The sequence below is a fragment of the Mesorhizobium sp. M0909 genome (assembly GCF_040319515.1).
Taxonomy (GTDB): domain Bacteria; phylum Pseudomonadota; class Alphaproteobacteria; order Rhizobiales; family Rhizobiaceae; genus Mesorhizobium.
This window is the reverse complement of record NZ_JAMYOA010000007.1, coordinates 1-112,065: the sequence shown is the minus strand read 5'-3', so window position 1 is coordinate 112,065 and position 112,065 is coordinate 1. Positions and strand designations below refer to the sequence as shown.

General features: G+C 61.8%; 109 protein-coding genes, 4 tRNA genes, 2 pseudogenes and 1 riboswitch (1 of these 116 only partly in view). Of the genes and pseudogenes, 56 read left to right on the top strand and 59 right to left on the bottom strand.

Translation table 11 applies throughout. The features are described from left to right. The 8 genes from NKH83_RS13165 to NKH83_RS13130 all read right to left on the bottom strand — a co-directional run. On the bottom strand, positions 1-441 hold the start of the coding sequence (locus NKH83_RS13165) for a ComEC/Rec2 family competence protein (RefSeq protein ID WP_352804961.1). Its footprint begins 843 nt before the window's first position; the window shows 441 of its 1,284 coding nt (coding positions 1-441); it begins with the start codon at positions 439-441; its stop codon lies beyond the left edge, outside the window. A gap of 235 nt (positions 442-676) precedes the next feature. Continuing rightward, positions 677-1,111, bottom strand: a complete 435-nt coding sequence (locus NKH83_RS13160) for a hypothetical protein (RefSeq protein ID WP_352804958.1) — start codon at positions 1,109-1,111, stop codon at positions 677-679. A 41-nt stretch (positions 1,112-1,152) separates the two neighbouring features. Beyond that, on the bottom strand, positions 1,153-1,587 hold the full coding sequence (locus NKH83_RS13155; RefSeq protein WP_352804955.1) for a hypothetical protein: 435 nt from the start codon (positions 1,585-1,587) through the stop codon (positions 1,153-1,155). 123 nt (positions 1,588-1,710) lie between these two features. Continuing rightward, complete coding sequence (locus NKH83_RS13150; protein ID WP_352804953.1) at positions 1,711-2,124, bottom strand: hypothetical protein; 414 nt, start codon at positions 2,122-2,124, stop codon at positions 1,711-1,713. Then, positions 2,114-2,542 carry a hypothetical protein gene (locus NKH83_RS13145; protein WP_352804951.1) on the bottom strand — a complete coding sequence of 143 codons (429 nt, stop codon included), beginning with the start codon at positions 2,540-2,542 and terminating at the stop codon, positions 2,114-2,116. The genes NKH83_RS13150 and NKH83_RS13145 overlap by 11 nt, the downstream gene beginning before the upstream one ends. Positions 2,543-3,092: 550 nt before the next feature. Further along, positions 3,093-3,839, bottom strand: a complete 747-nt coding sequence (locus NKH83_RS13140; protein ID WP_352804948.1) for a helix-turn-helix domain-containing protein — start codon at positions 3,837-3,839, stop codon at positions 3,093-3,095. 491 nt (positions 3,840-4,330) lie between these two features. Then, positions 4,331-4,894, bottom strand: coding sequence for a recombinase family protein (locus NKH83_RS13135; RefSeq protein WP_352804945.1), 564 nt, complete (start codon positions 4,892-4,894; stop codon positions 4,331-4,333). Between the two features lie 145 nt (positions 4,895-5,039). Continuing rightward, entirely contained in the window at positions 5,040-5,210 is a 171-nt protein-coding gene (locus NKH83_RS13130) for a hypothetical protein (protein ID WP_352804942.1), read from the bottom strand. Positions 5,211-5,461: 251 nt separating this feature from the next. On the opposite strand from NKH83_RS13130, the gene NKH83_RS13125 reads away from it, so the two are divergent. The 4 genes from NKH83_RS13125 (at position 5,462) to NKH83_RS13110 (ending at position 8,633) form a co-directional block, all read left to right on the top strand. Next, positions 5,462-6,286, top strand: coding sequence for a hypothetical protein (locus tag NKH83_RS13125; RefSeq protein ID WP_352804940.1), 825 nt, complete (start codon positions 5,462-5,464; stop codon positions 6,284-6,286). A 780-nt stretch (positions 6,287-7,066) separates the two neighbouring features. Next, complete coding sequence (locus tag NKH83_RS13120; protein WP_352804937.1) at positions 7,067-7,309, top strand: DUF982 domain-containing protein; 243 nt, start codon at positions 7,067-7,069, stop codon at positions 7,307-7,309. A 634-nt stretch (positions 7,310-7,943) separates the two neighbouring features. Beyond that, positions 7,944-8,141 carry a DUF982 domain-containing protein gene (locus tag NKH83_RS13115; protein WP_352804934.1) on the top strand — a complete coding sequence of 66 codons (198 nt, stop codon included), beginning with the start codon at positions 7,944-7,946 and terminating at the stop codon, positions 8,139-8,141. Between the two features lie 243 nt (positions 8,142-8,384). Further along, positions 8,385-8,633: a hypothetical protein gene (locus NKH83_RS13110; protein ID WP_352804932.1), complete on the top strand. Its 249-nt coding sequence runs from the start codon at positions 8,385-8,387 to the stop codon at positions 8,631-8,633. A gap of 365 nt (positions 8,634-8,998) precedes the next feature. Here the strand turns inward: NKH83_RS13110 and NKH83_RS13105 are convergent, their stop codons facing one another. From NKH83_RS13105 to NKH83_RS13085, 5 genes are all read right to left on the bottom strand, one after another. Next, complete coding sequence (locus tag NKH83_RS13105) at positions 8,999-9,262, bottom strand: hypothetical protein (protein ID WP_352804929.1); 264 nt, start codon at positions 9,260-9,262, stop codon at positions 8,999-9,001. Between the two features lie 325 nt (positions 9,263-9,587). Further along, entirely contained in the window at positions 9,588-9,797 is a 210-nt protein-coding gene (locus NKH83_RS13100) for a hypothetical protein (protein ID WP_352804927.1), read from the bottom strand. 12 nt (positions 9,798-9,809) lie between these two features. Next, the gene (locus NKH83_RS13095) at positions 9,810-9,989 is read right to left on the bottom strand and encodes a hypothetical protein (RefSeq protein ID WP_352804924.1); all 180 of its coding nucleotides are present in this window, start codon (positions 9,987-9,989) and stop codon (positions 9,810-9,812) included. Positions 9,990-10,135: 146 nt separating this feature from the next. Further along, the gene (locus tag NKH83_RS13090) at positions 10,136-10,306 is read right to left on the bottom strand and encodes a hypothetical protein (protein WP_352804922.1); all 171 of its coding nucleotides are present in this window, start codon (positions 10,304-10,306) and stop codon (positions 10,136-10,138) included. Between the two features lie 174 nt (positions 10,307-10,480). Further along, on the bottom strand, positions 10,481-11,131 hold the full coding sequence (locus tag NKH83_RS13085; RefSeq protein WP_352804920.1) for a hypothetical protein: 651 nt from the start codon (positions 11,129-11,131) through the stop codon (positions 10,481-10,483). A gap of 67 nt (positions 11,132-11,198) precedes the next feature. Between NKH83_RS13085 and NKH83_RS13080 the strand changes: the two genes are divergently transcribed. After that, on the top strand, positions 11,199-12,065 hold the full coding sequence (locus NKH83_RS13080; RefSeq protein WP_352804917.1) for a DUF7946 domain-containing protein: 867 nt from the start codon (positions 11,199-11,201) through the stop codon (positions 12,063-12,065). 370 nt (positions 12,066-12,435) lie between these two features. Here NKH83_RS13080 and NKH83_RS13075 read toward each other — a convergent pair whose 3' ends face one another. Both NKH83_RS13075 and NKH83_RS13070 read right to left on the bottom strand, forming a co-directional pair. Continuing rightward, complete coding sequence (locus NKH83_RS13075) at positions 12,436-13,818, bottom strand: tyrosine-type recombinase/integrase (protein WP_352804915.1); 1,383 nt, start codon at positions 13,816-13,818, stop codon at positions 12,436-12,438. Positions 13,819-13,910: 92 nt separating this feature from the next. Next, positions 13,911-13,985 (bottom strand) — tRNA-Asn (locus tag NKH83_RS13070). A gap of 220 nt (positions 13,986-14,205) precedes the next feature. Between NKH83_RS13070 and NKH83_RS13065 the strand changes: the two genes are divergently transcribed. Beyond that, positions 14,206-14,466: a hypothetical protein gene (locus NKH83_RS13065; protein ID WP_254818304.1), complete on the top strand. Its 261-nt coding sequence runs from the start codon at positions 14,206-14,208 to the stop codon at positions 14,464-14,466. A gap of 55 nt (positions 14,467-14,521) precedes the next feature. On the opposite strand, the gene NKH83_RS13060 is transcribed toward NKH83_RS13065, so the two are convergent. Continuing rightward, the gene (locus NKH83_RS13060) at positions 14,522-14,722 is read right to left on the bottom strand and encodes a hypothetical protein (protein WP_352505831.1); all 201 of its coding nucleotides are present in this window, start codon (positions 14,720-14,722) and stop codon (positions 14,522-14,524) included. A gap of 216 nt (positions 14,723-14,938) precedes the next feature. Between NKH83_RS13060 and NKH83_RS13055 the strand changes: the two genes are divergently transcribed. The 8 genes from NKH83_RS13055 to NKH83_RS13020 all read left to right on the top strand — a co-directional run bounded on the left by NKH83_RS13055 (position 14,939) and on the right by NKH83_RS13020 (position 26,033). Further along, positions 14,939-15,012, top strand: a tRNA-Cys gene (locus tag NKH83_RS13055). Between the two features lie 89 nt (positions 15,013-15,101). Next, positions 15,102-15,770 carry a protein-L-isoaspartate O-methyltransferase family protein gene (locus NKH83_RS13050; RefSeq protein ID WP_352804912.1) on the top strand — a complete coding sequence of 223 codons (669 nt, stop codon included), beginning with the start codon at positions 15,102-15,104 and terminating at the stop codon, positions 15,768-15,770. Positions 15,771-15,957: 187 nt separating this feature from the next. Beyond that, complete coding sequence (locus NKH83_RS13045) at positions 15,958-17,367, top strand: TolC family outer membrane protein (RefSeq protein WP_352899282.1); 1,410 nt, start codon at positions 15,958-15,960, stop codon at positions 17,365-17,367. Positions 17,368-17,566: 199 nt separating this feature from the next. After that, positions 17,567-18,433, top strand: coding sequence for a PopZ family protein (locus tag NKH83_RS13040; RefSeq protein WP_352804906.1), 867 nt, complete (start codon positions 17,567-17,569; stop codon positions 18,431-18,433). A 390-nt stretch (positions 18,434-18,823) separates the two neighbouring features. Beyond that, a complete protein-coding gene (locus tag NKH83_RS13035; RefSeq protein ID WP_352804904.1) occupies positions 18,824-21,607 on the top strand; it encodes a valine--tRNA ligase in 2,784 nt (927 codons plus the stop codon). Between the two features lie 381 nt (positions 21,608-21,988). Continuing rightward, complete coding sequence (locus NKH83_RS13030; protein ID WP_352804901.1) at positions 21,989-23,209, top strand: OmpP1/FadL family transporter; 1,221 nt, start codon at positions 21,989-21,991, stop codon at positions 23,207-23,209. A 276-nt stretch (positions 23,210-23,485) separates the two neighbouring features. Then, positions 23,486-25,210, top strand: coding sequence for a dihydroxy-acid dehydratase (gene ilvD / locus NKH83_RS13025; protein WP_352804898.1), 1,725 nt, complete (start codon positions 23,486-23,488; stop codon positions 25,208-25,210). Beyond that, positions 25,197-26,033, top strand: coding sequence for a tetratricopeptide repeat protein (locus NKH83_RS13020; RefSeq protein ID WP_352804896.1), 837 nt, complete (start codon positions 25,197-25,199; stop codon positions 26,031-26,033). Before ilvD ends, NKH83_RS13020 begins: the two co-directional genes overlap by 14 nt. Positions 26,034-26,057: 24 nt before the next feature. Here NKH83_RS13020 and NKH83_RS13015 read toward each other — a convergent pair whose 3' ends face one another. The 4 genes from NKH83_RS13015 to erpA all read right to left on the bottom strand — a co-directional run bounded on the left by NKH83_RS13015 (position 26,058) and on the right by erpA (position 28,018). Next, positions 26,058-26,375 (bottom strand): hypothetical protein, encoded by a 318-nt coding sequence (locus NKH83_RS13015; protein WP_352804893.1) that lies wholly within the window; start codon positions 26,373-26,375, stop codon positions 26,058-26,060. 77 nt (positions 26,376-26,452) lie between these two features. Further along, complete coding sequence (gene xth, locus NKH83_RS13010; protein WP_352505839.1) at positions 26,453-27,247, bottom strand: exodeoxyribonuclease III; 795 nt, start codon at positions 27,245-27,247, stop codon at positions 26,453-26,455. 30 nt (positions 27,248-27,277) lie between these two features. After that, on the bottom strand, positions 27,278-27,667 hold the full coding sequence (locus NKH83_RS13005) for a VOC family protein (protein ID WP_352804891.1): 390 nt from the start codon (positions 27,665-27,667) through the stop codon (positions 27,278-27,280). Positions 27,668-27,670: 3 nt separating this feature from the next. Beyond that, the gene (gene erpA / locus NKH83_RS13000; RefSeq protein ID WP_352804888.1) at positions 27,671-28,018 is read right to left on the bottom strand and encodes an iron-sulfur cluster insertion protein ErpA; all 348 of its coding nucleotides are present in this window, start codon (positions 28,016-28,018) and stop codon (positions 27,671-27,673) included. A 73-nt stretch (positions 28,019-28,091) separates the two neighbouring features. On the opposite strand from erpA, the gene NKH83_RS12995 reads away from it, so the two are divergent. The 13 genes from NKH83_RS12995 (at position 28,092) to NKH83_RS12935 (ending at position 44,821) form a co-directional block, all read left to right on the top strand. Further along, positions 28,092-29,306: a deoxyguanosinetriphosphate triphosphohydrolase gene (locus NKH83_RS12995; RefSeq protein ID WP_352804885.1), complete on the top strand. Its 1,215-nt coding sequence runs from the start codon at positions 28,092-28,094 to the stop codon at positions 29,304-29,306. A gap of 61 nt (positions 29,307-29,367) precedes the next feature. Then, positions 29,368-31,125 carry an arginine--tRNA ligase gene (argS, locus tag NKH83_RS12990; RefSeq protein WP_352804882.1) on the top strand — a complete coding sequence of 586 codons (1,758 nt, stop codon included), beginning with the start codon at positions 29,368-29,370 and terminating at the stop codon, positions 31,123-31,125. Between the two features lie 103 nt (positions 31,126-31,228). Then, positions 31,229-34,882 carry an SPOR domain-containing protein gene (locus tag NKH83_RS12985; protein WP_352804879.1) on the top strand — a complete coding sequence of 1,218 codons (3,654 nt, stop codon included), beginning with the start codon at positions 31,229-31,231 and terminating at the stop codon, positions 34,880-34,882. A 117-nt stretch (positions 34,883-34,999) separates the two neighbouring features. Further along, on the top strand, positions 35,000-36,019 hold the full coding sequence (gene nagZ / locus NKH83_RS12980) for a beta-N-acetylhexosaminidase (RefSeq protein WP_352479791.1): 1,020 nt from the start codon (positions 35,000-35,002) through the stop codon (positions 36,017-36,019). Between the two features lie 58 nt (positions 36,020-36,077). After that, positions 36,078-36,878 (top strand): segregation and condensation protein A, encoded by an 801-nt coding sequence (locus NKH83_RS12975; protein ID WP_292664905.1) that lies wholly within the window; start codon positions 36,078-36,080, stop codon positions 36,876-36,878. Further along, on the top strand, positions 36,875-37,654 hold the full coding sequence (gene scpB / locus NKH83_RS12970; protein WP_352479790.1) for an SMC-Scp complex subunit ScpB: 780 nt from the start codon (positions 36,875-36,877) through the stop codon (positions 37,652-37,654). Before NKH83_RS12975 ends, scpB begins: the two co-directional genes overlap by 4 nt. A gap of 178 nt (positions 37,655-37,832) precedes the next feature. Then, positions 37,833-38,054, top strand: coding sequence for a twin-arginine translocase TatA/TatE family subunit (locus NKH83_RS12965; RefSeq protein ID WP_352479789.1), 222 nt, complete (start codon positions 37,833-37,835; stop codon positions 38,052-38,054). 28 nt (positions 38,055-38,082) lie between these two features. After that, a complete protein-coding gene (tatB, locus tag NKH83_RS12960; RefSeq protein WP_352804875.1) occupies positions 38,083-38,769 on the top strand; it encodes a Sec-independent protein translocase protein TatB in 687 nt (228 codons plus the stop codon). Next, a complete protein-coding gene (tatC, locus tag NKH83_RS12955; RefSeq protein ID WP_254818322.1) occupies positions 38,766-39,629 on the top strand; it encodes a twin-arginine translocase subunit TatC in 864 nt (287 codons plus the stop codon). Before tatB ends, tatC begins: the two co-directional genes overlap by 4 nt. A gap of 413 nt (positions 39,630-40,042) precedes the next feature. Next, the gene (gene serS / locus NKH83_RS12950; RefSeq protein ID WP_352804873.1) at positions 40,043-41,608 is read left to right on the top strand and encodes a serine--tRNA ligase; all 1,566 of its coding nucleotides are present in this window, start codon (positions 40,043-40,045) and stop codon (positions 41,606-41,608) included. Beyond that, the gene (gene surE, locus NKH83_RS12945) at positions 41,608-42,366 is read left to right on the top strand and encodes a 5'/3'-nucleotidase SurE (RefSeq protein WP_352646716.1); all 759 of its coding nucleotides are present in this window, start codon (positions 41,608-41,610) and stop codon (positions 42,364-42,366) included. The genes serS and surE overlap by 1 nt, the downstream gene beginning before the upstream one ends. Beyond that, positions 42,363-43,028: a protein-L-isoaspartate(D-aspartate) O-methyltransferase gene (locus NKH83_RS12940; RefSeq protein ID WP_352804266.1), complete on the top strand. Its 666-nt coding sequence runs from the start codon at positions 42,363-42,365 to the stop codon at positions 43,026-43,028. Before surE ends, NKH83_RS12940 begins: the two co-directional genes overlap by 4 nt. Before the next feature lie 260 nt (positions 43,029-43,288). Then, on the top strand, positions 43,289-44,821 hold the full coding sequence (locus NKH83_RS12935; RefSeq protein ID WP_352804869.1) for a peptidoglycan DD-metalloendopeptidase family protein: 1,533 nt from the start codon (positions 43,289-43,291) through the stop codon (positions 44,819-44,821). 97 nt (positions 44,822-44,918) lie between these two features. On the opposite strand, the gene NKH83_RS12930 is transcribed toward NKH83_RS12935, so the two are convergent. Beyond that, on the bottom strand, positions 44,919-45,794 hold the full coding sequence (locus NKH83_RS12930) for an ATP-binding protein (protein ID WP_352804866.1): 876 nt from the start codon (positions 45,792-45,794) through the stop codon (positions 44,919-44,921). A 283-nt stretch (positions 45,795-46,077) separates the two neighbouring features. Between NKH83_RS12930 and yajC the strand changes: the two genes are divergently transcribed. From yajC to NKH83_RS12910, 4 genes are read left to right on the top strand one after another with little or no spacing between them, the layout of a single operon-like run. After that, positions 46,078-46,419 (top strand): preprotein translocase subunit YajC, encoded by a 342-nt coding sequence (gene yajC, locus NKH83_RS12925; protein ID WP_352451381.1) that lies wholly within the window; start codon positions 46,078-46,080, stop codon positions 46,417-46,419. Between the two features lie 51 nt (positions 46,420-46,470). Next, positions 46,471-49,023, top strand: a complete 2,553-nt coding sequence (gene secDF / locus NKH83_RS12920) for a protein translocase subunit SecDF (RefSeq protein WP_254818330.1) — start codon at positions 46,471-46,473, stop codon at positions 49,021-49,023. A 15-nt stretch (positions 49,024-49,038) separates the two neighbouring features. Further along, positions 49,039-49,428, top strand: coding sequence for an Mth938-like domain-containing protein (locus NKH83_RS12915; RefSeq protein WP_352505854.1), 390 nt, complete (start codon positions 49,039-49,041; stop codon positions 49,426-49,428). A gap of 25 nt (positions 49,429-49,453) precedes the next feature. Then, a complete protein-coding gene (locus tag NKH83_RS12910; protein WP_502895574.1) occupies positions 49,454-50,281 on the top strand; it encodes a phytoene/squalene synthase family protein in 828 nt (275 codons plus the stop codon). Between the two features lie 103 nt (positions 50,282-50,384). Here the strand turns inward: NKH83_RS12910 and NKH83_RS12905 are convergent, their stop codons facing one another. From NKH83_RS12905 to NKH83_RS12885, 5 genes are all read right to left on the bottom strand, one after another. After that, positions 50,385-50,678 (bottom strand): type II toxin-antitoxin system RelE/ParE family toxin, encoded by a 294-nt coding sequence (locus NKH83_RS12905; RefSeq protein WP_352804860.1) that lies wholly within the window; start codon positions 50,676-50,678, stop codon positions 50,385-50,387. Further along, positions 50,662-50,952 carry a type II toxin-antitoxin system ParD family antitoxin gene (locus NKH83_RS12900; RefSeq protein WP_352646702.1) on the bottom strand — a complete coding sequence of 97 codons (291 nt, stop codon included), beginning with the start codon at positions 50,950-50,952 and terminating at the stop codon, positions 50,662-50,664. Before NKH83_RS12900 ends, NKH83_RS12905 begins: the two co-directional genes overlap by 17 nt. 71 nt (positions 50,953-51,023) lie before the next feature. Continuing rightward, the gene (gene trmFO, locus NKH83_RS12895; protein WP_352804856.1) at positions 51,024-52,433 is read right to left on the bottom strand and encodes a methylenetetrahydrofolate--tRNA-(uracil(54)-C(5))-methyltransferase (FADH(2)-oxidizing) TrmFO; all 1,410 of its coding nucleotides are present in this window, start codon (positions 52,431-52,433) and stop codon (positions 51,024-51,026) included. 373 nt (positions 52,434-52,806) lie between these two features. Continuing rightward, positions 52,807-52,947: a DUF1127 domain-containing protein gene (locus NKH83_RS12890; RefSeq protein WP_254818334.1), complete on the bottom strand. Its 141-nt coding sequence runs from the start codon at positions 52,945-52,947 to the stop codon at positions 52,807-52,809. A gap of 48 nt (positions 52,948-52,995) precedes the next feature. Next, a complete protein-coding gene (locus NKH83_RS12885; RefSeq protein ID WP_254818335.1) occupies positions 52,996-53,136 on the bottom strand; it encodes a DUF1127 domain-containing protein in 141 nt (46 codons plus the stop codon). 222 nt (positions 53,137-53,358) lie between these two features. On the opposite strand from NKH83_RS12885, the gene NKH83_RS12880 reads away from it, so the two are divergent. Both NKH83_RS12880 and NKH83_RS12875 read left to right on the top strand, forming a co-directional pair. Continuing rightward, positions 53,359-54,477 (top strand): DUF2157 domain-containing protein, encoded by a 1,119-nt coding sequence (locus NKH83_RS12880; protein WP_352804851.1) that lies wholly within the window; start codon positions 53,359-53,361, stop codon positions 54,475-54,477. Continuing rightward, positions 54,474-55,057, top strand: a pseudogene (locus tag NKH83_RS12875) (GDYXXLXY domain-containing protein). The gene NKH83_RS12880 and the pseudogene NKH83_RS12875 overlap by 4 nt, the downstream one beginning before the upstream one ends. A gap of 92 nt (positions 55,058-55,149) precedes the next feature. Here NKH83_RS12875 and NKH83_RS12870 read toward each other — a convergent pair. After that, positions 55,150-55,234 (bottom strand) — tRNA-Leu (locus tag NKH83_RS12870). A 343-nt stretch (positions 55,235-55,577) separates the two neighbouring features. Here NKH83_RS12870 and tig point away from each other — a divergent pair. The 5 genes from tig to NKH83_RS12845 all read left to right on the top strand — a co-directional run bounded on the left by tig (position 55,578) and on the right by NKH83_RS12845 (position 60,514). Next, a complete protein-coding gene (tig, locus tag NKH83_RS12865) occupies positions 55,578-57,053 on the top strand; it encodes a trigger factor (RefSeq protein ID WP_254818394.1) in 1,476 nt (491 codons plus the stop codon). 161 nt (positions 57,054-57,214) lie between these two features. Next, positions 57,215-57,739, top strand: coding sequence for a hypothetical protein (locus NKH83_RS12860; RefSeq protein ID WP_352479775.1), 525 nt, complete (start codon positions 57,215-57,217; stop codon positions 57,737-57,739). 212 nt (positions 57,740-57,951) lie between these two features. Beyond that, positions 57,952-58,305, top strand: coding sequence for a c-type cytochrome (locus tag NKH83_RS12855; RefSeq protein WP_502895573.1), 354 nt, complete (start codon positions 57,952-57,954; stop codon positions 58,303-58,305). Positions 58,306-58,452: 147 nt separating this feature from the next. After that, the gene (locus NKH83_RS12850) at positions 58,453-59,385 is read left to right on the top strand and encodes a heme o synthase (RefSeq protein ID WP_352479773.1); all 933 of its coding nucleotides are present in this window, start codon (positions 58,453-58,455) and stop codon (positions 59,383-59,385) included. A 316-nt stretch (positions 59,386-59,701) separates the two neighbouring features. Beyond that, complete coding sequence (locus tag NKH83_RS12845; RefSeq protein WP_254818341.1) at positions 59,702-60,514, top strand: DUF2189 domain-containing protein; 813 nt, start codon at positions 59,702-59,704, stop codon at positions 60,512-60,514. Positions 60,515-60,579: 65 nt separating this feature from the next. Here NKH83_RS12845 and NKH83_RS12840 read toward each other — a convergent pair whose 3' ends face one another. The 9 genes from NKH83_RS12840 to NKH83_RS12800 all read right to left on the bottom strand — a co-directional run bounded on the left by NKH83_RS12840 (position 60,580) and on the right by NKH83_RS12800 (position 68,277). Then, a complete protein-coding gene (locus NKH83_RS12840; protein WP_254818342.1) occupies positions 60,580-61,053 on the bottom strand; it encodes an aminoacyl-tRNA deacylase in 474 nt (157 codons plus the stop codon). A 144-nt stretch (positions 61,054-61,197) separates the two neighbouring features. After that, positions 61,198-61,602, bottom strand: a complete 405-nt coding sequence (locus NKH83_RS12835; RefSeq protein WP_352479772.1) for a cytochrome C oxidase subunit IV family protein — start codon at positions 61,600-61,602, stop codon at positions 61,198-61,200. Positions 61,603-61,612: 10 nt separating this feature from the next. After that, positions 61,613-62,335 (bottom strand): heme-copper oxidase subunit III family protein, encoded by a 723-nt coding sequence (locus NKH83_RS12830; protein ID WP_254818344.1) that lies wholly within the window; start codon positions 62,333-62,335, stop codon positions 61,613-61,615. 13 nt (positions 62,336-62,348) lie between these two features. Beyond that, positions 62,349-63,053: a cytochrome c oxidase subunit 3 gene (locus tag NKH83_RS12825; protein WP_352479771.1), complete on the bottom strand. Its 705-nt coding sequence runs from the start codon at positions 63,051-63,053 to the stop codon at positions 62,349-62,351. Then, entirely contained in the window at positions 63,050-64,819 is a 1,770-nt protein-coding gene (ctaD, locus tag NKH83_RS12820) for a cytochrome c oxidase subunit I (protein WP_254818346.1), read from the bottom strand. Before ctaD ends, NKH83_RS12825 begins: the two co-directional genes overlap by 4 nt. Positions 64,820-64,910: 91 nt before the next feature. Continuing rightward, positions 64,911-65,726, bottom strand: coding sequence for a cytochrome c oxidase subunit II (gene coxB / locus NKH83_RS12815; RefSeq protein WP_254818347.1), 816 nt, complete (start codon positions 65,724-65,726; stop codon positions 64,911-64,913). 270 nt (positions 65,727-65,996) lie between these two features. Further along, positions 65,997-67,274 carry a PQQ-dependent sugar dehydrogenase gene (locus NKH83_RS12810; protein WP_502895572.1) on the bottom strand — a complete coding sequence of 426 codons (1,278 nt, stop codon included), beginning with the start codon at positions 67,272-67,274 and terminating at the stop codon, positions 65,997-65,999. Between the two features lie 68 nt (positions 67,275-67,342). Continuing rightward, positions 67,343-67,792 (bottom strand): DUF2231 domain-containing protein, encoded by a 450-nt coding sequence (locus NKH83_RS12805; protein WP_352479769.1) that lies wholly within the window; start codon positions 67,790-67,792, stop codon positions 67,343-67,345. 128 nt (positions 67,793-67,920) lie between these two features. Further along, a complete protein-coding gene (locus NKH83_RS12800) occupies positions 67,921-68,277 on the bottom strand; it encodes an SPW repeat protein (protein ID WP_254818350.1) in 357 nt (118 codons plus the stop codon). 494 nt (positions 68,278-68,771) lie between these two features. On the opposite strand from NKH83_RS12800, the gene NKH83_RS12795 reads away from it, so the two are divergent. The 3 genes from NKH83_RS12795 (at position 68,772) to NKH83_RS12785 (ending at position 73,910) form a co-directional block, all read left to right on the top strand. Then, positions 68,772-69,866: a glycosyltransferase family 4 protein gene (locus tag NKH83_RS12795; RefSeq protein WP_352804843.1), complete on the top strand. Its 1,095-nt coding sequence runs from the start codon at positions 68,772-68,774 to the stop codon at positions 69,864-69,866. 58 nt (positions 69,867-69,924) lie between these two features. Continuing rightward, positions 69,925-70,971 (top strand): class I SAM-dependent methyltransferase, encoded by a 1,047-nt coding sequence (locus NKH83_RS12790; protein WP_352804840.1) that lies wholly within the window; start codon positions 69,925-69,927, stop codon positions 70,969-70,971. A gap of 359 nt (positions 70,972-71,330) precedes the next feature. Beyond that, on the top strand, positions 71,331-73,910 hold the full coding sequence (locus tag NKH83_RS12785) for a bifunctional diguanylate cyclase/phosphodiesterase (protein ID WP_352805281.1): 2,580 nt from the start codon (positions 71,331-71,333) through the stop codon (positions 73,908-73,910). 88 nt (positions 73,911-73,998) lie between these two features. Here NKH83_RS12785 and radC read toward each other — a convergent pair whose 3' ends face one another. Next, a complete protein-coding gene (radC, locus tag NKH83_RS12780; protein WP_352804837.1) occupies positions 73,999-74,745 on the bottom strand; it encodes a RadC family protein in 747 nt (248 codons plus the stop codon). Between the two features lie 51 nt (positions 74,746-74,796). Next, a complete protein-coding gene (map, locus tag NKH83_RS12775) occupies positions 74,797-75,624 on the bottom strand; it encodes a type I methionyl aminopeptidase (RefSeq protein ID WP_352804834.1) in 828 nt (275 codons plus the stop codon). A 302-nt stretch (positions 75,625-75,926) separates the two neighbouring features. Here map and NKH83_RS12770 point away from each other — a divergent pair, with 302 nt between their 5' ends. Further along, on the top strand, positions 75,927-76,226 hold the full coding sequence (locus NKH83_RS12770) for a DUF982 domain-containing protein (protein WP_254818355.1): 300 nt from the start codon (positions 75,927-75,929) through the stop codon (positions 76,224-76,226). Between the two features lie 126 nt (positions 76,227-76,352). Here the strand turns inward: NKH83_RS12770 and NKH83_RS12765 are convergent. The 3 genes from NKH83_RS12765 to phaC form a co-directional block, all read right to left on the bottom strand. Continuing rightward, positions 76,353-76,427: transfer RNA gene (locus NKH83_RS12765), tRNA-Glu, on the bottom strand. Between the two features lie 175 nt (positions 76,428-76,602). Then, positions 76,603-77,712 carry a YcbK family protein gene (locus NKH83_RS12760; protein WP_352805278.1) on the bottom strand — a complete coding sequence of 370 codons (1,110 nt, stop codon included), beginning with the start codon at positions 77,710-77,712 and terminating at the stop codon, positions 76,603-76,605. Between the two features lie 327 nt (positions 77,713-78,039). After that, positions 78,040-79,875, bottom strand: a complete 1,836-nt coding sequence (gene phaC / locus NKH83_RS12755) for a class I poly(R)-hydroxyalkanoic acid synthase (RefSeq protein WP_254818356.1) — start codon at positions 79,873-79,875, stop codon at positions 78,040-78,042. A gap of 97 nt (positions 79,876-79,972) precedes the next feature. Here phaC and NKH83_RS12750 point away from each other — a divergent pair, with 97 nt between their 5' ends. The 5 genes and pseudogenes from NKH83_RS12750 (at position 79,973) to recJ (ending at position 85,722) form a co-directional block, all read left to right on the top strand. Then, positions 79,973-80,359: a hypothetical protein gene (locus NKH83_RS12750; RefSeq protein ID WP_254818357.1), complete on the top strand. Its 387-nt coding sequence runs from the start codon at positions 79,973-79,975 to the stop codon at positions 80,357-80,359. A 40-nt stretch (positions 80,360-80,399) separates the two neighbouring features. Next, on the top strand, positions 80,400-81,617 hold the full coding sequence (locus NKH83_RS12745; protein ID WP_254818358.1) for an LL-diaminopimelate aminotransferase: 1,218 nt from the start codon (positions 80,400-80,402) through the stop codon (positions 81,615-81,617). Between the two features lie 42 nt (positions 81,618-81,659). Continuing rightward, positions 81,660-82,973 carry a homoserine dehydrogenase gene (locus tag NKH83_RS12740; protein WP_352804829.1) on the top strand — a complete coding sequence of 438 codons (1,314 nt, stop codon included), beginning with the start codon at positions 81,660-81,662 and terminating at the stop codon, positions 82,971-82,973. Between the two features lie 200 nt (positions 82,974-83,173). After that, positions 83,174-83,877, top strand: a pseudogene (locus tag NKH83_RS12735) (fructose-bisphosphatase class II). Positions 83,878-83,937: 60 nt separating this feature from the next. Next, positions 83,938-85,722: a single-stranded-DNA-specific exonuclease RecJ gene (recJ, locus tag NKH83_RS12730; protein ID WP_352804827.1), complete on the top strand. Its 1,785-nt coding sequence runs from the start codon at positions 83,938-83,940 to the stop codon at positions 85,720-85,722. A gap of 20 nt (positions 85,723-85,742) precedes the next feature. Here recJ and NKH83_RS12725 read toward each other — a convergent pair whose 3' ends face one another. The 3 genes from NKH83_RS12725 to folE form a co-directional block, all read right to left on the bottom strand. Further along, positions 85,743-86,714 (bottom strand): patatin family protein, encoded by a 972-nt coding sequence (locus NKH83_RS12725; RefSeq protein WP_254818362.1) that lies wholly within the window; start codon positions 86,712-86,714, stop codon positions 85,743-85,745. Positions 86,715-86,798: 84 nt separating this feature from the next. Further along, the gene (gene hisI / locus NKH83_RS12720; RefSeq protein ID WP_352479758.1) at positions 86,799-87,269 is read right to left on the bottom strand and encodes a phosphoribosyl-AMP cyclohydrolase; all 471 of its coding nucleotides are present in this window, start codon (positions 87,267-87,269) and stop codon (positions 86,799-86,801) included. Between the two features lie 10 nt (positions 87,270-87,279). Then, positions 87,280-87,942: a GTP cyclohydrolase I FolE gene (gene folE, locus NKH83_RS12715; protein ID WP_254818364.1), complete on the bottom strand. Its 663-nt coding sequence runs from the start codon at positions 87,940-87,942 to the stop codon at positions 87,280-87,282. Between the two features lie 240 nt (positions 87,943-88,182). Here folE and NKH83_RS12710 point away from each other — a divergent pair, with 240 nt between their 5' ends. Further along, positions 88,183-88,629: an iron-sulfur cluster assembly scaffold protein gene (locus NKH83_RS12710; RefSeq protein ID WP_352479757.1), complete on the top strand. Its 447-nt coding sequence runs from the start codon at positions 88,183-88,185 to the stop codon at positions 88,627-88,629. Here the strand turns inward: NKH83_RS12710 and NKH83_RS12705 are convergent. Further along, a complete protein-coding gene (locus NKH83_RS12705) occupies positions 88,626-89,540 on the bottom strand; it encodes a LysR substrate-binding domain-containing protein (RefSeq protein WP_352479756.1) in 915 nt (304 codons plus the stop codon). The genes NKH83_RS12710 and NKH83_RS12705 overlap by 4 nt on opposite strands. Positions 89,541-89,631: 91 nt before the next feature. On the opposite strand from NKH83_RS12705, the gene NKH83_RS12700 reads away from it, so the two are divergent. From NKH83_RS12700 to thrS, 4 genes are all read left to right on the top strand, one after another. Further along, positions 89,632-89,799 carry a hypothetical protein gene (locus tag NKH83_RS12700; protein WP_352479755.1) on the top strand — a complete coding sequence of 56 codons (168 nt, stop codon included), beginning with the start codon at positions 89,632-89,634 and terminating at the stop codon, positions 89,797-89,799. Between the two features lie 79 nt (positions 89,800-89,878). After that, a complete protein-coding gene (yidD, locus tag NKH83_RS12695) occupies positions 89,879-90,253 on the top strand; it encodes a membrane protein insertion efficiency factor YidD (RefSeq protein ID WP_352805275.1) in 375 nt (124 codons plus the stop codon). Between the two features lie 145 nt (positions 90,254-90,398). After that, positions 90,399-91,214 carry a class D beta-lactamase gene (gene blaOXA, locus NKH83_RS12690; RefSeq protein ID WP_352804820.1) on the top strand — a complete coding sequence of 272 codons (816 nt, stop codon included), beginning with the start codon at positions 90,399-90,401 and terminating at the stop codon, positions 91,212-91,214. Between the two features lie 168 nt (positions 91,215-91,382). Beyond that, positions 91,383-93,356, top strand: a complete 1,974-nt coding sequence (gene thrS, locus NKH83_RS12685; RefSeq protein ID WP_352804817.1) for a threonine--tRNA ligase — start codon at positions 91,383-91,385, stop codon at positions 93,354-93,356. Between the two features lie 225 nt (positions 93,357-93,581). On the opposite strand, the gene NKH83_RS12680 is transcribed toward thrS, so the two are convergent. After that, positions 93,582-94,547 carry an RgsD C-terminal domain-containing protein gene (locus NKH83_RS12680; protein WP_352466968.1) on the bottom strand — a complete coding sequence of 322 codons (966 nt, stop codon included), beginning with the start codon at positions 94,545-94,547 and terminating at the stop codon, positions 93,582-93,584. 156 nt (positions 94,548-94,703) lie between these two features. On the opposite strand from NKH83_RS12680, the gene NKH83_RS12675 reads away from it, so the two are divergent. After that, on the top strand, positions 94,704-95,288 hold the full coding sequence (locus NKH83_RS12675; RefSeq protein ID WP_254818370.1) for a nitroreductase family protein: 585 nt from the start codon (positions 94,704-94,706) through the stop codon (positions 95,286-95,288). 18 nt (positions 95,289-95,306) lie between these two features. Here NKH83_RS12675 and NKH83_RS12670 read toward each other — a convergent pair whose 3' ends face one another. Both NKH83_RS12670 and NKH83_RS12665 read right to left on the bottom strand, forming a co-directional pair. After that, positions 95,307-96,188, bottom strand: a complete 882-nt coding sequence (locus tag NKH83_RS12670; RefSeq protein ID WP_352804813.1) for an HpcH/HpaI aldolase/citrate lyase family protein — start codon at positions 96,186-96,188, stop codon at positions 95,307-95,309. Positions 96,189-96,191: 3 nt separating this feature from the next. Further along, positions 96,192-96,641, bottom strand: coding sequence for a MaoC family dehydratase (locus NKH83_RS12665; RefSeq protein ID WP_352508746.1), 450 nt, complete (start codon positions 96,639-96,641; stop codon positions 96,192-96,194). 152 nt (positions 96,642-96,793) lie between these two features. Between NKH83_RS12665 and NKH83_RS12660 the strand changes: the two genes are divergently transcribed. Further along, a complete protein-coding gene (locus NKH83_RS12660; RefSeq protein WP_352804811.1) occupies positions 96,794-97,915 on the top strand; it encodes a DUF2336 domain-containing protein in 1,122 nt (373 codons plus the stop codon). A 168-nt stretch (positions 97,916-98,083) separates the two neighbouring features. On the opposite strand, the gene parE is transcribed toward NKH83_RS12660, so the two are convergent. Beyond that, positions 98,084-100,135 (bottom strand): DNA topoisomerase IV subunit B, encoded by a 2,052-nt coding sequence (gene parE, locus NKH83_RS12655; RefSeq protein ID WP_352479748.1) that lies wholly within the window; start codon positions 100,133-100,135, stop codon positions 98,084-98,086. 273 nt (positions 100,136-100,408) lie between these two features. On the opposite strand from parE, the gene NKH83_RS12650 reads away from it, so the two are divergent. After that, entirely contained in the window at positions 100,409-101,578 is a 1,170-nt protein-coding gene (locus tag NKH83_RS12650) for a GGDEF domain-containing protein (RefSeq protein WP_352804808.1), read from the top strand. Positions 101,579-101,649: 71 nt separating this feature from the next. Here the strand turns inward: NKH83_RS12650 and gcvP are convergent, their stop codons facing one another. The 4 genes from gcvP to NKH83_RS12630 form a co-directional block, all read right to left on the bottom strand. Continuing rightward, complete coding sequence (gene gcvP, locus NKH83_RS12645) at positions 101,650-104,460, bottom strand: aminomethyl-transferring glycine dehydrogenase (protein WP_352804805.1); 2,811 nt, start codon at positions 104,458-104,460, stop codon at positions 101,650-101,652. 16 nt (positions 104,461-104,476) lie between these two features. Next, positions 104,477-104,845 carry a glycine cleavage system protein GcvH gene (gene gcvH / locus NKH83_RS12640; protein ID WP_352508741.1) on the bottom strand — a complete coding sequence of 123 codons (369 nt, stop codon included), beginning with the start codon at positions 104,843-104,845 and terminating at the stop codon, positions 104,477-104,479. A 5-nt stretch (positions 104,846-104,850) separates the two neighbouring features. Then, a complete protein-coding gene (gcvT, locus tag NKH83_RS12635; protein ID WP_352804802.1) occupies positions 104,851-105,969 on the bottom strand; it encodes a glycine cleavage system aminomethyltransferase GcvT in 1,119 nt (372 codons plus the stop codon). 148 nt (positions 105,970-106,117) lie between these two features. After that, a riboswitch (glycine riboswitch) is annotated at positions 106,118-106,204 on the bottom strand. 117 nt (positions 106,205-106,321) lie between these two features. Next, positions 106,322-107,149, bottom strand: coding sequence for a transporter substrate-binding domain-containing protein (locus tag NKH83_RS12630; RefSeq protein ID WP_352804799.1), 828 nt, complete (start codon positions 107,147-107,149; stop codon positions 106,322-106,324). A 98-nt stretch (positions 107,150-107,247) separates the two neighbouring features. On the opposite strand from NKH83_RS12630, the gene NKH83_RS12625 reads away from it, so the two are divergent. Continuing rightward, positions 107,248-107,838, top strand: a complete 591-nt coding sequence (locus tag NKH83_RS12625; RefSeq protein WP_352508738.1) for a DUF3011 domain-containing protein — start codon at positions 107,248-107,250, stop codon at positions 107,836-107,838. A gap of 27 nt (positions 107,839-107,865) precedes the next feature. Here NKH83_RS12625 and NKH83_RS12620 read toward each other — a convergent pair whose 3' ends face one another. The 6 genes from NKH83_RS12620 to NKH83_RS12595 form a co-directional block, all read right to left on the bottom strand. Next, positions 107,866-108,675, bottom strand: coding sequence for a molybdopterin-binding protein (locus NKH83_RS12620; protein ID WP_352804796.1), 810 nt, complete (start codon positions 108,673-108,675; stop codon positions 107,866-107,868). A gap of 1 nt (position 108,676) precedes the next feature. Then, on the bottom strand, positions 108,677-109,555 hold the full coding sequence (locus NKH83_RS12615; protein ID WP_352804794.1) for a cytochrome b/b6 domain-containing protein: 879 nt from the start codon (positions 109,553-109,555) through the stop codon (positions 108,677-108,679). Between the two features lie 101 nt (positions 109,556-109,656). Further along, positions 109,657-110,334 carry a DUF1345 domain-containing protein gene (locus tag NKH83_RS12610; protein ID WP_352804791.1) on the bottom strand — a complete coding sequence of 226 codons (678 nt, stop codon included), beginning with the start codon at positions 110,332-110,334 and terminating at the stop codon, positions 109,657-109,659. 5 nt (positions 110,335-110,339) lie between these two features. Then, the gene (locus tag NKH83_RS12605; RefSeq protein ID WP_352804788.1) at positions 110,340-110,807 is read right to left on the bottom strand and encodes a YaiI/YqxD family protein; all 468 of its coding nucleotides are present in this window, start codon (positions 110,805-110,807) and stop codon (positions 110,340-110,342) included. A gap of 66 nt (positions 110,808-110,873) precedes the next feature. Further along, the gene (gfa, locus tag NKH83_RS12600; RefSeq protein WP_352804785.1) at positions 110,874-111,443 is read right to left on the bottom strand and encodes an S-(hydroxymethyl)glutathione synthase; all 570 of its coding nucleotides are present in this window, start codon (positions 111,441-111,443) and stop codon (positions 110,874-110,876) included. Between the two features lie 70 nt (positions 111,444-111,513). Continuing rightward, on the bottom strand, positions 111,514-112,065 hold a 552-nt coding region (locus tag NKH83_RS12595), incomplete at its 5' end, for a zinc-binding dehydrogenase (RefSeq protein ID WP_352804782.1).

Below are 112,065 nucleotides of genomic sequence, written 5' to 3'. Positions count from 1 at the left end.
CCGTGGGGGCGTCCTTGGCCCTCCATCCGGCTCCCGGTCCGAGAAGAGGAAGCGAGCCTGCCGTAGTGTGCCGCGCGACTGCTCCGTATAGCCATTGGGCTTGAGCTGGGCATAAAACGCCATTGGCCCAATCGATGGCTTTTGTGTTGGCGCAATATCTAGTTCAAGCCAATCTCCGACCTCAGGACTTATGTCGAATAGGGTTTCAAACCGATTTTTCGTCGTGACAACCCGGACAATAGCGAACGGATCAACATAGGTCGGGTCACTAAATGCCCGCTTGTAGTCTTCAGCGGACAAATCTCCGTCAAATGCATCGAACTCGTATGAATGTCTTGCTCTGGCGCCATCGCCGACCTGCTCTGCTCTGGAGACACGAGCAATCAATCGCCGATCCAGAAACACGGCGTGGTAGTCAAAAATAGCCTTTAGAGACGCCACAGTTCCCCCCAGTCGAAGTCCAGGTTAATTCCTTTGCCGATTACTCCGCTTAATTCAACTTTGTTTCTCCATGCCGAGCGATTTTTTCAGAAATGAGCGTGACTACCGTACGTATTGGAGCGGACGCAGTGCTGACTGACTTTTGCGAGTTGTACGCGGTCGTAGCGCTAGAACCCGAACCCCGACGCACCTCTTGGGGCGGCGCATCGGGGCAGGGAAGGTGTTGCAGTGCGAGTTAGTCGCTGTAGGCAGAACCGTTCTTGCGGGCCGCTGCTATCGCCGTGGCGTGACCATGGAAGACGTGCCATTCACCTTTGGCCGCAGCCCTTCGGAGCGCCGGGTAATCAGCCTCGTCGACATGCTCAAGATATGTCTCCAGCGTCAGCCCATGGTGCCGAAGCACATTGCGGTCCAAGTGCTGGCTGAATGCAGCCTCAACAACAGCCGCCTCAACCTGCTCGATCCCGAATGCTTCCCCAGTCGGAATTTCTCCAGTCTCCACGTAGGCGTCCACGATGAATTGCTGCTGGGCCTCGCTGTGGGTGTCCCTGAAGCGGTCAAGGCTCTGGTCGGCCATGCGGACAAACTCGGCATATTGCTTCTCCGCCTTCTCATCGTCGGTCAGTTTCTCGTCCTCGGTCTCGGTCTGCTCATCTTCCCCGGTGGGCAACGGAGCGGCATCAACCGCCCCGTCACTCTCGGCCCCCGGGGTTACCTGAAAGACTTCGGTGCCGCGTAACCTCGGGCAGCCAGCCCGTCGACCACGGCCTTGTTGAACTCGGCCTGCGTGATCTGCCCGACCTCGGCCATGTCCTTGGCTTGCTGGTAAGAGACCTCGAACCCGCCGAGAACCCTGACCGTGGTCTTCTCGACCTCTGCCATGGGCGGAACGACCCCGGCGCTCTGCGATGTGATCACGCGATTGGTGCTGATGCCCATGCGCTGGGCCTGGAGCTGGGCATTGTTCCTGACGGAAAGCTCTACCGCGCGGTCGATCTCTTCCTGCTTGGCGCGTTCTATCGCCTCGGCAGCGAGGGCATCCTGCTTGGCCTTGTCCGCTTCGGCTTGTGCAGCCTGAGCCCGCATCATGGCCTGAGCCAGTGGCGTGTTGTCGGTCTGATAGGCGTAGTTCTGATCGTTGTTCATGTCATTCCTTCTTTCAAATGGTTGCGCTCCCCGACCACCATGGTCGAGGGCTCTGCGCTGGTTGGATGGTGTTGTGGTTGTTGCCCGTCCTTCGGGCGTTTAGCCCCTGCGGGTGGGCGTGAGTTACCGCCTGGGCGAGAACCCGTAGGTCATCAGCTCTGGGCCTGTAGGACGCACGCTGCGTGCGTTTGGGGTGGATGGCTGGGAAAGCCTGCCGCTGCCTCCTGCGGGGCCCTCCTGTGCCGCTCTGAGGCTGTCCTCAGCCGATGGCTTGCTGGGCCTCATAGAGACCTCGGCAATGCGCCGGGCACGATACCCCGCTTCAAGCTCGGGGTACCCGTAGACCTCAAAGCACCGCTCGGCCACCGCGCCGAAGTCCTCGGACCATTCGATGCCTGTGACGGTCTTCAACCTCTTGTCCAGTTCGTAGGTCCCGCTCCAATCGTCACTCTTGATGATGCCGACCAAGGTTAGGGCCTGCTCCCGCGTCGGATAGGTTCTGACCCAGTCCCGCCTGCGGATGTCGTCAAACGTCATAACGGGCATTCCACCTGTCCCGGTACTTCAGGGGGCCGTGCTGGACGATCAGCGGAAGGTCGTCCCGTGGTTCCCCGGTGGTGTGATAGCCGGTGCCCTGGGCCTCCAGCATGTCCAGCACCGTGGTGCGGGGAGCTTCAGCCTTAAGCGACGGGTGGCATACCGGCAGCCCATCAAGCCAGTCCAGCACGTCCTGCTCAACGTGCCCTCGAAGGCCCGCCTTGGTTGCACCTTTGCCGACCAGTCGCTTCAGTTCCCTGTTCAGCATCGACAGGCTGGTGATGTAGGAGCGGTCGACCCAGTCGCCGGTCGGCTGGGAGCCGTGTCTGCGGCTTCTCGTCATCTTGGGTGTTTGGATGATCCATTCCCGGTCGGTCTCGACAACGCGGATTGCCGGGGTGATCTGGCGAGGGCTCATTGGCTGGCCTCCACGGCTGCCACTGCTGCTGCGATACGCTCGGCATTAGCATTGGCCTTGGCCTTCGCCGCCTCACGCTTCAAGCGCCGTGCTTCGGCAACCTTGGCCTTGTTCTTCTGGTACCATGACCGACAGAGAGCGGCGTGTTGCTCCCGGTTCTCGCTCTGCCATCGGGCGGAATGTTCTCGCCAAACCCGTCTCTGGGCCTCGCTGTTCTTGGGTGTAGTCGTGTATGCCATTGCTTCCTTTCTAGATTGGGTAGGTATTAAAGGTCGATCTCAAGCGTAGCCACAGAATGTGGGTGACCTTGAGCGTCTTCTTTGGCTGCTTGGAAGGTGAAGACGGGAAGTGAAGACACAGTCAGTCTTTCACCTCGAACACCCAGCCTTCAGGGGCTCCTTTGGTCGATACTGCAGAGTTTCTTGGGCTGGTGTGGGAGTGAGGCTCAAAGGCTCTACTGAAGGTGCTGACCTCAGGAGGGAGGGACTTTCGTCCACTCCTGATTACCAGTCCACCCGCAGCCATCCTGCTGGACCCGGCAGGGGAACCTTTAAGGTCTAATAATAGCCAAGACCGGGAATTGTTTGACACATCCCGGTAAGGCCGCCTTCAGCACCTTCACATGATGCGACACGATCTGCCGAGACTTCCCGAGAAGCCGGGCAATGTCAGCCTGGGTCCTGCCCTCGGCGAGGAGACTTTGAACCTCATCACGAAGGGTTGAGGGACGCCCACGCTTCACCTCGGGCTTCTCGACGGGCTTCGGCCAACGGGCATTGAGCCAAGCCACCCCATCTGGTGACAGAACATCGTAGGGGACCCCCGCCCCGGACTTCATGCGCCTCCCAAAGGCAGCCTCAACGGCCGATGAAGCGAGACGTGAGGTAGTCCTGTAGTTGGGCTTGGTCTGTCTCGCGTCGGAATGCATCGGGACCATGCGAACCTCGATCTCCAGCTGTAGAATGCCGAGACCTTCCATAACTTCCCGCGCCTTCCTCGGGCCGGTGTCCTTGGACTTGGCGTATTCAGACACGGTCATCCACTCGCCGGGCTCACTTTCGGGCACCCCTGCGCGATCCAGAGCATCCCGCCTGTAGGTACGGTCGAGGGCGTCTCGGGTTTCCTCGTAGTCGGCGTAGAGGGCGCGCTTGGCTCGGCCCTTGTAGAAATTGATAGGCTCGCCCCCGGCAACCCGACGTTGGGCCTTCAAGATAGTCCAGTCTCGATTGAGACCGAGAGACCCCGGAAGGAGCGGGGTTTCATCCATGAATGGGGCGAGGTCTTTCTTTGGTTTCATGGCGCTCCTACAGCGTGTTGATCTGGTGGTGAGATACAAAAGAGAAAGCCTCCAGCACGCACCCGACGTTTGCAGGGGTGGAACTGAAGGTGACGTGGGTGTGTGAGATACGGATAAGAGGACAGATAGAGAGGGACATGCCCTCACACATCCGCACCTCACCAAAGCTGACCACCCCGGAGACACCTTCAAGCGCCCCCGGAAGGAGCAACGAGGGTGCCTGTTAGGTCTGCAACGGGGCGATCAGCTTGGGAGAGGAGCATTGGGTAGTGCCAGTGGTGTGGCTTGTCGCCTGCCCAGCTATTGGGTGGGTCATCCTCGGCAGAAATCGCCTGCTCAGTGCTAGTGGGGTGGTTAAGGGTCGGGCGGACTGTTTCGTAGTCCTATTAGTCACCACATTTAGCAACGGCTAATGAACGACCCTCTGTGCTAGTGGTAGCCTTTGTCTCGAAATCGCCTGCGTAGTCCAAGTAGTCACCTTTGTGTCCCCCTCAGCCCTCCCCCTTCATGATCTTCTGAACCGTAGCGGTCGAGTAACCAACAGCCGCCGCAATCGCCCTGATCGAGGCACCCTCGGCCCGCATGACGCGCACCTTCTGTTCAACCTCATCGGTTACCGTCTTGGGTCGCCCTAGGTGGTCCCCCCGGGCCTTCGCCTTGGCAATGCCTTCCATCTGCCGTTCCTTCCTGAGGGCGGTCTCAAACTCTGCAATGCTGGCAAGGATGCCAAACATCAGCTTGCCGTGCGGCTTGGTCGTGTCCAGTGACGGGTCGTTCAGTACCCGGAACCCGACCCCCCGCTTGTCGAGGTCTTCCACGATCTGGTGGAGGTGCGCCGCTGATCTCGCCAGACGGTCGACCTTGGTCACAGTCAGTGTATCGCCTTTCCGAACATGCCGTAGCGCCTCGGCCAGCTTGGGTCTCTTATCGTCCAGCCCCGACAGCCGGTCCTGAAAGAGGTGGTCGTCCGTCACCCCCGCCGCTTTAAGCTGGTCGATCTGAACTGCCGTGTTCTGGTCGGTCGTGCTGACCCGTGCGTATCCAACGATTGCCATGATGTGAACTATCTCCTTAGAGTCAATGTTCACAGTCATTACCTCACACTAAGTTCACAGGTCAATAGGTATGTGAGAAAAAGATTACCTTTGTTCACGCCTACCCCACCGGGCGCCCCCTAGGCGCCAGCCAGTGGAACGCCAGCTAGGGGCGTGGAAATGCCTCCGTGCAGGCCTTCGGCTCGCCCATGGCGTGCGTGGCAAAGATCAGGCAGCGAATAGCCGTGGCGCGGCGACGACCAAAGTAATCGGCCCCAAACGTGGCCGCCAAATTGGCGACTTGCAGAACAATGAGTACTGTGATGGCGGTTTTCATGGTCTTTCCCCCTTGGCCGGCGCGGCCCCAAATTCAGTGCACCAATCCCACGAAATGCCCGCCACCGCCACTGGCACCCCTACGTATGCGCGCGGGGCTATGATTCTGGCACGGAAGGCGACCCGAGCGGCACGACGTGGGAAACGAAGGGGGCACGGGGGGTCCCCGCGCGAGCCAGTTATCCGATCACCCGGGCGAATTTTTCCACCAAACACTAGAGGTTGCTGGCGAATTAGATTGGGAGCTTGGTCATGGCACTCTCCCCTGTGGAAGGAGCCTTATTTCGTCGAAACTACGTCAGGGAACCCGTTCCGCTGCCAGACAGCACCCGGGCGCGGCAACGCTTCTATCTGTTCTTCCAAGATTTCTTGAGCGAAGACCAGCAGTTTGACTTTGCTAACGCCGTGATGCGCCAACTAGGCCTTGAGTACCACCATGGCGGGTATGGCTATCGCCACGATCACTTTTGGAAGAAGGAAGACGTAACTGATGTACTCAGCGGAGTAACGCTGGTTCTCAGGGGAGCCAAGACGAATGGCAAAGAAGGACCTGCGCTCGCCGCCGCGCGTAGGATCATTTCGGAAGAGGGCCTTCACTACCGCATAGACGACGCCTTCGGGGTCCATTATCTGGTGGACGAAGAATTTGCCCGCGTTTCCGAAGCCGCGCTCGCAGGACTGGGGCAGCCACGCTTTGCCGCCGCAAGCCATGCGCTCGACGATGCTCTTTCCTATTTGGACCCCGGTCGCCAAAGCGAAAAGGCACTAATCAGGGGGGTATTTGAGGCCGTCGAAAGCGCATTCCTGGTGGTAGTCAACCAGCCAAAAGTCAACAGGCTGAACGCCCAATCAATTGATGCTCATCTCAAGCCGATCTTAAGGGCGAGGCATGCGACCTATGGTGAGGCGGAAGACAAGGTCGATCGCGCTATGGAAACGTTCAAGGCTTGGGTTCACTCGGCGCATCCTTTCCGTCATGGCGCGCCTCTAGACCAAATTCACGAGGCTCCGATTGATTTGGCCGTAATGTCCGCGAGCCAAGGAATGGGATTTCTGCGGTATCTTGTAGCGCCCTAGGGTCGCGGCAGCGCAAAGATGGGCTATCCGAAGCTTACTGGGGGCAAGGTGACAGAGCAAGACCAGCCAGCTACCAAGCCGTGTCTCATGTGCTGCACGGCTATTCCAGCGCGAGCACGTAAATGTACGACCTGCGGCGAATTTCAGGACTGGCGGCGGTTCATTCCATGGGGAAACTCTACGCTCGCGCTGCTCACCGCTCTGATCTCGGTCACGACCGTTGCTGTCGTTCCGCTTGCAAATGTACTTGCTGGGTGGTCTCTCGATCCCAATGATGCAAGGGTAAGTGGGGTCATGACCGAGATGACAATCAATAGCGCCACGGTCGTATTTCAAAACAAAGGTACCGCTCGCTCATTTGTTGACACAGGGCTGACGTGCATAATGCTCGTGCGTAAGCCACTACCCAAATCGGGCTATGATGACTTGGTCTTTCGAGATGATGACATCTCTCATGTCGCGGTGATCAAGTACCTTCGGAGCATCGACCCTAACGGGGGGCTTGTGGAGACGGGTAAGCTGGCCCCTTATAACTACGTCAGGACAAGCGTAAGACGTGTCGCTTACAAACCGGACCAAAAGGACTTTGCAAATAGCTGTAACTACCACAGCATCAGTGAAGGTGGTGGCGTACAGTCGACCAATCGCGTAATTCCCCCCATCACAGGGATGTTGGCAATCTACCACTCCGGGATAGACGAGACCACGCCACCTCCGCCAAAATGAGCGAGGAGCAGTCGGGCCGCTAGTTAATTGTTTCGGCCACGCTAAGTTCCCCCCATGGCAACCCATTGGTTCTCCCCTCCGGTGTACGTCAAGACCGACCGACCTGGGGTCACCTACGGCTGCAACAATGTCGAGGGTGCCGCCGAGGAACTTATGAAGTGGACCGAGAGGGGACCGAAGTGGAATCTGGCGGTGCAAGCCTGCAGCGACGCCTTTGAGGGCCGGGTGTCGCCCAACGATGTCCGTAAAGCCTTCGAGGAAGCTGCCGAGGAGGAGGGGGTGCTCTTTCTGGATTAGGAAGCTGTAAGGAGGGGACCGACCCGGGATCAATTGTGCCCACCGTTCTCGACACTCCCGCCTTGGGGCGTGACAGCCCTCATGTGAACTTCATCGCTGGGGACGAAAGAACCTCTGAAGCAGCAGAATTCGGACGGGTCCTTTGAGGCGATCGCCGCCACGACCAAACCCAAGACGAGCGAAATGGCCAGGGCGACGCCTACCGGAAGATGATGCATACCGGCTTCGTACCGACCGCTCCGACAACCGTCGACCAACGTTTGGAAACAGTCCCGTCACGGCCTTACACGTGGCTAACAAATGGTTAAACGTCCTCATCGCTGAGCCGGTTAGTAGAGAAGAAATCCGTCAGCCGCCCTTGGCTCGCCATTCCTGGCTGCTGCAAAAAGAGGAGGGGACGTTACTCCCAAGGGCATAAACAGGTGGCCCGCCGCCCGTGAGAATGGCGACGGACCACTACAGCGGCTGCACATTCAAGGAGAATACACGCCGCTGCGAGTTCTAAACCCGCGAGGGCCTGCGTTGTTCCCTACGACCCTGGGTTGGTCGGCAGGCTCGTCCCGCTCTAAGTTCCCCCCATGGCAACAACCCATTGGTTCTCCCTCCGGTCCCTGTGAGGACGGAGCGCGCCGGTATGACTCGGAACGTGAACAACGTCGAGGCAGCCGGACAGGAGCTGATGAAGTGGACCAAGCGTGGCCCCAAATGGAACCAAGCGGTGCGCGTCTGCATCGCCTGCATTGCCGACGAGATGGAACCTGATGAGGCCCGTAAGGCATTCCTAGCTGCTGCCGAGGAGGAGGGAATGCTTAGGGCGAACGCTGGTGACTGATCCGATCACATCAAATTCATGTTACTAGGCCTGATCCTAGCCCTGGTGAGAAGGTATAGTTAGGTCACCTCAAGCAACAGGAATCAAAACCGGTGACGCAGCTTCAAATTGCCTACATGATGATCGCCATCTCGTATCTCGCTGCTGCCTACGCGCTCTACTCCTCCCATTAGTTTATTTAGCTTGCCACCACGTCTCACGTCTGATTACCTTTGATTGTTTTCAAGCATCGGGGTTGGGAAATTGTCAGACGAGCCACCATCCAATATCTTCCAGTTTCCTGGGGCCAGGAAGGAAGACGGGTCGCCGTCAGATGATGAACCGTTCAAGCCCGGCGAGTTCCTAGACAAGTACGCCAAGACCATCTTCGCGGGAGTTGAATCCCTACCTGACTTCGGCCTCGAAGACATGCTCAAGAAGCTCCGGCAGCACAGAGCGCTCGCGCAGATGCTGATCGACATGCTGGAGACTGAAAAGGCGAGCCGGACTTAAGTCGCCTTCCGCCTCTGATGCCGGCGCAATTCGTTGCGCTTGCCACCAGGCACCACGTCTGAGTATTGCTTCGTTTTTACACATTGGGAGGGGAATACATGTGGTTTCGCGCTACAGACACCAACGATCACCCGATCCACATAAACAGTGATCAAATCATTTCCGTGTATCGGTACATGGATAATAACTACACGACCATCACCACAACCGGGAGTGGCGAACGCCCCCATATCATTGCGGTGAAAGAAGCTGTAGACCGCGTTATGCATCTGATTAGCATGGCTAAGTAACTCTCCAGTCCCTGTGCCCCCTCGGCTACACCCTGGGGAGAACGTCAGGGGAGCCTCGGGATACCGGCCTAATCGTCACTCCATGTCGGGCACGTCGCCCCCAACAAAGAGCGTCGTTGGCTCGCCGTATTCGCCCAGCGCTGGGTTAGCATCGCGGGACCACGCAATGACGCCGGCATGTTTCGACGCCAGAGCTTTGGCAGTCCTTATCGCCCGATCTTCCGACTGCTGCTCGGCTGGACCGAAGACGGGCTGAAGGTCGCCAATCTCATCGCGATCGAAGGCGGTGACGACGATTAGCTTCGGGGCTTTGTGTTGCGGCATCAGGTTATCTGACATGAAGGTCCTCTTTCCGCTGGGCCAAGAGCCGGTTGAAGTTGAGCGGTGGAGGGGGCAGAACCTCAGTCATCTCGAATAGAGGCACCGATAGGCCCCCTTGCTCTGGCGCTGTGTGCTTTGCCTTTAGGTCCGCTATTTCCTCGTCGCGTCTGGCAATTCGGCTTTCCAGATTGGCGATACGCTCAGTCAACAAATACCGCCCAGTAGCAAACCCTCCGCCTCCGAACAGGACGGCAAACGTTGCAAAGGCTGCCGGGTTGGCGGCTACCAGCGCAGAGTTACTCTCAATGAAAGCGATAAGGTCGTGCATTCAGCGCCGCCCTGATCATGCCAGCACAGGCGGCGTAGGGTCGAAGCTAATCGCCACCAGCTCAGGGTGCCTGTGAGCGAGGGCGAGGATTTGTGTCTCAAGCTCGCAGTTGTAAGCCATGAGTGCCTTCACGGTCTCAAGGGGGCTGTCGTAGCGAGCAATGAGCTTCTCCGCTTCGGAGTGCAGTTCCGCTTTGGCTTCTGCGTCTAGGTGCATGATGCCCATTTGTCGTTCCTCCTAGCGTCCAGCGCGGCGGGGAGCAGTGAGCGCGTCAAGGCGGTCCTGAAGGTGGCCATTGAGCACGATCATCTCCTTTAGCGCCTTCACTGGGTGGCCCTTGTGCTGGCCAATGAACTTGTCGGCGATGGCCTGGAGGGCGGCTTCTTGCCGGCTGTCCAGCGTCACAATGTGGTCCATGGCGATATCTCCAAACGCTTCGTGCCCAAAGTGAACAAAAAGAGAACGAAAGAGTCAAGGGCGAATTGACTCCGAAAGGAATGAGTTCCTATTTTGAGACCATGCCCGATACTGATGGTCGACGAAAGCGTGGTGGCGAATGGAAGCTAAGCAATGCCCATGAGACCGGGCAGCTTGTGCGCGTTCAATGCGGGCTCTGCAACGTCAAGCGCTGGTATCAGCCGGGTGACCTGAAGGAAATCTTTGGGGACATTGAGGCCGAGCTGGTTGGGAGCAAAATGAGCTGCGAACGGTGCGGAAAGCACGAGTTCATGCATGTCGAAACCCAAAACCCAACGGCTCGGGAGCGGCAGGGCATTCGGCTTAGGCGGCTTGCGGAGATAAGGGTTATTCGGCGGGTCCTTTGGAGGGACGAGGAATTGATGGTCCGAAGCGGACGTTTAGATGTCGGCTAACCGAAAAACGAGCACTCGGCAACATTCTCGGCTACGCTATGGCTGCGCAGCGTCGTCGCTCAGATCGCTCAAAATGCCACCATTCAAAGTCGGGGGTGGCTGGAAATGGACAAGCCCGCGCCGCTCTTCGGGATCGAACCCAGCACGCCGGATCGCGCCAAAGATGCGGGCCTCCACCCAATCCGCACCTTCCTTCAGCAGATCGAGCGAGTTTCGACCCTCGAAGGGACCGCTTTTCATCAAAAGCACAGGCTTGGCATCATCGTCCGCCAGCGCCAGGAGCGAGAGCCGAGTAGCCCGGAAGGTGCCGTCGGGCTTTATCCATTGTTCGTAAGCGCGCCACTGGTATTCGTGGATGACGTTGTCACGTTCCTGCCGAAGGAAATCCCAAAAGATCGTGTGATCTTCCCTCTGGTATTTGATGGCGTTCCACTCGACCGTGATCTCATGCCTGATACGCGGGGAAAGGCACGATTTAGCGTCCACCCGGAACAAGTCGATCGCCGTCCTGAGGACCGCGCATGTGCCGATCCAAATGATCTTCCATTCCGACAGCAGGAACGTGGCCTCTGCAAGCCGTTCGTCGAGGTGGCGGATGCCGCTGCGGCCGTCGGAGAGCGCGCGGTAAGAGGAGAGGAAATACTTCACGGGCACGTAGCTGTTCGCGTATTTCGTCGGGACTGTCATCTGTCTCTAGGCCTTTGACTTTCGTGTCCGTTTGTTCTTCATTTCCGCTTTGGGGAGTGAGGGCACCATGCAAGTTGAAAAGGTTGATCCGATCAGGATCAAGTACGAAGGATTGGACGCGGGCAGACACATCGTTGAACTTGAACCGCTTGCTCTTTCACTTCGTGGTGCCTCCAAGCTCATAGCGTCTGGCGGTCAGGTGGCGCTCACTGGACGTTATTCAAAGCGCGAGATAGGCAATTCTGTTAGGGTCTATGCACTGCCTCCCCAGCCTGGGTCATACGACAACTGGGTACTGGTTCAGGCCGGGCTTGGATTGGCAGCAGCCGTGACCGTCCCGCTACTACCTTACATCGATGTTGCAATCAGAACAGCGGCGACCAAGGCCACCGAAGCGCTGGTCAACGCAACGATCGCCCGGTGGGCCAACAAACCCAAAGAAATGGACGCCGCCAACAAAGTCGCGATCAGGGCTTTGGAGGAAATGGGGCATACTGCAAGGGCTGCTATTCAGATGGCGGAACGGCTGTCACTTTCAAACCATGCAGGCGTAAAGTTGCTGGTCAGCGCAATCGGGACATCGGCTCAAACTCTTCAAGTTGGCCATTTGGAAAGTGGGGCTTTCCCGATCACTGAAACGGATCGCGCCGAGATCGAGAAGGTCGAGCCCATTGAGATCGGGGCCGAGCAGGTTATCACGGTGAGCATTTCCGAACTCGACTTGGTAACCAAGACCTGTAAAGTCTCTGTCATTGGCGACGATCAACCAAACCGCCGGGTTTCTGGGCAAATCACCGACCCGCTGCTGGGCGTTCCGAACAATCCCTACTCTACAGCGTTTGATCGGCAAATTCCGATAGCTGTGAAATGCAAGCCGCAATATTCAGAAGGTGAGATCGAACGCATCTTTATCTCGGACGCGGTGCAAGGATAGTTGGTCACGGTACCGATTTGTTCGCGGTGGCGAGCGCCTTCTCAAGTGCACGTCTCGCCACCTCAAGCCGGCCTCGTCACCCCGTAGTCCTCCCCAACGCTGCCAGAGGAGTGACCCAGAACAATGTCTTGGGTCAGGAATGGTTATCTCGACTAGTGGCCGGACTGGCCGCCAAGCGCTTTCAGCATCGCCTCAGTCGCCACCTTCAGCCGCGCCTCTTCGCCACCGTAGTTATCCCCGGCGCCGCCGCCTGAGTGGCCCATGATGGACCGCCTGAGCTTCTCAGGAACCCAAGCAATTACCAGCAAGTCCTCCATGCGGTGGCGCAACGAATGGGTGTCACCTAGGCAGAAACTGGATGGACTCGTCGCTAGTTTGCCTTGGCCAGAGCCTTCTCAAGTGCCCGCCTGGCCACTTCAAGCCGCGCCTCGTCGCCTCCATAGTCCTCCCCAACGCTGCCCGAGGAGTGACCCAGCACAATGTCTTGGTCCGACTTGGTGACCCCGGCCAACCTCAATCGGTCCTTCATGAGATGTCGAAGCGAATGGGTTGTGGCCTTCGGATCGGTCACACAAGCCCGAACGTGCTTGCCCAAGGCGGCAGAAGCTGAGGACGCGCCCTTGGGACGTCCGTAGGTCGGAAAGAGCATCGTTGCATTGCCGGCGGCTTTGACCGCTTCCGTTGCGGCCTTCAGAGCGCCACCTATCAACGGGACATTGCGCCGTGACACCTTATTCTTAATGCGCCTGTCGTCATGCCACTCGACTGTGATGTGCGGAATGGCGTGGTCAAGGTGCGCGTCCGCGACACGAAGGCCGGACACCTCAGCGAGGCGGCACCCTGTGCCATTTAGAATTGTCCAGATGTGGTGAAGGTCTGCCTTGGCATGGTACGCGATGCGGGCGGTTATGGCGGTGACCTCGGCCTGGGTGAAGGGGCGGCGTTTGTCCTTATCGGGCTCGGCCTTGTCCTTCGGCGCAGCTTCCAAATTCATGAATGGGTTGATGACGCCGGCCAGGTCAAACTCTCTGATGGCGTGGTTGATCACCGCACGGACTACATTCAGATAGCGGTCCACGGAAGACGCTTTGCGACCGTCTAGCATGTGATCGCGGACCTCTTTGGCGTCCTCGCGCTTGAGGCTCGACAGTTTGCGATCCTTGCCGAGGGCCTCCTTGACGAGCTTGAAGACCCGCTCAAGCTCCATCTGCTTCGTTTCGTCTTCCCCAACGCGCTCTTTAAGATACAGCCTCTTGGCGTCCTCAAAGGTTGGTTCGGGTTGCTGTTGGTGCTGACCGAGCAGAAGTGCGTGGATGAGAGCGCGGTCTTCCGTCCCGATCCCGTGGGGATTGCCCTGATCATCCAAGGGGTACTTATGGGCAATCTGATCAGCGATCAGCTCTCGTGCTAGCGCCTCGGGGTCATCTTCATCTTCGGGACCACTCCAAGCGGGGTCAAGGCTGAGCGCCCTGAGTTGCGCGCGGCTGCGCTTGAACTGCTCCAAAGCTGTCGGGGAGGGGGCGCTAACGGGGCTGCCGCCCTGCCGGTCTTTCGGCAATGACCAGAGTCGCAACTGCTGTTCTGCCTGGGCATGAGCCTTAGGGTAAGCCTTGAGGGCTTCCTGTTCGGTGCTCCCAAGAGGGATCAAGATTTCCAACTTGCCCGCAGCGGCGCGCATTTCCTTCGGGATTTTGCGCCGATAACGCCAGCCAGCAATGCCACGTTTCTGTATATGCTTCACGTCAATCTTCATGCTCAGGGTACCCCGCAGTGTATCGCGCGGTGTATCTCTGGGGAAGCGGAAACCCTTGCAATCCTTGGGTTTCAGGGCTTTTCTGGATTAAGTGGCTCCCCGGGCCGGATTCGAACCAGCGACCAACCGGTTAACAGCCGGTTGCTCTACCACTGAGCTACCGGGGAACAGAGGCTCTTGCGTGAGTGGGGCAGCCTATAGCAAACCCGTTTCGGCTTTGCAAAGAAGCATTTCGCATTTTTTCGACGCTTTTTGGCGCGAGGCTTCCTGGCAGTGGCCGGCAAGCGCCCTCATATGAGCTGTCTCTCGCCTGTCACGGAACGGAAAAGGCCGTTGCGGCTTTCTCTGGGTGGTAGTGCTACTGAAGCAAACGGATCGATATTTCACATGACGGCAATGAGCGACGACCAGCCACCGGCCCGGAAAATCTCGGTCTTCGGCCGCCAGTTCACCATGCCGCGCTCGCGCGGCCTCCGGATTGCGATCGGCGTCGTGCTGATCATCGGCGGCATTCTCGGCTTCCTGCCGATCCTGGGTTTCTGGATGGTGCCGATCGGATTGCTGGTGCTGTCCTACGAATTCGCGTTGGTGCGCCGTCACCGGCGCCGCTTCGTCGTCTGGTGGGAGCGACGCCGCCGGCCGGATTGAGGTTGCCCTGCTGACAGGCGGGAAACAGGGCAATTGTTTGAGAGCGGCGTGGTCATCACCGAGGCTGGTCGAAACAGCTTTCCAGGCGCTCGCAGAGCTCCTTGAGAACGGCGGTAGCCGATGCCAGCCGCGCCCGGTCGCGCGGCGGCAGGCTGTTTGCGCCTTCTATGCTGAGGCGATCGATGGCATAGCGCACAAGCTCTGCAGACTGCGACAATCCGCGCGGTGTGCCGTCTTTCGTAGCTGCTCGACCCATGGCGGAACTCTCCTTTCTGCCCAACGTGGCCGCCGGTTTCGGGTTCCTGTCGCCGAGGATCATCCTTAACGATAAGCTAATATGTTATTGCTAGCATGGCATTGCATTGATAAGCAGTGCCTCGATGTCGGAAGAACCGTTGGGAATGCATGGTAGCCGCTTGACGGCATTTTCGCCGCAACCTATTGGAGCCGGGTGGAACGCTGGGAGCAATGAGGCCTCGTGGCGGAGTGGTTACGCAGAGGACTGCAAATCCTTGCACCCCGGTTCGATTCCGGGCGAGGCCTCCAATGCCCGAGCTCCCGCGCGTCAGCGCCAGGGGGCTTCAGTTCCGGTCGAAACAGCCGCGGCCTCTGCGCGGCAAGCGGATGGTTGGAACATGAGCGCTGATTTTGCCGAACGCCGGGTGAAGATGGTCGACGGCCAGATCCGCACCACCGACGTGACCAGCGCACCGCTGCTCGAGGCTATGCTTGTCGTGCCGCGCGAGGCCTTTGTTGCCCCCGGCCAGCGTGACCTTGCCTATATCGACGAGGACATCCGCATTGCCGATACGGCCGATGGTCCGCGCTATCTGATGGAACCGTCGCCATTGGCCAAGCTGATGCAACTGGCCGACATCGGCCCAAGCGATTCGGCACTCGATGTCGGCTGCGGCACCGGCTACGCGGCGGCGATCCTGTCGCGGCTGGCAAGGTCCGTGGTCGCGCTGGAAAGCGATCCGGCGCTGGCCGAGACTGCCACTTCGACGCTTGCGGCGCTGGGTTGCGGCAATGTCACCGTGGTCCAGGGACCGTTGCCGCAGGGGCATGCCGACAAGGCGCCTTACGACGTCATCCTGATCGGTGGCAGCGTCGGCGAGGTGCCGGCGGCGCTGTTCGACCAGCTTGCCGAAGGCGGCCGACTCGTCGCCGTGGAAGGGCAGGGCAATTCGGGCGTAGCCCGGCTTTTTTTTAAGACTGGGGGGGTTGTAACGGGAAGACGCGCATTTAATGCGGCAATTAAGCCACTACCGGGATTCGAACGCATTCCCGCCTTCGAATTCTGAGTGATTTTGCCTTGCAGCGAAGGCGCTGTCATGATCGCTTGCGTTTGAACAATCGTTGCTGATCTGCATAACCGGGCGTTTCTGGGGGCTTTCAGCGGGGGGAACGATAAAAAACGCGGCGCCGGCTGATCAGAAGGAGAAGCCAGCGTGGCGCAGTTCCCGTGCAAAACGAATGAGGGAATATAACGTGCCGTCTGTACGCAAGTTACTTTTTACCGCCGTCCTCGTTTCGGCGACCGCGCTGTCTCCACTGGCCGCCTCGGCCGAAACCATTCTCGGGGCCCTTTCAAAGGCCTATCAGAACAATTCCTCGCTCAATTCGACACGCGCCGGCGTCCGCGTCACCGACGAGGGCGTTGCCATCGCCAAGTCCGGCTGGCGCCCGACCATCACCGGTTCCGGAAGTATTGATTATTCCAGCAGCCATCTCAATGCGCGCGGCAATGCCCCCGGGTTGAACCGTAGCATCAGCCTGACGACGGGCAATTTTGGCGTTGAGATTGACCAGACGCTGTTCGACGGTTTTCAGACCAGGAACAATGTCGCGGCCGCCGAAGCGCGGGTCCGCGCTTCGTTCGAAAGCCTGCGCAACGCCGAAGAAAACACTCTTTTCAACGCGGCAAGTGCCTATATGGACGTTATCCGCGACCGCCAGGTCGCCGTGCTGACCGAACAGAATCTGCAATTCCTAACCGAACAGGCGCGTGCGGCGCGGTCGCGCTTCGACGTCGGCGAAGGTACGCGCACCGACGTCGCGCAAGCCGACGCCCAGCGTGCCTCCGCGGTGGCGCAGTTGAGCGCCGCCCGCGCGACGGCGCTGGCAAGTGCCGCGACCTATCGCCAGATCGTCGGCGACGAGCCGGGCAGGCTCAGGCCGGCTGCGCCGGTGTCGAAGCTGTTGCCGTCGAGCCTCGATGCGGCGATCGCGATCGCGTCGGCCGAGCATCCGGCCATTCTCGCCACCGCGCATCTGGTCGACGCGGCGGCGTTTTCGGTGAAGTCGGCGGAAGGCGCGCTGCTGCCGCAGCTCTCGGCGTCGGCGGGTGTTTCGAGCGCCTATCGCCACACGCAACCCCCCGACTTCGGCGCGGGTCAAGACGGGACGACCACTTCGGCCAGCATCGGCGCGACACTGACCGTGCCGATCTATTCCGGCGGCCGCACTTCGGCACTGGTTCGCCAATCAAAGGAATCACTTAGCCAGGCCCGTATCGAGGTCGATGTCAGCCGCGACACCGTGCGCCAGGCTGTGACCTCCGCATGGTCGCAATACACCGCCGCGCAGCAAAGCGTCACGGCCAACCGGCAGGTGGTCGCCGCGGCACAGCTTGCCCTGAACGGCGTCATCGAAGAGCGCAATGTCGGCCAGCGCACCACGCTCGACGTGCTCAACGCGCAGGCGACCCTCATCACCGCCAAGATCAATCTTGTCAGCGCCGAACGCGATGTGGTGGTGGCAAGCTATGCCATCCTCTCGGCGGTTGGCCATTTGTCGGCAGACCGGCTTGCGCTCAACGTGACGAAGTACAGGCCCGAAGAGCATTACAACGCCGTCAAGGACAAGTGGATCGGCCTGCGCACGCCGGACGGCCGCTGATCGCCAGGCCGTGTCTTCAGCCCGCGCTCGAACGACGCGCGGGCTTCAACTCCCGACCCTAATCTGTTGAAATCCGAGATGTCGCCAGATTGGGGATTCTCGCAAGGCGTTCCGTCGGTTACGCTGTTGCCATGATTCGAATCCGGCGTTTGCCGGACAGGAAATCTGAGAACGAGTCACAAGGGCGGCGGATGTGACGATGGCGACGGCGAGCAGCGTACAGCGCGAACCTTCCATGGAAGAGATACTGGCTTCCATCAGAAGGATCATCGAGGACAGCGATACCGGCCGCAAGCAGCCGGGCGAAGCGGACGAGCTGCGCCAGGATCTGCAACCGGCACCGGCAGCCGGACGCACGGCGGAGGCGGATACGTTCCGCTCCGAACTGCGCGGCGGACTGGAGATCGCCAAGCCGGCCACGCGGGCCGAGGCGCAGCCAACGGCCGCACCGGTTATTGAGCGCCTGGAAACGCCGCTGCGCCCCGGCCCGGTAAAAGCACCGGTGACGCTGGCTGAGGTGAACGCCGCTCCCGCACCGGCCGCAAAGCCGGATCGGCCTGCGATGGCCAAGGCTGCCGAGACGACCGACACCATCATTGCCGATTGGCGGCGCGAGATCGCTGCGGTCGGCGACGCGATGGCCAAGCCGGAGCGCGCCGAGCCACCCAGACCGGACGCCGAGCCGAAAGCCGAGGTTTTCGAGGAGGAGGCGAGTGCCGGACCTGCGTCGGAGCCTTCGGAAATTGGGCCGGAGCTTTCGGAGGGCGGCCCGCAACCTTCGGAACTCGGCCCGGAACCTTCGAAAATCGGATTGGCGCGTCCGGCGGCCAGCGAGCCGCCGCCCGCACGCCCGGCGATCCTTTCGGAGCATACGGGCCGGCAGGTTGCCGCCGCCTTCGGCGAGCTTTCCGACGCGTTTGCCAGCCGCAGCAAGAAGACCTTCGACGAGATGGCTGAAGAGATGCTGCGGCCCATGTTGCAGGACTGGCTGGACAACAACCTGCCGACGCTGGTCGAGCGGCTGGTGCGCGAGGAAATCGAGCGCGTCGCGCGCGGCGCACAGTAGCAGTTCGGAGGAGACGCCGCCGATAGGCGGCTCGACCGGCGAATTGTCGAAGTCGGCGCTGCCCCTCATCCGCCTGCCGGCACCTTCTCCCCGCATAGTGACGGGGAGAAGGGGCTGGCCGCAACCTCGGCATTCTTTCCGCAACGCGGGAGGTTGACGAAATCGTTCGCGAAGGTGTCTTTCGCCCCGTCACCATACGGGGAGAAATGCCCGGCAGGGCAATGAGGGGCGGTGCAAACCTGAAGCGATTGCCTTGCAACATTCAGTCCGCGAGTTGCACCGAACCATCCCGGCGCTATCTATTGGCCATGCCGCCCTTGCGGTTGACTTGGCAACAACCTTCCGATTTACACCGGACCACAAATTCCGGACAGCGCGGACCGTTTTCCCATGCTCGAAAAGACCTACGACGCCAAAGCCGTCGAGCCGAAGATTGCCAGGATCTGGGAAGAGGCCGACGCGTTTCGGGCCGGCGCCGGGGCCGAGGAGGGGGCTGAAGCCTTCACCATCGTCATCCCGCCGCCGAACGTCACCGGCTCGCTGCATATGGGCCACGCGCTTAACAACACGCTGCAGGACATTCTGGTGCGCTTCGAGCGCATGCGCGGCAAAAACGTGCTGTGGCAGCCGGGGATGGATCATGCCGGCATCGCCACGCAGATGGTGGTCGAGCGCCAGCTGATGGAAAAGCAGATCCACCGCCGCGACCTAACGCGCGATGAGTTCATCGACAAGGTGTGGGAGTGGAAGGCAGAATCCGGCGGCGCCATCCTCAACCAGCTGAAGCGGCTCGGGGCCTCGGCCGACTGGAGCCGGGAGCGCTTCACCATGGACGAGGGCCTGTCCAAGGCCGTGCTCGAAGTGTTCGTGACGCTCTACAAGGAAGGGCTGATCTACAAGGACAAGCGCCTTGTGAACTGGGACCCGAAGCTGTTGACCGCCATCTCGGATCTCGAGGTCGAGCAGCAGGAAGTCAACGGCAACCTCTGGCACTTCCGCTATCCGGTCGAAGGCATGACCTTCGATCCGGAAAATCCGAAGACCTTCATCACCGTTGCGACGACCCGCCCGGAGACGATGCTGGGCGATACGGCTGTCGCAGTCCACCCCGACGACGAGCGTTTCCGGCATCTTGTCGGCAAGAAACTCATCCTGCCGATCGTCGGCCGCAGGATCCCGGTGGTCGCGGACGAGTATTCCGATCCCGAAAAAGGCAGCGGTGCGGTCAAGATCACGCCGGCGCATGACTTCAACGATTTCGAGGTCGGCAAGCGCCACCGGCTGCCGGCGGTCAACATCCTCGCCGTCAATGCGGCGGTGAGCCTCAAGGACAATGAGGACTTTCTCGCCGGACTGGAAGGGACGCCGGAGCACCAGGCCGTATGGGACAGCCTCGACGGCCTGGACCGTTTCGACGCGCGCAAGAAGATCGTCGAGTTGATGGAGGCGGGCGGCTTTCTCGAGAAGGTCGAGCCGCATCGCCACACGGTGCCGCACGGCGACCGCGGCGGCGTGCCGATCGAGCCGTTTCTGACCGACCAATGGTATGTCAATGCGGCGGAACTGGCCAAGCCGGCGATCGCCTCGGTGCGCGAGAGCCGCACCAATTTCGTGCCCAAAAACTGGGAAAAGACCTATTTCGACTGGATGGAGAACATCCAGCCCTGGTGCATTTCCCGCCAGCTCTGGTGGGGCCACCAGATCCCTGCCTGGTATGGGCCGGACGGGCATGTCTTTGTCGAAAAGACCGAGGAAGAGGCCCTCGGTGCCGCCGTCGAATATTATCTGGCGCTGGAAGGGCCGTGGAAGGCCTGGGTCGAGGACAAGCTCGAGAATTTCCAGCCTGGCGAGATCCTGACCCGCGACGAGGACGTGCTCGATACATGGTTCTCGTCGGCGCTGTGGCCGTTCTCGACGCTTGGCTGGCCGGACCAGACGCCGGAACTGAAGACCTATTACCCGACCGACGTGCTGGTGACCGGTTTCGACATCATCTTCTTCTGGGTCGCCCGCATGATGATGATGGGCCTGCATTTCATGGATCAGGAGCCGTTTCATACCGTCTATGTCCATGCGCTGGTTCGCGACAAGAACGGGCAGAAGATGTCGAAGTCGAAAGGCAACGTCATCGATCCGCTCGAGCTCATCGACGAATACGGCGCCGATGCGCTGCGCTTCACCTTGACGGTGATGGCAGCGCAAGGGCGCGACGTTAAGCTCGATCCGGCCCGCATTGCAGGTTATCGCAATTTCGGCACCAAGCTGTGGAACGCGACGCGCTTCGCCGAGATGAACGAAGTGGCGCGCGACGACGATTTCTGGCTGCAGGACGCCAAGCTGGCGGTCAACCGCTGGATCCTGACGGAGCTGACGCGAGCCGCGCGGGACATAACCGACGGCATCACCTCATACCGCTTCAACGATGCGGCGGGTGCCGCCTACCGGTTCGTCTGGAACCAGTTCTGCGACTGGTACCTGGAACTGCTGAAGCCGGTGTTCATGGGCACCGACGAGACCGCTAAGGCCGAGAGCAGGGCATGCGTCGCCTTCGTGCTGGACGAGATCTATAAGCTGCTGCATCCGATGATGCCGTTCATGACCGAGGAACTGTGGGCCGAAACCGCCGGCGAGGGCAGGCAACGGCCATCGCTGCTTTGTCATGCGGCATGGCCGTCGCCCGATTTCGAGGATGAGGCGGCCGCCGCCGATATCAACTGGCTGGTCGATCTCGTCTCCGGTATCCGCTCGGTGCGTTCGGAGATGAACGTGCCGCCGGCGGCGATCGCACCGCTCGTGGTGATCGGCGCCAACGAAACGACACGCGAAAGGCTCGAGCGTCAGGGCTCGGCCATCAAGCGCCTGGCGCGGGTCGGCGACATCTCGCTCGCGGAGGCGCCACCCAGGGGATCCGCCCAGATCGTCGTCAACGAGGCGACCATCTGCCTGCCGCTCGGCAGCCTGATCGACCTTGCCGCCGAGGCAGCGCGCCTGCACAAGGAGCTTGCCAAGGTGACCGAGGAAATAGCGCGGCTCTACAAGAAGCTGTCCAACGAGAAATTCGTCGCCAATGCGCCGGAAGAGGTAGTGGAGGCCGAGCGTGAAAAACTCGCCGAATATCGCGAGGCGCAAGAGAAGCTTTCGGTCGCATTGGCGCGGGTGCGCGATGCGGGCTGATCAAACAAACTGGGCCGGCTGGCTGCAATAGATTCGCCGTTCACGAATCTGCTTTCCAGCTACGCTGCCTGCCACGAAAACAGGCATTCCGCAGCGTAAATCTTGAGGCAAACTGAATGTTTTTGCCCCATTGTTGCCATAATGTAACAATGGCCGGCTGGGCAGGCAAAATTCCCTGTTCCCTAGTGATTTAGGCGGTTTTCCCGAGTTTTCTCGTCGATTTGTATTGAGGCGGCCATTTTCCCGCCTCGGCAAGAAGGCCGACACCTTGTCGGAAATGCGTTCCGCCAACGTATACATGTACGCACGGCGAATTCGTTGTTGCGCCGTTAACCTGAATTGGTTCTAGCTTGATGCAAGGACATTTCGGGGAGGAGATTCATGTGTTGTTCGCGTCTAAAAGTGCTGCTGGGCGCGGGGGCTTTTTCGCTGGCTTTTGCCGGGACGGTGCAAGCCGGGGGCTTTGACCGGGGCGGCGTCAACATCGACCAGCTGTTCGACGCGGCGCCATATTCGTTCGATGCGGGCGTCACCTATGTTTCGCCACAGCGCAAACTGAAGAACGTGCAGCGTCTCGATGGCTCGGGTTTGTCGACATCGGCGGTGGACGTTGGTGGCGATTATGCGGTGCCGCATGTCGGTATCAAAGCCAACATCTTTGAGCCCGTAGACTGTCTTGCCACCTATACGAGACCGTATGGTGCGGACGCGAATTTCGGCCTGAACAACGCCTATTCGCCGACAGCGGTCAAATACGCCGTCGATACAGACGATTTCGGTCTCACCTGCTCCTATAGGGTGAACGTCGGCAAGGGCGCCATACGTTTCATCGGCGGTGTCTCCTACCAGCAGGTCGACGCGTTTCTTTCCCGTCAGACACTGCTCGCCTTCGGCAATACCGGTCTCGGCGTCTTCAAGCTATCCGACGAGGCATGGGGTTGGCGTGCGGGCGCAGCCTATGAGATCCCCGAGATCGCTCTGCGCGCCAGCCTGATGTACTCTTCGAGCTACAAATATGACGGGCTGTCGGGAACCGTCGACACGACCGGCTTCAGGGGTGCCTTTCCAGCGGATCTGATTCCCGGCTCTACCGGCGTGTACCCAGTCTCGGCGTCGGCTGAGATACCTCAAGCTCTGGAATTCAAGCTGCAGAGCGGCATAGCTCCTGGCTGGCTGGCCTTTGGTTCCGTCCGCTGGCAGGAGTGGAGCAAGCTTGGCGTCATTGCCATCAATGGCGTGCGCAGTCCGGTAACCGGTGCTCCCTCGCCCGTTTCATTCGATCTGCTTTATCGCGACGGCTGGACGGTCACCGGCGGTATCGGTCACAAGTTCACCGATCAATTGTCGGGCGTGGTTTCGCTGACCTGGGATCGCGGCACCTCGACGACCTCCGGCTATCAGTCGGATACCTGGGCCGTGGCCAGCGGCGTCTCCTATTCGCCGAACGATCAGGTCGAGGTCAGGCTCGGCGGCTCGATCGGTGTGCTGACGAGCGGGTCATCGACTTTCAGCGGTGTCGGCGACGAGGCAAATGCGGTCACCTACTCTTACGACAACGACCTGCTTCTCGCCGGTTCGGCTTCCGTCAAGATCAAGTTCTAACTACGGATTTTTAAACGACAAAACGGCCGGGCACTGCCCGGTCGGTTCGTTCGGCGCTCGTCCGGCATTCGGCGGCGCAACAATTGCCCCCAAGATGTTCGCTCCTGTAATTGTGACGTTTTGGCAACAGTTTCTGAACAACCCTCGCGCCACCCGGCCGCCCGGGAACATTGCCCATTTCCCGCCATAAACGCGGCGCACCTCGAATTTGTCTCGGGACACGCGCCAAAAGGCTAGGCGAAGAGGCAGGCCGCACCGCCCGCGGCAAGGACGAGTATGGACACCAGAGCGATCTCCAAGGCCAAGCTGCCGAGCCGCCACGTGACCGTTGGTCCCGAGCGGGCGCCGCATCGCTCCTACCTCTATGCTATGGGGCTGTCGGCGGCCGAGATCGCGCAGCCGCTGGTCGGTGTCGCCAGCTGCTGGAACGAAGCCGCACCCTGCAACATCTCGCTGATGCGCCAGGCGCAAGTGGTCAAGAAGGGCGTGGCGGCGGCCAACGGCACGCCACGCGAATTCTGCACCATCACCGTCACCGACGGCATCGCCATGGGCCATCAGGGCATGAAGTCGTCGCTGGTGTCGCGCGAGGTCATCGCCGACTCGGTCGAGCTCACCATGCGCGGCCATTGTTACGATGCGCTGGTCGGATTGGCCGGTTGCGACAAGTCGCTGCCCGGCATGATGATGGCTATGGTGCGCCTCAACGTACCGTCGATCTTCATCTATGGCGGCTCGATACTGCCCGGCAGCTACCGTGGCCGGCAGATCACCGTGCAGGACGTGTTCGAGGCGGTGGGCCAGCACTCGGTCGGCACCATCGGCGACGCCGAGCTGCTCGAGATCGAGCAAGCCGCATGTCCTTCGGCCGGCTCCTGCGGCGCCCAGTTCACCGCCAACACCATGGCCACCGTCGCTGAGGCCATCGGCCTGGCGCTGCCCTATTCCTGCGGCGCGCCTGCACCCTACGAGATGCGTGACCGCTTCAATTTCGCTTCCGGCGAAAAGATCATGGAGCTGATCGCAAGGAACATCCGCCCGCGCGACATCGTTACCATAGAAGCGTTGGAAAATGCCGCGACCGTGGTCTCGGCCACCGGCGGCTCGACCAACGCGGCGCTGCATCTGCCGGCGATCGCGCACGAGGCCGGGATAAAGTTCGATCTTTTCGACGTGGCCAGGATATTTGAGAAGACACCCTACATCGCCGACCTCAAGCCGGGCGGCAAATACGTCGCCAAGGACATGTTCGAGGCCGGCGGCATTCCGCTCCTGATGAAGACGCTGCTCGACCATGGGTACCTTCATGGCGATTGCCTGACGGTGACTGGCCGCACTTTGGCCGAAAATATGGAACATGTTTCCTGGAATGACAGCCAGGATGTGGTCCGTCCCGCCAACAGGCCGATTACCCAGACCGGCGGGGTCGTGGGCTTGAAGGGTAACCTTGCCCCAGAAGGCGCGATCGTGAAGGTCGCCGGCATGACGGAGCTGAAATTCTCGGGTCCGGCGCGCTGCTTCGATTCGGAAGAGGAATGTTTCGAAGCGGTTACGCATCGCAACTATAGGGAAGGCGAGATTCTCGTCATCCGCTACGAGGGTCCGCGCGGCGGCCCGGGCATGCGCGAAATGCTGTCGACGACGGCGGCTCTCTACGGCCAGGGCATGGGCGGCAAGGTGGCGCTCATCACCGACGGGCGTTTTTCGGGCGCAACGCGCGGTTTCTGCATCGGCCATGTCGGGCCGGAAGCGGCAGTGGGCGGCCCGATCGGGCTGCTTAGGGATGGCGACTTGATCTCGATCGATGCGGTGAACGGCACGATCGAGGTTGCATTGTCCAAAGCCGAACTGGCGTCGAGGGCAAAGGCATGGAAGGCGCGCACCACGGACTATCAGTCGGGCGCGATCTGGAAATACGCACAGACGGTCGGATCTGCCCGCGACGGCGCGGTCACCCATCCCGGCGGTGCCAAAGAAACACACTGCTATGCGGACATCTGAGTTGTTGAGGTCGTCTGTCGTTTCGGCACTGGTTGCGCTCGCCACGTTTGGCGCGACCTTGGGCGCCGTCGGCCAGGCCATGGCCTTCGACGACAAGGTGTTCGACGACAAGACCGGCGTGAAGCCGCAGTCGAGCCCGTGGGCGGTGTTCCAGTTCGGCTTTTCCGCCTACAAGAACGGCCATAAGGAGCAGGCCGCGGAAGCCTATAAATATGCCGCGGAGAACGGCCAGATCGGCGCCACCTGGAAGCTTGCGCGCATGTATGCCGAAGGCGATGGCGTGGCGCGAGACGACTACGCGGCGTTCAAGTTCTTCTCAGAGATCGTCGACCAGGATGTCGAGCCCGGTTCGCCCGAGGAAAGCTATGTTTCGGACGCACTGGTGGCGCTTGGCGACTATCTGAGGAAGGGCATTCCCGGCAGCCCCGTCGAGGAGAACGAGGTGGCGGCCCAGGAATATTACATGCGTGCCGCCGCCAACTACCGCAATCCGAACGCCCAGTTCGAGATGGGCCAGATGTTCCTCAAGGGTGAGGGCGGCGTCAAGGCCAGCGTCAAGCAGGCCGGACGCTGGTTCCAGCTGGCGGCCGAAAAGGGCCATGCGGGCGCGCAGGCGACGCTCGGCAATCTGCTCTTCCAAAGCGGCAAGATCGTGCGGGGGCTGGCGATGATGACCGCGGCGCTCGAACGGGCCTCACCTGCCGACCAGCCATGGATCCGCGGCATGCAGGAAGAAGCGTTTGCCGCCGCCGGCGAAGCCGACCGCCGCACCGCGATCTCGCTGGCCGACGACATCCTCACCAAGGGTGGCGGCGACCAGTAGGCCGGCAGAAATTCCGTTTTGAGATCAATTCTCGTTCGGTTCCGCCGGCATGCCGCTGGGCGCCGGCGTTGAGATCGGCGTGCCTTGCAAATGCGGGGCCGGCGTGTCCTCCGGGCATCCATCCCGCTGCTTTGTCCAGGACGTGTTGTTGAGCACCATCTCGCAACGGGCGAGGTAGCTTTGGCCGGCAGGCGTCAGACAGGCGACCCGGCCGATCTGGAATGATTTGCCGTTGGCAAGGCACTCTGCATCGGCAAAAGCCGGCGTCGCCACCGCCATCGCAAGCGCGCAGCCAATCGGGAAGAGTGCAAATCGAGTAGTCATGGGAACCCCAGCCACCATGATGATTTCGCATCAAGCGCGCGATTTGTGGCGATAAGAGGTCAACTTATCAATGTGCCGCCGGACGGCAGGTCCGGTCAGGCTGGCCGCAGCGCCAGATCGATCGCCACCGGCACGTGGTCGGAGGGTTTTTCCCAGGCGCGCACCTGCTTCTCGATCGAAGCCGAGGAAAACCAGTTGGCGGCTTCGGGCGACAGAAGCAAATGGTCGATGCGGATGCCGTTGTTCTTCTGCCAGGCGCCGGCCTGATAGTCCCAGAACGTAAAGACGTCCGCGGAGTCGGTGACGGCACGCACGGCTTCGGTGAAGCCAAGATTCTTCAGCCGCCGGAACGCCTGCCGCGTCGCGGGCTGGAACAGTGCATCGCTTAGCCAGTTTTCCGGATATTTCGCGTCGATTGGCTCGGGGATGACATTGTAGTCGCCGGCCAGGACCAGCGGCTCTTCCAGAGCAAGCCGCTCCTCGGCCCAGCGCTCAAGTCGCGCCATCCAGGAAAGCTTGTAGGAGAACTTCTTCTCGTCGTCGATCGGGTTGCCGTTCGGCAGATAGATCGAGGCAACGCGCAAGGCGCCCTTGTCGGTCGAGAACACGCCCTCGATGAAACGCGCCTGTTCGTCGGCATCGTCGCCCGGCAAGCCGCGATTGACCTCATCGAAACGCAGCTTCGACAGGATGGCGACGCCGTTGAAGCCTTTTTGGCCGTAAGTCTCGACATTGTAACCGAGCGCCTCGATCTCGGCGCGAGGAAACTGCTCGTCGACCGTCTTGATCTCCTGCAGGCAGGCGATGTCGGGCGCGCTTTCCGTCAGCCAGTGGGTCAAATTGCCGATGCGGGCGCGAACGCCGTTGATGTTCCAGGTGACGATTTTCATGGCGGCCTCGATAGGCTGGTGGTCCGGAGACTAGCGATCCGGTGGATGACGTTCGACAAGGCCGATCGTATTGCCTGCCGGGTCCTTTAGGAAGGCCATCCATTCGCTTTCCCCGGCTTGGCCGAACAGGCCTTCGGTGTCGCGATGAACGAGCGCCGGCGGCGCGGTGAAGGGGATGCCGGCGGCCTTTGCCGAAGCGTGGAATTCTTCGAGGCCCGATATATCGAGATAGACGGTGCCGGCCGGCAGGCCGTCGGTGAAAAGCAGGCGCACGTCACCGGCCAGGATGAAGGCGATGCCCGGCGGGTCGAAACGCGCGTGCAGGCTCATGCCGAGCACTTCGCGCCAGAACGCCAGCGTCGCATCGAGGTCGCGCCCGGCGGAAAGCGCGACCTGACGGACCGCGCCGATGATCGGCATGATCTAGATGGAGAAGCTGGTGCCGCAGCCGCAGGAGGCGACCGCATTGGGGTTTCTGATCTGGAACGACTGGCCCATCAGATCGTCGACGAAATCGATTACCGAGCCGCCCATGTAGACCAGCGACAGGTCGTCGATAAGTACGGTGGCGCCGTCCTTTTCGATGGCGACGTCGTCATCATTGCGCCTGTCGACCAGATCGAACTTGTAGGAAAAGCCGGAACAGCCGCCGCCCTCGACCGAAACGCGCAGCGCCGTCTTACCGGCTTCGCTCGCCACAATCTTGACGATCCGCCTGGCGGCGGCGTCGGTCATCTCGACTTTCATGGCGGTCTTGGCATCAGCGCCCATGGGCGTCACCTTGCATTCGGTTTCGTATGATAGGTATGAAGCGCGACGGGGCAAGTCAACTGCGGCATACGCTATGACCAACGAGTTGGGCGACATCGGATTCGGCTATCGGCCGCGCGCGGCCTATGCCAGCGACCCGGCAAAGTCGCGCGGGCGGTTGTTCGACGAGGTGGAAAGCCCGACGCGCACGCCGTTCCAGCGCGACCGCGACCGCATCATCCATTCGACGGCGTTCCGCCGGCTGAAGCACAAGACGCAAGTGTTCGTCGCGCACGAAGGCGACCATTACCGCACGAGGCTGACGCATTCGATCGAGGTCGCGCAAATTGCCCGCGCTCTGGCGCGGGCACTGCGCGGCGACGAGGACCTGGCCGAGGCGGTGGCCCTGGTGCACGACTTCGGCCACACGCCCTTCGGCCATACCGGCGAGGACGCGCTGAATGAGAAGATGGCCGCCTGGGGCGGATTCGACCACAATGCGCAGTCGCTACGTGTGGTGACGCGGCTGGAGCGGCGCTATGCCGAGTTCGATGGGCTGAACCTCACCTGGGAAACGCTGGAGGGGCTGGTCAAGCACAATGGCCCACTGACCGATGCCAAGGGCAAAGGGCTGAAGGGGCCGGTGCCGCAGGCAATCCGCGACTATTCCGAACTGCACGACCTCGAGCTGGACCGCTTCGCCGGTATCGAGGCGCAGTGCGCGGCGATTGCCGACGACATCGCCTACAACACCCACGACATCGACGACGGGCTGAGGGCAGGGCTGTTGACGCTCGATATGCTGGAGGGCGTTTCGCTGCCGGGGTCGATCCTCAAGGGCGTGCGTCAGCGCTATCCGGCGCTCGATGACGTACGCACCGGCCACGAGCTGATGCGCCGGCAGATCACCATCATGGTCGAGGACGTGATCGTCTCGACGACGGCCAATCTGGCGCGCATCAAGCCTGACAGCGCCGAAGCGGTAAGGGCGGCCGGCGAGACGATGGTGAGCTTCTCCGCCGAGACGGCCGTATGGGAAAAGGAGCTGAAGGCCTTTCTTTACAAGCATCTCTACCGGCACGCGGACGTCATGCGGGTGCGCGCCGAGGCCGACCAGATCGTCAGGGACCTGTTCGACGTCTATTTCGCCGATCCGCGCGCCATGCCGGATGGCTGGCGCGAAGGGCTCGACCGGGCAGAGGACCGCGTCAAGGCGCGCAGTGTTGCCGATTTCCTGGCCGGCATGACGGACACTTATGCGCTCAAGGAACACAGGCGTTTGTTTGACCATACGCCGGATTTGAGCTAGGGCGGGCTCGATTTTGCCGGCCAGCGAGCCGGCCCCCTGCAAAACCGTCAGAGCCACAGCAATGAACATCTTCGCCGATTTCAACGCGCGAATCATAAAGGCCGTCGAAGCGCTTGATTTGAAAGACAAGGATGGCGCGTCGCCGGACCTGTCGCGCATCGCTGTCGAGCCGCCGCGCGATGCCAGCCATGGCGACCTCGCGACCAACGCTGCCATGGTGTTGGCCAAGCCGACCGGCCAGAATCCGCGCGCGCTGGCAGAAAGGCTGGCTGAGGCGCTGCGCGCCGACGAGGATATCGCGGCCGCCGAGATCGCCGGCCCGGGCTTCGTCAATCTCAGGCTCAAGGACGGTTTCTGGCAGGCGCATCTGACGACGCTGCTCGGCGAAGGCCGCAATTACGGCCGCTCGACTGTCGGCGGCGGCAAGAAAACCAATGTCGAATATGTCTCGGCCAACCCGACCGGGCCGATGCATGTCGGCCATTGCCGGGGTGCCGTGGTCGGCGACGCGCTCGCCAATCTGATGGCCTTCGCCGGTTACGACGTGACCAAGGAATATGTCATCAACGATGCCGGTTCGCAGATCGACGTGCTCGGACGCTCGGTCATGCTGCGCTACCGCGAGGCGCTTGGCGATGAGATCGGCGACATTCCGGCCGGGCTTTATCCAGGCGACTATCTGATCCCCGTTGGTCAAGCGCTGGCCAGCGAATTCGGCCGCTCCCTGCTGCAGATGCCGGACGAGGAGGCGCTTGCCATCGTCAAGGACAGGACGATCGATGCGATGATGACGATGATCCGCGAGGATCTGGCGCTGCTCAACGTGCATCACGACGTCTTCTTCTCCGAGCGGACGCTGCATGCCAACAATGCGAAGAAGATCCGCTCGGCGATCAACGACCTGACGCTGAAGGGGCACATCTACAAGGGCAAGCTGCCGCCGCCCAAAGGCGAGAAGCCGGACGACTGGGAGGACCGCGAGCAGACGCTGTTCCGCTCGACCGCAGTCGGAGACGACATGGATCGGGCGCTGGTCAAGTCGGACGGCACCTTCACCTATTTCGCCGCCGATGTCGCTTACCTCAAGGACAAGGTCGATCGCGGTTTCGTCGATCTGATTTATGTGCTTGGCGCCGATCATGGCGGCTATGTGAAACGGCTGGAAGCGCTTGCCCGGGCGATTGCCGGCGACGAGATCAAGCTTACCGTGCTGCTTTGCCAGCTGGTGAGGCTGTTTCGCGCCGGCGAGCCGGTGCGCATGTCGAAGCGGTCGGGCGAGTTCGTGACCTTGCGCGAAGTGGTCGAGGAGGTCGGCCGCGACCCGATCCGCTTCATGATGCTCTATCGCAAGAACGACGCGCCGCTCGACTTCGACTTCGCCAAGGTGACCGAGCAGTCGAAGGATAATCCGGTATTCTACGTGCAGTATGCCTCGGCGCGCTGCCATTCGGTGTTCCGGCAGGCGAGCGAGCAATTGGGCGAGGCCATGTTCGACCGCAACCAGCTGGCCGCCGAAGTGGCTTTGCTGACCGACGAGGGTGAGATCGGCCTGATCAGGAAGCTCGCCGAATATCCTCGGCTGATCGAAGCCGCGGCCCTCGCGCTCGAGCCCCACCGGCTGGCATTTTACCTCTACGAACTCGCTTCCAGCTTCCACGGACACTGGAACCGCGGCACCGACAATCCCGACTTACGTTTTGTTAAGGTTAACGACCGACAATTGACGCATGCCAGACTAGGGCTGGTGCAGGCTGTTTCGGACGTTTTGACGTCCGGCCTGACGCTGATCGGAGCCAATGCGCCCACCGAAATGCGTTAGGTTTGAGTAAAAAACCTGTCACCTTTTGCCCACATTGCGCTGGTAAGGGCCAACCCTACGCGACGTCCATGGCGTCCGAATGAGTGCGAGTTCGGGAACAATAATGGCAGACAGAACCCAGCTGAGAGCAGCCGACCACAACGACATCGCCAGCGATGATCCGTTCGCGGAACTGACCAGGATCATGGGGTTCGACCCGCGCCAGCCGGTCAAACCGCAAACGCCGGCCCAGCCGAAAACCGCTGCCGCCGAACCGTCGGTGGACGAGGGCGATTTCGAGATCGATCTCGAGAAGGAGTTGATGGGCGAATTCGGCGCCGACGCCAATGATAATGCTTCCCCTGCCAAGCTTCGCGAGCCGACACCCGAACCGACCGCCGCCGACGAAATGGAGGACGCGCTTGCTGCCTCATTCGAACAGGATTTCGCGTTCGACGACAGTGCGGTGGATGATGTTGCTCCTGTTGCGGCCGCTCCTGTTGCCGCCGACGAAATTGCCTCCGGCCCCGAAAGGGCGTTCGCTCCCGCTGTCGAGCCGGAGTTCGATGAAGAGTTCGATAACGCCGTCGCCGGCTCGCTCGAAGACGTGTCGCCGTTCGAGGACGACCTTTCGAGTGACGACGAACTTGCCGCCTCGCTCGACCAGGATTTTCGGCTCGACGACGATGTGACCGGCGAGGACGAACCCAGGGCCGCGGCCGAGGCGATCGAGCCGGTCGACGAGCCCGCCTTGGACCCTGAGTTCGACGACGCCGTGGCAAGCTCGCTCGAAGACGAGCTGATGCTCGAAGAGCATGAGCCGATGGAGCAGGCGGTCGCCGTTGAAACGGCGGCGCAAGCGGCCGCGCCTGCGTTCGATGACGCATTCGACGACGCGGTTGCAAGCTCGCTCGAAGACGAGCCGATGTTCGACGAGCAGGAGCCGGCTGATAACGCCGCCCCGGCATCGCCGGTTGAGGCGGCCGATGAGAATTTTGCCGGCCATGCCGATGATGCCATGGCCGATGTCGACATGGACTTCGACGTTCGCGCGAACGAGCCTGCCGAAATCGAAGAACCAGAGTTTATCGAAGAGCTGTCGATCGAAGAGCCAGAGGCCGCCCGGCTTTCCGGCACGGCCGCTGAAGCGGCGCTCGACGACGATTTCGATCTGAGCTTCGACGATGCGCCTGCCGAGCACCCCGAACAGCCCGTAGCGCAGGTCGTTGCAGCCGAACCCGCGGCCCAGGCCGCCGCTGTCGTCCCAACGGCCCCAGTGGCCGAGGAACGCAGCCTGGAGGACGAACTGAACGCGCTGCTGGGTGCGATGAGCACACGGCCGGCACAAGCGGTCAACGAACCTCAGACAAGCCAGCAGTCTGCCCAGCAGACTGCCCAGAAGCCCGTGATGGCTGTTCAGCAGCCCATCGCGCCGGTAATTCAGAAGCAAGCAGTGGCTGCTGAACAGCCAATGGCGGCGGTCAAAGACGTCGCCAACGACCCGGTGCATGCTGTCGACGAGCTGGATTGGGAACTCGACGAGCACGAGCCCGCTGAGCCGCAGCAGTCCAGTGCCGCCGATGACGCCGATCTTGGCAGTGTCCTCCTCGATGAGCTTGAAGGCGAGGATTTCGGTGTTGAAGCCGCTGCCGGACCCACGGGTGATTTAGACAACAATGCGCTCGACGCCGACTTCGCCAGGAACATCGGTCTGGATCATGACTCGGCCGACAAGAGTGCGGCAGCTGCTGCCGAAGAAGACCCGCTCGATGCGCTGAACTGGCTGACGACACGCGCCACGCCGCCCGAGCCGGCCCGCTCGTGGAGCCGCGTGACGCCGGTCGCACAGCCTCAACCCGCTTTTGCAAGCCAGCCGGTGGCTTCGGCGCGTCCGGCGCCACCGCAGCCGGCTGCAACGCCGTCCTATCGGGCCGCACCGGTCGAAGAGAGGCCGTCCTATGAAGGCCAGGCATCGCGTGAAGATAGGTCATCCTATGAAGATCGGCCCGCCTACATGGAAGCTGCGCCAATTTCGCATCAACAGCCTTCCGCCTATGACGAGATGCCCGATGTCGAGACGGTCGACGTGCCCGAGCGCGTCGTGGCGCTGGCGGACGATCTCGACATTCCGGAGCTCAACTTCGACGATGACGAGCCGGTGGCGCCCGCCTACGACGATCTCGATGCCGATTTTGCCAGCCTTCTCACCGAAATGAATGCCACGGATATAGCGCCGGCCCCAGTGCGCAGTGCTGGCTATGACGATGAATACGATGCCGGCTTCGCGTCTGGCTACAAGCAAGATCGCGGCGAGACGCGCGCCTATGGCACCAAGCCTGCGGAAGCCCCTGTCAGCCCGGCAGCCGCTTCCTATGCGGATGCAGCGGACGGTTTCGATCTGGGATCGTTGCCCGGCGGCCAGCCGGTTTCGCAAGCCGACGATTTCACCTTCGATGAGCTCGACTACGATCCCGAACTGGACGAGGAGATGTCGGTTCCCGGCCTCGCCGAACGCGAGGCCGAAAGGCAGCCGCGCAGGCGCGGGCTGCTGATAGGTGCGGTGGTCGGCGCCGTTGCGATCGCCGGAGGCCTTGGCGCCTTTGCGTTGACCCTCGGCGGCAAGAGCGGCGGCGATGCGCCGGTCATCGTCAAAGCCGACAACAGGCCGATCAAGATCAAGCCGGAGAATCCAGGCGGCACTGTCGTGCCGAACCAGGACAACAAGGTTTATGACGCTGTGGCCAAGGGCGCCAAGCCCGCCGAGCCGGTTCAGCAGAAGCTGGTCACCAACACCGAAGAGCCTGTGGACCTGAAGGCCAACGAACCGGAGAGCCGCGTCGTCGATCTTTCGCCCAATGACCCCGATGCCGCAGACGATATCGACGCGCCCGGCACCGAGGCGTCCGATAGCAATGCGTCTGGCACCAACGCGCGTGACACCAGCGCGCCTGACACTAATGCGCTTGGCGCCAATGCGGCTGGCGATACCGTAGCCGCCGCACCGGCGCCCAAGTCCGAGGATCGCATCGCGCAGGTTCTGCAGGAGGCCGAGAAGGGTGCCGAGACCGTCGCCGTTGCGCCGCGCAAGGTACGGACCATGGTCGTGAAACCTGACGGCTCGCTGGTGGCGCGCGAGGATCCGGCGCCTGCCGCCCCGCAGATGGCTGCTGCCGAGCCGGCCGATCCGGCGCCGCAGCACGTGGCTCCGGCCGCCCAGGCGGACGCCGCCGCGCAGACCGGCACCGTGCCCCTGATCGACCAAATGACAAGCGACCCGAAAATTGGCGACCCGAAGATTGGCGACCAGCCGAGTGGCGATCAGGCGAGCGGCGATCAGGCCGAAACCTCCAAGCTGCAGCCGGCGCCCAAGCCCGAGACAAAGGCTGAAGCCCAGCCGTCAGCCAGCAAGCAGTCGGCCACCACCCCGGCCACGGTTCCGGTGGCGCCGCAGCGCCCGTCCGACCAGCCGGTCGACGTGGTCGGCGAGGTCAAGCCCGATCAGGTTGCTTCCATCGATCCGGCCGCTGCCGGCGCTGGTTCGTGGTCGATACAGATCGCTTCGCAGCCGACAGTCGAAAGCGCCCAGGCGACTTACCAGGATCTGCAGCGCCGCTACGGCGGCGTGCTTTCCGGCCGCACCGCCAACATCGTCAAGGCCGAGATTGCCGGCAAGGGCACCTTCTACCGCGTCCGCGTTCCGGCGCAGTCTCGCAACGAGGCGATCAAACTGTGCACCAGCTACAAGGCTGCCGGCGGCAATTGCTTCGTGTCCCACTAGCGGCACTAAAGCCCCTCGAAAAGCCGGCGCCCGCGCCGGCTTTTTTGCGTGAACGGAAACTTTGGAGGCAATTGCGGGCGATTCCCTTTGTCGTCGCGAAGCTCTAAACTGTTCCGCATGACCGAATCAAAATCCATGATCCTCGGCTGCGCCGGGAAATCACTGACCCGCGACGAGATCCGTTTCTATCGCAACGAATGCCCGTGGGGCTTCATCCTGTTTGCGCGCAATATCGGCGAGACCGAGCAGATCCGCGATCTGGTCGCCGCCATGCGCGACTGTGTCGGGCGTGCGGACGCGCCGGTATTCATCGACCAGGAGGGCGGCCGCGTGCAGCGCCTGCGGCCGCCGCTTGCGCCGAACTATCCGGCTGCCGGTGCACTCGGTGCCTTGTGGCGCGACGATCATGACGCCGGCACCCGTGCCGCATGGCTGATGGCGCGGCTGCATGCCTTCGACCTGCTGCGCTACGGCATCACGGCGGATTGCCTGCCGGTGCTCGATGTGCCGATCGAGGGCGCCAGCGACGTCATCGGCGCGCGCGCCTATGGCAAGGAGCCGCGCGCCGTCATCGAATTGGGTCGCGCCGCGGCGGAAGGCCTGATGGCGGGCGGCGTGCTGCCGGTGATGAAGCATATTCCCGGTCATGGAAGGGCCTTCGCCGATACGCATTTCGAACTGCCGACCGTCGACGCCTCGATCGGCGACCTGCAGCGGCATGATTTTGCGCCATTCAGGGAGCTCAACCATTTGCCGATGGCGATGACGGCGCATGTCATCTATAGCGCGATCGACCCGAAGAACCCGGCCACCACATCCGGCAAGGTCATCGAAAAGATCATCCGCGGCGAAATCGGCTTCGATGGTCTGTTGATGAGCGACGACACTTCGATGAAGGCACTTTCTGGGGATTTCCCGTCAAAGGCGGCCGCTATCCTTGCGGCGGGCTGCGATCTGGTCCTTCACTGCAACGGCGTGTTCGAGGAGATGGCCGGCATTGCATCGCGAACGACCGGGCTTGAGGGCAAGTCGTTTGAGCGCGCGGAGCGGGCGCTGACCTATATCAGGAACCGTGACGTTGTGGACGAGACCGAGATTCGGGCCGAATTTGCCAGTTATTTCGACGCGGTAGCCTAGCATCAAAGGAAGCGAAGTGGCGGAAGCATTGGACCTGAAGGCCGGCAAGGCCGCACCGATGGACCGCTTGTGGGCCGAGAACGACGATTCCCGGCTGACCGGCGATCCGGCGTTGGTCGTCGATGTGGCCGGTTTCGAAGGTCCGCTCGATCTTCTGCTGCATCTTGCCCGCAATCAGAAGGTCGACCTGTCGCGCATCTCGATCCTGGCGCTGGCCGAACAGTATCTGGCATTCGTCGAGAAGGTGAGGGCGCTGAGGCTGGAGCTTGCCGCCGACTATCTGGTGATGGCAGCGTGGCTGGCGTTTCTCAAGTCGAAGCTCCTGATCCCCAAGCAGCCCGGCGACGAAGGCGAAAGCGGCGAGGAACTGGCGGCGGTGCTGCAGTTCCGGCTGAAGCGGCTGGAGGCCATGCGCGACGCGGCGGCACGGCTGGTCAACCGCAACCGGCTCGGACGCGACGTGTTTGCACGTGGCATGCCGGAGATGGTGATCGTCGAGAAGCGCAATGCCTATTCGGCCTCGCTCTATGACCTGTTGACCGCCTATGCCCAGCAGCGCCAGAAGCAGGCGATCACCAATGTGACGATTGCCAGGCGCGGCGTGTGGTCGCTCAAGGATGCGCGCGACGTGCTGACCAGGCTGATCGGGTCGCTGCGCGACTGGACGGCGCTCGACAGTTTCCTGGTCGAATATCTGGCCGGCCCGGAAGAGCGGCGCACCGCGGTTGCCAGCTCGTTTGCGGCGACGCTGGAACTGGTGCGCGAAGGCAAGATGGAAATGCGGCAGGACCAAGTTTTCGCGCCGCTTTATCTGCGCGGCCGCGCCCAGGCCATCAAGATAGTCGAGGTGACATCATGAGCGAACGCGCCAACGCTTCGATCATTCCATTCAAGGTCGAGGACGACGCCGAGCAAGGCGCGGTCGCCGAGAACCCGGCACAAAATCAGGGGCAGAATTTGTCGCGGAATCCTGGCGGGCGGCTGCATATGGCGGAGGCCGTACGGATGGCCGAGGCGATCGTTTTCGCCAGCGCCGAGCCGGTCAGCGAAAAACAGCTCACTTCGCGGCTGCCCGACGGCATCAACATTGCCGCGGCAATGGCCGAACTGCAGCAGATCTATGCGCGGCGCGGCGTCAATCTGGTGCGCGTCGGCGATGCCTGGGCGTTTCGCACCGCCGGCGACCTCGCCTTCCTGATGAGCCGTGACACGGTGCAGCAGCGCAAACTGTCCCGCGCTGCCCTCGAAGTGCTGGCGATCATCGCCTACCACCAGCCGGTAACGCGCGCCGAGATCGAGGACATCCGCGGCGTCGAGACGTCAAAGGGGACGCTCGACACGCTGATGGAGACCGAATGGGTGAGGATGCGCGGCCGGCGCCGCACGCCCGGCCGTCCCGTCACCTATGGCACGACCGATATTTTCCTCGACCATTTCGCGCTGGAGGAGATACGCGATCTCCCCGGCATGGAGGAATTGAAGGGTGCGGGGCTGCTGTCCGGCCGTATGCCGTCGAATTTCTCGGTGCCGCTGCCGCCGGCCGACCCCGATGCGCTCACCGACGACGAGGATCCGCTGACCGATATCGACCTCGAGGAACTCGGTCTTTTGACGCCGCGCGTCACGGAAGATTGAGCCGAGCGCCATCTTAAAGCCACAGGCAGGATGGAACTGCGCCGATTGGTAGCGGGCCGCCGTGCCGAAAGTGCGTGACTTCGGCGACTCATTCATGAACTCTGTCGCAGTTCTGTTTGAATCCGAACCCGAAAGCGCATAGATCAGCGTCTGGGAAACCGTTCGAGAGAGATTTGCTATGGGTTCATTTTCGATTTGGCACTGGATGATCGTTCTGGTGATCGTGCTGCTGGTCTTCGGCCGCGGCAAGATCCCCGAGCTGATGGGCGACATGGCCAAGGGCATCAAGAGCTTCAAGAAGGGCATGGCGGACGACGAGACTGCCGACGACAAGCGCACCGTCGAACACCGTGCCGACGAAACCGTTTCGGTACCGAAGGAAAAGGCCAGCAAAGGCTGAGCCCAAACTTTAGTCGGAACGTATAGCCATGTTCGAAGTCGGCTGGACCGAGATGCTGGTGATCGCGATCGTCATGATCGTGGTCGTCGGGCCCAAGGATTTGCCCAACATGCTGCGCACCTTCGGTCGCACGACGGCGAAGCTGCGCGCCATGGCTTCCGATTTCCAGCGGCAGTTCAACGACGCGTTGAAGGAAGCCGAACTCGACGACGTCAAGAAGTCGGTCGATTCGCTGAGAAGTCTCAATCCGGCAGCCGAGATCAGGAAGCAGCTCAATCCATTCGAACAGGCCGCCGCCGACGTCCGTTCCGGCGTCGACGCCGTGATGAAACCCAAGCCGGCCGTCGATGCCGCCGCTTCGACGGAGCAGGCAGCCGAGCCGCTGAACAACGGCGCAACGACGATGCCGGGCGTCAGCCCGCCGGAGCCGACGCCGGCCACGCCGATCTTTCCGGCGATGACGGACGAGTCCGTCGTGGCGCCGGCCGTGCAGGCGCAAACGGCTGCGGCGGCAGTGCCGCAAAAAGCATCTGCGGCAAGGAAGAAGCCGGCGCCCGCGAAAGCCGCGGCCGCCGCGCCGGCCAAGCCGGCAAAGACCGCTGCGCCAAAGGCCGCCGCAAAAGCTGAGCCGAAACCGCAGTCGCCAGCAGCGAAGAAGCCGGCGTCAGCAGCGAAGAAGCCGGCCGCCAGGAAAACGGCGGGAGCCGCCAAGTGAGCGTTTCGGACAAGGAAAAGGACGAGATCGAAAAATCGTCGGCTCCGCTGATGGAGCACCTGATCGAGCTGCGCCGGCGCTTGATCTGGTCGATCGGCGGTTTTTTCGTCGCCTTCCTGGTCTGCTTCTTTTTCGCCAAGCGGCTGTTCAACCTTCTGGTCATTCCGTTCAAATGGGCCACGCAATGGGCCGGGCTCGACCCGCACAAGGTCGAGCTGATCTATACGGCGCCACAGGAATTCTTCTTTACCCAGGTCAAGCTCGCCATGTTCGGCGGCATGGTCATAGCCTTTCCGCTGATCGCCACGCAGATCTACAAATTCATCGCGCCCGGCCTCTACAAGAACGAACGCAATGCCTTCCTGCCGTTCCTGATCGCCTCGCCGATCCTGTTCCTGATGGGCGCGTCGCTGGTCTATTTCTTCTTCACGCCGATGGTGATGTGGTTCTTCCTCGCCATGCAGCAGACCGGCACCAATGACCAGGTGCAGATTTCGCTGCTGCCGAAAGTGTCCGAATATCTCAGTCTGATCATGACGCTGATCTTCTCCTTCGGCCTGGTGTTCCAGCTGCCGGTGGTGACAAGCCTGATGACGCGGGTCGGCATGCTGTCGTCCACGGCCCTTGCCGAGAAGCGCAAATGGGCCATCGTCATCGCCTTCGTCGTGGCGGCGGTGCTGACGCCGCCCGACCCGATGAGCCAGATCGGCCTCGCCATTCCGACGATCCTGCTCTACGAGGTCTCGATCTGGTCGGCCCGGCTGATCGAGCGCAGCAAGGAGCGCGACCGTGTGGCTCGCGAAAAACAGGACGCCACGGAAGAGGTGGCCGACAAGCCGGCGGACGCGTCATCGACGTAGGTTCGGTTGAAGCGGACAGCATCTTCTTCCTGCCGCTGCAACTTTGTTCTTGCTTTGTGCCGGCAGCTATGCTACTAATTTGGCTGTGGTGCCAATTGGCTCCAAAGACCCGCCCACTCAGGGCGGGTTTTTTGTTTCTTCCTTTTGAAGTTCCGGTGTTGCCGCCTGAGGTCGGCGGGACAGCGCCCCCCTCTGTCCTGCCGGACATCTCCCCCACTTGGGGGGAGATTGGCAACTTCGCCGATGGCTTGCTTTTTCAGCGCCGGAGATTGGCGAAAGCCGCAGTGACGGCCGATCTCCCCACCCGTGGGGGAGATGTCCGGCAGGACAGAGGGGGGCGCGAAGGAACTCTGCCTTGACGCCTTGCATCGATGCGGTTTACCCCCTCTGGCCTACTCAAGGACGAACAGACCATGCTTGACATCAAATGGATTCGCGACAACCCGAAGGCCCTTGTCGAAGCGCTCCAGAAGCGCTCTTGGTCGGCTGAGGATGCGCGGTCCACGGTCGACGACCTGATCGCCAGGGACGAGGCGCGGCGCGAGCATCTGACCGAGCTGCAGGCCAGGCAGGAACGCCGCAACGCCGCATCGAAGGAGATCGGCAATGCCATGCGTTCGGGCGATGCCGCCCTTGCCGAAAGGCTGAAGGCCGAGGTCGGCGAGATCAAGGCCTTCATCCAGAATGGCGAGGTGCTGGAACGCGAACTCGACAAGGCGCTGAACGATGCATTGGCGGTGCTGCCAAACGTGCCGCTCGACGACGTGCCGGTCGGCAAGGACGAGCACGACAATGTCGTCAAGCGCACCGTCGGCAAGGTGCTGACGCGGCCGAACTGGGTGAAGGAGCATTTCGAGATCGGCGAAGCGCTCGGCATGATGGATTTCGAGCGCGCGGCGAAACTGTCAGGCTCGCGCTTCACGGTGCTGAAGGGCGGACTGGCGCGGATGGAACGCGCGCTTGGCCAGTTCATGCTCGACCTTCACACCACCGAGCACGGTTATGAAGAGATCCAACCGCCGCTGATGGTGCGCGATCACGTTCTTTTTGGGACAGGCCAACTGCCGAAGTTCCAAGAGGATTTATTTTCAATATTGAATGAATATGAACGCCTGAGAATTTCGAGCAACGCGCTCTCAGGAATTAGCACCGCGTTTATTTTTGAAAATAAGTGGCTAGGCGAATTTAACACGAAATTCGATAAGTTGATGCGTGAGGCCCAAAGGAGCGGAGTTGATGTTCGCTGGACCTCAGAGTTGTTTCGTAATTTGTCAGCGCATTTCGTGGAGTCGAAAGAACGTTTTGAATCGTTTCGTGATCGCTTCCTCGAAATGGCAGAATTTGAACGCAGACAGTCATTACAGCAAACCGGACTCTGGCTCATACCCACGGCAGAGGTTCCTCTAACCAATCTCGTTCGCGAGGAGATCACGCCGCACGAAAAACTGCCGCTGCGCTATACGGCGCTGACGCCGTGCTTCCGCTCCGAGGCGGGCTCGGCCGGGCGCGACACGCGCGGCATGCTGCGCCAGCACCAGTTCTACAAGGTCGAACTGGTGTCGATCACCGACCAGGAGACTTCGGCTGCCGAGCATGAGCGCATGACCGAATGCGCCGAGGAGGTGCTGAAGCGGCTCGGCCTGCCGTTCCGCACCGTGACGCTGTGCACCGGCGACATGGGCTTTGGCGCGCGCAAGACCTACGACATCGAGGTCTGGCTGCCCGGCCAGAATGCCTATCGCGAGATATCGTCGTGCTCGGTATGCGGCGATTTCCAGGCGCGGCGCATGGACGCCCGCTACAAGGACAAGGACGGCAAGGGCAACCGCTTCGTCCACACGCTGAACGGTTCGGGCACCGCCGTCGGCCGCGCTCTCATTGCCGTCATCGAAAATTACCAGAACGAGGACGGCAGCGTAACCATTCCTGAAGCGCTTCGGCCTTACATGGGCGGTCTGGAAAAGATCGAATCGAAATAATGCGCATCCTTCTGACCAACGACGACGGCATCCATGCCGAGGGCCTTGCATCACTCGAACGCATCGCGCGCACGCTGTCGGACGACGTCTGGGTGGTGGCACCGGAACAGGATCAGTCCGGCTATGCGCATTCGCTCTCGATCTCGGAGCCGCTGCGGCTCAGGAAAATCGGCGAAAAGCACTTTGCGGTGCGCGGCACGCCGACCGACTGCGTCATCATGGGCGTGAAGAAAATCCTGCCCGAAGCGCCTGACCTGATCCTGTCCGGCGTCAATTCCGGCGCCAACATCGCCGACGACGTCACCTATTCGGGCACGGTCGCCGGCGCCATGGAAGGCGCGCTGCTCGGCGTGCGCTCAATCGCCATCAGCCAGGCCTATTCCTATGTCGGCGAGGACCGCGTCGTTCCCTACGAGACCGCGGAAGCGCTGGCGCCGGCGCTGCTCGAAAAGCTCGTCGCCATGCCGTTGCCGGACGGCGTGCTGCTCAACGTCAATTTTCCGAATTGCGAGCCGCAAGAGATCGCCGGAACTGTGGTTACTTCGCAGGGCAAGCTGGTCCACAGCCTGTGGGTCGACGAGCGGCGCGACGGGCGCGGCCTGCCATACTATTGGCTGCGCTTCGGCCGCGAGCCCGTCGAAGGCAAGCAAGGCACCGACCTCCATGCCTTGCGCAATCGGCTGGTGTCGGTGACGCCGCTGCAGCTCGATCTCACCGCACATGAAATCCGCGATCAACTGGCCAAGGCGCTCGCATGAACTCGAACCACGCTGCAACGGTCGACGAGCGCGAAGGTTTCGCTGCCTTCCTGCTTCGCCTGCGCGGCAGGGGCACGGTGCCGAAGGCGCTGATCGCCGCCTTTGAGGCGACGCCGCGGCGCGGCTTTCTATCTCCGCATTTTCACTCCATAGCCTGGTCGGACCGTATGCTGCCGATCGAATGCGGCGAGGCCATCGAAGGCGCCGACCTGCAGGCGGCGGTGATCGCGGCACTTGCCATCGAGCCGGGCAACCGGGTGCTCGAGATCGGCACCGGGTCCGGCTACACGGCGGCGGTGATGTCGCGGCTTGCCGCGCGGATCGTCACCATCGACCGTTACAAGACGCTGGCCGAACAGGCCCGGCAGCGCCTTGAAGCACTCGCCATCGGCAATGTCATCGTGCGTCAGGCGGACGGTTCCAGCGGGCTGGCCAACGAAGCGCCGTTCGACCGCATCGTTGCCTGGGCGGCCTTCGACAGCCTGCCGCGCTTTCTCCTCGATCAATTGTCGAGCGGCGGCATCGTCATTGCGCCGATCGGACCCGACGAGGGCGAGCAGGTGCTGGCCAAGCTTACCAAGGTCGGCAGCCGCTTCGAACGCGAGGATATCGGCCTGGTGCGCCTGCAGCCGATCCTGCACGGTGTCGCCGCAGTGATCTAGGCTGTGATATTCAGGTGAGGTCGGCCTGCAAATGGCGGCTTCCTCCGCTTCCGGTGCTCACGTACCCAAAAGTACGCTCCGCTCCGGTTCTCGGAACCCACCATTTTCGGCTCGGCCTGACCTGAATCTCGGCACACCCGGCGCCCGGATCCTCGAATATTTTAAGAAAATTTGCGCCTGATTCTACAGGTTTAACCGACCGGTAACATTAACGCGCTTTAATCACACTCAGTTGTACCGGGTCTGTGCGGGTTAGTGCGATGCAATTCAGTGTTTTGAAGGCAAACGGACGCAATCTGGCGCGTGGCTGCGCCGTCCTCATGATCGCAGGCGCTGCGACGGGGTGTAGTTCCCAGGTGGCGCGGTTCAACAGCGTCGACGACGTGTTCACCGCCTCGACCAACAACCAGCGCGCCATCATCGACAAGCAGGATGCTGCCCAGCCCTATCCGGGCGATGTTGCGGCCGCGCCGATCGACGGCAGCCACACCCAGTCGGTCAGCCGCTCAAGCCTCGAACCGGTCACGGCACAGCAGTTGCCACCGCCGGCTCCCGCGCTGGCGCCTGCCGCCCGTCCGGTGCGTACCGCTGCCGCGCCGGCCCTGGCGCCTGCCGCTCCTCGTGTCGACAGGACGGCAACCGGCACCGTCGCTCCGGCGGCAAGGCCGTTCAAGAACGCCGAGCCCGACGCGCCGCGCATGGCGACGGCCGCCGGCGCACCGCATGCAACCGAGATCGTCGTCAAGGACGGCGAGACCATTTCCGGCCTGTCACGGCGCTACGGCGTGCCGGCCGATGCCATCATGAAAGTCAACGGGCTGAGCGCGACCAAGGGGCTGAAGACCGGCCAGAAGCTCGTCATCCCGGCCTATGCGTATTCGAGCAACGGCGCCGCGCCAAAAGTCGCCGATGCCAAGCCCGCGAACGGCACCAGGCACGACCAGCCGGCCGACGCGCCGGAGAAGGTGGCCGTGCTGCCGCAGCAGCCGAAACTCAGGGAAGGCAAGTCTGCCGCGCAGGTGGACGCCTCGGCTGCCGCGAGCCAGCCGAAGGATGGAAAGACTGCGGCGAAGGTGGCTTCGGCGACGGCCAAACCGGCCGGTGCCGGCGGCACTTACACGGTTCAGCAAGGCGATACGCTGTCCGCCATTGCCAGAAAGACCGGCGTCGGCGTCGTTGCACTGAAGCAGGCGAACGGCATGCAGGATGGACTGCTCAAGATCGGCCAGACCCTGAAAGTGCCGGCAGGCGGAACCGCTGTCGTCGCCGGCGTGAAGCCGGCTAAGGTCGATCCGGTGACGACGGCTACCACCGAGCCGCCGGCCAAGGCTACGCCGACGCAGACGCTCGCCTCCTACACGCCGCCGAAGAAGGATGCGAAAGTCATCCAGCAGGCCGAGGACGACGATGCGGTGGCGCCGGACGCGACCGGCATCGGCAAGATGCGCTGGCCGGTGCGCGGCCGCGTGATCTCAAGCTTCGGCGGCGGCAAGGACGGCGTCGACATTGCCGTGCCCGAGGGGACGCCGGTCAAGGCGGCTGAAAACGGTGTCGTCATCTATGCCGGTGACGGCCTCAAGGAATTCGGCAACACGGTGCTGGTGCGGCACGAAAACGGTCTGGTCACCGTCTACGGCCACGCCAGCTCGATCGAGGTGCAGCGCGGCCAGAAGGTCAAGCGCGGCCAGGAAATCGCCCTGTCCGGCATGAGCGGCACCACCGACTCGCCGAAACTGCATTTCGAAGTGCGCAAGAACTCGGCGCCGGTCGATCCTTCGACTTATCTCGAATAGACGACGAAAAGCGATTTGCGGGCCACCTGACCTTCAGCCCGCCGAGGAAGTCCGCTCCGCAAGGTGCGGGCTTCTTCTGGCGTTAGTCCTTGAGCGGCTAATCCTTCAGCGGCTTGCCGAGCCTGCCAGCCAGGTCCTGGGTGAACTGCCAGGCGACGCGGCCCGAACGGCTGCCGCGCGTCGTCGCCCATTCCAGCGCCTCGGCGCGCAGCGTCTCGGGATCGATGGCGAGATCGTGATGGTGGACATAGCCGTCGATCATGTCGAGATATTCGTCCTGCGAACATTTGTGGAAGCCAAGCCACAGGCCGAAGCGGTCCGACAGCGAAACCTTCTCCTCGACCGCTTCGGACGGATTGATCGCCGTCGAGCGCTCATTGTCGATCATGTCGCGCGGCAACAAATGCCGCCGGTTCGAGGTGGCGTAAAAGATGACGTTGGCCGGACGGCCCTCGACGCCGCCTTCAAGTGCTGCCTTCAGCGATTTATAGGACGTGTCGTCATGGTCGAATGACAGGTCGTCGCAAAACAGGATGAAGCGGAAGGGCGCTGCCTTCAGCAGGCTCATCAGCTTCGGAAGCGTGTCGATGTCTTCGCGATGGATCTCGACGAGCTTGAGCGGCAGGTCGAGCTTGGTCGAAGCGTTGACCGCGGCGTGCACGGCCTTGACCAGCGACGATTTGCCCATGCCGCGCGCGCCCCACAACAGCACGTTGTTGGCGGCATAGCCGGAGGCGAAGCGCTCGGTATTGTCGACCAATATGTCGCGGACGCGGTCGACCCCGCGGATCAGGCCGATGTCGACGCGGTTGACCTTGAGCACCGGTTCCAGATAGCCGGGATCGGCCTGCCAAACGAAGCAATCGGCGTCGCCGAGGTCGGTTTGCGGCACTGGCGGCGGCGCGAGGCGGGCGATCGCCTCGATCAGACGGTCGAGCTTCTGGCTCAGGATATCGATGGTGCTGTCGGTCATCTCTCGTCTTTTTGTTTCGCATTCGGGACGGTGCGGCAGGCCAACCTACCTGATTTCAGCGGTTTCGAAACTCGGCCCAAGCATTTGTTCGGGCATCATCTTTTGCGAAAACCGAGCGTCGCTTTTCGGGATCACCCTCTAACACGGCTCACCAGGCCGGAAAAGCAGCCGATTTGCCCGGCCGCGCAGTTGCATTGGCAACGTTACCGACTATATTCCGGCCAAATTTGGCGGGGCCGTCAAATTCCCAGAACGGCTGTTTTTAAAATTCAGGAGTACCTCGATGTTCGTGACACCGGCATACGCCCAAGGCATCGGCGGGGACTCGTCCGCAATGTTTATCCAGATCGTGCCGTTTGCTCTGATTTTCGTGATCATGTATTTTCTGATCATCCGGCCGCAGCGCACGCAGCTGAAGAAGCGCGGCGAGATGCTGGCGGCGGTTCGCCGCGGCGACACCGTTGTCACCGGTGGCGGCTTGGTCGGCAAGGTAACCAAGGTGATCGACGATAACGAGCTCGAGATCGACCTTGGCGGCGGTACCAAGGTGACGGCGCTGCGCTCGACGATCGCCGACGTGCGCGTCAAGGGCGAGCCGGTGGCAAACCAGAACGCCAAGAAATAACCGAATTGTCGGCGGAACGATCCGCCAGTACGCCCTGACGGACGACGCCATATGCTTTATTTTTCGCGCTTCAAGATGATCCTGATCTGGCTGGCCGTGGCCGCCACAGTGGTCCTCGCTGCGCCCAACCTTTTTTCCGCCAGCACGCTGGCCAAGTTGCCCGACTGGGTGCCGAAGCGGCAGATGACGCTCGGCCTCGACCTGCAGGGCGGCTCGCACATCCTGCTCAGGATGGATCCGAACGATCTGATCAAGGATCGGCTGGAGACGACGCGCGACGAAATCAGGACGCTGCTGCGTGACGCTAAGATCGGCTATACCGGTCTTTCCGGAACGGGCCGCACGGTGCAGGTCCGCATCACCGATCCCGCACAGATCGACGCTGCCAAGACAGCCTTGAAACCATTGACCAATCCGGTGGCCGCAGGCCTGTTCAGCGGCGGCTCCATCCAGGAGATGACGCTGGATGATTCCGAGCCTGGCCTGCTCAAATTCTCCGTCACCGATGCGGGGATCAAATATCGCACCTCGACGGCGCTGACGCAGGCGATCCAGGTTGTCGAGCGTCGTGTCAACGAACTCGGCACCACCGAGCCGATCGTGCAGCGCCAAGGCGACGACCGTATCCTGGTGCAGGTGCCTGGTCTCCAAGACCCGCAGCGGCTGAAGGAAATTCTTGGCCAGACGGCAAAGCTGACCTTCCAGATGGTCGACCAATCGATGCCGGTGCAGGATGCGCTGAACGGCCGCCCGCCGCCGGGATCCTCGGTGCTGTATTCGCAGGACGATCCGCCGGTTCCGTACCTGATCGAGAACCGCGTCATCGTTTCCGGCGAAAACCTGGTCGATGCCCAGGCGACGTTCAATTCCCAGACCAACGAGCCGGTTGTTTCGTTCCGGTTCGACTCGAAAGGGGCGCAGCGGTTCGGCCAGGCGACGGCACAGAATGTTGGCAAGCTGTTTGCCATCATCCTCGACAATCAGGTGATTTCGGCGCCGCAGATCCGTGAACCGATCCCGGGCGGCACCGGACAGATATCGGGGAATTTCACCGCCGAGAGCGCCAACGATCTCGCCGTGCTGCTGCGCGCCGGCGCCTTGCCAGCGACGCTGACGGTAATCGAAGAGCGGACGGTGGGGCCGGGACTTGGCCAGGACTCCATCCATGCCGGCAAGGTCGCCGGCATCATCGGGTCGATCCTGGTGGTGGCATTCATGTTCGTCGCCTACGGCTTCCTCGGCTTCCTCGCCAACATCGCGCTGGCGGTGCATGTGGCGATGATCGTCGGGCTGCTGTCGCTGCTTGGAGCGACACTGACCCTTCCCGGTATCGCCGGTATCGTGCTGACCATCGGCATGGCGGTCGATTCGAACGTTCTCATCTATGAACGCATCCGCGAGGAGCGACGTGCCGGCCGCTCGGTCATTCAGGCGATCGATACCGGTTTCAGCAAGGCGCTGGCGACCATCGTCGATTCCAACGTGACCTCACTGATCGCGACCGTGGTGCTGTTCTGGCTCGGAACCGGGCCGGTGAAGGGCTTTGCCGTCACCTATGCCATCGGCATCCTGACCACGGTCTTCACCGCCTTCACCTTCACACGCCTGCTCGTGTCGATCTGGCTTCGCCGCGCCCGTCCGAAGGAGTTGCCGCGGGCGCCTGTGACGTTCATTCCACCAGGCACGAAAATTCCGTTCATGGGTATCCGCCGCTGGACGTTCACACTGTCCAGCGTGCTTTCGGTGCTGTCGGTCATCGGCTTCATGACCATCGACATAAATTACGGCATCGATTTCAAGGGCGGCTCACTGATCGAGGTGCAGTCCAAGGCCGGCAATGCCGATCTTGCCGACATCCGCGGCAGGCTGACGGAACTTAATATCGGCGAGGTGCAGGTTCAGCAGTTCGGCGAACCGAACGACGTGCTGATCCGCGTCGGCACGCAGGCGGGAGGCGAGAACGCTGAGCAGACCGTCATCGACAAGGTGCGCGGCGAGCTGCAGGATCAGTATGATTTCCGCCGCGTCGAAGTGGTGGGGCCGACGGTCTCGGGCGAGCTTGCCAAGCAAGGCACCATCGCCATGCTTATCGCGCTGCTCGGCATCCTGATCTATGTCTGGTTCCGCTTCGAATGGCAGTTCGCGGTCGGCGCCATCGTTGCGACCGTGCACGACGTGGTCATGACGATCGGCTTCTTCGTTATCACCGGCCTGGAATTCAACCAGTCGTCGCTGGCGGCGATCCTCACCATCATCGGTTATTCGCTCAACGACACCATCGTCGTCTATGACCGCGTTCGCGAGGATCTGAGAAAATACAAGCGAATGCCGCTGCCGCAACTGCTGAACAACGCCATCAACGAGACGCTGTCGAGGACGACGCTGACCTCGGTGACGACGATCCTGGCGCTGCTGGCACTGGTGCTGTTCGGCGGCGAGGTGATCCGCTCGTTCACCATGGCGATGCTGTTCGGCGTCGTGTTCGGCACTTATTCGTCGATCTTTATCGCCGCGCCACTGCTTATCCTGTTCAAGCTGCGGCCGCAGGCCACAGCGTCCGATGAGGAAAAGCCAGTGGGCGGCGGCAAAGCCATAGCCACCTGACGGCTTGCCTCAAAAGTGGCCAAGGGCATCGTCATCCGCGAGGCGCATTTCCCGGGCCGCGCACCGATCGAGGCTTACGGCAATGGCGGTTTCCGCTTTGCCGACATGTCGCATCGCGGCTCGCTGCTGTGCCTGCCTTCGGGCATCTATGGCTGGGAGCCGGCCGATCCGTTGGCGCTGACGGCAGCGGATTTCGCCAAGCTGTTCAACGAGGCCGCCAAGGTTGAGATCCTGTTGGTCGGCAGCGGCAAGGATCTGAGGCCATTGCCTGCCGCGCTGCGTACGGCGCTGAAAGAAGCGGGCATTTCCGCCGATCCGATGTCGACGGGGGCGGCGGTGCGGACCTATAATGTGCTGCTGGCGGAAGATCGCGCCGTGGCCGCAGCGCTCATCGCCGTCGACTGACGTGGCCGAAAACACCAAAGTCGTCATGGACACGGTGCGTGCCGCCGACCATGACCGCTATCTCAGTGTGCTCTATGCGCCCGAGAACAAGCGCGACGCGCTGTTTTCGCTCTATGCCTTCAATGCCGAAGTCGCCGGCATACGCGATCGCATCCACGAGGCGCTGCCGGGCGAGGTGCGGCTGCAATGGTGGCGAGACGTGATCGCCGCCGAAGAGGATCGGACTCAGATCGGCCATCCCGTGGCGGACGCGCTTAGGGCGGCGATTTCCGCCCACCGCCTGCCTAAGGCCGCCTTCGAGAACATGCTCGAAGCGCGCATCTTCGATCTCTATGACGATCCGATGCCGTCGCGCACCGATCTCGAAGGCTATTGCGGCGAGACTGCCGCAGCACTCATCCAGCTTGCGGCGATGGTGCTCGATCCGGTCCAAGCACCACGCTTTGCCGAACTTGCCGGCAGGGCAGGTTGTGCGCAAGCGATGACCGGTCTCCTGCTTCTGCTGCCGCTGCATCGCAAGCGGGGACAGTGCTTTGTCCCGGCCGATATTTTGGCTGCGGCGGGATCGTCGCCGCAAGAGTTCGTTACAGGTGACGGCGGGCCGGGCGCGGAACGCGCGGTCGCCGCGATGATCGCGCTGGCACGCGAGCATCTTTCCGCTTTCGAGCAGGGGGCATTCGCTCTGCCGGTTTCACTGCGCCCGGCCTTTCTGCCGCTGGCTCTGACGCGCGCCTATCTCGACAAGATGGACGGCTCCCGCCATTCACCGCTTGATGGCGCGGTGCGGCTTTCGGCCTTGCGCCGGCATTGGCTCTTGTTCCGGCGTGCGACCCAAGGCTGGCCGGCTGTGTGAAGGCTGATTGCTAATGAGGAAATCCGGCCTGCGGCGAGCATCGGCCCGGCTGAGTAGTTTCCATCATGATGGATCACTCGATCCGCCGTCGCGCATCAGCGTTTCATAATCGCGACCGCCATAGAAGATGGTTGACGATGCGGACGACATCATCGTCGACAACATAGGCGATGATAGCCGAGTGCTCGAACGGCACCGTTCGCAATCCTGGCGCAATGTCGCCGCGCGGCCGGCCGCCACGCAGTGGATTGCCGATGTTTTGACATCGATCTTCGATGCGCAGGACGAATTTCAATGCAACGTCAGGATTTCCACCAGCCTCAACAATATGCCGGAAAATATCGGCCAAATTATTTTTGGCGTCTTCGCGATATTCAACCTCAAGCCGCCGAATCATCGGCGCGGCTCGAATACTGCGCGACGAATTCCCTAAGACGGGCACGAACTTCTTCGCCTGAAAGGTTTGGCCTTGTGTCCTCGATCGAGGCCTTCACGCGCGCCCGGATCGAGGCCATGCGCTCGGCATGTTCTTCCTCTTCGCGCTGGAAGGCGCGAAGAGCCGCGCGGACGACCTCGCTCGCCGATCCGTAGGAGCCGTCCTCGACCTTTTCGCGGATCATTCGCGCCATGGCGGGTGTTACGGTGACGGACAGTTTCTCAGCGGATTCCATGGGATTTGGCTCGCGATACAAAGTAGGATATTATCCTACTTCTCCGCCGCGAAATCCGCAAAAACCGAGATCTATTCCGCAGCTTGCGCTGTTGCAGGCAGCCCCAGCCATTCGCGGCAGTCGGCGAGCGCGCGCGATGTCACCGCGTGCCGCTTGGCGACCGTCTTGTCCTTGCCGCGCAGCCGCTTGCCTTCGATCTTTGGCGCCTCCACGGGCGGGAACAGGCCGAAATTGACATTCATTGGCTGGAAAGAGCGCTTTCCCGGCTCGTCGTCAGAGACAATATGGCCACCGGTGATGTGGTTGAGCAGCGCGCCGAAAGCGGTGGTCAAGGGCGGCAGGGACGGCGCATGGCCAAGCCTTTCGGCGGCGGCGAAACGCCCGGCGAGCAGGCCGATGGCGGCACTCTCGACATAGCCTTCACAGCCGGTGATCTGGCCGGCAAAACGCAAGCCGGGCCGCGACTTCAACTGCAGCGAAGCGTCGAGCAGCGTCGGCGAATTGATGTAGGTGTTGCGGTGCAGGCCACCGAGGCGGGCGAATTCGGCGTGTTCCAGCCCGGGAATGGTGCGGAATATGCGCACCTGCTCGGCGTGCTTCAGCTTGGTCTGGAAGCCGACCATGTTATAGAGCGTGCCCAGCGCATTGTCCTGGCGAAGCTGAACGACGGCATACGCCTTTACAGACGGATTATGCGCGTTGGTCAGTCCCATCGGCTTCATCGGCCCGTAGCGCAATGTCTCGACGCCGCGCTCGGCCATCACCTCGATCGGCAGGCAGCCGTCGAAATAGGGCGTGCCTTCCCACTGCTTGAATTCGGTTTTCTGGCCGTCGACCAGCGCCTGCACGAAGGCAAGGTACTGCTCCTTGTCCATCGGGCAGTTGATGTAATCCTTGCCGGTGCCGCCGGGGCCGACCTTGTCGTAGCGCGACTGGAACCAGCAGATGTCCATGTCGATCGTGTCGAAATGGACGATCGGCGCGATGGCGTCAAAGAAGGCGAGCGCGTCGGCGCCGGTTGCTTCCGCGATCGACTGGGCGAGCGACGGCGCTGTCAACGGTCCGGTGGCAACGATCGCCTGGTCCCACTCCGCCGGCGGCAGGCCGGGCACTTCCTCACGCTGGATGGTGATGAGCGGATGGGTTTCGAGCGTTCTGGTCACCGCTTCGGAAAACCCGTCGCGGTCAACGGCAAGCGCACCGCCGGCCGGCACCTGGTGCGCATCGCCGGCGCTCATGATCAGTGAACCGGCGAGCCGCATTTCGGCGTGCAGCAGGCCGACGGCATTGGTTTGTGCATCGTCGGAGCGGAAGGAATTGGAACAGACGAGCTCGGCCAGCCCGTCGGTCTTGTGCGCGTCGGTACCGCGGACGGGACGCATTTCATGCAGGACAACGGGAACGCCGGCTTCGGCCGCCTGCCAGGCGGCTTCGGAGCCGGCAAGTCCGCCGCCGATAACGTGAATGGGGTTCTTGTCCATGAGCGCCGAAATAGTCGCTTGGCGCAAGGATTGCAATTGCCACGCGGGAGAATGGCTGACGGGGGAAGCCGCCCCAAAACAACAACACCCGCCGGGGGAGGAGGTCCGGCGGGTGTCGTTTTGTTGGTCGATCCTCGGGAGGAGGTGAAGATCGACCGTATTCGTCATCGCCGGGGAGGAGGTCGGCTTTGACGAAATTCTTTTCGCCGTGTGAAAGGGCGCGAAACCCTTTTAGAAACAACCTGGAAACAGCGCCCGCCGGGGGAGGAGGTCCGGCGGGCGCCGTTTTTGTGGTCAACCCTCGGGAGGAGGTGAAGGCTGACCGTATCCGTCAGGGTCGGGGAGGAGGTCGACCCTGGCGAAATTCTTGTGGTTAGATCGCCTTGCGAGCGATCATCTTGATTTCGTCGCGGACGATGCCGAGATCGTTGAGCTGGCGGTTCGACAGGCGACCCAGCTCGGTAACCGTCTCGCGGTAGACGCGCCAGTTACGGTAGTTGCGGATCAGGTTCATTGTCGTTCTCTTTTCAAAACTGGTTCGGACCATTTGCGGCCCGAAGGATTAGACCGACTTGCGGGCGACGTAGTGAATGTCGCTGCGGCTGATGCCGAGATCGGTCAGTTCACGGGTGCTCAGGCGGCTCAGCTCGGACACGGTGTCCCTATAGCGGCGCCAGTTGCGATAGTTGCGGATCAGGTTCATGGTAGTCTCGTTTCGTCTTTCTTTCGGATCATTCCGTCTTTGTCTGCACCGTGAAAATAGGTGGGGTCATATCGATTTAAAAGCGCTATTGGTGCATGGCAGCAATGCAATTTGTGCAATGCAACATTAACGCGCGTCCGGTTTTCCGCCCAGATCGGAAAATGCCGTTAGGTCAAACGCTTGGCTGGACAAGCTAAAAGGACCAAGGAGAGGGGGAGGGGCATGGCGAGCTATTCGTCACGGGTCAGGTCGGATATCGCACGATGGCAACAGGCCGGCCTGATCGACGCGCCGACAGCCGTTGCGCTGACGCGAGACGTCGAGGCAAACGAACGCAAATCGCTGAGTTTCGGCTCGATCCTGGCGATGATGGCGGCGCTGCTGTTCGGCGCCGCTACCCTGATCTTCATCGCCGCCAACTGGGAAGTCATCCCGCGGTTGGTGCGGGTCGCGGCACTTTTTGCCGTTATCCTTGCCGGCTATGTCGGCGGGGCGGTGCTGAAGATGCGCGACCATGCGGCGATCGGCGAGGCGCTGTGGATCGTCGCGGCAGCAGCGTTCGGCGGATCGATCGCGCTGATCGGCCAGATGTATCATTTGTCGGGCGACGAGGCCTCGGCCTTGATCACCTGGGGCGCCGGCACGGCGCTGGCGGCGGTGGCGCTGCGCTCAAACCCGCTGACCGTCGCTGCCGTCGGCATCGCCGATGCCTGGCTGTTCCTGAGAGGGTTCGACTACTTCCGGCGCACGGAATTTCCGCATCTCTTCGTGGTCATGGCGCTAATTGTGTTCGCCGTTTCGTTCTGGACGCGCAGCCAGGCGGCGCGCCACCTGATCATCCTGTCGGTCCTTTTCTACCTCGTGCTGTTGGCCATGGAATACGACACGCTGCAAGTCGCCATCCCGCTCGTTGCCGCGTCGGTGCTGCTTTTTACCGCTGCGATCTTTGCTGCCGGGCCGGTCGAGAGGGTTTTGCAACTCGGCGGCAGGTTACCCTTGCACGCGCTGATCGGCTTTCTCACCGGCCTGGCGATGATTCAATTCGAACTGGCGGATGAAAGCAGCTACAATGGCGGCTTCGCCATTGCCTCGGCTGTTGCGCTGGCCGGCATCGTCGCGGCGATCGTGCTGGGCGGCCGCGAGAGCCGGGGACTGCGCTGGGTTGCCTATGCGGGCTTCGCCTTCGAACTCGCCATCATTTATGTGGTGATGCTGCAATCAATGCTGGACACGGCAGGCTTCTTGCTTGCGGCGGCGGTGCTTCTCGCCGTTCTTGCTTTCATTCTCATCCGCATAGAAAAGCGCATGAACGCCTCGAACATGACAGGAGCGGCGGCATGATGACCGGCAAAAGACTGATCATCTCGGCGCTGGTCCTGGCGCTCGTCCAGATCGGCTTTCTGAGCTGGATCATCGCCGGACGCGCGGCGATCCTGCGCGATGGCAAGCAGGTCCTGCTCAGGGTCGAGCCGATCGATCCGCGCGATCTCTTGCGCGGTGACTACATTCTGCTCGGCTACGATATTTCGCGCATACCGGTGAAACTGATCGGCAACATTCCGGCCGGCAAGCTTTCCAGCGAGGAAACGTCGATCGTGGTCAGGCTGAAGCAGGGCGCTGATGGCTATTGGGGGCCGACCGCGGCTTGGTTCGGGCAAGCGCCGGCGCCGGCAGCATCCGGCGAAGCCGATATCGTCGGCACGTCTCCGAGGGCTGGGATATCAGCCAGGGAGCAACGACGATCGCGCCGGAGTATGGCATCGAGCGCTTCTATCTGCCGGAAGGCGAGGGGATAGCGATCCAGAACGACATGCGGGTGCGGCCGTTCGGCATCCGCGTGGCGATCGCCGCCAACGGCACGGCGCAGATCAAGGCGCTGGTGGACGGCGACAAGACACTGTTCGAGGAGCCGCTTTATTAGATCGCGCTACTGCCTTGGCAATGACCCTCCTTCGCCAGGGCTTCGGAGGAGCTTCGAGTGGCCTGCCACCCGAAGCTCGAAGAGCGAAGGGATGGTGCGGATGAAGGGACTCGAACCCCCACGCCTTTCGGCACTGGAACCTAAATCCAGGGCGTCTACCAATTCCGCCACATCCGCATTGCCCGGCCAATCCCATGTAGCCATCATTCTGTCAATGTCAGAGCTCACATCGGTATCCTTGGCCGGAATGCAAAGATGGTTGAAAATCAGCGTCGCCTGTGACAAAAGGCGTGTCGAATGTGACGGGACGCGACGATCCGCTTCTGCAGAATGTGATAAGAAGTAGGAAAAACAAAGACTTATTCACATTTTGGAGCGTATTTCTGGAGGATTTGTGCCGCCTTGAGCGGACAGATCGCCAAGTCCCGCACCAAAAGCCATTCCCGGCAAGATCATACCGGCAGGCTGTAAGCGGCAGGGGCCGTTTGACGGCCTCATTGGTGGAAACAAAGGTTTTATGATGCAGGTCACCGAAACGCTCAACTCCGGTCTCAAGCGCGAGATCAAGATCACCGTGCCGGCTGGTGACATGGAAGCCAAGCTGATGGCGCGGCTCTCCGATGCCAGGAACAAGGTCCGCATCAACGGCTTCCGCCCCGGCAAGGTGCCGGTGCAGCATCTGCGCAAGGTCTACGGCAAATCGTTCATGGCCGAAGTGGTCAACGAGATCCTCAATGACTCGACCCGTTCGATCATCACTGGGCGCGGCGAAAAGGCTGCCATGCAGCCCGAAGTGATCATGACCGAGGACGAGAAGGAAGCCGAGAAGATCCTGGCAGGCGGTGCCGACTTCGAGTTCCGCCTGAACTATGAGGTCATTCCGCCGATCGAGATCAAGGATTTCTCCGACATCAAGGTGACGCGCCAGGTGTTCGACGTGCCGGATGAAGAGATCGACGAGCAGGTCAAGCGTGTCGCTGAATCTGCCCGCACTTACGAGCCGAAGACCGGCAAGGCCGCCGAGGGCGACCGCGTGACCATCGATTATGTCGGCAAGATCGACGGCGAAGCCTTCGGCGGCGGCGCCGGCACCGATCAGCCGCTGGTGCTCGGCTCGAAGGAATTCATCCCCGGCTTCGAGGACCAGCTGGTCGGCAGCAAGGCCGGCGACGAGAAGCAGGTCACGGTTACCTTCCCGGAAAACTACCAGGCGGCGCATCTGGCCGGCAAGGAAGCCACTTTCGACGTGACCGTCAAGGAAGTGTCGAAGCCCGGCGCACTCGAGATCAACGACGAGATGGCCAAAAATCTCGGCCTTGAATCGCTGGAGCGCCTGCGCGAGGTGGTGCGCGGTCAGATCGAGAACCAGTTCGGCTCGATAACGCGCCAGAAGGTCAAGCGGCAGTTGCTCGACCAGCTTGACGCCGCCTACTCGTTCGAGGCGCCGTCCAAGCTCGTCGAGGCCGAATTCAACAACATCTGGAATCAGGTCAATCGCGATCTCGAAGCTGCCGGGCGCACCTTTGCCGACGAAGAGACGACGGAAGAAGAAGCGCGTGCTGAATATATGCGGCTTGCCGAGCGTCGCGTGCGTCTCGGCCTGGTTCTCGCCGAAATCGGCGAGAAGGCCGGCGTCACGGTGACGGACGAGGAACTGCAGCGCGGCCTGTTCGAGCAGGTACGCCGCTACCCGGCCAACCAGCAGCAGGAAGCCTTCGAATTCTATCGCAACAATCCCGAAGCGCTGAACACGTTGCGCGCGCCGATGTTCGAAGAGAAGGTGGTCGACCATCTGCTCGGCCAGATTTCGGTCACCGATGTCAAGGTCAGCAAGGAAGAGCTGCTGGCCGACGACGAGGATACGGAGACAACCAAGGCCAAGCCGGCGAAGAAGGCGGCTGCGAAAAAAGCGGACGCAAAGAAGGCCGACGACGACGCCGAAGAGCCGAAGAAAAAGGCCGCGCCGAAGAAGAAGGCCGCCAAGGACGCTGAATAACGTTCCTGCTGAATTCCGAAAGGCCGCCTTCTCGAGGCGGCCTTTTTCGTTGTGGCGCAGACGAAACGGATTTCACGTATCTGGCGGTCGAGGTAGCGATACGAAGCTTTGATGATTATCTGCGCTGGGTTGCGAAATCGCAGCGGTTGTTGGAGGCATCGTTGAGACAGTTCTTCGGTATCGGAAGCGTGGCGGCGGCGGCGTTCCTGCTTGCGTCGGTCTTCGGCATTGCCCAGGCTGATACGGTTCTCGACAACTGGCGGTTCGACAAGAGCAGCGATGGCCTTGTCACCGCTTCGCTTTACGCGACCAACAAGCTCATCACCGGCGGCGGCGCGTTGAGCTACAGCCCGGTGTTGACGATCGCCTGCCGGACCGCCGGCGAACCGCGTTGGAGCGAATGGCTGCAGCTGAGCGACACCGTTTCCGCCAGCCGAACCATCGCCATGTCGGTGACTGTCGACCAATCCGCCAAGCTCAACGAAAGCTGGTCGGTCGGGCCGCACAGCAGGATGCTGGTCCGCGACGGTGCCGATGGCATCAGGCGACTGATTTCCGCGGACCGGTTGCTGCTGTCCTGGCGGTTTGGGCTGCTGTCGGGGCGCGGCAAAGCCGAGTTTGACCTCGCCGGAGTTGAAGAGGCGGTCGGCCGGATCGCCACCACCTGCAACACCAAATTGCCTTGAGCGGATTGTCCGCATTAATCCATTGCATGATCGAACTCTACCTGCCGGCCCGGTTCCGTGGTATGTAGGTGCCGCAACTCCAGGCAGTGGATATCCGTTCTGCCATTCAAGAGCGCATGCCAGCGGACTAAATGTCGGCCTGCGCAGGTCAGCCAGGGCAAATTGGCGATCAGGGAGGAAATGCCATGCGTGCCATTGTATTTTTTATCGTCATGTCCGTCGCGACCGTCGTTGCCGGCCCCTCGCGGGCACAGGATGCCGCGGCGGGTGAGAAGGTGTTTGCCAAATGCAAGGTCTGCCACGTCGCAGACAAGGACCAGAACAAGGTCGGTCCGTCGTTGAACGGCGTCATCGGCCGAACGGCCGGGACGCATCCGGGGTTCAGCTATTCCAAGGCGATGACCGAGGCCGGCAAGTCGGGCGTCAAATGGGACGAAGCCACACTGACGACTTACCTTCGCGATCCCAAGGCGATGGTCAAAGGAACGAAGATGGCGTTTGTCGGCCTCAAGAAAGACGAGGACATCGCCAATGTCATTGCCTACCTGAAGCAATTCTCCAAATAACGCGGCTCTTCCGCCGGATCTTGGTATCGCAAACAGGTCGAGGCATAGCCTCGGCCGCAATCTGCCGGCAGTGTCGGTGGGGAGGGCGGCTCGTTGCAAAAAAGACATTGGCCGGCTAGGCTGCCGTTCCCATCGGTGGTCGTCTGAATGTCGACTGAAGAAAGCCGTCTCAAGGATACCGGCATCCGCCTCTCGGAGGCGACGGCGGGTGATTTCATTGCGCTCTTGAAACCACGGGTCATGGCCCTTGCCGTGTTTACTGCCTTCGTCGGCCTGATGATGGCGCCCGGCGTGATGAATCCAGTTATCGCCGTAATCGCCATCGGCGCAATCGCGGTTGGAGCGGGAGCCGCCGGCGCGCTCAATATGTGGTACGACGCAGACATAGACGCCTTGATGTCTCGCACGTCCAAGCGACCAATTCCGTCCGGTCGCGTCACGCCTGGCGAAGCTCTCGGCTTCGGTCTGGTGCTTTCCGCACTGTCGGTCATGACGCTCGGCGTGCTGGTTGGGTGGCTCGCCGCATCGTTGTTGGCGTTCACCATCTTTTTCTATGTCGTTATCTACACAATGTGGCTGAAGCGCTCGACGCCACAGAATATCGTCATAGGCGGCGCGGCAGGCGCCCTTCCTCCGGTAATCGGGTGGGCGGCCGCAACAGGCGCAATCGGCATTGAAAGTCTCATTCTGTTTCTGATTATTTTCCTCTGGACGCCGCCTCATTTCTGGGCGCTGGCCCTTTTCAAGGTCGGCGACTATGCCGCGGCTGGCATCCCGATGATGCCGAATGTGGCCGGCCAGCACTCGACCAGAAAACAAATCTTCGCCTATTCGCTGCTTTTGGCGCCAATCGGCGTGCTCCCTTGGGGCTTCGGCTTCGCGAGCGGATATTACGGCACTGCTTCAGCCGCGTTGGGTGCAGGTTTCATTTGGCAGGCCTGGAAGGTTCTCGTCGCCGACAAGGAGATGAAGCCGGCAAAGGCGCTGTTTGCGTATTCGATTGTCTATCTTTTCGCAATATTTGCGGCGTTGCTTGCCGACACCATTGTAATGCGAGTGATCGCTTCAGCCGGCTATTGACCCCGGCTCAAAACATCACGTTGGCAGAGCACAAAATCCCAGCAACAGCAGAATAACGACGCCAAGGCCGAGTATGAGAACTGTCCTTCCGTCCATGACCTTCACCTTCGACTAGAAGAGCATATCGAAGAACCACGTCCGTAGCTAGTCGGGCTACCCGGGACCTCCTACTCCCGGGCCTTCCTACAAAGCGCGACAAGTCCCCCGCATGAGAGTATATTGATCATGGTGCAGGTCGCGGTTTGCGTGGGCCAAGCATGCAGAACGGCAGCACCGTAAAACGCGACCTTACCGGACCTGGTCTGGAGGAATGGTCATGGCAAGCTTTCACGTGATAGCAGGCGCCAGCGAGACGCTGGAACACACCAGAATTCGAAAAATCGGTGTCTCCGATCTTTTTGATGCGCTCAGGCGTGGCGTCGATGATTTCATGGTCAAGCCGTCGCACATCGTATTTCTCTGCCTGATCTATCCGATTGCCGGAGTCGTGCTTGCTGTCTGGACATCAGGCAACAACACGCTGCCGTTGCTGTTTCCGCTTGTGTCCGGCTTTGCGCTGATTGGTCCGTTCGCGGCGATCGGCCTGTATGAGATCAGCCGGCGGCGGGAAGCCGGGCTCGACGCCTCGTGGAGACACGCCTTTGAGGTCAGGAGTTCTCCAGCGCTGCCGGCTATTGCAGCGGTCGGCGTCATGCTGCTTGCGATCTTCATCGCCTGGCTTTTGACGGCCCAGATATTTTACCAGACCCTGTTCGGCCCGGCGCCGCCGCAATCGCTGTCCAGCTTCATCAGTGAAATATTCGCCACGGGACGCGGCTGGACGCTCATCATCCTGGGTCACGCCATCGGCTTCGTGTTCGCCGCGGTTGTGTTGTGCACCACGGTCGTCGCATTCCCGTTGTTGCTCGACCGCGATGTCGGCGCCTACGAAGCCATCCACACCTCGGTGCGCGTTGTGCTGGCCAACCCGATCGTGATGGCGGTGTGGGGCCTTATTGTCGCCGTCGCCCTGATCATCGGATCGCTGCCAGTGTTCGCCGGGTTGGCAGTCGTGCTGCCGATCCTTGGTCATGCCACCTGGCATGTTTACCGGAAAGTTGTGGAATCGCCGCCGGCCACCAGACCGTGAGCTGAAAAAATGCACTCTGTCCGCACCAGCGAAAGTGCCGATGCGGGCAGGGTGAGGCAGAGCTTTCAATAGGCGGGGTGGCTGAAACGGGCCTGGCGCGCGTCCTTTGTCAGGTCGCGGAAATCTTTGCCGCTCACATGCACAAGCGTCTTGTGGTCGCCGCCCTCGAAATAGATTTCGGGAGCGTCGCCAAGGCTTTCATCGAGAACCACCGGCACATCATAGGCAGCGCCGATCGGGGGCACAGCGCCGACATCGCAATCGCCGAACAACGAGACCACCTCGTCTTCGGACGCCAGTCCAAGAGGCTTCTCCATGACATCCTGCAATGTCGCGAGTTCTATCCTGTGCGTGCTTGGAACCACGGCGAGCGCGTAGCCACGGTCGTGGTGAACGACCACCGATTTGGCCATTATGCTGCCGGGCACATGTGCCGCAATGGCGGATTGTCTGCTTGTCGCGGTGCGGTGATGCTCGACGGTATCGTAGGAAATTCCTTTCCTATCGATGAAGTCCTTCAATCTGTTTGCGATGGTCATCTTGGGCGCCCCTTGCTGGTGTTCGCGACGCATGTGGAAACGCCGGCATCGCCTGTCGTTTCCTATACCAACAGAAATGGACCAGCCGTGGATTGTTTCAAGGCTAAGCCTCAAGGACCGGACCGCCTGGAGCCGGATTGCATGTCAGGGCCCGGCCCCGAAAAACGCCATTCGGGTGAGCAGCGTGTAGTCCGCTTCGAAGACCATCATCGTCACGAACACCAGCACCAGCACCGGCGGCAGGATGATCGCATATGTCAGCGCCAGCCGTTCCCAGGCCATGTGCATGAAGATGGCGACGATCAGTCCGGCCTTGAGCATCATGAAGATCAGGATCAGCGACCATCTGAGATAGCCATGGAGACCGAAATAGTCGACCAGATAGGAGCAGGTGCTGAGGATGAACAGCCACGCCCACACCACCAGATAGAGCTTGATCGGGTGCTCCTGATGAACCTCCGCCGGGGTAACGCCGGTCGTCGTCGCATCATGCCTATGGGCGCTGTCCAGTGCGTGTTGTCCCAGGCCGTTTGCGGTTGCTTCAGCCATGTCCTGCCTCTCACCAAAGATAGAAAAATGCGAAAATGAACACCCAGACCAGGTCGACGAAATGCCAGTAGAGCCCCATGATTTCGACGTTCTCGTAGCGCCCCCTCCGGCTGGTGAAGAAGCCGGGCCGTCCGACGTCGAAATCCCCGCGCCAGACCTTTCGCGCCACGATGATCAGGAAGATCACCCCGATCGTCACATGCGTGCCGTGGAAGCCGGTAATCATGAAAAAGGATGCGCCGAACTGTGCAGCGCCCCAGGGATTGCCCCAAGGCCGCACGCCCTCGGTGATCAGCTTGGTCCATTCGAAGGCCTGCATGCCGACGAAGGTCGCGCCGAGTGCTGCGGTCAAGAGCATCAGGACTGCCGTCTTGCGGCGGTCGCGGCGATAGCCGAAATTGACCGCCATGGCCATCGTTCCGCTGCTCGAGATCAGCACGAAGGTCATGATGGCGATAAGGATCAGTGGAATGTCGGAGCCGCCGATGCGCAGGGCGAAAACCTCGCTCGGATTGGGCCACGGCACGCGTGTGGAGATACGCGCGGTCATGTAGGAGAGCAGGAAGCAGCCGAAGATGAACGTGTCGCTGAGCAGGAAGATCCACATCATGGCCTTGCCCCAGGACACGTTCTTGAACGCCCGCTGATCCGAGGACCAGTCGGCGGCGATGCCTTGCCAGCCCGCGGGCCGCGGCTCTGTTCGGCCGATGTGGGCCAGTGTCGTCTCTGCCATCCGCCCGTTCCTCCTAGGTCAGCAACCCTCGGCAAATGTCGATTAAAGTCGAAGCCCAGCCGGCCAGAAGCGCAAAGATGGCGAGCCAGACGAAAAGCAGGAAATGCCAGTACATGGCGCACAACTCGACACTGAGGCGAAGCCGCTGCGGCTGCGCTCCGTTCCAGGCGCCGACGCTCGTTCTGCCCAGCCCGACCAGTCCTCCCAGTATATGCAGGCCATGCATTCCCGTTAGCAGGTAGAAGAAGCTGTTGGCCGGATTGGATGCCAGAAAATAGCCGTCCGCACTCAGTTCCCGCCATGCCACAAGCTGTCCAATCAGGAAGACGAGCGCCGTGAGTCCAGCTGTGGCGAGGCCGAGCCTGACCATGTCCACTTGACCCTTGCGCGCCGCGAGCGAAGCGCACTGTATCGCAATGCTGCTCAAGACCAGTACGCCGGTGTTAAGCCAGAGCAGGGGCGGGATGGGCAGCGGCCGCCAATCCGACAGCGCCATGCGCATGAAGTAAGCACTGATGAACAGCGCGAACAGGCAGCCGACGACGGCAAGGAAGACGCCGAGACCGATCTTTGCGGTCGGCAGCGCCGATCGGTCCAAAGCGACAAAATCCCCGGCCATGCCTTGCTCGAGCCACGGCTTCGTCATTAGCCTCTGATGGGAAAGCCACCACCCAGCAATACCGGCGATCACGAGCAGGAAGACCAGGATTACGCTCATGCCGGCTCCCTGGAGGGCGCGAAGGAGCCCGGAACGTTTTGTGGTATGAAGTCCTCCTTGGCTCCCGGTACGCTGTAGTCATAGGCCCAGCGATAGACGATCGGCAGATCCTTGCCGAAATTGCCGTGGGCGGGCGGTGTTTGCGGCGTCTGCCACTCGAGCGTCGTTGCCCGCCACGGATTGCCGCCAGCCTCACGGCCATGGCGGATGCTCCAGATGAGATTGAACAGAAACACAATCTGGGCAAAACCGACCATAAAAGCCATGATGCTGATAAACGAGTTCAGGTGGTGGGCCGATTCCGTCATGATCGTCATGTCGGTCAATTCGTTGTAGCGCCGCGGCACGCCCATCAAGCCGAGATAGTGCATGGGAAAGAAAATCAGATAGGCGCCGAGGAAGGTGATCCAGAAGTGGAACCGGCCCAGTGTCTCGTTCAGCATCCGGCCGGTGACCTTCGGGTACCAGTGGTAGATCGCCCCGAAAATCACGAGGATCGGCGCGACCCCCATGACCATATGGAAATGGGCAACGACGAACATGGTGTCCGACAGCGGAACGTCGACAACGACATTGCCGAGAAACAAGCCGGTCAACCCGCCATTGACGAAGGTAACGATGAAGGCGAGGGCGAAAAGCATTGGAATGGTGAGGTGGATATCGCCGCGCCACAGCGTCAGCACCCAATTGTAGACCTTGATGGCGGTCGGAACGGCGATGATCAGTGTCGTGGTGGCGAAGAAGAAGCCGAAATAGGGATGCATGCCGCTGACATACATATGGTGCGCCCAGACTACGAAGCTCAACGCGCCGATGCCGACGATGGCCCAGACCATCATGCGGTAGCCGAAGATGTTCTTGCGCGCATGGGTGCTGATCAGGTCGGACACGATGCCGAAGGCCGGAAGCGCAACAATGTAGACCTCCGGGTGGCCGAAGAACCAGAACAGATGCTGGAACAGGATCGGGCTGCCGCCGCCGTGCTGCAACTGTTCGCCCATCTCAACGATCGCCGGCATGAAGAAGCTGGTGCCGAGCGCCCGGTCGAGAAGCATCATCACGCAGGCGACGAACAGCGCCGGGAAGGCGAGTAGCGCCATGACGGTGGCGGTGAAAATACCCCAGACAGTGAGCGGAAGGCGCATCAGCGTCATGCCGCGCGTGCGGCCCTGCAGCACCGTCACGACATAGTTCAGGCCGCCCATAGTAAAGCCGATGATGAACAGGATCAGCGAGACGAGCATCAGGATGATGCCCCAGTCCTGGCCGCCTGGCGTACCGGTCATGATCGCCTGCGGCGGATAGAGCGTCCAGCCGGCACCCGTCGGTCCGCCGGGCGCGAAAAAGCTCGACACCAGAACCAGCACGGCCAGCAGATAGATCCAGTAGCTCAGCATGTTGACATAGGGAAAGACCATGTCGCGAGCGCCGACCATCAGCGGAATCAGGTAGTTGCCGAAGCCGCCCAGGAAGAGTGCGGTGAGCAGGTAGATCACCATGATCATGCCGTGCATGGTGATGAACTGGTAGTAGGCTTCCGGGGTGATGAAATCGAATGTGCCGGGGAAACCGAGCTGCAGCCGCATCAGCCAGGATAGCACCAGCGCGACCATGCCGATCGCCGTCGCCGTCGCCGAGTACTGGATGGCGATGACCTTGGCGTCCTGCGAGAAAACGTATTTCGTCCACCAGCTGTGCGGATGGTAGAGTTCCATTTCCGCGACTTCGGCCGGCGGAACCGCATCTGCAGGTGTGATATCGACCATAGGAACACCTCCGTGCCCTTTTCGGCCAGCCCGACAGTTCGGGCTTGCCGCACTATTTTCAATCCCGACGGCGCACCGCCGTTCCGGTTTCCTACTCTGCCGAGCCCATCTGTTGGGGCGCGGACAGCTGCGCAAAAGTCTGCTGCTGGCCAAGCCACGCCAGATAGTCTTCCTGCGTATCGACCATGACCACGCCATGCATCATCGGATGTCCCTGGCCGCAGAGTTCGGCACACAGGACCTGGAAGGTTCCGGTCTTGGTCGGAGTGAACCAGAAATAGGTGACCGAGCCCGGGATCATGTCCATCTTGGCGCGGAATTCCGGCACGTAGAAATCGTGCAGCACATCGATCGAGCGGAGCAGCATCTTGACCGGTTTGCCAACCGGGAGGTGCAGGTCGGCCGCTTCCACTACGACATCGTCCTGGCCGTTGGCATCGGTGGCGATGACGCCGAGTGGATTTTCAGCGTTGACGTCGCGAGTGTCGGATGTGCCGAGCTTGCCGTCCTTGCCGGGCAGGCGGAAACTCCATTGCCACTGCTGGCCGACGACTTCGACCTCTGTTGCGTCGCTTGGAACGTTAACGAACCGGCTCCAGACGAACAGGCCTGGAACGAGCAAAGCCGTGACGCCAACCGCGGTGACCACCGTCAGCCAGGATTCGAGCCGCCTGTTCTCAGGTTCATATGCCGCCTGATTGCCTTCCCGATGACGGAAGCGGAAGACGCAATAGGCCATGAAAAGAACCACGGCGGCGAAGACGACGCCGGTGATCCAGAAAGTTATGATGATGGTGTTGTCGATATAGTCCCAGTTCGAGGCAATCGGCGTCCACCACCATGGGCTCAGGAAGTGGAACAACACCGAGCCCACGACTATCAGAACGAGTACAAGCGCAACGGCCATGTCCCGGTTCCTCCCGGTATTCCAAGCGGCGCAAGCCGTCCCGGGAAATACCAAGTGCATCATAACTTGATTTGCGATGAAAATTCTAGAGCCGGCTGTGGGAAGGGCAAAAATACCATTTCGCGGCGCTGGCGGTCCTTCGGTTCGGCGGTGACAGCGGCAGGCAATGGCGAGCACACCGAATGCGCCTGGCAGAACCACCGGAACGGCGATCGCCGGGATCGCTTTCACCTGCTCGACCGACAGCTCGACGAAGGGAGCGGGGCCACTTTATTGGCCGGCAGATGTCACCCGCCAAACTGTGTTGCCGACGTCGTCGGCGATGAGCAGGGCCCCGGTCTTGTCGACAGCCAGGCCGACAGGCCGGCCGCGCGCCTTGTTGTCCTTGTCCAGGAAGTCGGTCACCACGTCGGTAGCGACGCCGCTAGGATGGCCGCCGCTGAATGGTACGAACACCACCTTGTAGCCGTTGAAGCGCGTGCGGTTCCAGCTGCCGTGTTCGCCAACGAAAGCGCCGCCGCGATATGCCTCGGGGAGGCTGTTTGCCGTATAGAAGGCCAGTCCCAGAGGGGCGACGTGGGAACTCAGCGCATAGTCCGGAACGATCGCTTTCGCGACCAGGTCCGGACGCTGGGGCATGACGCGGGGATCGAGATGCTGGCCATAATAGCTGTATGGCCATCCGTAGAAGCCGCCATCCTTTACCGACGTCAGATAATCCGGCACGAGATTGGGGCCGAGCTCGTCGCGCTCATTGATCACGGCCCAGAGCGCCCCGGTCTGCGGCTCCCAGCTCAGGCCGTTTGGATTGCGCAAACCGCTAGCGAAAATGCGCGACCGGCCGGTGGCCCTGTCTACCTGCCAGATGGCGGCGCGGTTCTTCTCCGCCTCAATGCCGTTTTCGGCGACGTTGCTGTTCGAGCCGACGCCGACATAGAGCAGTGAGCCGTCGGGGCTTGCCACCAGGCTCTTCGTCCAATGGTGGTCGATCGGGCCGCCGGGCAGGGCGGTGAGCGGCGTTCCGGGCGCGGTGATCTTTGTGTCACCAGTGTTGTAGGGATAGCGGACGATGGAATCGGTATTGGCGACGTAGAGATCGCTTCCCACCAGCGCCACGCCGAAGGGCGAGTTGAGGTGGTCGAGGAAGACGCTGGTCAGCTCCGGCTTGCCATCGCCGTCGGCGTCGCGCAGCAGCGTAATGCGGTTGCTTGGGCCGCTGTCGCCGCCCGAGGTGACCCAGGATTCGATCCAGCCCATCACCAAATCCTTGGGCCGTTTGATCGGTTCGCCACCAGGCGCCTTGGACTCGACCACCAGGACGTCGCCGTTGGGCAGCACATAAAGCGACCGGGGATGCTGCAGGCCGTGGGCAAAAGCCTGGATCTGCAGCCCCTGCGCGACTGTCGGCTTTTCGTCGTTCTTCCATCCGACCACGGAAGCGAGATGCATGGGCGGGAAGAAATATTGGACCGGCTCCGGCAGTTTTGGATTCGGCCCTATCTGACTGCTGGGGTCCGGGTCGTTGCCGCTGCACGCTGCAAGAGTGATCGCCGCAGTGCAAATGAGCACGGACACCGTGATGCGCCTGGTCTGACTGATGGAGCTTGCTGCGCGTATCAATCCGCCACTCCGACGTGATGCCGGTAAACCATGGACCAGCCCAGCCAACCGGTAAAGATAAGGATGAGCACGACAACCGCCGAGAGGATCAAGCCGGTGGGAACGATGGAGGTCCATGCATCGCGAGTGTGCACGAGCATGTTGATGATGGACAACGCCAGCGCCAGCAGATTGCCGAGCACGTGCGGCCAGGCGGGGGGCTGTGCCCTTACCAGCGGATTGGCCAGGAAATCGATCAGCCCCGCGATCGCTGCAAGGCAGCCCATGATCACGCCGACGGTAACCAGCCAAGCGGAGAAGTCAGCCCACATCATCTCCGCTGTTCGCCAGTAGGCCAGATCCGTCAGCAGGGTGCCGACGAAGCAGGCGATCGGAAACAGCACCAGCATCGGATGAATAGGATGTCCTGCAATCCTGGCCGTCGAACGCGGATTGTCACCGACCATGATGCGCCATCCTTCTTGGTTCTCGTCCAGACAACCACCTACCCGGCCTCCGGCGGCTGTTGCCGAGAGGCCGGCAGACGACCGATCGATCTGTCAGGCCCAAAAAGGGCGCTGGCTGGCTGCGCCTGCTAGGCGGCCGACTGGGTCGGCGGGTTCTGGTACATCATCCAGAGCTCGATAGCCGCAAGCACGGCGACCAGAATGCCGATCACGACATGCACGGTCATTGCCGTGGTCGCCTGGAATCCAAGCACCCAGGGCGATACGAGAACCCACAGTCCGACGACCAGGTTTACCCACTCTTCCCACACGGCAAATGCTGCGAGGGCGGCAACTGACAGCACGACGATCAAGATTCCGCTGCCGAGGGCGTTCTGCGTCTGCGGGCCTGCCGCAAACGTGAAGATCCAGGGAGAGAAGAACAGAATTGCCCCAAGGATCAGGTTGGCTACGTCACAGAGCCTGGCGTTTGTCCACTGGTTCATGGCATCCTCCATAGGGAGCGTTTATGGCTCCCGAGTTCGGCAAGGTGGTGCCTGAGTTCGGCGAGATGCGCCCGAAGCCGCTCACTCCGTGTCACGGTAGTGCCCTGCCCAGCTGGAATTCCGCATCTGGCGGTACTCCAGCCAAATCCGGCTATCTAACTGAATTCCGGGCTTTATGTTCCATTCGGCACCGGCACGCCTGGATCACTTGGTGGTGATCGAGCGATCCAAAGCTGCCTGTCAGGGGGCGGCGGGGCGGCGGCGCGTAGCTCATTCTGTCTTTTTATCGAGCCGGTGAAACATTTCTTATGGATCGCAGTTCTTGGATCCAGAGGAATTGAATAAGGGCAACCTGCTTGCACGGGAGGAGCACGGACGGCACAACTATAAATACGCTCTGCATAGAATACTTCGCAACGAGAAGCTCTCGCTTGTCTTGGTTGCCGCCGAAGCTTGTTTGAAAGACGGCGGTCGCCGCCGAAAAGATTTTCTAAATGAAAATAGCCCAGATCGCGCCGCTAACCGAATCCGTGCCGCCCCGAACCTACGGTGGAACCGAGCGAATTGTTTCGTATCTGACCGAAGAACTTGTCCGACAGGGCCACGAGGTGACGTTGTTCGCCAGCGCCGATTCTCGTACCTCAGCCGAGCTGGTGCCGTGTTGCGACGTCGCGCTGCGCCTGAATCCCAGGGTCCAGGACGGTGGTCCGCACCACGTTATGATGCTTGAACGGGTGCGCCGGCGAGCCGATGAATTCGACGTTTTGCATTTCCACGTCGATGTTCTACACTTCCCCATCATTCGGGATTTTGCCAGGCGAACGGTTACCACGCTTCACGGCAGGCTCGACCTGCCCGATCTGGCGCAGCTTTATGCTATGTTCGACGACGTTCCCCTGGTCTCGATTTCCTTCGACCAGCGCCGGCCCGTGCCGCCAGTCAATTGGATTGGAACCGTGCATCATGGCCTGCCCCGCGATCTTCTGCCATTCCACCCGAACACCTCTGGCTATCTTGCGTTTCTCGGTCGCATCTCGCCGGAAAAGGGGCCGGAAGCGGCCATAGAGATAGCAGCGCGGGCCGGGTTTCCCCTGAAGATCGCCGCCAAGATCGACAAGGTGGACCAGTCGTTCTGGAAGGAAAGGGTCGGGCCGCAAGTGCTGCGGCATTCGAACGTGGAGTTCATTGGCGAAATCGATGAGCGGCAAAAGGCGGATTTTCTGGGCAATGCGAAAGCGCTTTTGTTCCCAATCGACTGGCCGGAACCCTTCGGGCTCGTAACGATCGAAGCAATGGCCTGCGGTACGCCGGTGGTTGCGTTCCGGCGTGGCGCCGTCCCGGAGATCATCGATGACGGTGTGTCCGGATGGATCGTGGATACCGTCGAGGAAGCTGTGGGCGCGCTCCAGCGGATAGACAGCCTCGATCGCGCACGAGTGCGGCAGACGTTCGAGAAGCGGTTCACGGTCGAGCGCATGTGCAGCGATTATGTGGCACTCTACCGAGCACTTACGGGCGGCATGGCAGACGCAGTTGACCCCACAAACGAGCTCTCCAGAAACATCGCGATGGTGGCCGCGGGGGGCTGAGGAACCGACTAATCCACATGCAGACCACGACGGTGACGTCAGGGGGGCCTGCGGGGTCTTGTCGCCGGGCACGGCGACTGCGCCAGAAGCTTTTGATCAGCAGCAAGCTTTCCCGGGGCTATGGCTTTCGCGAGCGGTGGCACACTGCCGCCGCCCAGTCCGGATTGACGCGCGATACTTTCGCTGCAAAGGTACTTTAACGACTTGTTTACCATGCGTCAGTCAGGGGTGGGGGAATTTGGAACGGTTTTTGGGTGCGAACCGCCTTAATTGGGATGATCGGGCCGAACTGCACTCGACCGACACAACGGGCAGCTACCACATCGAGAATGTGCTAGCTGGCGGATCCAATCTTTATGAGCTGGAAACGCGCGAGGTCGGCGATATTGCCGGCAAGGATATCGTCCACCTGCAGTGTCACATCGGCCTCGACACGATCAGCCTGAAGAATCTCGGCGCAGGCAGTGTGACGGGGCTCGACTTTTCACCGGCGGCGATCGCGGCGGCGCGGGATTTTGCGGCGAAGGCAGGCACCGACGTGCGCTTCGTGGAAGCGCCACTGTTCGAAGCGGTGGAAGCGCTCGGTCGGACCTTTGACATCGCTTACGTTACATGGGGCTCGGTAAACTGGCTGGACGACGTGTTCCGTTGGGCGCGGGTGGTTGCCGACCTCCTGAGACCCGGCGGCCGTCTCTACATGGCCGAGGGCCATCCATTGATGTTTCAGTGCGATCGAAAGGCCGCGGCCCTGGAATTGAAGCACGACTGGCGAACGCCGATAGCTCGGCCGCTCGCCTGGAACGAGGAACTGACCTACACCGGCGATGACCGCATCCTGAAGCATCCTCGCTATTATGAATGGATCCACCCGATCAGTGACGTGGTGAATGCGCTGATTTCAGCTGGTCTGACGCTCGATTTTCTCAATGAGCATGACACTGTTTCGTGGCAGCACTTTTCATTTGCCGTGCGGGCCGGCAAGGATATGTACGGCTTGCCAGAGAACTCTCCCAAGATACCGATGGCCTATTCCATTGGCGCGACGAAGCGCAGCATCGGCAAGATACCATACCTTGTGTCTCCCAAGGCGATCGAGGGGCACTAGTCCAGGTCGACGCTCCTGAGTACTCGGGTCGGAGCGTCGAAGTTTGCAATCGCTCGCGCTCCTCGATCTTCCGACGGATCGCCGGCGCCAGCGCATCTCAACTCAATCAGTGGGACCATGTCAGTGGAAGTCGGCAGCTGGCTCCAACCGCTCGGGCCTGCAGCATCAGCAACGGGTCGGAAAGCGCAAAAGCTCTAAGGGGCGTGAAGGTGACATTAAACATTGAAAGCTAATGTTCCTCATCGGGTCGACCCGGGAACCTGAAATGGCACTTGAGGAATCGCCTATTGGCTTTTTTCCGCGCTAAGTTCGGCGGCATCAAGGAAGTCGTCTTTTCGTCGGCAAATATTCCGGCGGCGATCGCGCTTGTCGTCATACTTATCAGCGCAGCGTTCGCGGAGCACCAGAATAAAGTCGTCTCGGACCAGGCCGTCCGTGCGGACGTGCTGACCAAGGTCAATCTCATCCGCGCCAAGCTCGAAGGCAATATCAACGGAAACCTTCAACTCGTGCGTGGATTGGTCGCCGCGGTCGTGACCGAGCCTTATATGGGACAGCAACGCTTCGCCTCGCTGGCGAGCAATCTGTTTGGCGCCGACTCGCAATTGAACAATATTGCCGGCGCGCCCGATCTAGTCGTTTCCCTGATGTACCCGATGGAGGGTAACGAGCAGGCGATGGGCCTGGACTACCGCAAGAACGAGCGGCAGCGTGCGGCTGCGCTAAGGGCGCGAGACGAACGCAAGCTGGTGCTTGCCGGTCCCGTCGAGCTGAAGCAGGGAGGACAGGGCTTCATCGGCCGCTTTCCGGTTTTCGTGCCGAGCGCGGGCAACACGGAAAGGTTCTGGGGCATTATTTCAGCCGTTGTCGACGTGCAGCGCCTTTACAAAGCGAGCGGCATGCTTGACGACGATCTCGGGATCGACATCGCGCTGATCGGCAGGGACGCCCTCGGTCACCGAGGTGGTCAATTCTACGGCAATGAGGAGATCAGCAAAAGCGACCCGGTGACGGCTGACGTTTTGCTTCCTTCCGGCTCGTGGCAGCTCGCTGCCATTCCCAAGAATGGCTGGCCTTCGACGCCAAGTAACGCATGGTTGTTGCGCGCGATCATGGCGACGGCCGGGGCCTTGGTTGTGTTCCCTTTCCTGGTCACTGGTCGTCTGATAGGCGAAAGACAGCGCAATTATGCGGAATTGCGCCGATTGTCACGACGCCTTGAACTCGCTCTGGAAGCTTCGGCTATCGGGGTTTGGGAACACGATCTCGCGACCAACGAGCTTACATGGGATGATCGCGTCAATGAAATATATGGCAAACCAGCGGGGGAGCACCGGGGCTACACAGACTGGGCGGGAGCGATCCATCCAGATGATCTGGCTGGCGCCAACGCAGATTTCGATACGGCGGTGGCCAGCGGACGACCATATTTGTCGGAGTACCGGATTGTGCGCCCGAATGGCGAGATCCGTCATGTCCGGTCCAAGGCTATCCTTTACCGGGCCACAAACGACACCCCAAAAATGATCGGCGCGGAATGGGACGTGACTGCCGACGTCCTGCTGAACAAGGATCTGGTTCGCGCAAAACAGCTGTCGGAGTCGAAAAATGCAGAACTCGAGTCGGCCAAGGCGCGCATAGAGCACATTGCGCTTCATGACTCGCTGACCGGCTTGCCCAACCGGCGTTACCTCGACCAGGTCCTGGAAGACTACGCGGCAAACGCCAGGCGCTCAGGCGGGCGTGCGGCACTGCTTCACATCGATCTGGATCGGTTCAAGCACATCAACGATACGCTGGGCCACGCCGCCGGTGACGCGATGCTGGTTCACGCGTCGACAGTCCTCAGATCGAAGGTCGGCGACGAAGGATTCGTCGCCCGCATCGGAGGAGACGAATTCATCGTTCTGTGCGTGGTACGCCACGATACCAAGCAACTGGCGCTGCTTGCCGATCGGGTCATCAGCCAGATGCGCGAGCCCGTCTACTATCAGGGCCATCGGTGCCGTTTTGGCGTCAGCGTGGGAATCGCTGTCGACAACGGAAAAGATGTCGAAGCCAAACACCTGCTGGTGAACGCAGATATCGCGCTTTACCGAGCAAAGAGGCGTGGGCGCAATCGATACGAATTCTTCACTGACGCGATGCAAAGCGAAATCGTCGATACAAAACGGATTGCCGACGAAATTCTCGGCGGCCTCGAGCGCAACGAGTTCATCCCGTTCTACCAGCCCCAATTTGACGCAAAGACGCTCGAAATCGTTGGGGTTGAGGCGCTGGCGAGATGGCAACATCCAGTAAAGGGTATTTTGGCGCCCGACATCTTCCTGAGGATTGCGGAAGAACTGAACGTCGTCTCGATCATCGACCAAGCCATATTGAAGCAATCGCTTTCGGATTTCGAAGAGTGGTCCGCTGCAAAACTTAACATTCCACGGGTGTCGGTCAATGTCTCGGCGAGGCGCCTTCAAGACGAGGAGCTTATCAAGAGCCTGCGAGAACAAGATATCAAGAAAGGAACAGTTTCGTTCGAGCTTGTTGAGTCGATTTTCCTGGACGAGAACGACGATCTCGTCACGTGGAACATCGAGCAAATAAAAGAACTGGGGATTGACGTCGAAATAGACGATTTCGGTACCGGTTACGCTTCGATGGTCAGTTTGCTGAAGTTGCAGCCGCGCCGGCTGAAGATAGATCGGCAGCTGGTCACCCCAATCGTCAAATCGCCGCAGAGAAGGCAGGTTGTCTCGTCGATCATCGAAATCGGCAAATCGCTGGGTATCGAGGTCGTGGCGGAAGGCGTCGAGACGATGCAGCACGCACGGCTACTCAAGGGCCTGGGCTGCGACATATTGCAGGGTTATGCCTTCGGCCACCCGTTCGACTCCGAGGGACTTAAGACATTTGTCCGATCGCGGCGCCTGCGCACGGCCAGCTGAGCCTCGGCGCCAGAATTTGTCGAGCCGACCGCCTTGAGGTTGCGGTACATAGGCGCACAGCGGACAAAGCTGAAAACAACGCCAAACCTCAGATCAGCAGCAGGCCCTTCATGCTGGAGTGGCCTTTCCTGCCGATGATGATGTGGTCGTGAACGGCAATGCCAAGCGGTTTGGCCGTCTCTATGATCAGCTTGGTCATCTCGATGTCGGCACGCGACGGCGTCGGGTCTCCCGACGGATGGTTGTGCGCCAGAATGATCGCCGTGGCAGAGAGCTCCAAGGCGCGCCTGACCACTTCGCGCGGATAGACCGGTGTGTGGTCGACGGTGCCGACCTGCTGCACTTCGTCGGCGATCAGCGCGTTTTTCTTGTCGAGGAACAGGATGCGGAACTGCTCGCGCTCCTCGAAGGCCATCACCGACCGACAGTATTCGAGAACCTGCGTCCAGGTCGACAACAGCTCGCGGCCGGCGATCTCGCCGCGCGCCATGCGCTGCGCCGTTGCCGAAACCACCTTGAGGTCGAGCGCCACCGCCGGGCCGATGCCCTTCACTTCCTGCAGGCGCTCGACGGGCGCGCCGAGGACCTCGGCCAATGTACCGAAGCGTGCCAGCAAGGCCTTGGCGACCGGCTTGGTGTCGGCGCGCGGGATCAGCCGAAACAATAGAAGCTCGAGCAGTTCGTAGTCGGGGAGGGTGTTGGGACCGGCGGCGAAGCGCTCGCGCAAGCGATCGCGATGGCCGAGATAATGCGGCTTGTCGGCGGCCACCGCCTTCGCGGGCGATCGCACCGGCCTTTCGGGAAAGAAGGCCCGCTCGTCGTCGTCGCCGTTCATGGCTGCCCACCCAGCATTTGCCGGGCGAGGTAACGCCCGATCTGCCAGACACTAGGCCCGCAGGCCGGGGCGGTCGAGGTTTTTTGGCGACAGCGTGAAGATCTCGCAGCCGGTTTCGGTGACGCCGATCGTGTGCTCGTACTGCGCCGAAAGCGAACGGTCACGCGTCACCGCGGTCCAGCCGTCCGACAGCACTTTCACATGCGGCCGGCCGAGATTGATCATTGGCTCGACGGTGAAGATCATGCCCCGCCGCATCTCGACGCCTTCGCTGGCGCTGCCGTAATGCAGGATGTTCGGCGCGTCGTGAAACAGCCGGCCGACGCCGTGGCCGCAGAAATCGCGCACCACCGAGCAACGCTCGGCTTCGGCATAGGTCTGGATGGCGGCGCCGATGGCGCCGGTGCGGGCGCCCGGCTTGATTGCCGCGATGCCGCGCATCAGGCACTCATACGTGACTTCGAGCAGCCGCTCCGCGGCACGCTTGATCGTGCCCACCGGATACATGCGCGAGGAGTCGCCATGCCAGCCGTCGAGTATATAGGTGACGTCGATATTGACGATATCGCCATCCTTCAACGGCTTGCTGTCGGGTATGCCGTGACAGACGACGTGGTTGATCGAGGTGCAGGATGATTTCGTGTAGCCGCGGTAGTTGAGTGTCGCCGGAAGCGCGCCATGGTCCATGCCGAACTCGAAGACGAAGCGATCGATCGCTTCGGTGGTGACGCCCGGCGCCACCATCGATACCAGTTCGTCGAGGCAGCGCGCCGTGAGATCGCAAGCCTTGCGCATGCCGATAAAGCCTTCCTCGTCGTAAAGACGGATCTGGCCGGTGTTTCTGAGCGGTGCCGTCGCGGCGTCGAGATAGGTGACCATTTTTATCCGTCTTGCAGGGATGCGAGGGCTGGATGAGCCCCCGCCAGAGAAATCTCCCCAGATTTGGCACTGGAAGGCGCAAGGTTCAAGGACGAACTGCCGGCGACGACCGAAGACCGGCGATATTCAGGTCTTTGGGGCACTCTCCTTGCCTGTAGCTGCCCATGCTCCCGACCGGTTCATTTGGCTACCGCAGTGACGACACATTTCTAGGTGAGAAGTCGGCCCAAGCATGAAGCCGCCACGGCAACTTTTTGTGCCGAACGATGTTGCTGCGGGGGTGTCGGTTCGGGAGAGGTCGAATGGACAGACTGCAATTTGCGGTGCCGGTGCGTATCGCGCCTGTGCCCAGCCAGCCGGTCGAGGAAATCTACAGTGTCGAGCAGGCGCTCGATTTCCTGCAAACGTGGCCGGTTCGCCGGAAGGGGCCAACCTACCAGGCCGCGTTCAATGCCTGTTTTGGCGCCACGGTGGACATCGTTGAGACCGAAGACGCATGGCGGGCCTTCATGGCCTTTTGCCGGGTGAGCGGCCTGCTTGCCAGGGACATGATGGTTCCTCCGCGCAAGCGCGGCGGCGAGGCGAGGGGACTGCGGGCGTAGGGAGCCGTCGACACAATCCGCAGTCTGTCTTCGCCCCCCTCGCTGACACGCCCATCAGAGTGGGTGGGTTCCGGCCAAGCTTGCCAGCATCACGCTGGCGATAGACATATGCCAAGTTGAAATTACTGGTACGCCCAAGGGGAATCGAACCCCTGTTACCGCCGTGAAAGGGCGGTGTCCTGACCGCTAGACGATGGGCGCGCTCAGATGTGAGCGCTTATAGTTGCGTCGCGGCAAACCGGCAACCCGTCTGCCGCCGGCTGCGACAACTTTTTTCCTTTGGCTCCAAAACCACGTCTTTCCGACAGCCAAGCTGATTTTGCGGCATGATGTAGCGTCGCCGAGCGAACTTCGCAGTGGCGGAAGAACCTCGTTCCTAGCCGCGCCTGCGGCAACGCCAGTTCCAGTCGCGCTCGGGGCCGACATCGACATGGACGGATTCGGTGTGGCAGTAGGTGCCGACGCCGCCGCGGCCCGGCATGGTGCGGATGTAGCTCGCCAGTTCCCATTTCGAGACGCCGGGAACCTGAATGTCGGCGGCGGCGCAGTACATGTGCAGCGAATTCTTGGCGCCGTTGGCGCGGCGGTTGCGGGCCGGATCGCGATAGCCGGAGGTGACCGTCATCTTGCGGCCGTAGTGGCCTTCGATCGTCTTCAGCACGCGAACCAGCGACGGCTTCAAGCAGGCGACATCGACGCTTTCGTTCTGTTTCAGGAGGCCGTTGGGCGCCAGCCGGGCAAGGCCGGCGGCGGAGGCGACCTGGTAGGCGCCACCCGAACCTTCGTCTTCGTTGAGATCGACGTCGCTCTCATCGTCGAGGCCGGATTTGCGCTTGATCTCGAACAGCGCCGTCTGGCGCACGCCCGGCAGCGCGGCCGTGAAATGGCTGGTATCGCCGGTCGACACCAGCTGCACCGGCTTTTCTGCCGAATTGGCCGAGGCCAGGGTAACGGTGGGTTTTGCCGCAGGCGTCGCCTTGGCCTGCACGACCGTTGGCTGCCCGCCCGATCTGCTGTTGGCCGGCGATGCTGCCGAAGCGGGGGTGGCGCTGAACAGCGAGGCCAGGAAGTTTTTCTTCGGTGCGTAGGCCTGTGGCTGCGGCATCTCGCCGGCGGTTACATAGACCGGGTTGTTCATCGCCGGCGCGGCGGCCTTGGCGTCGGGCTTCGATGCATCAGCACTGTTCTGTGCCACGGCCTGTTCGGCCGTCTGGGCGTTTGGTTGCAGCGGCTGCGGCGTGTGTCCCGCGATCGTCTCGGCTGCCGTTGGAACGGCGATCGGGAAGCCGGCATCGGGCTTGGCCCCTGGCTTGGCTATTGGCACATAGGCGACCTGCTCGGGAAGGCTGGCGTCACCGTCGGCATTCATCGTCATTTGTGCGGTTGTCATCTGCGACGATGATGCGGCCGTGCTGGCCTGGGGCGTACCGGCGGCCGTGCTGATTTCGGTAGCCGAGGTATTGTAGCCTGGCATGCCGACCGACATGGTCGGGTCGCCGGCCGAGGTGCAGGACGCCAGGAGCATCGAGAAAAGCGCCGCCACAATGGCGCGGCTTTCTCCCTTCGCGAGGCGCGATCCTGCTGATCTCAAAACAAAATTCCCCCTCGATATCCGACCGGTTCGTCATTGGCGCGGCGCCGAAACGTCTCGTCGAAATGACCCTTGTTCCCCGAACCGGAAACGAGACCTGTGTCAAATCTGCAAGCCTCAAAGTAATTTGGCGGCTAGAGGATGAATCAAGGCTGCTCAGGGTTGACGGCACCATTTCGCCCGCTTTTGGCGGCGCGTCAACTCACCACACATTACAGATGGTTACACGCGCACCTTGACATAGGTGCCGGGGGCTTCGCCTAGAACTTGCATATGCTCGCCCGGTTTGCGGGCCGGAACGCGGGTATTGTCCTTGGCTTCGATCCAGCGTTGCCAGTGCGGCCACCAGGAACCGGGGTGGGCTGTGGCCCCGGCGAGCCATTGGTCAAAGTCGCCGGCCGGCTTGCCGCCGGTCCAGTATTGATATTTCTGCGCCGCCGGCGGATTGACGACCCCGGCGATGTGGCCGGAGCCGGCCATGACGTAGTCGACCTCGCCGCCGAAATATTTCGAGCCGAGGAATACCGACAGCGCCGGCGCGATGTGGTCCTCCTTAGAGGCGAGGTTGTAGACCGGAATGGTAACGTCCTTCAGCGAAACCGTGCGGCCCGCCAGTTCCATCATGCCTTGCGAGAGCCTGTTCTCGAGATAGCAATTGCGCAAATAGAAGGAATGGTTGGCAGCGCCCATGCGGGTCGAATCGGCATTCCAGTAGAGCAGGTCGAAAGGCAGGGGATCCTTGCCGCGCATGTAGTTGTTGACGACATAGGGCCAGATCAGGTCGCCCGAGCGCAGCATGTTGAAGGCAGTCGCCATCTTGGTGCCGTCGAGATAGCCTTTCTCGTTCATCGCCTTTTCGACGGCCGCGACCTGCTCCTCGTCGACGAACACTTTTAGATCGCCGGCATAGGTGAAATCGACCTGGGTGGTGAAGAAGGTGGCGGATTTGATGCGGTGGTCGCCTTCCTGCGCCATCAGCGCCAGGGCCGCCGCCAGAAGCGTGCCGCCGACGCAATAGCCGATGGCGTTGACTTGCCTTTCGCCGGTCGCCTTCTCGATCGTGTCGAGGCCGTATTGCAGGCCCTCCCTGATATAGGCCTCCCAACTCTTGGCGCCGTGCCGCTCGTCCGGGTTGATCCAGGAGATTACGAACACGGTGTGGCCTTGCTCGACCGCCCAGCGAATGAAGGATTTTTGCGGGTTGAGGTCGAGGATGTAGTATTTGTTGATCCATGGCGGGCAGATCAGCAGCGGCCGCTTGAGCACGGTGTCGGTAGTCGGCTCGTATTGCAGGATTTCGGCGACGTCGCTGCGGCCGACCACCTTACCCGGCGTGGCGGCGAGATTCTTGCCGATCTCGAAGGGCGAATAATCTGCCTGCCGCAGCTTCAGGTCACCCTTGCCCGCGGCGATGTCCTCCGCAAGCATCTTCATGCCGCGCACCAGGTTTTCGCCGTTCGAGGCGACAGTCTCGCGAAACAATTCCGGATTGGTCAGGATGAAATTCGACGGCGAGATGGCATTGGACACCTGCTTGACATAAAAGCCGGCCTTGTGGCGGGTATGCTCGTCTAGGCCGTCGGCGTGCTCGACCAGTTCGGCCGCCCAGCGCGAGGTGACCAGATACGCCTGTTTGAGGAAATCGAAGAAGGCGTTGCGGCCCCATTCCGGGTCCTGGAAACGCTTGTCGCCGCGCTCGGGCTTGACCGCATCCTCGGCGTCCTCGGCGCCGGCGCCGACGCGCTGGACAGCATTGGCCCAGACGGTCATGTAGCCGGAAAACAGCCGCGTTTGCGCCTCCAGCGCGCGCTGCGGGTCGGAGAGCCAGTACTCGGTGAGCTTGGAGAACGTCTTCACCATGTCGACGACCGGCTCGGCGACGTGATCGCGTACCTCGCCCTTTTCCCGCGGCTCGGCCCATGCCGAGGCGGCTTTGCCGGCCTGCTCGATCATGCGGGCCATGTTCAGAGCGAAGCGTTCCGGGTCCTTCACCAGATATTGCTCGACGGTCGAAGGTTGGTCATCTTCCGCTTTGCCCGAATCGGGTGTTTTGGCCATGGTTCGCGGGGTTCCTCCCGAAGCGTTTTGTTGACATATTACCATGGGATATCGAACAGGGTCCAATGTGCTCTAACCCGGCCGCCAGGAAAACAATATGACGATTAATATTGGCAAGAACGTTTTTTCCGGCACTGGTCGTTTTTGCCGCATGGCGCTCGTCATGTTGACGATGGCCGGTTGCACGAGCAGCAACATGGAAGGTGCGGCGCCCGCCACCGGCCTTGTCGGCGCGAAGGACACCGGTTCCTATCCGAACCTGAACATCCGGCCGCAGGTGGCGGCCGAGCAATTCACCGACGAGGAAAAGAACGCCAAGCTCGCCCAACTGAAGGCCGAGAAGCAGAGCCAGGCCGCCAAGGGCGGCGGCGTCAAGGTTGCGGACCAGGCAGCGCTGGACCAGCTGGCAAAAAAACACGGCGCCGAGGCGCTGAAGCAGATCGAAGGCAAATGCGACCCCGCTCTCGACCCTAGTTGCAAATAAGCTTATACGCGCGACCGCAACCTCACTGTCTGGAACTGCCATGGAAGAATTTCACAAGGTCCGCCGGCTTCCGCCCTATGTCTTCGAACAGGTCAACCGGCTGAAGGCCAGCGCCCGTTCGCGCGGCGCCGACATCATCGACCTTGGCATGGGCAATCCGGACCTGCCGACGCCCAAGGCCATCGTCGACAAATTATGCGAGGTGGTGCGCGATCCGCGCACGCACCGATATTCGTCGTCGCGCGGCATTCCGGGTCTGCGCCGTGCACAGGCCAACTACTATGCCCGCCGCTTCGGCGTGAAGCTCGACCCGGACAGCCAGGTGGTGGCGACGCTCGGCTCGAAGGAGGGCTTCGCCAATATGGCGCAGGCGATCACCGCCCCCGGCGACGTGATCCTGTGCCCCAATCCGACCTATCCGATCCACGCCTTCGGCTTCATTATGTCGGGCGGCGTCATCCGCTCGCTGCAGGTCGAGCCGGACGACGGCTTTATCCCGGCCCTGGAGCGCGGCATCCGCCATTCGATCCCGAAGCCGCTGGCTCTGATCCTCAATTATCCGTCCAACCCGACGGCACTGGTCGCTTCGCTCGATTTTTATAAGGAGGTGGTGGCCTTCGCCAGGAAGAACGACATCATCATCCTGTCGGACCTTGCCTATTCGGAAATCTATTTCGACGGCAATCCACCGCCCTCGGTGCTGCAGGTGCCGGGCGCGATCGATGTCGCGGTCGAATTCACCTCGATGTCGAAGACCTTTTCGATGCCGGGCTGGCGCATGGGTTTTGCGGTGGGCAATGAACGGCTGATCTCGGCGCTGACGCGGGTGAAATCCTATCTCGACTACGGCGCCTTCACGCCGATCCAGGTGGCGGCGGCGCATGCACTTAACGGCGACGGCGCCGACATCGCCGAAGTGCGCGACGTCTACCGCAAACGCCGCGATGTCATGGTCGACTCGTTCAGCCGTGCCGGCTGGACCATTCCCGCACCGGCGGCATCGATGTTCGCCTGGGCGCCGATCCCGGAGCCGTTCAAGCACCTTGGCTCGCTTGAATTCTCCAAGCTCCTGATCGAGCACGCCGACGTCGCGGTGGCGCCGGGCGTCGGCTTCGGCGAGCATGGCGACGATCACGTGCGCATCGCGCTGGTCGAAAACGAGCATCGGATCCGGCAAGCGGCGCGCAACATCAAGCGCTTCCTCGCATCCAGCGCCAAGCAGCCGAATAACGTCGTACCGCTCGCCGCGCATCGCTGATCTTATACACATCGACCGAATTGTTGAGGGGCGTCGCCGGACATGGCTGAAGCGTTGCGTGTTGGAATTGCCGGCCTCGGCACCGTCGGTGCGTCTGTGGCCCGTGTGCTGCGCGACAAGGCGGCCGAACTGACGCGGCAGTGCGGACGCGACATCGTCGTGTCAGCCGTTTCGGCGCGCGATCCCAAGCGCGACCGCGGCGTCGATCTTGGTACGGCGCAGTGGTTCGACGACGCCATCAAGATGGCGCAGACCGCCGAGATCGACGTCTTCGTCGAACTGATCGGCGGCGACGAAGGAGCGGCACGATCATCAGTGAAAGCCGCGCTCGAGGCCGGCCGTCACGTCGTCACCGCCAACAAGGCACTGCTTGCCAAGCACGGCGTCTCACTGGCCGAGATCGCAGAAAAGAGGGGTGTGCTGCTCAACTACGAAGCGGCGGTGGCAGGCGGCATTCCGGTCATCAAGACGATGCGCGAGGCGATGGCCGGCAATTCGGTGACCCGCGTCTTCGGCATCCTCAACGGCACCTGCAACTACATACTGACACGCATGGAGGCCGAGGGCCTGTCGTTCGATGCCTGCCTCAAGGACGCGCAGCGGCTAGGCTATGCCGAAGCCGACCCGACCTTCGACATCGAGGGCCACGACACCGCACACAAGCTGTCGATCCTGACCAGCCTTGCCTTCGGCACGAGGATCGCCGCCAACGATATCTATATGGAGGGCATCTCCAACATCAGCCAGGCCGACATCCGCGCGGCCGGCGATCTCGGCTACCGGATCAAGCTGCTTGGCGTCGCCCAACGCACCGAAAGCGGCATCGAGCAGCGCGTGCATCCGACCATGGTGCCGACGGCCTCGGTCATCGCGCAGGTGCACGGCGTCACCAATGCGGTGGCCATCGAGACCGACATCCTCGGCGAATTGCTGCTCTCCGGCCCCGGTGCCGGCGGCAACGCCACCGCATCGGCGGTGATCGGCGACATCGCCGACATCGCTAAAAGCCGGCCTGGCTTCCAGCATGGTCCGGTTTTCGGCCGGCCGGCGAAGGAGCTCAAGCCCTATAAGAAGGCGCAGATGCGCAGCCATGCCGGGGGTTATTTCATCCGGCTGACCGTGCACGACCGCCTCGGCGTCTTCGCGGCAATAGCCAAGCGCATGGCCGACAACGACATTTCGCTGGAATCGATCGTCCAGCATGCCGCCGGTCCGGAAACCGAGGCACAGAAGACCGTCATCCTGGTGACCCACGAGACGACCGAGGCGGCGGTGCGCAAGGCCGTCGACGGCATCACCAGGGACAGCCTTCTGACCGACAAGCCGCAAGTCATCCGCATCGAGCGGGCCGGATAGAAGTCTCCTTATTTGCCTTTAATCGATTGATATTGCTGCGTTTTCAAAAAGGTCCAGCGCAGGTCTTGCTGTTGTCACGGGGCTTTGACACAAGGAGCGCGTCTCTGGCGGGAGGCTAATGCATGTCGCCCAAAAGTGTGCGGCGGTTTTTGGGACGACGACATGCACGAAAACAAAGTGCCAACGAGGATTGTCCATCGATGAATGTGGCCCAGAACATTGTCGCCGGCCTCGACCGGATACTGACCATGGAATTGGTGCGCGTCACCGAACGCGCCGCGGTCGCGGCCGCCAGATTGCGCGGACGCGGCGACGAGAAAGCCGCCGACCAGGTTGCGGTCGATGCCATGCGGCAGGAACTCAACCGTCTTGCCATCAACGGCACGGTAGTGATCGGCGAGGGCGAGCGCGACGAGGCGCCGATGCTTTATATCGGCGAGGAAGTCGGTACCGGCAAAGGCCCGGCTGTCGACATCGCGCTCGATCCGCTCGAAGGCACGACGATCTGCGCCAAGATGTCGCCGGGGTCATCCATACCACCGACCCTGACGAGACCGGCATCGACATCTATCTCGGCACCGGAGGCGCGCCCGAAGGCGTGCTCGCAGCTGCCGCCTTGCGCTGCACTGGCGGCCAGATGCAGGGCAGGTTGATCCTCGATACGCCGGAAAAGCTGGCGCGCGCCGCCAAGATGGGCATCTCCGACCCTAAACGGATCTACCACACGCAAGACATGGCACGCGGCGACGTGCTGTTTGCCGCGACCGGCGTCACCGACGGCAATATGCTGGCCGGCGTCAAGTTCGGCCGCAATTTCATCACCACGCACACGATCGTGCTGCGCTCGTCATCGCGGACCGTGCGCGAAATCAAGGCCAGGCATCAGGATCTGGAAAAGTTTTGATTTCGACTCAGTTAGCCGTTGCATATTGTGCGCAATGACAAATTGCAGACGGCGCACCACGTGACGGGGGAAAGACGCTTTTTCCTCGATGTAAGGCAATCGGCCACCGGCGTTTCCTGGGAACACCGGCTGACCGAGCGCCAGGACATGGCCGCGCTCGCCATCGCGCAAGGTTATGGCGTGCCCGACATCGTGGCGCGCGTGCTGGCCGGGCGCGGCGTCACCGCCGAGCAGACCGAGCGGTTTCTCGATCCGACCATCCGCAACCTGCTGCCCGACCCGGCATCGCTGACCGACATGGACAAGGCCGCCTCTCGTATCGCCCAGGCGGTGACGGCCAGGGAAAAGGTAGCGATCTTTGGCGATTACGATGTCGACGGCGCCGCCTCGTCGGCGCTGCTCAAGCGCTTTCTCGCGCATTTCTCGGTGGCGTCGGAGATCTACATACCGGACCGCATCTTCGAGGGTTACGGCCCCAATCCGGAAGCGATGCGCGAACTCGTCTCGCGCGGCGCGACGCTGATCGTCACAGTCGATTGCGGCACCAACAGCGCTGCTTCCATCGACGCCGCAAAGGCCGCCGGCGCCGACGTCGTGGTGCTCGATCACCATCAGGTCGGCGGGCCGTTGCCGGCGGCGGCTGCGGTCGTCAACCCAAATCGCGAGGACGACCTTTCCGGCCAAGGTCATCTCTGTGCCGCCGGCGTCGTCTTCCTTTGCCTGGTGCAGACCGCGAAGATCCTGCGCGGCCGCTTGCCGGATGCCGCACCGCCGGACCTGCTTGCCCTGCTCGACCTGGTGGCGCTGGGCACAGTCTGCGACGTGGTGCCGCTCACCGGCGTCAACCGCGCCTTCGTGGTCAAGGGGCTGCAGGTGGCGCGGCAGCAGAGAAACGACGGGCTGGCGGCGTTGGCGCGGGTCTCGCGTATAGGCGAGCCGATCAGCACGTTCCATCTGGCCTTTCTGATCGGTCCGCGCATCAACGCCGGCGGGCGCATCGGCGACGCAGCACTTGGCAGCCGCCTGCTTGCAACCGACGACCCGGTCGAAGCCCGCACCATTGCCGAGACGCTGGATCGGCTCAACCAGGAGCGGCAGTCGATGGAGCAGGAGATGCTGGCTGCGGCGCGCTCAGAGGCCGACGCCGAGCTTGCCGGCGGCAATGGTCCGGCCATCGTGGTCACAGCCAGCAGCAACTGGCACCCGGGCATTGTCGGCCTGCTTGCCTCGCGGCTCAAGGACCATGCGCGCCGGCCCGCATTTGCCATCGCCTTCAACGCCAACGGTGTCGGTACCGGTTCAGGCCGTTCAGTGTCTGGCTTCGACCTCGGCCGGCTGGTGCGCGAGGCTGCCGATGCCGGGCTGATCCTCAAGGGTGGCGGCCACGGAATGGCGGCAGGCATCACTGTCGAGCGGGCGAAGCTCGGCGAACTCAGGGCTTTCTTCGAAGAGCGCGCGGCGGTGGACGTGTTCCGCCTGCAAGGGCAGGAGAGCCTGGCGATCGACGGTGCGCTTGCCGCCGAGGGCGCGACGCTCGCGCTGCTCGATGCACTTGAGAGGGCAGGGCCGTTCGGCGCAGGGCATGTCGCGCCGGTGTTCGCGCTGCCGCGCCACCGGCTTGTCGATGCGCGGGCGGTCGGCACCAACCATATCCGCGCCGACCTGCAGTCGGAAAGCGGCGGCCGCATCCAGGCGATCGCCTTTCGCGCCGTCGATACTGCGCTTGGCGAATTCCTGTTCAAGAACAGGGGCAAACCGGTGCACGTCGCCGGCTCATTGTCGGGCAATCACTGGAACGGCAACCGCACGGTGCAATTTCGTATCGTCGACGCGGCGCTTGCCTGAGAGCTCGCTGACCGCTCGGCCTAAGCGAGGACGGTCTGCAGCCGGGTCAGATCGCCGATCTGCGCCATCGTTGCCTGGTAGCCGATACGGATTGCTTCGTCGGCGCGGTGGAATTCGGTCAGGCCGATATGGCTGAGCTTCGGCTGCAGCGATATGTCCGGCGGGTCGCCGGCCAGCCTGGCGCGCGAAATGCGGTCCTGGATGATGTTGAAGGCCTCTACCATGACGCCGGTGATGCCGAGCCGCGTCTCGCGCGACTGGCGTTCGGGATCGGCGTGGCCGGCCCGCGGCGCGTCTTTCTCGATGACCAGCTCGCCGGCGCTGTGCTTGATCACCGCGGCGCGGCCGAACAGATCGTAGTGAAGGTTCACCGCGACCACGAGCGGCTGCTCGTAGGCACGGCAGACCGAGACCGGCACCGGATTGACCAGGGCGCCGTCAACCAGCACACGCCCATTGCAGGCGACCGGCTCGAACACGCCGGGCAGCGCGTAGGAGGCGCGCATGGCGGTGCTCAACGAGCCGCTCGACAGCCATATCTCATGGCCGGTGCGGATTTCCGAAGCGACGCAGACGAACGGTTTTGGCAGGTCCTCGAAGCGGATGCCGGCTATGTGCTCGCGCAGCCGCGCATCGAGCTTCATGCCACCGAACAGGCCGCTGCCGCGTAGATTGAGGTCGAGAAGGCCAAAAATGCGCCGCCTGGTCAGGCTGCGGGCGAATTCTTCCAACTCGTCGAGCTTGCCGGCAACATAGCAGCCGCCGACCAGCGCGCCGATCGAGGTGCCGGCGATCATCGACACTTCGATGCCGGCTTCGTCAAGCGCGCGCAGCACGCCGATATGCGCCCAGCCGCGCGCACAGCCGCCGCCCAATGCCAGCGAAATCGCTGTTTTGCCCGGAGATTTGGTTTCGGATGCGCCCGCGGCCGAGGAGAGGCCATTCGCCTCCCGAACGTCAGGTCTGTTGCGCAATGACGCCCACTCGAGCATCACAATCTCCCTTGTCCCACGGTCATCCTACAGGCGGGCCGTATCGAAATCATGAATACACGTGGCTGAAGTGCTGCGAATGGTTCATATTGATGGTGTATTGGGCTTTCGATAGGTTTTTTCCGCATCGAACAGCGGCTTGCTGCCGTCGCTGGCAAGCGTCCCTTTGCCATCGCTCAGCCCCACCGTCCGATAAAAGCATGAACGTCGGCCGGTGTGACAAGTTGCTTCATGACCCAGCACTTTGACGCGCAACCATATCGCGTCCTGGTCACAATCCGTGAGCATCTCGACGACCTGCTGGACATTGCCCGAGGTTTCGCCCTTCTTCCACAGCGCGTTGCGCGAACGCGACCAGTAGTGCGCGATGCCGGTCTCGAGCGTCAGCGCCAGCGCCTCGGCATTCATATGCGCGACCATCAGCAGCATGCCGTCTTCGGCATCGGTGACGACGGCGGTGACGAGGCCGCCGGCATCGAAGCGCGGCGAAAGGACCGTGCCTTCCTCAAGCGCCTTCTTGTCTGAGGGAGCTTTCGGGAATTCCAATGCCGACATTCGCCGGTCCTTATTTGACGAAGGTGGGGCGGGTCTGATCAGTTCCGCCGCCGCGCACCATGGTGACGAAGCGGACCTGCTCTTCGGGTGTATCCTTGAAGGCGCCGGTGAAGGTCGAGGTCAGCGTGGTGGAGCCCTGTTTGCGGATACCGCGCATGGCCATGCACATATGCTCGGCCTCGAGCATGACGGCGACGCCGCGCGGATTGAGGACGTCCTGGATGACGCCGGCAATCTGCGCCGTCATCGCTTCCTGGGTCTGCAGGCGATGGGCGAAGATGTCGACGACGCGGGCGATCTTGGACAGGCCGACAACCTTGCCGTCAGGCAGATAGCCGACATGCGCCTTGCCGATGATCGGCACCATGTGATGCTCGCAATGCGAGTGGAAGGATATGTCCTTGACGAGGACGAGGTCGTCATAGCCGGCGACTTCCTCGAAGGTGCGGCCAAGTTCCTCGGCTGGGCACATATCATAACCGTTGAACATTTCGCGGAATGCCTTGGTGACGCGCTTCGGCGTGTCGATCAGGCCCTCCCGGTCAGGGTTGTCGCCGGTCCAGCGCAGCAAGATGCGCACAGCGGCTTCGACTTCGGCCTCGCTCGGCCGGTCGGTGACCGGCTTTTCCATATAGGCAGACCGCGGCATAAGTTTCTTGATAACGGCGTCCATAAAGGCGTCTCCCGTAGTTCCTCTCTCAGGAGGAACGAGTTGAACGGACCACGACCTTTCGGGTGTCAGAAACTCGCCCGGTTTCCAGCCCGTAAGTGGCGTGAACAGAATTGGGCACGACGAGGTTTGTGGTCGCCTTGTCGATACCCGACTACCGCCATTATATATGTTCGTGCCGAGCGAAAGGAAGACGCCAGAGCGGCAATGACTGTTCGCTGGGCGGCGACGGATTGGAAAAATATGATCGACGATGTCTACAATGCGAAAATTCTGGGTTTTGCTGGAAACATCGCACGGATCGGCCGGCTCGACCGCCCCGACGCAACCGCACGAGCACATTCCAAGCTGTGCGGCTCGACGGTGACCGTCGATCTGAAAATGGATCATGGCGTCGTCACCGATTTCGCGCATGACGTGAAGGCCTGTGCGCTTGGCCAGGCGTCCTCTTCGATCATGGCGCAGCATGTCGTCGGCGCCAGCGCCGAAGAATTGCGCAGCGTGCGCGAGACGATGCTGAAGATGCTGAAGGAAAATGGCCCGCCGCCCGAAGGCCGCTTCGCCGACCTGAAATACTTGGAACCGGTGCGCGACTATAAGGCGCGCCACGCCTCGACCATGCTGACGTTCGACGCAGTGGTCGACGCCATCGGCCAGATCGAGAAGAAGCGGGCGGAAGAGGCGGCTTAAGCCTTGGCAAGGAAACGCCGGCTTTCGGCGAATTCCGCCCGGACCCAATCGGCAAAAGCCCTGGCCTGCTCTGAAAGGTCATTCAGCCTTCTGGCCACCAGCCAATAGGCGCCGGACGCGACGTCGATGTCGAAAGGCTTGATCAGCGCGCCGGACGCAAGTTCTTCGCCGATCTGCAGAAGATCGCCCAGCGCGACACCATGTCCAAGCAAGGCTGCCTGCTTCGAAAGCGAAGCATCCGCCAGCATCGGGCCGCGCGCAGGCACGGCCTCAGCCGCCACGCCGGCCGCTTCGAACCAGCGCGCCCAAGCCTGACGGTTTTCTTCGTGCAGCAATGTGTAGCGACCAAGGTCGATGGGTTTTTCCAGAGCTGGGCCGGATGCAAGAAGCGCCGGCGACAGGACTGGTGAATCGATGACCGCGGCAAGCTGTTCGGCTTCGCTGCGTGGCCATGAGGTGGCGTGCGCACTGAAGCGCAGGGCAAGTTCGGGCTGATCGCTGCGAAACTCTATCAACCTCGGGTCGACCTCAAGGGAAACGTCGATATCGGGTCGCAACTCGCGAAAGCGGTTGAGCCGCGGCACCAGCCATTCGGATGCAAGCGATGGTTCGACGCTGACACGGACCACGGACTGCGTCTGGGCCGCCGTCAATTCCGAAAGCAGCCTGTCGATGCCCTCGAAACTTCTGACCAACTGGTCGAGCAGCCGCCGGCCGGTGTCGGTCAACTCGACGCGGCGATGATGGCGGAAGAACAAAGGTTGGCGCAGGAAGGTTTCGAGCTCGCGGATCTGGCGGCTGATCGCCGCCTGCGAGACATAAAGCTCCTCGGCCGCACGGCTGAAGCTGAGGTGACGACCGGCTGCTTCGAAGCTTCTAAGCGCCGTCAGGGGGAGGTGTCCGCGCTTCATTCGCATAACTCAGAGTTATCTGACGTGGACGTTATACTCGTTTGAAGGGCAAGGCCAGCGGCGCTCTAATCGGCGCTCAAGGAGTGCTGCCATGATCCAGTTTCTCAACGTTCTGGTCGATGTCGTGCGGATCGCGACGTTTCAATGGCATGACGAGAAACCGCATAGGGATTGGTGCGAGGAGAGACCGCCGACCAGCGTCGCCGTATGCCGGAAGCCGACGCCCGACCGCTGCCCGGCTCGCCGTGCCAGGCCATGACGGGGTTGCCGGAACGCCATTGCGTTCCTGGCCCGATGCGCACATCTATCGTGTTGGAAAACGTGATGTGGAGACTACGGTGGTTGGCCAACATCGGCATGTGCACGGTGCCAGGCCGATTCGACAAGGACGCAACTGGCCTGGCCCGTGGCGCAAGACGCCGGGCCGCCTCCTCGGCACGTCGCTCGTCCGCTTCTACCAGCTGACGCTGTCAGGCTTCGTCGGCAATTCCTGCCGGCATCTGCCGACCTGTTCCGAATACGCACATGAAGCGATCGCCCGCCACGGGCTGTGGGCCGGCGGCTGGATGGGGTTTTTCCGGGTGCTGCGCTGCGGACCATTCGGAACGCATGGCATCGACCGCGTACCGGAAATCCTGGCTGATCGTTACCGTTGGTTCACGCCATGGCGGTACTGGCGGATCGGGAAAAAACGTGGCGACCTGGACAGTTGACCGCAACTGTTCGGTGAACAACCGGACCGCTTTTACGATCTGGTAGGGTTAACCGCAGCTTGCGCGGACGTAGCGCATTTAAGACAAAATCGAGACAAGACGCCTCGCTAAGCCGCTCCTGATACCCTTCAGGAGAGATTGCCAAATGCGCCGGATAGATCGTCTTCCCTTCGTTTTCGCCGTGGTTCTCTATGTCCTGGCGTGGCTGTTGGGCTTTCCGATCCGTGCGCAATCGGCGCCTCTCGGGGACGTCGAATGCACGCTGATCGTCGACGCCGCGAGCGGCGAGACGCTGTACCGGCAAGGGGTTTGCGATCAGCGCGTCAGCCCCGCCTCGACATTCAAGATTCCGCTGGCGCTGATCGGCTATGACGCCGGAATCCTGGGCGACGAGCATACACCGAATTGGGAGTACAAAGCGGAGTTCAACGCGCCGAAACGGGACCGCAAGACCGTCGACCCGACGATCTGGGAAAGGGATTCGGTCCTTTGGTTCTCACGCGAGATCACGCGCCGGCTCGGCAGCAAACAGTTTGCCGGCTATGTGTCCAGATTGGACTATGGCAACACCGACGTCTCCGGCAATTCCGGCAAGAATGACGGCCTCACCCATTCCTGGGTGAATTCTTCGCTCGAGATATCGCCGGTCGAGCAGGTCGATTTCCTGCGCAAGCTGCTGGCGCGGAATCTGCCGGTCTCGGACAAGGCCCATGCGATGACCAATGCGATTGTCCCGACCTTCCCGGCGGGCGGCTGGACGGTGCAGGGCAAGACCGGGACGACCAGGCTTGGCGACGATGCCGACAAGCGCTCGCTTGGCTGGTTTGTTGGCTGGGCGCAGAAGGATGCTCGCAAGATCGTCTTTGCCCGCCTGGTAATCGATACGGAACGTTCCGACACGCCGAAGGGGCTCAAGACGCGGGCGATGTTCCTGAAAGAGCTGCCGAATCTCCTCGGGTGACCTAAATCCGGCTTTACGGCGCCGAAAACTGCCCATAAAAGACCGCTCGCCGCCGGACGCATCCGGCTCTTACTTGATGTAAGTCGCAACCCCAAAATCGCTACGCAGTTTTGGGCGACGTGCATTTTACCACCCGCGCTCGTTTGCGGGACTGGATAGGAGAATTTAATGCTGAATTCCGTTTCCCTGACATTTCCCGATGGCTCCGTCCGCGACTACGACGCGGCGATGACCGGCGCCGGCCTGGCGGAATCGATCTCGAAGTCGCTGGCCAAGAAGGCCGTTGCCTACAGCATCGACGGCACGCTGCGCGATCTTTCCGACCCGATCGGCAAGCCGGGCAAGGTCGAGATCATCACTCGCGAGGACCCGCGCGCGCTGGAGCTCATCCGTCACGATGCAGCCCATGTGCTGGCCGAGGCCGTGCAGGAACTTTGGCCGGGTACGCAGGTGACTATCGGGCCGGTGATCGAAAACGGATTCTACTACGATTTTGCCCGCAACGAGCCGTTCACGCCCGACGATTTCCCGGTGATCGAGAAGAAAATGCGCGAGATCATTGCGCGCAACAAGCCGTTCACCAAAGAGGTATGGTCGCGTGAAAAGGCGAAAAGGATCTTTGCCGACAAGGGCGAGCGCTACAAACTGGAGCTGATCGACGCCATTCCCGAGGATCAGGATCTCAAGATCTATGCGCAGGGCGACTGGTTCGACCTTTGCCGCGGCCCGCATATGGCCTCGACCGGCCAGATCGGCAGCGCCTTCAAGCTGATGAAGGTCGCCGGCGCCTATTGGCGCGGCGATTCGAATAACCCGATGCTGACGCGCATCTACGGCACGGCCTGGGCCGACCAGGCGCAGCTCGAAGCCTACCAGACGATACTCGAGGAGGCCGAGAAGCGCGACCACAGGAAACTCGGCCGTGAGATGGACCTGTTCCACTTCCAGGAGGAGGGGCCGGGCGTCGTGTTCTGGCACGCCAAGGGCTGGAGGATGTTCCAGAACCTGGTCAATTACATGCGTCGCCGCCTCGACGAGCAGGGCTATCAGGAAGTCAACGCGCCGCAGGTGCTCGACAAGAGCCTGTGGGAGACATCAGGCCACTGGGGCTGGTACCGGGACAACATGTTCAAGGTGACGGTTGCTGGCGACGACACCGACGACGACCGGGTGTTTGCGCTGAAGCCGATGAACTGCCCCGGCCACGTCCAAATCTTCAAGCACGGGCTGAAGTCCTACCGCGATCTGCCAGTAAAACTTGCGGAATTCGGCAATGTGCATCGCTATGAGCCGTCCGGCGCGCTGCACGGGCTGATGCGCGTGCGCGGCTTTACCCAGGACGATGCCCACATCTTCTGCACCGAGGAACAGCTCGCCGACGAGTGCATCAAGATCAACGATCTGATCCTCTCGACCTATGCCGATTTCGGCTTCGACGAAATCACCGTCAAGCTGGCGACCCGCCCCGAAAAACGGGTCGGCACCGACGCGATGTGGGATCATGCTGAGGGCGTGCTGCAGGACGTGCTCGACAAGATCGCGGCGCGGTCGGGCAACCGGATCAAGACGGGCGTCAATCCGGGTGAGGGCACGTTCTACGGGCCGAAGTTCGAATATGTGCTCAAGGACGCCATCGGCCGCGACTGGCAATGCGGCACCACACAGGTCGACTTCAACCTGCCGGAGCGTTTTGGCGCCTTCTACATCGGCTCCGATTCGGAAAAGAAGCAGCCAGTGATGGTGCATCGTGCCATCTGCGGCTCGATGGAGCGGTTTCTAGGCATCCTGATCGAGAATTATTCCGGCCATTTCCCGCTCTGGTTCGCACCGCTGCAGGTGGTGGTGGCGACGATCACTTCCGATGCCGACGATTACGCGCGAAAGGTCGTCGCGCAGCTGAAGGCGGCCGGGCTGATTGCCGAAGCCGACCTGCGCAACGAGAAGATCAACTACAAGGTCCGGGAGCATTCGCTGGCCAAGGTCCCGGTCATCCTCGTCTGTGGCAAGCGCGAGGCCGAGGAAGAAACGGTCAATATCCGCCGTCTCGGTTCGCGCGACCAGGAATCGCTTGGTCTCGCAGCTGCCGTGAAGCTGCTTGCCGACGAGGCGGTGACACCCGACCGCAAGCGCCGCGCGGCCTGAACCAGCCGACCTGCAATGAATGGCGGTGGAGCGATCCACCGCCATTTTCATATGACTGTTGCACCGCGCGCCTATCCGGCAAATCGATCGACGTGCGCTTCGGTCAGGTGCTGAATGAGACGAATTGCTCGAGCGGCTTGTCGTCGATCCGGCTCTGGTCGTATGGCGTGGCCACGCGCAGTTGCTGGCGCGACGCATGCGCAAGGCAGCTTAGAGGGGCGCGGCTTAGTCGGCGCCTTCCTCGGAATCGATAGCCGAAGCCTCTGTGGCCAGAACCTCGATGTCCTGGTTGTGCCCCGCCACCACCGTAAAATCCTTCTGGTAGATGCGGTCGCGGTTCTTGGCGATGATGGTGTAGTCGCCCTCGGCCAGCACCATCGAGGCAAAGGCACCGACGGTTTCCTTGATCGGATCGCCGGATTCGTTCAGCAGCGACCAGGAGGTGTCGGCGATCGCCTCGCCGCCCGGTTCGCGCACCAGCTTCATCGTCATCTCGGCGGCACGGTGCTCGACCGTCGCTTCGGTGAGCTTGCCGGCCTCGACGCGGATGTCGGAGCGGATGACCGCATTCACAGCGCCATAGGTCGACACAACGTGGTAGGTGCCGGCATTGAGCCGCACGACGCTGTTCGGCTCGACATCGGGTATGATCAGGGCGCGATCGCCGTCGGCCGCGGCGTGGCTCTCATAAATCGAGAAGCGCAGCTTCTTCGGCGGTATGCGTACCCCGCCGGACAGCACGGCATCAAGCTTGAGGCCGCCTGCATCGAGCACGAGGCTCTCGCGCTTGGCTTCCTTGCCGACGGTGATTCGCTTGGTGGCGCCGGCCCGCCCGTAGGAGGCGTGGACCAGATAAGAACCCGGCTCGAGCTGGAATACGGCGGTACCGCCATGCGCGGAGGCGACCATCGGCAACTTGCCGTCGCTGGCCGATTCGGGCTTGAAGACGCGCCAGACGATGCCGCGCGTGATGTCGGCGCCCTTGTCTGTCAATTGCGCCGACAGCGTGATTGCCCCGCTGCTCCCCAACGCCAGCGATGTCTCGCTTTTCGGAGGCGCATAGCCCGAAATTCCGGGAAGTTTCAGTTCGCCGAGGCCGTCCACATCCTGGGCGACGGCGAGCGAAACCGGCACCATCAACAGTGCGGCAGCGAGCCATATCAGGAAAAGACGCAATGTCCCCTCAAACATGCCTTGCGTTGAAGCCCAAGGCGGTGGCAATTTCAAGGCTTAAGAGTCCGGTCGGCTTCTGCTACAGGGCTCTTTGTCCGGCGCGCTGCGCCAATGCCCAAGCCGCCCGATGTCCCGATGGTGCGCTTCAGCTCAAATTCCAGGAGACTTGCGCCCATGGCGTCGCCGATCATCGATTTTCTGCTGACCCGAAATTCCGCGCCGATCCCAGATCTGAAAGAGCCGGCACCGGGCGATACGGAGATCGCGACGATGATCGCCGCCGCCTCGCGGGTGCCGGACCACGGCCGGCTGGAGCCCTGGCGTTTCGTCCTCTATCGCGGCGAAGCTCGCGTCGAGATCGGCAAGAAGCTGGCGGCACTTGCCGAGCAGCGCGAAGGACCGCTGCCGGAAGGCCGTCGCAACCAGGAATTGGCGCGCTTTTCGCGGGCGCCGCTGGTTATCGGCGTGATCTCGATCCCCAGGGAAAATCCAAAGATCCCGCAATGGGAGATGTTCCTGTCCGGCGGCATGGCCGCGATGAACCTGATGCTCGCCGCCAATGCGCTGGGCTACGGCACCAACATGATCAGCAACTGGTATTCCGACGTGCCCGAGGGCAGGGCGATCCTCGGCTTGGCGCCGCATGAGCGGGTCGTAGGCTTCGTCCATATCGGCTCCTACCAAGGGCCGGCACCGGAGCGGCCACGGCCCGATCCCGCAAAGCTCTATGCCGATTATTCGGGGCCGTGGGTGGGATAATTTCGGCGCGGAACAGACCTAAGCGCCAAGCCCAGCTACCCTGGCCCGCGCCAGGAGCCGCTCGGCCAGTTTTAGGTGCGGCCGGTCGTACATCTTGCCGTCGATTCCGACGACGCCGGGGTTTCCCGCCGCCTTAAATGCCTCGACGATCGCCAGGGCGCTTTTCACCGCTTGCGCCGAAGGCGTGAAGGCGGCGTTGATGACCGGCACCTGCGCCGGATGGATCGCCATCTTCCCGGTGAAACCGTCGCGCTCGGCCTCGGCGCATTCGGCCTCGCAGCCCGCCATGTCGCGAAAGTCCGGAAAGACGGTGTCGATTGCCGCGACTTCCGCGGCACTTGCGGCAAGCATGGTCATGGTGCGGGCGAGGCGGAACACATCCGTGTAGCGGCCATTCGCGTCGCGCGTCGCGCGCGCGCCGATCGCCGCCGACAAATCTTCCGCCCCCCAGGTGACGCCGACAAGCCGCGCGCTTGCACGGGCGTAGGTCGCTGCGGCCAAGACGCCTGCGGCCGTTTCTGTGATGATCGGCAGGATCTTTATAGCTCCATCCGGCAGGCCGCTTTCAGCTTCGTGCACCCTGAGCTTGGCCGAGAGATGCTGGACATCCAGTCCGCTGTTCGACTTAGGCAGCATGATGCCGTCTGGTTTTGCCGGCACGAGCGCTGCCAGATCGTCGTCGGTCAGTCCGGTCGAAAGATCGTTGACGCGCACATAGATCGCGGAGCTGGTTTGGTGCCTGTGCCCGGCGATGAAACGCGCCGCTGTGTCGCGCGCCAGCCCCTTGTTCTGCGGGGCAATCGAATCCTCGAGATCGACGATGACCACGTCGGCACCCACGCCAAAGCCCTTTTCCAGCTTCTTTTCCGAATCGCCGGGGACGAAGAGCAAAGAACGCATCGGCTACGCCTTTTTCATCATCATGGCTTGCCTCGTGCATTTGGCAACCAGCATGTCGTTCTGGTTATAGGCGCGATGCTCGAACTCGACGATACCGCGGTCCGGTTTGGACCTGGAGTCGCGCACCGAAACCACCGTGGTCTCGACGCGAATGGTGTCGCCGTGGAAGACGGGGTGCGGAAACACTGTCTCCTTCATGCCGAGATTGGCGATGGTGGTGCCGACGGTGATGTCGTTGACCGAGATGCCGATCATCAGGCCAAGCGTGAACAGCGAATTGACCAGCGGCTTGCCCCATTCGCTCTTCGCCGCGAAGTCGAAATCGATGTGCAGCGGCTGCGGGTTCAGCGTCATCACCGAAAACAGCATATTGTCGCTTTCGGTCACGGTCTTGCGCAGCGTGTGCTTGAACACATGGCCGACAGCGAACTCCTCAAGATAAAGCCCGGCCATGGTCGATCTCCTCTGCTGCTTAAAGGGTGATAGGCGTTGCATACCGGGCTCGCAAGCCAGTTAACGAACATGGTGAACCGTTCGTAAACCATTTGTGCCTACGGTCGCGACAGGGGCCAGAAGCGTTCTGGCAAAGGGCGTAAGCAGGCGACATGGTCGTTTCGCATTTCCTGAAATGGATCCACACGGCGAAGGTGTCGGAGCGCGTTGCAGCGGCAAGCGCACTTGCTCGCGCCTATGTCGATTCGGACCTGCCTTTCGAGGACCGCTGCGCTGCTGAGGCGGCGCTGACATTGCTGCTCGATGACGCATCCTCGAAGGTGCGACTGGCGATCGCCGACGCGCTTTCCATGAGCCATCATGCGCCGCCGCAGATCGTCAGCGCGCTGGCCTCGGACCAGCCGGAAGTCGCAGCCCTGGTGCTGGCGCGGTCGCCACTGCTTACTGATGCCGACCTGATCGATCGGGTTGCCGGCGGCCAGAAAGCGACGCAGAAGGTGATCGCCGACCGGCCGCGGGTGTCGATGTCGGTTGCGGCGGCGATCGCCGAGATCGGCGAGCCGGAGGCCTGCACCACGTTGCTCGCCAACAGCGGCGCCGACATCGCATCGATCAGCTTTCGGCGCATGGCCGAGCGGCACGGCCATCTGCCTCTGGTGCGCGAGGCGCTGATTGCCGACGCGCGCCTGCCCGCCGATTGTCGGCATTTGCTGCTGGTCAAAGTGGGCGAGACGCTCAAGGGCTCGCCGCTGGTGCTGGGGCTGATGGGCGCCGCAAGAGCCGAGCGCGTCACGCGCGATGCCTGCGTCAAGGCTTCCGTGACATTGATCAAAGGCACGCGTGCCGAGGAACATACAGCGCTTGTCGAACATCTGCGTCTGCGCGGTGACCTGACCGCAAGCTTCGTCATCCGCACCATCGCGCACGGCAAGGTCGACTTCTTTGGTTCGGCCCTGGTCGCGCTCAGCCAGCAATCCGAACAACGGGTGAGAGCACTGCTGGCCGGCGGCCATGACGTGGCGCTGCAGGCACTGTTCCGCAGTGCCGGGCTTGCCGCCGCCACCCACGCCATCATCCTGCGCGCGCTGAAGGTCTGGCGCGAGGTCGCCAATGGCAAACGCCTCGCCGGCGTGCAGGAAGTCAGCTGGCTGATGCTGAAGGAATTGGGCGGGCAGTCCGCCGCGGGCGATCTCGCCGGGCTGATCAAGTCGATCCATCTCGACGCGTTGCGCGAGAACGCGCGCGGGCACGCGCTGGCGATCGCGGCTGCCTAAAGCAATTCCAGGAAAACTGTGAAGCGGTTTTCCGTCCGGAATTACTTTAGAACAAAGGAAAGAGCGGTTCGGCGTTTCCGTGAACGCTGAACCGTTCCAGGCCTCGTCCTTCGCGAAAATATCCGGGTAGCAACAACCGCCGTCTGTGGCTCACCTGGCAGAAGACGCTCAGATATCCAGCACTTCCGTCTCGGCGAATTCCGCGCGTTCCTGGATGAAGCGGAAACGGGCCTCGGGCTTGGTGCCCATCAGTGCGTCGACAGCATCCTTGGTCGCCGCCTCGGCGTCGATCACATCGACCCTGAGCAGCGTGCGCTTTCTCGGGTCCATGGTGGTTTCCTTGAGCTGGGCGGCCATCATTTCGCCCAGCCCCTTGAAGCGGCCGATCTCGACCTTGCCGCGCCCGGTGAATTCGGTGCGCAGGAGTTCGTCCTTATGCGCGTCGTTGCGGGCATAGCCGACCTTGCCGCCTTGGCGGATCGAATAAAGCGGCGGGACCGCCAGGTAGAGATGGCCGCCGCGGACCAGGTTTGGCATCTCCTGGTAGAAAAAGGTGATCAGCAGCGAGGCGATATGGGCGCCGTCGACATCGGCATCGGTCATGATGATGACCCGGTCGTAACGCAGGTCCTCGTCGCGGTATTTCGAGCGCGTGCCGCAGCCCAAGGCCTGGATCAGGTCGGATATCTGCTGGTTGCCGGCAAGCTTGTCGCTGCCGGCACTGGCGACGTTGAGGATCTTGCCGCGCAGCGGCAGCACCGCCTGGCTGGCGCGGTCGCGCGCCTGCTTTGCCGAACCGCCGGCCGAATCGCCCTCGACGATAAAGAGCTCGGCGCCGGCGGCGGCATTCTGCGTGCAGTCGGCGAGCTTGCCGGGCAGGCGCAGTTTGCGCACTGCGCTCTTGCGCGACACTTCCTTTTCCTGGCGGCGGCGCACCCGTTCGTCGGCGCGCGCGATCACCCATTCGAGCAGTTTCGAGGCCTCCTGCGGATTGTCCGCCAGCCAGTGGTCGAACGGGTCGCGGATGGCGCTTTCGACGATGCGGATCGCCTCGATCGTCGCCAGCCTGTCCTTGGTCTGGCCGACGAATTCCGGTTCGCGGATGAACACCGACAGCATGCCCGCCGCCGAGATCATCACATCCTCGGAAGTGACGATCGAGGCGCGCTTGTTGCCGACCAGATCGGCGTAGGCGCGCAAGCCGCGCGTCAGGACGTTGCGGAAGCCGGCCTCATGCGTGCCGCCCTCCGCGGTCGGGATGGTATTGCAATAGGAATTGATAAAACCGTCGCCGCCGAACCAGGTCACGGCCCATTCGAGCGAACCGTGACCGCCCTGCTTCTCGCTCTTGCCGGCGAACATTTCACGGGTGACCTGGAATTCGTCGCCGAGCGAGGCTTTCAGATAATCCTTGAGGCCGCCCGGAAAATGGAATTCGGCCTTGGCCGGCGTCGTGTCCTTTTCCCTGATCAGCGAGGGATCGCAGGTCCAGCGGATTTCGACACCGCCGAACAGATAAGCCTTTGACCGCGCCATGCGGTAGAGCCGCGCCGGCTCGAACGCCGCGCCCTTGCCGAAAATCTGCTCGTCTGGATGGAAGCGAATCTTCGTGCCGCGCCGGTTGTGCACCTCGCCGAGCTGCTCAAGGCCGGTCACCGGAACGCCTCGTGAGAAGCGCTGGCGATAGAGCTTGCGCCCAATCGCGACCTCGACCTCGAGATGGTCGGACAGCGCGTTGACGACGGAAACGCCGACACCGTGCAGGCCGCCGGACGTCTCGTAAACCTTACTGTCGAACTTGCCGCCTGAATGCAGCGTCGTCATGATGAGTTCGAGCGCCGGCTTCTTGAATTTCGGGTGCGGATCGACCGGAATGCCGCGGCCGTTGTCGGTGACTGACAGGTATCCGTCGGCGGAAAGCTCGACATCGATGAAGGTCGCATGGCCGGCGACCGCCTCGTCCATCGAATTGTCGATGACCTCGGCAAACAGATGGTGCATCGCCTTGTCGTCGGTGCCGCCAATGTACATGCCCGGGCGGCGGCGCACCGGCTCCAGCCCCTCCAGCACCTCGATGTCGGCGGCACTGTAACTCTCGCTGGCGTCGCGGGGCGCCGGCCGCTTCGCCGCCTGCACCAGCGGATCGGCCGGGCGCGCGGCGGCGCGAGCAGGCTGAGGCTGCTTGTCCAATTTGGCGAAAAGATCGTTGTTGTCGTCCATGCCGGTCCTGGATTCCGATGCTGCGAATCACCACCCGATACTGCCACGCTTTTCGCGGGCAGGCGACGGAGGTTCCTGTTACGTTCGAGGATAGAGCCTCTTACTGCAAAACCATTCGACAGCCAAGCGGCGGAAATGGGGTCGAAGCTTGGAGCATCGACGTTTTGTAAACCCTGTCCGAAGGTTACGCCGGAAGATTGGCTAAAAAGCGGTATTTGCGGACTGTCGCTGACCTAGAATGCAGCGGAACGCTCAAGAGGCTGTCGCTTAAGCATGTTGGATTACAGTTCGCTCCTGCTCGCGGCGGCGCTGTCGGGCACGTGCCTCAGCATCACCATGTTTGCGATCTGGTTCAGCGCGCCACAGGCACGCTTTGTGCTGACGGTGGCGTGTGGCATTCTCGTGCTCGTCGCACATGTGGTGTTGTTCTGGCATTACACGAGGGATCCAAGCCTCTGGCTTTGCCAGATCGTGCTTGCGCCTCTCAGCCTCGGTTTCCTGATTATCTGCCTGTCGGCCATGCAATATCTCGGCATAGGCGATTACAGGCGCGCCATCTTGCCGACCTTGGTTGCGATGGCTGTTTGCGCGGGCGCGACGTATCTCGGGTTTGATGGTGTCGGCTTCATCGTCACCTACGCGACGGTAACGGCGCTGCTCTCGCTCATCGGGGCGATGTTCTGGATTGAGGGTGGTCACGATCGACGGATATTGCTGGTCGTCTCGTTCCTGAGCGGCGTCTGTGCGCTGTCGTTCGGACTTTGCGGCGCGGTCCTGCTGGTCAAGGGGCAATGGGTGCTGGGTGTTGCGCCCGACAATTGGGCCGAGCGGGTGAATTCCGTCGTAGCCGTCGCCTGCATGACCGGGCTCGGCGCATTGACGCTCTCCCTGCACCATTTGCAGGCGCAGATCGAATTGAAGGCCGAGACGATGACCGATCCATTGACCGGGCTGATGAACCGGCGGGCGTTGACGGCACTCTATGGCGAGCGGGTCTTCGGTCCGTTCATGTCCGTCGCCATGTTCGACCTCGACCATTTCAAGAGGACGAACGACGTTTTCGGTCATCCGGTCGGCGACCAGGTTCTGCGCCGCTTTGCCGCCGTCATCAGGAAATACGCCAGGACCGGCGTCGACGCGTTCCGGTTGGGCGGCGAGGAGTTCGTGCTCGTCATGTCGCGGATGACGGAAGAGAAGGCTTATGACATTGCGAGCAAGATCAGCGTCGCCTTCGGCACGGAAGTCGTGGCCACACAACTTGGTCCGTTGCGAAGCACAGTCAGCGGCGGCATCGGCTTTGGCGGAACAAACGGCACCGGTCTCGACGATGTGCTGGCCGAAGCCGACGCAGCACTCTATGCGGCAAAGCGCGCCGGGCGAAATCGCGTCGTCGTTCGGGACCGGGCGAGCAAGGCCGACGGGCCGGCCTTGCGTTCTGCCTGATTGGGGTTTCTAGCTTCTTGTTAGACCTATGATCTTGTCGGAAAACCGGATTCCACTTTCGGAATCATGATCTATTCCGCCGCACCCAGATATTCCGACAGCGGCGGGCAGGAGCAGACCAGGTTGCGGTCGCCGGCGACATTGTCGATGCGTGACACCGGCGGCCAGTACTTTGCTGCCGTATCGGCATCGCCGGCGGGGTAGGCCGCCTCCAGACGCGAATAGGGATGGGTCCATTGGCCGGCCAATGCCTCGGCGGCGGTGTGCGGAGCGTTGACCAGAGGATTGTCGGCCAACGGCCATTCGCCCTTCGCCACCTTGGCTGCCTCGCCGGCTATGGCGATCATGGCCTCGCAGAAACGATCCAACTCGCGCTTGGGCTCGGATTCGGTCGGCTCCACCATCAGCGTGCCAGCGACCGGGAACGACATGGTCGGCGCGTGGAAGCCATAGTCGATCAGCCGCTTGGCGATATCGTCGACGCTGATGCCGGCGCTGTCCTTGAGCACGCGGGTGTCGAGGATGCATTCATGCGCGACGCGTCCGTTGCGCCCCTTGTAAAGCAGGGGGAAATGCTCGCCAAGCCGCGTCGCCACATAGTTGGCGGAGATGATCGCCGTCTCGGTTGCCTGCTTCAGGCCGGAAGCGCCCATCATGCGAATATACATCCAGGTGATCGGCAGGATCGAGGCGCTGCCGAACGGTGCCGCCGCCACGGCATGGACCGAGCCTTCGGTGACGTGGCCGGGCAGATGCGGCTTCAGATGCGCCTTGACGCCGATCGGGCCGACGCCGGGGCCGCCGCCGCCATGCGGGATGCAGAAGGTCTTGTGCAGGTTCATGTGGCAGACATCGGCGCCGATATCGCCGGGACGGGCGAGGCCGACTAGCGCGTTGAGGTTGGCGCCGTCGAAATAGACCTGGCCGCCATGGCTGTGGACGAGGGCGCAGAGGTCGCGCGCGCCTTCCTCGAAGACGCCATGCGTCGAGGGATAGGTGAACATCAGCGCCGCGAGATTATGCGCATGCTCGGCCGCCTTGGCCTGCAGGTCGTCCATGTCGATATTGCCGTCCTCGGTGCAGCGCACGACGACGACGCTCATGCCGGCCATGGCCGCACTTGCCGGATTGGTGCCATGCGCCGAGGAGGGGATCAGGCAGACGGTGCGATGGCCTTCGCCACGTGACAGATGATAGCGGCGAATGGCGAGCAGCCCGGCATATTCGCCCTGGCTGCCGGCATTGGGCTGCAGGGTCACCGCGTCGAAGCCGGTGATCTCCGCCAACCAGCCTTCCAGCTCGTCGATCATGGCGCGATAGCCTATCGAATGGTTTGCCGGCGCGAAGGGATGCAGGTTGGCGACATCAGGCCAGCTCACTGGCATCATTTCGGCGGCGGCGTTGAGCTTCATGGTGCAGGAGCCGAGCGGGATCATGGCGCGGTCAAGCGCCAGGTCCTTGTCGGCCAGCCGGCGCAGGAAGCGCATCATGTCGGTTTCCGAGTGATTTTCGCGGAACACGGGCTGGGTGAGGAACTCCTTGCCGCGCGGTTTTCCTGGCATGGAACTGCCGGCGGCAACGCCGGCCTTGGCGCCGAAAAGTGCTGCGATCGCCTCCAGATCGGCTTCGGTGGAGGTCTCGTCGAAGCTGATGCCGACATGGTCGGCGTCGATGACGCGCAACAGGAGGCCCGTCTTTTCTGCGGCGGCGGCAATCGCGCCGGCTCTGCCCTTCACTTCCACAGCCACCGTGTCGAACCGGCTTTCGCCGACCACCGAAACGCCCGCTGCCTTGAGGCCGGCAGCCAGGCGGTTGGCCAGCGTGTGGACGCGGCCGGCAATCGCCTGCAGCCCGGCAGGGCCATGCCAGATCGCGTAGGCCGTCGCCATGTTGGCGAGCAGCGCCTGTGCGGTGCAGATGTTGGAGGTCGCCTTGTCGCGGCGGATATGCTGCTCGCGTGTCTGCAAAGCCAGGCGATAACCGGGACGGCCCTTGCTATCCGTCGACTGGCCAACGAGCCGGCCGGGCATCAGCCGCGTCAGCCTGTCGGAGACGGCGCAATAGGCGGCGTGCGGCCCGCCAAAGCCCATCGGCACGCCAAAACGCTGCATCGGGCCGACGGCGATGTCGGCGCCAAGCCTGGCCGGCGCATCGGTCAGCGTCAAGCCAAGCGGGTCGGCGATGAAGACGACCAGCGCGCCGGCGGCACGGGCCTTGTCGATCGCTGCCTTGTGATTGCCGTAGACGCCGAATGTATCGGGCCAGGAGACCAGCAGGGCGGCGGTGTTGTCGTCGATCACCTCGCCGTCCACCTCGATGCCGAGGGGCTCGGCGCGGGTGCGCACGACGTCCAGCGTCTGCGGGTGCGGCGTGCCGGCCAGTGCCACCTTGGTGCGCTTGTCGCGATGATGGCGCAGCGCAATGCCGACCGCCTCCGCCACCGCCGTCGCCTCGTCGAGCAGCGAGGCCGATGCCACCGGCAGGCCGGTCAATTCTGTCACCAGCGTCTGGAAGTTGAACAGCATTTCCAGCCGGCCCTGGCTGATCTCGGCCTGGTAAGGCGTGTAGGCGGTATACCAGGCCGGGTTCTCGAAAAGGTTGCGCTGGATTACCGGCGGCACATGGACGCCATGATAACCGGTGCCGATGAAGCTCTTCAGCACCGTGTTCTTTGCCATCGTCGCCGCGAGCTCGGCCAGCGCTTCCGCTTCGCTTGCGGCGGCGGGCAGGGCCAGCGGCCGGTCGAGCCGGATCGACTTCGGCACTGCCTGACTGATCAGGGTCTCGACCGAAGGGACGCCGATCGTCGCCAGCATGGCTCTGACGTCATGGAGGCCCGGGCCGATATGGCGAGCCGAGAAGGGGTAGGGTGCTGCGGTCATCTTCCTGGTCCTGCTATCAACCAATATGGGCTTTGTAAGCGGCTTCATCGAGGAGGCCATCGAGCTGGCTCTCATTGGCCAGCTTCATCTTCCACAGCCAGCCGTCGCCGGTTGCCGCCGAATTGACGAGCGAAGGATCGGCCGACAGCGCGGTATTGGCCTCGGTGATCTCGCCGTCGACCGGCGCGTAGACATCCGATGCGGCCTTGACCGATTCGACCACCACGGCGGTGTCGCCCTTGGCTAGCTTTCTGCCCAATTCCGGCAGCTCGACAAAGACGAGGTCGCCGAGCTGCTGCTGCGCGTAGTCGGTGATGCCGACGGTGGCGACGCCGCCCTCGACGCGCAGCCATTCGTGATCTTCGGTGAAATAGGTCTTTGCCATTGAAATCATCCTTTGCGGTAGCGATGGGGCGTGAAGGGCAAGGGGTGGATGTCGACCGGGATTTTCGTCCCGCGGACATCGGCGAACAGTTTTGCGCCGGATTTGGCAAGCGGTGTCTGGACGTAGCCCATGGCGATCGGATGACCGGCCGAGGGGCCGAAGCCGCCGGAGGTGACGTGGCCGGCAGGGTTGCCGTCGGCATCGAAAAGGGCAGCACCGGCGCGCACCGGCTGGCGGCCTTCCGGCTTCAGGCCGACGCGTTTTTGCGCCGGGCCGCGCTCCACGATGGCGCGCAGCGCATCGGCGCCGATGAAGGCGCCAGAGGCGCGAACCTCGTTGGGGATCGCCCACATCAGCCCGGCGCTGGCCGGATCGATCTCCGGCGTGATGTCCAGCCCGTGCAGGCACAGCCCGGCTTCGAGCCGCAGGCTGTCGCGGGCAGCAAGGCCGACCCACATCACCCGCTCGTCCTCGAGCAGCCTGGCGACGAGGTTTCTTGCATCCGCTTCCGGCAGGCCGATCTCGAAGCCGTCTTCGCCAGTATAGCCAGACCGGCTCATGAACCAGTTTTCGCGCGGCTCGATGCCGTGCATGAACACCAGCGAACCGGTCTCGATGCCGGCGCGGGAAAGGGCAGCCCACGCTTCGGGGCCCTGGATGGCAAGGAAGACGCGGTCGAGTGCGTCCACCTTCACGTTGAAATCGCCCTCTGCTTCGAAATTTTTGGCCAGTGCGCGCAGATGCTTTTCGTCGGCGGCGGCATTGCCGGCATTGGCGACCATCATGAAGCGCTCGGCGCCGAGCCTGGTGACGATCAGATCGTCCAGAATGCCGGCGGCCTCGTTGAGGAAGAACGTGTATTTGGACTGGAAAACCTCAAGCGCGCCGGCATCGAACGGGCAGGCGCGGTTCAGAAGCGCTGCTGCCCCCGGACCGCTGATTTCGAACAGCTTCATGTGCGAGATGTCGAACAGGCCGGCATGCTCGCGGCTGTGCAGATGCTCTTTCATCACACCGGCCGGATAGGTCAGCGGCATCGACCAGCCGGCGAAGGCGCCAAAGCGCGCACCGGCTGCCACATGCAGATCTTCGAGGGGAAGGTGTTTGGTGTCGTCGCCCGTCATGTCATCTCCAGAGTCGCACGCAAGCGGCCGCGAATGGCGACCAGTCCGTGCCCCTCTGTCTGAAGCCTGAGAGACTCGCGCCCCGTAACTCTGTCGGCAGCGCTTACACCTTCGGCGCGGGGGCAAGCCCCGACTTTCCAGAGTGTCTTTCCCGTCTACGGTTCTTTTGCCTGAGAGATTTCGGGCGATTTCCCCTTCGGCGGCAGCTCTCGCTGCTCTCTCCCGCAAACAGGTAGGACTCGGTCAGGAGCCCTCGACTCGTCATCCATAGCCCGTGGACGACACCTTGTCACCTGCCAGCGACATTTTTACTGGCAAGTCTTCGCTGCATCGTCGCAAACAGGTCGCGACCCTATTGTTTTGCGGGCTCGGGCTTGGCTGTCTCGAAGCGCGACATCCATTTGAAGCTGCCGAACCAGTAGCGGCGAACGCCGCCTATGGTGCCGTCGGCGGTGCGCGCGCCGATCCAGTTGTTGACGTATTGGATGAGGCGGACATCGTCCGGCCGCATGGCAAACGCTTCCGGCGTCCGCAACAGCGGGCCGCCCACCAGCTTGAGCTTGGCGTCATAAAGCCTGGCGGCCATTTGCGGCGTCGGCGATGTCGCCACCATCGCCTGTGCTTGCCCGCTGATGACGGCGGCGAAAACATCGGCCGCATTGTCGAATGACACGATGGCCGCTTTCGGGAATGCTTCCCTCGCGGCGGCTTCGTCCGTCGAGTTGGAGAGCACGGCGATCTTGTAGCCCGGCGCCGCCAGTGCCTTGCCCGGCCTTTTCCCAAGGCTGGCGATCGTCGCCACCATGCGGATATCGGCGGTACCGGTCTGGTCGGAGAACACCACCTCGCGTGCGCGTTCCGGCGTGCTGGCGTAGCCCGCCGCGATCATGTCGAACTCACCCTTGAGCAATCGCGTCTTGAGGTCGTTCCATGGCACCTCGATCAGCTTCAGGTCGACGCCGAGATCGGACGCCAGCCCACTGGTCAGGTCGACATCATAGCCGGCGAACTTCCCGTCGGGCTTCTTGAGGATCCATGGCGGGTTGAGCGCGACGCCGACTGTCAGTGTCTTCTGATCGATGATGCGCTTGAGGCTGTCGTCCGCCCGGGCTGGCAGCAGCGACAAAGCCAACCATGCAGAAAGGGCAAGTATAATAGTGGCGATAATCTTAGCGCGCATTAATATAACCTCACTGAGCCCGTCCGGTTGTCAGACTTACACAGAGGTGCCATTCTGTCGATAGCGGACCCTGATGGAGAGTTGCAATGTCGGCACGGATGGCGGTTACCGGTTCGATGATGTTCCTGGGTTGCATCCTGGGCAACCCGGCGAAGCTTTCGTTGCTGCCGGCGGCAGCGCAGGCTGCGGGGGCAAAACGCGTGGTCTGCTCCAGCGCCGATTACCGTTATTCCTATTGCGGGGTCGATACGCGACGTGGCGTGCAGTTGACCTCCCGTCTATCGAAGGCGCGTTGCGTATACGGTAGAAGCTGGGGCTATGACGGCGGCGGCATCTGGGTCGACAATGGTTGCTCGGCCGAATTCGCAGTCGCCGGCCCCAACCGTAACCCCTCTGCTGGCGACCTCGCCGCAGCCATTATCGTCGGCGGCGTGGTAGGCGCCATTCTCGACAACAGCAATTCGCATCGCCATCATTCCGATAATTACTATCCGAAGCCGCGCCCGCGCCGTTACGACCAATCGATTGATCCGACGCCGCAATTCGACAATCAGGGCAATCCCAACTTCGATACCCACGGCAACTACCAAGGACCGCACGGGCTTGGGAAGCTCGTCACCCCGGACGATAATCCCGACCTGAATCCGGCCCTGCGGAGCGACGGCGACGACAGCGACGATGACAGTTAGTTTAGGTGAAACTGAGATCAGTTTCAGTCAGATGCCGCCGTACCAGTCGTAGCCATTGTCCTCCCAATAGCCGCCTCTGCCGCCGCCGATATTGGCGAAGCCGTCGACCAGCTCGATCTTGTAGAGGTATTTCGGCATCTTGTAGCCGAGCTGGCGCTCGACGCGGACGCGCAGCGGCGCGCCGTTCTCGACCGGCAGCGGCTTGCCGTTGAGGCCATAGGCAAGGATCGTCTGCGGATGACGGGCATCGATCAGGTCGATCGAGCCGTAATATTTGATATCGCCGGCAAGGCTGCGGTCGATCGTATCGAGGCAGTGGAACATGACATAGCGCGCCTGCGGCTTGACCACGGCCTCGTCGAGCACCAGCGACAGCGGCGTGCCGGTCCATTTGGCAATGCAGCTCCAGCCTTCGACGCAGTCGTGGCGGGTGATCTGGGTGCGGCTCGGCATGTTCATCAGCTGCTCGCGGGTCAGCGACAGCGGCTTTTCGACAAGGCCGGAAACCTCCAGCCGCCAGTCGGCGAAATCGCTGGCGAGCAGGCCCTTGTAGAAATCGTCGTCGGGTGCGGTGACGCCGTTCGGCCGCTGCGGCTGGCGAATGTCGGCCTCGGTGAATTCCGGCGCCAGCGCATCAGCGCCGGCAAGCAGTCGCTGCGCCCGCCAGGTCAGGCCATTGGCGCTTTCGAGGAAGCTGCGCAGGCTGTCGCCGACGCCAAGCTGGCTGTCGAAGGCGTCGCAGCCCGACAGCATGATGCCAGAAAGGCCGAGGCTGGCCGAGGTCAGGAACTTTCTTCGGCTTATCTGTGGCTTGGGGCTGATCTCAAATTTCGCCATGTCAGGCACTCCTCTCTGGCGCATTGTCGGCATGCGCCGGCGGGTCGGTTCGATACCAGCCGGTGATGATTGAGCGCAGCTCGTTGATCGGACCGGCGGCCAGGATCATCAGGATGTGGATAATGAAGAAGGCGACGAGCAGCAGCATCACCGTGAAATGAATGGTGCGCGCCGTCTGTCGGCCGCCGAGCAGATCGTTCAGGAACGGCAGCACCGAATCCATGCTCGGCGACATGGCAAGGCCGGTGATGATCATCAGCGGCAGCAGCACGAACAGCACGCCGCCATAAGCCATCTTCTGCAAGGTGTTGTATTCGCGCCTGTGGTGAAACCTGAACCTGGCGTGGTCGACAATGTCTTGCGGCAGCCGCCTGATGTCATCGAGGCGCGGGGCAAGATCGCGGCGCAAATGGCCGTTGATCAGGCTGGCGACCAGCCAGACCAGCAGCGTGGTGGTCAGCACCCAGGCAAAGAAGAAATGAACGACGCGCGCGGTGCCGAGATCGTAATAGGAAGGGATCGTCGCCCAGGACGGGAAAGCCCGGGAAGTCTCCTGGCCGGCCGGACCCGACCAGCCGAGCACGCCGGTAGTATCGAAGCGCTTGCCGAAGATTTCGGTATAGCCGCGCGGGCCAGCCGCGGTATTCTCGGCGCCAATGGCGAAGATGGTGTTGTTGTAGCCAAAGCCCGACTCCTTGCCGATGTAGAGCTGCGGGCGGGCGTTGAAAATCTGCAGGCCGGAAAGCAGCATGAAGAACAGCGCGATCGCCCACAGCCAATGGGTCAGCCGCGTCCATCGTGACTGGCGATAGATCAGCGTCGCATCGCTCGGCGCGGCGGTATCTGCTCCGGCGGCTTGGTTTCTGGCAAGCGATTCCATCTGTTGTTCCCTCCAGCCGCGCGTTCGCCGCGGCCTGTCAGATCTCTTCTCCTCCCAATACGTCGCCAGCCTAAGCGATGTTTCACCCGATCACGGATTTATTACGGACCGCCGAGGCTGACGGCGAGGTTGACCGCGGCTGCCACGATGACGGTGTTGAAGAAGAACGACAGGATCGAATGCACAAGCACGACACGGCGCATTTGCGAGGTCGTGATGTTGGTGTCGGCGGTTTGCGCCGTCATGCCGATCACTGTCGAAAAATAGAGGAAATCCGAGCCCTCCGGCCGCTTGCCGCCGGGGAAGTCGAGGCCGCCGACTGGAATCCTCTTTTTGGTGTCGCCATCCATCGCATCGCCGTCCAACCAATAGAGATGTGCGTAGTGAAGTGCCGCCATGGCATGGATGGTCAACCAGCCAAGCGGGATAGACAATAGCGCGACCGTAAGCTCGACGGGATCCGCGCTCTTCTCCCTGTTGATCAATTGAAACAACGAAATGATGGCAATTGCGACCACAACCAGAGTGACCGCGAAGATCGCCAGTACCGGCAGGTCCGTGTCGCCGGCATTCTTGCGCAGATAGCTGCCGGTAAGCCGTGGCATGTGGGCGACGACAAGAACGAGATAGGCGGCAAAGAACACATTGGCGCCGATCGAATAGGCAAGCGGCGCACGCCAGATCAGCGCTGCGCCAAAGGCTGCCACGCCGATGCAGGCCGACACCGCAAACAGCGTGTGGCGTCGCATGGGCATCTTAGTCGGGGTACCAGTCGCCATGGCCTTCAGTCCGCTGACGCGGATTTCAGCGCTCGCCGTAGGACGCGGTCAAGCTCGCCTAGGAACCGCGAGCGATCCTGCGGCGCGAAGCTCGAATTGTGGCCCTTGCTCTCGCCGGTTTCGCGCAGGTGCTGCTTGAGATCGCGCATCGCCACCGCCATGCCGATCGTTTCGGGCGTAAACGGGCGTCCGGTCGGACCAAGTACGTGGGCGCCAAGCGCCACCGCGCGCGCGGCAAGCGGGATATCGGCGGTCACCACAATGTCGTTGGGCCGGGCATTTTCGACGATCCAGTCGTCGGCGGCATCGGCGCCCTTGGGGACGACGACATTGCGGATCATCGGATCGCGCGACGGACGCAAGCCGCCATTGGAGACGAAGGTGACGACAATGCCGTGCCGCTCGGCGACTTTTTCGACCTCGGCCTTCACCGGGCAAGCATCGGCGTCGACGAGAATAGCAGGTGCGGGCATCGTTGTTCCAAATGTGAAAGAGCCGGGCGGCGTCGCCCGGCTCGATCGATGATAGTCGAGCGGCTACTAGGCCGGCAACGCGCCGGATCTCTTGGCCGTCCAGGTGGCGATATAGTCCATCAGGCCAGGATTGAGGCAATCATAAGGTTCGAGCCCGATCGACTTCAGCTGTGACCTTATGCCGTCCATGCGGCTCGGATCGACACCGGACTCGATGATCGACGAGACAAAGGCGGTGAAGCCCGGCGGCGCCCAGCCATCCTCCTGGAAGCGTTCCGGATGGATGAAGGACAGCCCCTTGAAAGCGTGGTCGCGCTCGACCGGGCCGTGCATGTGGACGCCGCAGCCGGTGCAGGCATGGCGCAGGATCAGCGCGCCCGGATCGACCACCTTCAGCTTGTCGCCGTTTTCGGTCACCGTCACGTCGTTTGTACCGGCAACCGCCACGACCGAGAACAGCGCGCCTTCCGGCTTCCAGCATTTGGTGCAGCCGCAGGCATGATTGTGGGCGATCTGGCCCTTGACCTTCACCTTGACCGGGTTACTGGTGCAGGCGCAGACCAGCGTGCCGCCGGCAAAGTCGGGCTTTTCCCGGGGCAATCCATTGTCGATTTTAGGATGCAGTTTTTCCGGCATTTTTGTCTCCTCCCGTGTTGAACATCTGCATTGTCGGCCGTTGGCTGGTTAGCCGGCGGCTTTCTCCTCCTCAGTAAACCACCACGCTCCTGATCGACTTGCCTTCATGCATCAGGTCGAAGCCCTTGTTGATGTCCTCGAGCTTCAGCGTGTGGGTGATCATCGGATCGATCTCGATCTTGCCGGCCATGTACCAGTCGACGATCTTCGGCACGTCGGTGCGGCCGCGCGCGCCGCCGAAGGCGGTGCCCATCCAGGTGCGGCCGGTGACCAGCTGGAACGGCCGCGTCGAGATCTCCTGGCCGGCGCCGGCAACGCCGATGATGACCGACTTGCCCCAGCCGCGATGCGACGCTTCAAGCGCCTGCCGCATGACTTTGGTGTTGCCGGTGCAGTCGAAGGTGTAGTCGGCGCCGCCGATCTGGTCGGCGCCGCGCTTGGTCATGTTGACGAGATGGGCCACGATGTCGCCGTCGATCTCCTTCGGATTGACGAAATGCGTCATGCCGAATTTCTCGCCCCATTCTCGTCTGTCGCTGTTCACATCGACGCCGATGATCATGTCGGCGCCGGCAAGCCGCAATCCCTGGATGACGTTGAGGCCGATGCCGCCGAGGCCGAA

What these genes read in the sequence shown, in the direction of transcription:
- NKH83_RS12760 (WP_352805278.1), bottom strand. Translation starts at nt 77,712, where the DNA reads ATGTCGGTCGGCATGCCAGGCTACAATACCTCGGCTACCGAAATCAGC.
- NKH83_RS12850 (WP_352479773.1), top strand. Translation starts at nt 58,453, where the DNA reads ATGTCGACTGAAGAAAGCCGTCTCAAGGATACCGGCATCCGCCTCTCG.
- NKH83_RS12835 (WP_352479772.1), bottom strand. Translation starts at nt 61,602, where the DNA reads ATGGCTGAAGCAACCGCAAACGGCCTGGGACAACACGCACTGGACAGC.
- NKH83_RS12630 (WP_352804799.1), bottom strand. Translation starts at nt 107,149, where the DNA reads ATGCGCGCTAAGATTATCGCCACTATTATACTTGCCCTTTCTGCATGG.
- surE (WP_352646716.1), top strand. Translation starts at nt 41,608, where the DNA reads ATGCGCATCCTTCTGACCAACGACGACGGCATCCATGCCGAGGGCCTT.
- NKH83_RS13015 (WP_352804893.1), bottom strand. Translation starts at nt 26,375, where the DNA reads ATGGTGGCTGGGGTTCCCATGACTACTCGATTTGCACTCTTCCCGATT.
- blaOXA (WP_352804820.1), top strand. Translation starts at nt 90,399, where the DNA reads ATGCGCCGGATAGATCGTCTTCCCTTCGTTTTCGCCGTGGTTCTCTAT.
- xth (WP_352505839.1), bottom strand. Translation starts at nt 27,247, where the DNA reads ATGAAAATCGTCACCTGGAACATCAACGGCGTTCGCGCCCGCATCGGC.
- phaC (WP_254818356.1), bottom strand. Translation starts at nt 79,875, where the DNA reads ATGGCCAAAACACCCGATTCGGGCAAAGCGGAAGATGACCAACCTTCG.
- tig (WP_254818394.1), top strand. Translation starts at nt 55,578, where the DNA reads ATGCAGGTCACCGAAACGCTCAACTCCGGTCTCAAGCGCGAGATCAAG.
- NKH83_RS12890 (WP_254818334.1), bottom strand. Translation starts at nt 52,947, where the DNA reads ATGAACCTGATCCGCAACTACCGTAACTGGCGCGTCTACCGCGAGACG.
- NKH83_RS13040 (WP_352804906.1), top strand. Translation starts at nt 17,567, where the DNA reads ATGGCGACGGCGAGCAGCGTACAGCGCGAACCTTCCATGGAAGAGATA.
- yajC (WP_352451381.1), top strand. Translation starts at nt 46,078, where the DNA reads ATGTTCGTGACACCGGCATACGCCCAAGGCATCGGCGGGGACTCGTCC.
- NKH83_RS12615 (WP_352804794.1), bottom strand. Translation starts at nt 109,555, where the DNA reads ATGGAATCGCTTGCCAGAAACCAAGCCGCCGGAGCAGATACCGCCGCG.
- erpA (WP_352804888.1), bottom strand. Translation starts at nt 28,018, where the DNA reads ATGGGCGCTGATGCCAAGACCGCCATGAAAGTCGAGATGACCGACGCC.
- NKH83_RS12660 (WP_352804811.1), top strand. Translation starts at nt 96,794, where the DNA reads ATGGTCGTTTCGCATTTCCTGAAATGGATCCACACGGCGAAGGTGTCG.
- NKH83_RS13030 (WP_352804901.1), top strand. Translation starts at nt 21,989, where the DNA reads ATGTGTTGTTCGCGTCTAAAAGTGCTGCTGGGCGCGGGGGCTTTTTCG.
- NKH83_RS12965 (WP_352479789.1), top strand. Translation starts at nt 37,833, where the DNA reads ATGGGTTCATTTTCGATTTGGCACTGGATGATCGTTCTGGTGATCGTG.
- NKH83_RS12995 (WP_352804885.1), top strand. Translation starts at nt 28,092, where the DNA reads ATGACCAACGAGTTGGGCGACATCGGATTCGGCTATCGGCCGCGCGCG.
- NKH83_RS12805 (WP_352479769.1), bottom strand. Translation starts at nt 67,792, where the DNA reads ATGGTCGGTGACAATCCGCGTTCGACGGCCAGGATTGCAGGACATCCT.
- NKH83_RS12900 (WP_352646702.1), bottom strand. Translation starts at nt 50,952, where the DNA reads ATGGAATCCGCTGAGAAACTGTCCGTCACCGTAACACCCGCCATGGCG.
- NKH83_RS13090 (WP_352804922.1), bottom strand. Translation starts at nt 10,306, where the DNA reads ATGCATGAACTCGTGCTTTCCGCACCGTTCGCAGCTCATTTTGCTCCC.
- NKH83_RS12740 (WP_352804829.1), top strand. Translation starts at nt 81,660, where the DNA reads ATGGCTGAAGCGTTGCGTGTTGGAATTGCCGGCCTCGGCACCGTCGGT.
- NKH83_RS12670 (WP_352804813.1), bottom strand. Translation starts at nt 96,188, where the DNA reads ATGCGTTCTTTGCTCTTCGTCCCCGGCGATTCGGAAAAGAAGCTGGAA.
- NKH83_RS13105 (WP_352804929.1), bottom strand. Translation starts at nt 9,262, where the DNA reads ATGTCAGATAACCTGATGCCGCAACACAAAGCCCCGAAGCTAATCGTC.
- NKH83_RS12975 (WP_292664905.1), top strand. Translation starts at nt 36,078, where the DNA reads ATGGACCGCTTGTGGGCCGAGAACGACGATTCCCGGCTGACCGGCGAT.
- NKH83_RS12750 (WP_254818357.1), top strand. Translation starts at nt 79,973, where the DNA reads ATGACGATTAATATTGGCAAGAACGTTTTTTCCGGCACTGGTCGTTTT.
- NKH83_RS13050 (WP_352804912.1), top strand. Translation starts at nt 15,102, where the DNA reads ATGAGCGCTGATTTTGCCGAACGCCGGGTGAAGATGGTCGACGGCCAG.
- NKH83_RS13130 (WP_352804942.1), bottom strand. Translation starts at nt 5,210, where the DNA reads ATGAAAACCGCCATCACAGTACTCATTGTTCTGCAAGTCGCCAATTTG.
- radC (WP_352804837.1), bottom strand. Translation starts at nt 74,745, where the DNA reads ATGAACGGCGACGACGACGAGCGGGCCTTCTTTCCCGAAAGGCCGGTG.
- serS (WP_352804873.1), top strand. Translation starts at nt 40,043, where the DNA reads ATGCTTGACATCAAATGGATTCGCGACAACCCGAAGGCCCTTGTCGAA.
- NKH83_RS13020 (WP_352804896.1), top strand. Translation starts at nt 25,197, where the DNA reads ATGCGGACATCTGAGTTGTTGAGGTCGTCTGTCGTTTCGGCACTGGTT.
- parE (WP_352479748.1), bottom strand. Translation starts at nt 100,135, where the DNA reads ATGGACGACAACAACGATCTTTTCGCCAAATTGGACAAGCAGCCTCAG.
- NKH83_RS12935 (WP_352804869.1), top strand. Translation starts at nt 43,289, where the DNA reads ATGCAATTCAGTGTTTTGAAGGCAAACGGACGCAATCTGGCGCGTGGC.
- NKH83_RS13085 (WP_352804920.1), bottom strand. Translation starts at nt 11,131, where the DNA reads ATGACAGTCCCGACGAAATACGCGAACAGCTACGTGCCCGTGAAGTAT.
- NKH83_RS13140 (WP_352804948.1), bottom strand. Translation starts at nt 3,839, where the DNA reads ATGAAACCAAAGAAAGACCTCGCCCCATTCATGGATGAAACCCCGCTC.
- NKH83_RS13135 (WP_352804945.1), bottom strand. Translation starts at nt 4,894, where the DNA reads ATGGCAATCGTTGGATACGCACGGGTCAGCACGACCGACCAGAACACG.
- NKH83_RS13080 (WP_352804917.1), top strand. Translation starts at nt 11,199, where the DNA reads ATGCAAGTTGAAAAGGTTGATCCGATCAGGATCAAGTACGAAGGATTG.
- NKH83_RS13100 (WP_352804927.1), bottom strand. Translation starts at nt 9,797, where the DNA reads ATGGGCATCATGCACCTAGACGCAGAAGCCAAAGCGGAACTGCACTCC.
- argS (WP_352804882.1), top strand. Translation starts at nt 29,368, where the DNA reads ATGAACATCTTCGCCGATTTCAACGCGCGAATCATAAAGGCCGTCGAA.
- gcvP (WP_352804805.1), bottom strand. Translation starts at nt 104,460, where the DNA reads ATGACCGCAGCACCCTACCCCTTCTCGGCTCGCCATATCGGCCCGGGC.
- NKH83_RS13120 (WP_352804937.1), top strand. Translation starts at nt 7,067, where the DNA reads ATGGCAACCCATTGGTTCTCCCCTCCGGTGTACGTCAAGACCGACCGA.
- NKH83_RS12855 (WP_502895573.1), top strand. Translation starts at nt 57,952, where the DNA reads ATGTCCGTCGCGACCGTCGTTGCCGGCCCCTCGCGGGCACAGGATGCC.
- NKH83_RS12930 (WP_352804866.1), bottom strand. Translation starts at nt 45,794, where the DNA reads ATGACCGACAGCACCATCGATATCCTGAGCCAGAAGCTCGACCGTCTG.
- gcvH (WP_352508741.1), bottom strand. Translation starts at nt 104,845, where the DNA reads ATGGCAAAGACCTATTTCACCGAAGATCACGAATGGCTGCGCGTCGAG.
- NKH83_RS13075 (WP_352804915.1), bottom strand. Translation starts at nt 13,818, where the DNA reads ATGAAGATTGACGTGAAGCATATACAGAAACGTGGCATTGCTGGCTGG.
- NKH83_RS12940 (WP_352804266.1), top strand. Translation starts at nt 42,363, where the DNA reads ATGAACTCGAACCACGCTGCAACGGTCGACGAGCGCGAAGGTTTCGCT.
- NKH83_RS13115 (WP_352804934.1), top strand. Translation starts at nt 7,944, where the DNA reads ATGACTCGGAACGTGAACAACGTCGAGGCAGCCGGACAGGAGCTGATG.
- ctaD (WP_254818346.1), bottom strand. Translation starts at nt 64,819, where the DNA reads ATGGTCGATATCACACCTGCAGATGCGGTTCCGCCGGCCGAAGTCGCG.
- NKH83_RS12610 (WP_352804791.1), bottom strand. Translation starts at nt 110,334, where the DNA reads ATGGCGACTGGTACCCCGACTAAGATGCCCATGCGACGCCACACGCTG.
- NKH83_RS12845 (WP_254818341.1), top strand. Translation starts at nt 59,702, where the DNA reads ATGGCAAGCTTTCACGTGATAGCAGGCGCCAGCGAGACGCTGGAACAC.
- map (WP_352804834.1), bottom strand. Translation starts at nt 75,624, where the DNA reads ATGGTCACCTATCTCGACGCCGCGACGGCACCGCTCAGAAACACCGGC.
- NKH83_RS12840 (WP_254818342.1), bottom strand. Translation starts at nt 61,053, where the DNA reads ATGACCATCGCAAACAGATTGAAGGACTTCATCGATAGGAAAGGAATT.
- NKH83_RS12985 (WP_352804879.1), top strand. Translation starts at nt 31,229, where the DNA reads ATGGCAGACAGAACCCAGCTGAGAGCAGCCGACCACAACGACATCGCC.
- NKH83_RS12710 (WP_352479757.1), top strand. Translation starts at nt 88,183, where the DNA reads ATGATCGACGATGTCTACAATGCGAAAATTCTGGGTTTTGCTGGAAAC.
- NKH83_RS13060 (WP_352505831.1), bottom strand. Translation starts at nt 14,722, where the DNA reads ATGGGTCGAGCAGCTACGAAAGACGGCACACCGCGCGGATTGTCGCAG.
- NKH83_RS13125 (WP_352804940.1), top strand. Translation starts at nt 5,462, where the DNA reads ATGGCACTCTCCCCTGTGGAAGGAGCCTTATTTCGTCGAAACTACGTC.
- NKH83_RS13150 (WP_352804953.1), bottom strand. Translation starts at nt 2,124, where the DNA reads ATGACGTTTGACGACATCCGCAGGCGGGACTGGGTCAGAACCTATCCG.
- NKH83_RS12665 (WP_352508746.1), bottom strand. Translation starts at nt 96,641, where the DNA reads ATGGCCGGGCTTTATCTTGAGGAGTTCGCTGTCGGCCATGTGTTCAAG.
- NKH83_RS12725 (WP_254818362.1), bottom strand. Translation starts at nt 86,714, where the DNA reads ATGCTCGAGTGGGCGTCATTGCGCAACAGACCTGACGTTCGGGAGGCG.
- NKH83_RS12700 (WP_352479755.1), top strand. Translation starts at nt 89,632, where the DNA reads ATGATCCAGTTTCTCAACGTTCTGGTCGATGTCGTGCGGATCGCGACG.
- NKH83_RS12885 (WP_254818335.1), bottom strand. Translation starts at nt 53,136, where the DNA reads ATGAACCTGATCCGCAACTATCGCAACTGGCGCCGCTATAGGGACACC.
- nagZ (WP_352479791.1), top strand. Translation starts at nt 35,000, where the DNA reads ATGACCGAATCAAAATCCATGATCCTCGGCTGCGCCGGGAAATCACTG.
- tatB (WP_352804875.1), top strand. Translation starts at nt 38,083, where the DNA reads ATGTTCGAAGTCGGCTGGACCGAGATGCTGGTGATCGCGATCGTCATG.
- thrS (WP_352804817.1), top strand. Translation starts at nt 91,383, where the DNA reads ATGCTGAATTCCGTTTCCCTGACATTTCCCGATGGCTCCGTCCGCGAC.
- NKH83_RS12605 (WP_352804788.1), bottom strand. Translation starts at nt 110,807, where the DNA reads ATGCCCGCACCTGCTATTCTCGTCGACGCCGATGCTTGCCCGGTGAAG.
- NKH83_RS12770 (WP_254818355.1), top strand. Translation starts at nt 75,927, where the DNA reads ATGGACAGACTGCAATTTGCGGTGCCGGTGCGTATCGCGCCTGTGCCC.
- NKH83_RS12650 (WP_352804808.1), top strand. Translation starts at nt 100,409, where the DNA reads ATGTTGGATTACAGTTCGCTCCTGCTCGCGGCGGCGCTGTCGGGCACG.
- ilvD (WP_352804898.1), top strand. Translation starts at nt 23,486, where the DNA reads ATGGACACCAGAGCGATCTCCAAGGCCAAGCTGCCGAGCCGCCACGTG.
- NKH83_RS12705 (WP_352479756.1), bottom strand. Translation starts at nt 89,540, where the DNA reads ATGAAGCGCGGACACCTCCCCCTGACGGCGCTTAGAAGCTTCGAAGCA.
- folE (WP_254818364.1), bottom strand. Translation starts at nt 87,942, where the DNA reads ATGGACGCCGTTATCAAGAAACTTATGCCGCGGTCTGCCTATATGGAA.
- secDF (WP_254818330.1), top strand. Translation starts at nt 46,471, where the DNA reads ATGCTTTATTTTTCGCGCTTCAAGATGATCCTGATCTGGCTGGCCGTG.
- NKH83_RS13065 (WP_254818304.1), top strand. Translation starts at nt 14,206, where the DNA reads ATGACGGCAATGAGCGACGACCAGCCACCGGCCCGGAAAATCTCGGTC.
- gfa (WP_352804785.1), bottom strand. Translation starts at nt 111,443, where the DNA reads ATGCCGGAAAAACTGCATCCTAAAATCGACAATGGATTGCCCCGGGAA.
- NKH83_RS12880 (WP_352804851.1), top strand. Translation starts at nt 53,359, where the DNA reads ATGGCGAGCTATTCGTCACGGGTCAGGTCGGATATCGCACGATGGCAA.
- NKH83_RS13095 (WP_352804924.1), bottom strand. Translation starts at nt 9,989, where the DNA reads ATGGACCACATTGTGACGCTGGACAGCCGGCAAGAAGCCGCCCTCCAG.
- gcvT (WP_352804802.1), bottom strand. Translation starts at nt 105,969, where the DNA reads ATGACGGGCGACGACACCAAACACCTTCCCCTCGAAGATCTGCATGTG.
- NKH83_RS12910 (WP_502895574.1), top strand. Translation starts at nt 49,454, where the DNA reads ATGGACACGGTGCGTGCCGCCGACCATGACCGCTATCTCAGTGTGCTC.
- NKH83_RS12745 (WP_254818358.1), top strand. Translation starts at nt 80,400, where the DNA reads ATGGAAGAATTTCACAAGGTCCGCCGGCTTCCGCCCTATGTCTTCGAA.
- NKH83_RS12795 (WP_352804843.1), top strand. Translation starts at nt 68,772, where the DNA reads ATGAAAATAGCCCAGATCGCGCCGCTAACCGAATCCGTGCCGCCCCGA.
- NKH83_RS12905 (WP_352804860.1), bottom strand. Translation starts at nt 50,678, where the DNA reads ATGATTCGGCGGCTTGAGGTTGAATATCGCGAAGACGCCAAAAATAAT.
- NKH83_RS12830 (WP_254818344.1), bottom strand. Translation starts at nt 62,335, where the DNA reads ATGGCAGAGACGACACTGGCCCACATCGGCCGAACAGAGCCGCGGCCC.
- NKH83_RS12675 (WP_254818370.1), top strand. Translation starts at nt 94,704, where the DNA reads ATGGCGTCGCCGATCATCGATTTTCTGCTGACCCGAAATTCCGCGCCG.
- coxB (WP_254818347.1), bottom strand. Translation starts at nt 65,726, where the DNA reads ATGGCCGTTGCGCTTGTACTCGTTCTGATAGTCGTGGGCTCGGTGTTG.
- NKH83_RS12825 (WP_352479771.1), bottom strand. Translation starts at nt 63,053, where the DNA reads ATGAGCGTAATCCTGGTCTTCCTGCTCGTGATCGCCGGTATTGCTGGG.
- NKH83_RS13145 (WP_352804951.1), bottom strand. Translation starts at nt 2,542, where the DNA reads ATGAGCCCTCGCCAGATCACCCCGGCAATCCGCGTTGTCGAGACCGAC.
- NKH83_RS13035 (WP_352804904.1), top strand. Translation starts at nt 18,824, where the DNA reads ATGCTCGAAAAGACCTACGACGCCAAAGCCGTCGAGCCGAAGATTGCC.
- NKH83_RS12680 (WP_352466968.1), bottom strand. Translation starts at nt 94,547, where the DNA reads ATGTTTGAGGGGACATTGCGTCTTTTCCTGATATGGCTCGCTGCCGCA.
- NKH83_RS13155 (WP_352804955.1), bottom strand. Translation starts at nt 1,587, where the DNA reads ATGAACAACGATCAGAACTACGCCTATCAGACCGACAACACGCCACTG.
- hisI (WP_352479758.1), bottom strand. Translation starts at nt 87,269, where the DNA reads ATGTCGGCATTGGAATTCCCGAAAGCTCCCTCAGACAAGAAGGCGCTT.
- scpB (WP_352479790.1), top strand. Translation starts at nt 36,875, where the DNA reads ATGAGCGAACGCGCCAACGCTTCGATCATTCCATTCAAGGTCGAGGAC.
- NKH83_RS12625 (WP_352508738.1), top strand. Translation starts at nt 107,248, where the DNA reads ATGGCGGTTACCGGTTCGATGATGTTCCTGGGTTGCATCCTGGGCAAC.
- NKH83_RS12800 (WP_254818350.1), bottom strand. Translation starts at nt 68,277, where the DNA reads ATGAACCAGTGGACAAACGCCAGGCTCTGTGACGTAGCCAACCTGATC.
- NKH83_RS12620 (WP_352804796.1), bottom strand. Translation starts at nt 108,675, where the DNA reads ATGGCGAAATTTGAGATCAGCCCCAAGCCACAGATAAGCCGAAGAAAG.
- NKH83_RS13005 (WP_352804891.1), bottom strand. Translation starts at nt 27,667, where the DNA reads ATGCCGATCATCGGCGCGGTCCGTCAGGTCGCGCTTTCCGCCGGGCGC.
- trmFO (WP_352804856.1), bottom strand. Translation starts at nt 52,433, where the DNA reads ATGGACAAGAACCCCATTCACGTTATCGGCGGCGGACTTGCCGGCTCC.